This window comes from Nocardia pseudobrasiliensis NBRC 108224 (assembly GCF_001613105.1).
Classification (GTDB): Bacteria; Actinomycetota; Actinomycetes; order Mycobacteriales; family Mycobacteriaceae; genus Nocardia; species Nocardia pseudobrasiliensis.
Map to the genome: position 1 here is coordinate 1 of NZ_BDBS01000039.1, position 115343 is coordinate 115343.

107 protein-coding genes, 3 tRNA genes and 1 pseudogene (1 of these 111 running past the window's edge) are annotated in these 115343 nt (G+C 67.6%); 62 read left to right on the forward strand and 49 right to left on the reverse strand.

Going from position 1 to position 115343, the window contains the following annotated elements; all coding sequences use genetic code 11:
- From NP4_RS28085 to NP4_RS28110, 6 genes are all read left to right on the forward strand, one after another.
- A complete protein-coding gene (locus NP4_RS28085; protein ID WP_068004241.1) occupies window positions 1-3861 on the forward strand; it encodes a lipid II flippase MurJ in 3861 nt (1286 codons plus the stop codon).
- Between the two features lie 247 nt (window positions 3862-4108).
- Window positions 4109-4666: an RNA polymerase sigma factor SigM gene (sigM, locus tag NP4_RS28090; RefSeq protein WP_062503383.1), complete on the forward strand. Its 558-nt coding sequence runs from the start codon at window positions 4109-4111 to the stop codon at window positions 4664-4666.
- A 146-nt stretch (window positions 4667-4812) separates the two neighbouring features.
- Entirely contained in the window at window positions 4813-5631 is an 819-nt protein-coding gene (locus NP4_RS28095) for an RsmA family anti-sigma factor (RefSeq protein ID WP_147288083.1), read from the forward strand.
- Between the two features lie 98 nt (window positions 5632-5729).
- Window positions 5730-6716: a thioredoxin-disulfide reductase gene (gene trxB, locus NP4_RS28100; protein WP_068004253.1), complete on the forward strand. Its 987-nt coding sequence runs from the start codon at window positions 5730-5732 to the stop codon at window positions 6714-6716.
- A 17-nt stretch (window positions 6717-6733) separates the two neighbouring features.
- Window positions 6734-7060, forward strand: coding sequence for a thioredoxin (gene trxA, locus NP4_RS28105; protein ID WP_068004257.1), 327 nt, complete (start codon window positions 6734-6736; stop codon window positions 7058-7060).
- 243 nt (window positions 7061-7303) lie between these two features.
- On the forward strand, window positions 7304-8503 hold the full coding sequence (locus NP4_RS28110; RefSeq protein WP_062502976.1) for an N-acetylmuramoyl-L-alanine amidase: 1200 nt from the start codon (window positions 7304-7306) through the stop codon (window positions 8501-8503).
- Between the two features lie 57 nt (window positions 8504-8560).
- On the opposite strand, the gene NP4_RS28115 is transcribed toward NP4_RS28110, so the two are convergent.
- The 9 genes from NP4_RS28115 to rpmH all read right to left on the reverse strand — a co-directional run bounded on the left by NP4_RS28115 (window position 8561) and on the right by rpmH (window position 15383).
- Entirely contained in the window at window positions 8561-9313 is a 753-nt protein-coding gene (locus NP4_RS28115; RefSeq protein ID WP_062502978.1) for a hypothetical protein, read from the reverse strand.
- Window positions 9314-9495: 182 nt separating this feature from the next.
- Window positions 9496-10500, reverse strand: coding sequence for a ParB/RepB/Spo0J family partition protein (locus NP4_RS28120; protein ID WP_068004262.1), 1005 nt, complete (start codon window positions 10498-10500; stop codon window positions 9496-9498).
- 4 nt (window positions 10501-10504) lie between these two features.
- Entirely contained in the window at window positions 10505-11470 is a 966-nt protein-coding gene (locus tag NP4_RS28125; RefSeq protein ID WP_245998593.1) for a ParA family protein, read from the reverse strand.
- A 458-nt stretch (window positions 11471-11928) separates the two neighbouring features.
- The gene (rsmG, locus tag NP4_RS28130) at window positions 11929-12651 is read right to left on the reverse strand and encodes a 16S rRNA (guanine(527)-N(7))-methyltransferase RsmG (RefSeq protein WP_068004270.1); all 723 of its coding nucleotides are present in this window, start codon (window positions 12649-12651) and stop codon (window positions 11929-11931) included.
- Window positions 12652-12738: 87 nt separating this feature from the next.
- Entirely contained in the window at window positions 12739-13293 is a 555-nt protein-coding gene (locus tag NP4_RS28135; RefSeq protein WP_062502986.1) for a Jag family protein, read from the reverse strand.
- Window positions 13294-13324: 31 nt separating this feature from the next.
- A complete protein-coding gene (yidC, locus tag NP4_RS28140; protein WP_068004273.1) occupies window positions 13325-14422 on the reverse strand; it encodes a membrane protein insertase YidC in 1098 nt (365 codons plus the stop codon).
- Window positions 14423-14426: 4 nt separating this feature from the next.
- Window positions 14427-14780: a membrane protein insertion efficiency factor YidD gene (gene yidD, locus NP4_RS28145; RefSeq protein ID WP_068004276.1), complete on the reverse strand. Its 354-nt coding sequence runs from the start codon at window positions 14778-14780 to the stop codon at window positions 14427-14429.
- Complete coding sequence (gene rnpA, locus NP4_RS28150; RefSeq protein ID WP_082876293.1) at window positions 14777-15157, reverse strand: ribonuclease P protein component; 381 nt, start codon at window positions 15155-15157, stop codon at window positions 14777-14779. Before rnpA ends, yidD begins: the two co-directional genes overlap by 4 nt.
- 82 nt (window positions 15158-15239) lie before the next feature.
- Window positions 15240-15383: a 50S ribosomal protein L34 gene (gene rpmH / locus NP4_RS28155; protein WP_005516618.1), complete on the reverse strand. Its 144-nt coding sequence runs from the start codon at window positions 15381-15383 to the stop codon at window positions 15240-15242.
- Window positions 15384-15961: 578 nt separating this feature from the next.
- On the opposite strand from rpmH, the gene dnaA reads away from it, so the two are divergent.
- The 12 genes from dnaA (at window position 15962) to NP4_RS28210 (ending at window position 30481) form a co-directional block, all read left to right on the forward strand.
- The gene (dnaA, locus tag NP4_RS28160; RefSeq protein WP_373863879.1) at window positions 15962-17602 is read left to right on the forward strand and encodes a chromosomal replication initiator protein DnaA; all 1641 of its coding nucleotides are present in this window, start codon (window positions 15962-15964) and stop codon (window positions 17600-17602) included.
- A 798-nt stretch (window positions 17603-18400) separates the two neighbouring features.
- Window positions 18401-19555 carry a DNA polymerase III subunit beta gene (gene dnaN, locus NP4_RS28165; protein ID WP_068004544.1) on the forward strand — a complete coding sequence of 385 codons (1155 nt, stop codon included), beginning with the start codon at window positions 18401-18403 and terminating at the stop codon, window positions 19553-19555.
- Between the two features lie 81 nt (window positions 19556-19636).
- The gene (gene recF, locus NP4_RS28170) at window positions 19637-20854 is read left to right on the forward strand and encodes a DNA replication/repair protein RecF (RefSeq protein WP_068004283.1); all 1218 of its coding nucleotides are present in this window, start codon (window positions 19637-19639) and stop codon (window positions 20852-20854) included.
- 117 nt (window positions 20855-20971) lie between these two features.
- Window positions 20972-21541, forward strand: coding sequence for a DUF721 family protein (locus NP4_RS28175; RefSeq protein ID WP_068004286.1), 570 nt, complete (start codon window positions 20972-20974; stop codon window positions 21539-21541).
- Window positions 21542-21886: 345 nt separating this feature from the next.
- Window positions 21887-23914: a DNA topoisomerase (ATP-hydrolyzing) subunit B gene (gene gyrB, locus NP4_RS28180; RefSeq protein ID WP_068004289.1), complete on the forward strand. Its 2028-nt coding sequence runs from the start codon at window positions 21887-21889 to the stop codon at window positions 23912-23914.
- 53 nt (window positions 23915-23967) lie between these two features.
- Window positions 23968-26481: a DNA gyrase subunit A gene (gene gyrA, locus NP4_RS28185; RefSeq protein WP_068004292.1), complete on the forward strand. Its 2514-nt coding sequence runs from the start codon at window positions 23968-23970 to the stop codon at window positions 26479-26481.
- A 45-nt stretch (window positions 26482-26526) separates the two neighbouring features.
- On the forward strand, window positions 26527-27519 hold the full coding sequence (locus tag NP4_RS28190; protein WP_068004547.1) for a DUF3566 domain-containing protein: 993 nt from the start codon (window positions 26527-26529) through the stop codon (window positions 27517-27519).
- Between the two features lie 127 nt (window positions 27520-27646).
- Window positions 27647-27720: transfer RNA gene (locus NP4_RS28195), tRNA-Ile, on the forward strand.
- 30 nt (window positions 27721-27750) lie between these two features.
- Window positions 27751-27858 carry a DLW-39 family protein gene (locus NP4_RS42175; RefSeq protein WP_211335967.1) on the forward strand — a complete coding sequence of 36 codons (108 nt, stop codon included), beginning with the start codon at window positions 27751-27753 and terminating at the stop codon, window positions 27856-27858.
- Window positions 27859-27873: 15 nt separating this feature from the next.
- Window positions 27874-27949: transfer RNA gene (locus NP4_RS28200), tRNA-Ala, on the forward strand.
- Between the two features lie 310 nt (window positions 27950-28259).
- Window positions 28260-29336, forward strand: a complete 1077-nt coding sequence (locus NP4_RS28205; protein ID WP_068004550.1) for an alpha/beta hydrolase — start codon at window positions 28260-28262, stop codon at window positions 29334-29336.
- Between the two features lie 65 nt (window positions 29337-29401).
- Window positions 29402-30481, forward strand: coding sequence for an alpha/beta hydrolase (locus NP4_RS28210; RefSeq protein WP_373863877.1), 1080 nt, complete (start codon window positions 29402-29404; stop codon window positions 30479-30481).
- 863 nt (window positions 30482-31344) lie between these two features.
- Here NP4_RS28210 and NP4_RS28215 read toward each other — a convergent pair.
- Together NP4_RS28215 and NP4_RS28220 are read right to left on the reverse strand one after the other, a co-directional pair.
- Window positions 31345-31587 (reverse strand): hypothetical protein, encoded by a 243-nt coding sequence (locus NP4_RS28215; RefSeq protein ID WP_068004301.1) that lies wholly within the window; start codon window positions 31585-31587, stop codon window positions 31345-31347.
- Between the two features lie 335 nt (window positions 31588-31922).
- A complete protein-coding gene (locus NP4_RS28220) occupies window positions 31923-32342 on the reverse strand; it encodes a hemophore-related protein (protein WP_082876294.1) in 420 nt (139 codons plus the stop codon).
- Between the two features lie 302 nt (window positions 32343-32644).
- On the opposite strand from NP4_RS28220, the gene NP4_RS28225 reads away from it, so the two are divergent.
- The gene (locus tag NP4_RS28225; RefSeq protein ID WP_147288084.1) at window positions 32645-33643 is read left to right on the forward strand and encodes a cytochrome P450 family protein; all 999 of its coding nucleotides are present in this window, start codon (window positions 32645-32647) and stop codon (window positions 33641-33643) included.
- Between the two features lie 25 nt (window positions 33644-33668).
- On the opposite strand, the gene NP4_RS28230 is transcribed toward NP4_RS28225, so the two are convergent.
- The 4 genes from NP4_RS28230 to NP4_RS28245 are packed head-to-tail and all read right to left on the reverse strand — an operon-like array spanning window position 33669 to window position 36583.
- Complete coding sequence (locus tag NP4_RS28230) at window positions 33669-34502, reverse strand: NAD(P)H-binding protein (RefSeq protein WP_068004315.1); 834 nt, start codon at window positions 34500-34502, stop codon at window positions 33669-33671.
- Window positions 34503-34562: 60 nt separating this feature from the next.
- Window positions 34563-35366 carry an alpha/beta fold hydrolase gene (locus tag NP4_RS28235; RefSeq protein WP_068004319.1) on the reverse strand — a complete coding sequence of 268 codons (804 nt, stop codon included), beginning with the start codon at window positions 35364-35366 and terminating at the stop codon, window positions 34563-34565.
- An 11-nt stretch (window positions 35367-35377) separates the two neighbouring features.
- Window positions 35378-35641 carry a 4-oxalocrotonate tautomerase DmpI gene (gene dmpI / locus NP4_RS28240; protein WP_255285560.1) on the reverse strand — a complete coding sequence of 88 codons (264 nt, stop codon included), beginning with the start codon at window positions 35639-35641 and terminating at the stop codon, window positions 35378-35380.
- Between the two features lie 33 nt (window positions 35642-35674).
- The gene (locus NP4_RS28245) at window positions 35675-36583 is read right to left on the reverse strand and encodes a LysR family transcriptional regulator (protein WP_211335968.1); all 909 of its coding nucleotides are present in this window, start codon (window positions 36581-36583) and stop codon (window positions 35675-35677) included.
- Window positions 36584-36668: 85 nt separating this feature from the next.
- Between NP4_RS28245 and NP4_RS28250 the strand changes: the two genes are divergently transcribed.
- The 5 genes from NP4_RS28250 to NP4_RS28270 all read left to right on the forward strand — a co-directional run bounded on the left by NP4_RS28250 (window position 36669) and on the right by NP4_RS28270 (window position 41009).
- Window positions 36669-37685: an adenylate/guanylate cyclase domain-containing protein gene (locus NP4_RS28250; RefSeq protein ID WP_068004327.1), complete on the forward strand. Its 1017-nt coding sequence runs from the start codon at window positions 36669-36671 to the stop codon at window positions 37683-37685.
- A 622-nt stretch (window positions 37686-38307) separates the two neighbouring features.
- Window positions 38308-39306: an ATP-binding cassette domain-containing protein gene (locus NP4_RS28255; protein ID WP_068004331.1), complete on the forward strand. Its 999-nt coding sequence runs from the start codon at window positions 38308-38310 to the stop codon at window positions 39304-39306.
- A 55-nt stretch (window positions 39307-39361) separates the two neighbouring features.
- Entirely contained in the window at window positions 39362-39559 is a 198-nt protein-coding gene (locus NP4_RS28260; protein ID WP_068004335.1) for a hypothetical protein, read from the forward strand.
- A gap of 36 nt (window positions 39560-39595) precedes the next feature.
- Window positions 39596-40123 (forward strand): peptidylprolyl isomerase, encoded by a 528-nt coding sequence (locus NP4_RS28265; protein ID WP_068004340.1) that lies wholly within the window; start codon window positions 39596-39598, stop codon window positions 40121-40123.
- A 13-nt stretch (window positions 40124-40136) separates the two neighbouring features.
- Window positions 40137-41009: a rhomboid family intramembrane serine protease gene (locus NP4_RS28270; RefSeq protein ID WP_068004344.1), complete on the forward strand. Its 873-nt coding sequence runs from the start codon at window positions 40137-40139 to the stop codon at window positions 41007-41009.
- A 9-nt stretch (window positions 41010-41018) separates the two neighbouring features.
- On the opposite strand, the gene NP4_RS28275 is transcribed toward NP4_RS28270, so the two are convergent.
- Both NP4_RS28275 and crgA read right to left on the reverse strand, forming a co-directional pair.
- Window positions 41019-41468, reverse strand: a complete 450-nt coding sequence (locus NP4_RS28275; RefSeq protein WP_068004347.1) for a PH domain-containing protein — start codon at window positions 41466-41468, stop codon at window positions 41019-41021.
- Between the two features lie 77 nt (window positions 41469-41545).
- Window positions 41546-41809 (reverse strand): cell division protein CrgA, encoded by a 264-nt coding sequence (gene crgA / locus NP4_RS28280; protein WP_068004351.1) that lies wholly within the window; start codon window positions 41807-41809, stop codon window positions 41546-41548.
- A 160-nt stretch (window positions 41810-41969) separates the two neighbouring features.
- On the opposite strand from crgA, the gene NP4_RS28285 reads away from it, so the two are divergent.
- Genes NP4_RS28285 through NP4_RS28295 form a run of 3 tightly spaced genes read left to right on the forward strand, consistent with a single transcriptional unit; the run spans window position 41970 to window position 43764 of the window.
- Entirely contained in the window at window positions 41970-42608 is a 639-nt protein-coding gene (locus NP4_RS28285) for an aminodeoxychorismate/anthranilate synthase component II (RefSeq protein ID WP_068004355.1), read from the forward strand.
- 23 nt (window positions 42609-42631) lie between these two features.
- The gene (locus NP4_RS28290; protein ID WP_068004359.1) at window positions 42632-43318 is read left to right on the forward strand and encodes a RibD family protein; all 687 of its coding nucleotides are present in this window, start codon (window positions 42632-42634) and stop codon (window positions 43316-43318) included.
- The gene (locus NP4_RS28295; RefSeq protein ID WP_245998600.1) at window positions 43315-43764 is read left to right on the forward strand and encodes a dCMP deaminase; all 450 of its coding nucleotides are present in this window, start codon (window positions 43315-43317) and stop codon (window positions 43762-43764) included. The genes NP4_RS28290 and NP4_RS28295 overlap by 4 nt, the downstream gene beginning before the upstream one ends.
- Window positions 43765-43775: 11 nt before the next feature.
- Here NP4_RS28295 and pknB read toward each other — a convergent pair whose 3' ends face one another.
- From pknB to NP4_RS28330, 7 genes and pseudogenes are all read right to left on the reverse strand, one after another.
- The gene (gene pknB / locus NP4_RS28300; protein ID WP_068004366.1) at window positions 43776-45686 is read right to left on the reverse strand and encodes a Stk1 family PASTA domain-containing Ser/Thr kinase; all 1911 of its coding nucleotides are present in this window, start codon (window positions 45684-45686) and stop codon (window positions 43776-43778) included.
- Window positions 45683-47179 carry a protein kinase domain-containing protein gene (locus NP4_RS28305; RefSeq protein ID WP_068004371.1) on the reverse strand — a complete coding sequence of 499 codons (1497 nt, stop codon included), beginning with the start codon at window positions 47177-47179 and terminating at the stop codon, window positions 45683-45685. The genes pknB and NP4_RS28305 overlap by 4 nt, the downstream gene beginning before the upstream one ends.
- A gap of 35 nt (window positions 47180-47214) precedes the next feature.
- Window positions 47215-48681: a peptidoglycan D,D-transpeptidase FtsI family protein gene (locus tag NP4_RS28310; protein ID WP_068004374.1), complete on the reverse strand. Its 1467-nt coding sequence runs from the start codon at window positions 48679-48681 to the stop codon at window positions 47215-47217.
- Window positions 48682-48779: 98 nt separating this feature from the next.
- Window positions 48780-50222 (reverse strand): annotated as a pseudogene (locus tag NP4_RS28315) (FtsW/RodA/SpoVE family cell cycle protein); the annotation flags it as partial.
- Window positions 50222-51670, reverse strand: a complete 1449-nt coding sequence (locus NP4_RS28320) for a PP2C family protein-serine/threonine phosphatase (RefSeq protein WP_068004377.1) — start codon at window positions 51668-51670, stop codon at window positions 50222-50224. The gene NP4_RS28320 and the pseudogene NP4_RS28315, both read right to left, overlap by 1 nt.
- Complete coding sequence (locus NP4_RS28325; protein WP_062503046.1) at window positions 51667-52134, reverse strand: FHA domain-containing protein FhaB/FipA; 468 nt, start codon at window positions 52132-52134, stop codon at window positions 51667-51669. Before NP4_RS28325 ends, NP4_RS28320 begins: the two co-directional genes overlap by 4 nt.
- Window positions 52135-52320: 186 nt before the next feature.
- Window positions 52321-53670 (reverse strand): FHA domain-containing protein, encoded by a 1350-nt coding sequence (locus tag NP4_RS28330; RefSeq protein WP_068004556.1) that lies wholly within the window; start codon window positions 53668-53670, stop codon window positions 52321-52323.
- A gap of 220 nt (window positions 53671-53890) precedes the next feature.
- On the opposite strand from NP4_RS28330, the gene NP4_RS28335 reads away from it, so the two are divergent.
- Window positions 53891-53973: transfer RNA gene (locus NP4_RS28335), tRNA-Leu, on the forward strand.
- A 56-nt stretch (window positions 53974-54029) separates the two neighbouring features.
- On the opposite strand, the gene NP4_RS28340 is transcribed toward NP4_RS28335, so the two are convergent.
- Window positions 54030-54743 (reverse strand): hypothetical protein, encoded by a 714-nt coding sequence (locus tag NP4_RS28340; protein ID WP_068004381.1) that lies wholly within the window; start codon window positions 54741-54743, stop codon window positions 54030-54032.
- Window positions 54744-54946: 203 nt separating this feature from the next.
- On the opposite strand from NP4_RS28340, the gene NP4_RS28345 reads away from it, so the two are divergent.
- The 19 genes from NP4_RS28345 (at window position 54947) to NP4_RS28430 (ending at window position 71001) form a co-directional block, all read left to right on the forward strand.
- On the forward strand, window positions 54947-55708 hold the full coding sequence (locus NP4_RS28345) for an SDR family oxidoreductase (protein ID WP_068004385.1): 762 nt from the start codon (window positions 54947-54949) through the stop codon (window positions 55706-55708).
- A 97-nt stretch (window positions 55709-55805) separates the two neighbouring features.
- Entirely contained in the window at window positions 55806-56621 is an 816-nt protein-coding gene (locus NP4_RS28350) for a helix-turn-helix transcriptional regulator (RefSeq protein WP_068004388.1), read from the forward strand.
- Window positions 56622-56732: 111 nt separating this feature from the next.
- Window positions 56733-57107, forward strand: a complete 375-nt coding sequence (locus tag NP4_RS28355; RefSeq protein WP_068004393.1) for a hydrogenase maturation nickel metallochaperone HypA/HybF — start codon at window positions 56733-56735, stop codon at window positions 57105-57107.
- A complete protein-coding gene (hypB, locus tag NP4_RS28360) occupies window positions 57065-57862 on the forward strand; it encodes a hydrogenase nickel incorporation protein HypB (RefSeq protein WP_068004397.1) in 798 nt (265 codons plus the stop codon). Before NP4_RS28355 ends, hypB begins: the two co-directional genes overlap by 43 nt.
- Window positions 57863-57975: 113 nt before the next feature.
- Entirely contained in the window at window positions 57976-59031 is a 1056-nt protein-coding gene (locus NP4_RS28365; RefSeq protein ID WP_068004401.1) for an NADH-quinone oxidoreductase subunit B family protein, read from the forward strand.
- Window positions 59032-59043: 12 nt separating this feature from the next.
- Window positions 59044-60840, forward strand: a complete 1797-nt coding sequence (locus NP4_RS28370; RefSeq protein WP_068004405.1) for a nickel-dependent hydrogenase large subunit — start codon at window positions 59044-59046, stop codon at window positions 60838-60840.
- 4 nt (window positions 60841-60844) lie between these two features.
- The gene (locus NP4_RS28375; protein ID WP_068004407.1) at window positions 60845-61720 is read left to right on the forward strand and encodes a NifU family protein; all 876 of its coding nucleotides are present in this window, start codon (window positions 60845-60847) and stop codon (window positions 61718-61720) included.
- Window positions 61717-62337, forward strand: coding sequence for a DUF5947 family protein (locus NP4_RS28380; RefSeq protein ID WP_068004412.1), 621 nt, complete (start codon window positions 61717-61719; stop codon window positions 62335-62337). The genes NP4_RS28375 and NP4_RS28380 overlap by 4 nt, the downstream gene beginning before the upstream one ends.
- The gene (locus tag NP4_RS28385; RefSeq protein ID WP_068004417.1) at window positions 62334-62972 is read left to right on the forward strand and encodes a DUF6084 family protein; all 639 of its coding nucleotides are present in this window, start codon (window positions 62334-62336) and stop codon (window positions 62970-62972) included. The genes NP4_RS28380 and NP4_RS28385 overlap by 4 nt, the downstream gene beginning before the upstream one ends.
- Window positions 62969-64258, forward strand: coding sequence for a hypothetical protein (locus tag NP4_RS28390; protein ID WP_068004420.1), 1290 nt, complete (start codon window positions 62969-62971; stop codon window positions 64256-64258). Before NP4_RS28385 ends, NP4_RS28390 begins: the two co-directional genes overlap by 4 nt.
- Window positions 64259-64263: 5 nt before the next feature.
- Entirely contained in the window at window positions 64264-64383 is a 120-nt protein-coding gene (locus NP4_RS43460) for a DUF6893 family small protein (protein ID WP_373863878.1), read from the forward strand.
- A gap of 17 nt (window positions 64384-64400) precedes the next feature.
- On the forward strand, window positions 64401-64724 hold the full coding sequence (locus tag NP4_RS28395) for a hypothetical protein (RefSeq protein WP_068004423.1): 324 nt from the start codon (window positions 64401-64403) through the stop codon (window positions 64722-64724).
- Window positions 64693-65196, forward strand: a complete 504-nt coding sequence (locus NP4_RS28400; protein ID WP_068004429.1) for a hydrogenase maturation protease — start codon at window positions 64693-64695, stop codon at window positions 65194-65196. Before NP4_RS28395 ends, NP4_RS28400 begins: the two co-directional genes overlap by 32 nt.
- Before the next feature lie 3 nt (window positions 65197-65199).
- Complete coding sequence (locus NP4_RS28405; RefSeq protein ID WP_068004432.1) at window positions 65200-65442, forward strand: HypC/HybG/HupF family hydrogenase formation chaperone; 243 nt, start codon at window positions 65200-65202, stop codon at window positions 65440-65442.
- Complete coding sequence (gene hypF / locus NP4_RS28410; protein WP_068004435.1) at window positions 65439-67718, forward strand: carbamoyltransferase HypF; 2280 nt, start codon at window positions 65439-65441, stop codon at window positions 67716-67718. The genes NP4_RS28405 and hypF overlap by 4 nt, the downstream gene beginning before the upstream one ends.
- Before the next feature lie 17 nt (window positions 67719-67735).
- Entirely contained in the window at window positions 67736-68068 is a 333-nt protein-coding gene (locus tag NP4_RS28415) for a HypC/HybG/HupF family hydrogenase formation chaperone (protein ID WP_062503080.1), read from the forward strand.
- On the forward strand, window positions 68065-69177 hold the full coding sequence (gene hypD / locus NP4_RS28420; protein WP_068004439.1) for a hydrogenase formation protein HypD: 1113 nt from the start codon (window positions 68065-68067) through the stop codon (window positions 69175-69177). The genes NP4_RS28415 and hypD overlap by 4 nt, the downstream gene beginning before the upstream one ends.
- Window positions 69170-70240: a hydrogenase expression/formation protein HypE gene (hypE, locus tag NP4_RS28425; protein WP_068004443.1), complete on the forward strand. Its 1071-nt coding sequence runs from the start codon at window positions 69170-69172 to the stop codon at window positions 70238-70240. The genes hypD and hypE overlap by 8 nt, the downstream gene beginning before the upstream one ends.
- A 59-nt stretch (window positions 70241-70299) precedes the next feature.
- A complete protein-coding gene (locus NP4_RS28430) occupies window positions 70300-71001 on the forward strand; it encodes a DUF6390 family protein (RefSeq protein WP_174556181.1) in 702 nt (233 codons plus the stop codon).
- Here NP4_RS28430 and NP4_RS28435 read toward each other — a convergent pair.
- Window positions 70987-71664: a phosphate signaling complex PhoU family protein gene (locus NP4_RS28435; RefSeq protein WP_068004447.1), complete on the reverse strand. Its 678-nt coding sequence runs from the start codon at window positions 71662-71664 to the stop codon at window positions 70987-70989. The two genes, NP4_RS28430 and NP4_RS28435, sit on opposite strands and share 15 nt — an antisense overlap.
- Before the next feature lie 221 nt (window positions 71665-71885).
- Here NP4_RS28435 and NP4_RS28440 point away from each other — a divergent pair, with 221 nt between their 5' ends.
- Window positions 71886-73241, forward strand: coding sequence for a hypothetical protein (locus NP4_RS28440; protein WP_174556182.1), 1356 nt, complete (start codon window positions 71886-71888; stop codon window positions 73239-73241).
- A 645-nt stretch (window positions 73242-73886) separates the two neighbouring features.
- Here the strand turns inward: NP4_RS28440 and NP4_RS28445 are convergent.
- Window positions 73887-74861, reverse strand: coding sequence for a stage II sporulation protein M (locus NP4_RS28445; protein ID WP_068004452.1), 975 nt, complete (start codon window positions 74859-74861; stop codon window positions 73887-73889).
- A gap of 71 nt (window positions 74862-74932) precedes the next feature.
- Between NP4_RS28445 and NP4_RS28450 the strand changes: the two genes are divergently transcribed.
- Window positions 74933-75733, forward strand: coding sequence for an RDD family protein (locus tag NP4_RS28450; RefSeq protein WP_068004457.1), 801 nt, complete (start codon window positions 74933-74935; stop codon window positions 75731-75733).
- A 13-nt stretch (window positions 75734-75746) separates the two neighbouring features.
- On the opposite strand, the gene NP4_RS28455 is transcribed toward NP4_RS28450, so the two are convergent.
- From NP4_RS28455 to NP4_RS28475, 5 genes are all read right to left on the reverse strand, one after another.
- Complete coding sequence (locus NP4_RS28455) at window positions 75747-77033, reverse strand: DUF58 domain-containing protein (protein ID WP_068004460.1); 1287 nt, start codon at window positions 77031-77033, stop codon at window positions 75747-75749.
- Window positions 77034-77035: 2 nt separating this feature from the next.
- Window positions 77036-78019 (reverse strand): AAA family ATPase, encoded by a 984-nt coding sequence (locus NP4_RS28460; RefSeq protein WP_068004464.1) that lies wholly within the window; start codon window positions 78017-78019, stop codon window positions 77036-77038.
- Window positions 78016-79038: a DUF4129 domain-containing protein gene (locus NP4_RS28465; protein WP_068004467.1), complete on the reverse strand. Its 1023-nt coding sequence runs from the start codon at window positions 79036-79038 to the stop codon at window positions 78016-78018. Before NP4_RS28465 ends, NP4_RS28460 begins: the two co-directional genes overlap by 4 nt.
- Window positions 79035-79913, reverse strand: a complete 879-nt coding sequence (locus NP4_RS28470) for a hypothetical protein (RefSeq protein WP_245998606.1) — start codon at window positions 79911-79913, stop codon at window positions 79035-79037. Before NP4_RS28470 ends, NP4_RS28465 begins: the two co-directional genes overlap by 4 nt.
- Before the next feature lie 676 nt (window positions 79914-80589).
- Window positions 80590-81132, reverse strand: coding sequence for a TetR/AcrR family transcriptional regulator (locus NP4_RS28475; protein ID WP_068004474.1), 543 nt, complete (start codon window positions 81130-81132; stop codon window positions 80590-80592).
- An 86-nt stretch (window positions 81133-81218) separates the two neighbouring features.
- On the opposite strand from NP4_RS28475, the gene NP4_RS28480 reads away from it, so the two are divergent.
- Complete coding sequence (locus NP4_RS28480) at window positions 81219-82793, forward strand: MFS transporter (RefSeq protein WP_082876297.1); 1575 nt, start codon at window positions 81219-81221, stop codon at window positions 82791-82793.
- 74 nt (window positions 82794-82867) lie between these two features.
- Window positions 82868-84070 carry a cytochrome P450 gene (locus NP4_RS28485; protein ID WP_068004564.1) on the forward strand — a complete coding sequence of 401 codons (1203 nt, stop codon included), beginning with the start codon at window positions 82868-82870 and terminating at the stop codon, window positions 84068-84070.
- A gap of 3 nt (window positions 84071-84073) precedes the next feature.
- Here NP4_RS28485 and NP4_RS28490 read toward each other — a convergent pair whose 3' ends face one another.
- Window positions 84074-84706 carry a PhzF family phenazine biosynthesis protein gene (locus NP4_RS28490; RefSeq protein ID WP_068004566.1) on the reverse strand — a complete coding sequence of 211 codons (633 nt, stop codon included), beginning with the start codon at window positions 84704-84706 and terminating at the stop codon, window positions 84074-84076.
- Window positions 84707-84804: 98 nt separating this feature from the next.
- Window positions 84805-86496: a DUF4407 domain-containing protein gene (locus NP4_RS28495; RefSeq protein WP_068004479.1), complete on the reverse strand. Its 1692-nt coding sequence runs from the start codon at window positions 86494-86496 to the stop codon at window positions 84805-84807.
- Window positions 86497-86744: 248 nt separating this feature from the next.
- On the opposite strand from NP4_RS28495, the gene aroQ reads away from it, so the two are divergent.
- The 4 genes from aroQ to NP4_RS28515 all read left to right on the forward strand — a co-directional run bounded on the left by aroQ (window position 86745) and on the right by NP4_RS28515 (window position 95376).
- A complete protein-coding gene (gene aroQ / locus NP4_RS28500; RefSeq protein WP_082876298.1) occupies window positions 86745-87356 on the forward strand; it encodes a gamma subclass chorismate mutase AroQ in 612 nt (203 codons plus the stop codon).
- A 690-nt stretch (window positions 87357-88046) separates the two neighbouring features.
- The gene (gltB, locus tag NP4_RS28505; RefSeq protein ID WP_068004482.1) at window positions 88047-92699 is read left to right on the forward strand and encodes a glutamate synthase large subunit; all 4653 of its coding nucleotides are present in this window, start codon (window positions 88047-88049) and stop codon (window positions 92697-92699) included.
- Window positions 92692-94161: a glutamate synthase subunit beta gene (locus NP4_RS28510; protein ID WP_068004485.1), complete on the forward strand. Its 1470-nt coding sequence runs from the start codon at window positions 92692-92694 to the stop codon at window positions 94159-94161. The genes gltB and NP4_RS28510 overlap by 8 nt, the downstream gene beginning before the upstream one ends.
- 306 nt (window positions 94162-94467) lie before the next feature.
- Complete coding sequence (locus NP4_RS28515) at window positions 94468-95376, forward strand: cutinase family protein (protein WP_068004489.1); 909 nt, start codon at window positions 94468-94470, stop codon at window positions 95374-95376.
- 77 nt (window positions 95377-95453) lie between these two features.
- On the opposite strand, the gene NP4_RS28520 is transcribed toward NP4_RS28515, so the two are convergent.
- The 3 genes from NP4_RS28520 to NP4_RS28530 form a co-directional block, all read right to left on the reverse strand.
- Complete coding sequence (locus tag NP4_RS28520) at window positions 95454-95717, reverse strand: hypothetical protein (RefSeq protein ID WP_068004491.1); 264 nt, start codon at window positions 95715-95717, stop codon at window positions 95454-95456.
- A 163-nt stretch (window positions 95718-95880) separates the two neighbouring features.
- Entirely contained in the window at window positions 95881-96132 is a 252-nt protein-coding gene (locus NP4_RS28525; protein WP_068004493.1) for a hypothetical protein, read from the reverse strand.
- Between the two features lie 92 nt (window positions 96133-96224).
- Window positions 96225-96923, reverse strand: coding sequence for a histidine phosphatase family protein (locus NP4_RS28530; RefSeq protein WP_068004495.1), 699 nt, complete (start codon window positions 96921-96923; stop codon window positions 96225-96227).
- 167 nt (window positions 96924-97090) lie between these two features.
- Here NP4_RS28530 and NP4_RS28535 point away from each other — a divergent pair, with 167 nt between their 5' ends.
- Window positions 97091-98554 (forward strand): MFS transporter, encoded by a 1464-nt coding sequence (locus NP4_RS28535; RefSeq protein ID WP_068004497.1) that lies wholly within the window; start codon window positions 97091-97093, stop codon window positions 98552-98554.
- A gap of 153 nt (window positions 98555-98707) precedes the next feature.
- Here NP4_RS28535 and lysX read toward each other — a convergent pair whose 3' ends face one another.
- The gene (lysX, locus tag NP4_RS28540; protein WP_082876299.1) at window positions 98708-102106 is read right to left on the reverse strand and encodes a bifunctional lysylphosphatidylglycerol synthetase/lysine--tRNA ligase LysX; all 3399 of its coding nucleotides are present in this window, start codon (window positions 102104-102106) and stop codon (window positions 98708-98710) included.
- An 87-nt stretch (window positions 102107-102193) separates the two neighbouring features.
- Here lysX and NP4_RS28545 point away from each other — a divergent pair, with 87 nt between their 5' ends.
- Window positions 102194-102415 (forward strand): RNA-binding S4 domain-containing protein, encoded by a 222-nt coding sequence (locus NP4_RS28545; protein ID WP_062503121.1) that lies wholly within the window; start codon window positions 102194-102196, stop codon window positions 102413-102415.
- Here the strand turns inward: NP4_RS28545 and rraA are convergent, their stop codons facing one another.
- The 7 genes from rraA to NP4_RS28580 are packed head-to-tail and all read right to left on the reverse strand — an operon-like array spanning window position 102416 to window position 106900.
- Window positions 102416-102901 carry a ribonuclease E activity regulator RraA gene (gene rraA, locus NP4_RS28550; RefSeq protein ID WP_068004499.1) on the reverse strand — a complete coding sequence of 162 codons (486 nt, stop codon included), beginning with the start codon at window positions 102899-102901 and terminating at the stop codon, window positions 102416-102418.
- A gap of 47 nt (window positions 102902-102948) precedes the next feature.
- A complete protein-coding gene (locus NP4_RS28555) occupies window positions 102949-103407 on the reverse strand; it encodes an SRPBCC family protein (protein ID WP_068004502.1) in 459 nt (152 codons plus the stop codon).
- Window positions 103408-103444: 37 nt separating this feature from the next.
- Window positions 103445-104374, reverse strand: coding sequence for a CopD family protein (locus NP4_RS28560; protein ID WP_068004571.1), 930 nt, complete (start codon window positions 104372-104374; stop codon window positions 103445-103447).
- Window positions 104375-104382: 8 nt separating this feature from the next.
- Entirely contained in the window at window positions 104383-104928 is a 546-nt protein-coding gene (locus NP4_RS28565) for a copper resistance CopC family protein (RefSeq protein WP_068004504.1), read from the reverse strand.
- Window positions 104925-105572: a YcnI family copper-binding membrane protein gene (locus NP4_RS28570; RefSeq protein WP_068004512.1), complete on the reverse strand. Its 648-nt coding sequence runs from the start codon at window positions 105570-105572 to the stop codon at window positions 104925-104927. The genes NP4_RS28565 and NP4_RS28570 overlap by 4 nt, the downstream gene beginning before the upstream one ends.
- A 44-nt stretch (window positions 105573-105616) precedes the next feature.
- Entirely contained in the window at window positions 105617-106204 is a 588-nt protein-coding gene (locus NP4_RS28575) for a hypothetical protein (RefSeq protein WP_147288085.1), read from the reverse strand.
- A 54-nt stretch (window positions 106205-106258) separates the two neighbouring features.
- On the reverse strand, window positions 106259-106900 hold the full coding sequence (locus tag NP4_RS28580) for a DUF6474 family protein (RefSeq protein ID WP_068004514.1): 642 nt from the start codon (window positions 106898-106900) through the stop codon (window positions 106259-106261).
- Between the two features lie 145 nt (window positions 106901-107045).
- On the opposite strand from NP4_RS28580, the gene NP4_RS28585 reads away from it, so the two are divergent.
- The 4 genes from NP4_RS28585 to NP4_RS28600 all read left to right on the forward strand — a co-directional run bounded on the left by NP4_RS28585 (window position 107046) and on the right by NP4_RS28600 (window position 111987).
- Entirely contained in the window at window positions 107046-108860 is a 1815-nt protein-coding gene (locus NP4_RS28585; protein WP_082876306.1) for a TM0106 family RecB-like putative nuclease, read from the forward strand.
- Window positions 108853-110811, forward strand: a complete 1959-nt coding sequence (gene htpG, locus NP4_RS28590) for a molecular chaperone HtpG (RefSeq protein WP_068004515.1) — start codon at window positions 108853-108855, stop codon at window positions 110809-110811. The genes NP4_RS28585 and htpG overlap by 8 nt, the downstream gene beginning before the upstream one ends.
- Before the next feature lie 220 nt (window positions 110812-111031).
- Window positions 111032-111232 (forward strand): cold-shock protein, encoded by a 201-nt coding sequence (locus NP4_RS28595; protein WP_068004516.1) that lies wholly within the window; start codon window positions 111032-111034, stop codon window positions 111230-111232.
- Window positions 111233-111330: 98 nt separating this feature from the next.
- Entirely contained in the window at window positions 111331-111987 is a 657-nt protein-coding gene (locus NP4_RS28600; RefSeq protein ID WP_068004519.1) for a DUF1361 domain-containing protein, read from the forward strand.
- On the opposite strand, the gene NP4_RS28605 is transcribed toward NP4_RS28600, so the two are convergent.
- Window positions 111988-112755, reverse strand: a complete 768-nt coding sequence (locus NP4_RS28605) for an SDR family NAD(P)-dependent oxidoreductase (protein WP_062503138.1) — start codon at window positions 112753-112755, stop codon at window positions 111988-111990.
- 156 nt (window positions 112756-112911) lie between these two features.
- On the opposite strand from NP4_RS28605, the gene NP4_RS28610 reads away from it, so the two are divergent.
- The gene (locus NP4_RS28610; protein WP_068004576.1) at window positions 112912-113550 is read left to right on the forward strand and encodes a TetR/AcrR family transcriptional regulator; all 639 of its coding nucleotides are present in this window, start codon (window positions 112912-112914) and stop codon (window positions 113548-113550) included.
- Here NP4_RS28610 and NP4_RS28615 read toward each other — a convergent pair.
- The 3 genes from NP4_RS28615 to NP4_RS28625 all read right to left on the reverse strand — a co-directional run.
- Window positions 113547-114260: a TMEM165/GDT1 family protein gene (locus NP4_RS28615; protein WP_068004521.1), complete on the reverse strand. Its 714-nt coding sequence runs from the start codon at window positions 114258-114260 to the stop codon at window positions 113547-113549. The two genes, NP4_RS28610 and NP4_RS28615, sit on opposite strands and share 4 nt — an antisense overlap.
- A 319-nt stretch (window positions 114261-114579) precedes the next feature.
- The gene (locus tag NP4_RS28620) at window positions 114580-115107 is read right to left on the reverse strand and encodes a peptidase (protein WP_068004524.1); all 528 of its coding nucleotides are present in this window, start codon (window positions 115105-115107) and stop codon (window positions 114580-114582) included.
- Window positions 115108-115273: 166 nt separating this feature from the next.
- A protein-coding gene (locus NP4_RS28625; protein WP_062503145.1) for a superoxide dismutase crosses the window boundary here: on the reverse strand, window positions 115274-115343 show its 3' portion. The gene runs 554 nt beyond the window's last position; only the last 70 of its 624 coding nucleotides appear in the window; its start codon lies off the right edge, out of view; the stop codon is at window positions 115274-115276.

A 115343-nucleotide genomic window follows, 5' to 3' on the forward strand; every position in this document is an offset into this window, starting at 1 on the left:
CTGCCCGGCGGCGAACCCGCCCCGCGCCGCGCCGGGCGCGCGGGCCCGGCGCGGACCGCCCAGCAGGTGGCGATCAAACCCATCGAGCGCCCGCAGGGTTCGACCTCGCGGCTGCTCAGCGCCTCGGGTTCGATCGCGATCGCGACCCTGATGAGTCGCATCACCGGATTCGGCAAGCAGTTGCTGCTGCTGACCGTGCTCGGCCCGGCCATCGCGAGCGCCTTCACCGTCGCCAGCCAGATTCCGACGATGGTCGAACAGTTGGTGCTCGGCGCGGTGCTGACCGCCTTCGTGGTCCCGACGCTGGTGCGCGCGGAGAAGGAGGACATCGACGGCGGCGCCGCCTTCGTCCGGCGGCTGGTCACCATGGCGTTCACCGTTCTCGGCACCGCCGCGCTGCTGTGTACGGCCGCCTCGCCGCTGTTGATCAAATACGTCTTCCTGTCCGACAGCGGCAAGGTCAGCACCGGTCTGACCACGGCATTGGCCTTCCTGCTGGTACCCGCGATCCTGTTCTACGGGATGTCCTCACTGCTGATGGCGATCCTGAACACGCACGAGATCTTCAAACCGGGCGCGTGGGCGCCGGTGCTGAACAATCTCGTGGCGCTGGCGGTCCTCGGGCTCTACGCCGTGACCCCCGGTGAGATCAGCCTGGATCCCGTGCGAATGGGGCAGCCCAAACTGCTGATCCTGGGCCTGGGCATCACCACGGGCGTCTTCGTCCAGGTCGCGAGCCTGCTTCCCGCGATCCGGCGCGCCGGGATCGATCTGCGCCCGCTGTGGGGCTTCGACGAACGGCTCAAGCAGTTCGGCGGCATGGGCCTCGCGGTCATCCTGTACGTGCTGATCAGCCAGGCGGGCTTCGTCTTCGGCACCCGGATCTCCTCGCACGCCGACGTCGCGGGCCCGGCGATCTATCAGAACGCCTGGCTGCTGCTGCAACTGCCGTACGGCGTCCTCGGCGTCACGCTGCTGACCGCGATCATGCCGCGGCTCAGCCGCAACGCGGCCTCCGACGACACACCCGCGGTGGTCGACGATCTGTCCGTCGCCACCCGCCTGACCATGATCGCGTTCGTGCCGGTGGTCACCTTCCTGACCATCGCCGGACCGCAGATCGGCCAGGCGCTCTACGGCTACGGCAACTTCGGCGCGGGCGACGCGGGACGCCTCGGCGAGGCGGTCAGCTGGTCGGCGTTCACGCTGATTCCCTACGCGCTCGTACTGATCCATCTGCGCGTGTTCTACGCCCGCGAGCAGGCCTGGACACCCACCTGGATCATCCTCGGCATCACCGCGGTCAAGATCGTCCTCTCGGCGCTCGCGCCCGTGCTGTTCAGCGACGATCACGTGGTAATCGCCCTCGGTGTCGCCAATGGCCTGGGCTTCGTCGCGGGTGCGATCATCGGCGGCTGGCTGCTGCATCGCAGCCTCGGCGATCTTCGTATGGCCAATGTGGGGCGCACGATCACCCGCGTGGTGCTGGCCTCGGTGGCGGGCGCCGCGGTGACGCTGATCGTCGAGCAGGTCCTGGGACTGCCCCGGCTGCACGGAGGCGTCGGCGCGATCTTCCGCGTCGGGCTGGACGCGGTGGTGATGTTCGGCGTCGCCTTCGGTCTGATGCGCCTGGCCGGGGTTCCGGAGGTCGTCGCGATCACCGTTTCGATATCGCGGCGGCTCGGAATCACCCCGCCCGCACCGGATCTGGGTCTCGACGGCGGCGCGGCGGCCGATATCGAAGCGACCACGGTGCTGCCGCGGCCCGAACTCGATACCCCGTACTACTACCGGTACGACCCGTACATGGACGCGCAGACGATGGTGCTGCCGGTCATCCGGCCGGGGACGGTTGACCGCCCCGGCATGGGAGAGTTCCCGTACCCTGTTCCGCAGAGAAATGCAAACTCCGCTATCGGCTCTCGCGAGGACGCCGATGCCGGTGTTAGCTCGGAGCCGAATTACGGCCGGACCGGCGTCGAGCCGGGTACTGTGCCGCCATCGCGGACTTCGATTTACCAGGGCGAAGGAGGAACGAAGGTGAGCGACGACGCGGCGGGGGGCGTCCCGGCCGCCGATGCTGCCGCCGAGGCGGCAGGTTCAGTCCGCACCGACGACGTCCCGCCCGACCAGGTGCCACCGGCCGATCGCGCCGACGACACCGAGCCGGACGACGGCGACGAGCACGCGGAGCAAGCCGATTCGGCCTCGCCCGCCGGACCGGACCGACCGGCGCGCGATCAGACCTACGACACCGGCATGCTTCCGGTCGCATCCCCGGAGATGCCGCCGATGCGGGTGGAACCGCCCAATAAGCGGACCCCGCGCGGCCCCAAGCTGATTCCGGGCGCGTCCGTGGCGGGCGGCCGGTACCGGCTGCTGGCCGGTCACGGCGGTGCGCGCGGCCTGAAGTTCTGGCAGGCCCTGGACGTGAAGCTGGACCGCGAGGTCGCGCTGACGTTCGTCGACGCCGATCAGAAGTCCACCGACAACGCCGGACACGACGGCCCGCAGGCCATCCTGTCCCGCACGCTGCGGCTGGGCCGAATCAACTCGCCGGGTCTGGCGCGCGTGCTCGATGTGGTGCGCGGCAGCTCGGGCGGCATCGTGGTGGCCGAATGGACACCGGGTCGATCGCTGCGCGAGATGGCCGAGACCGTCCCGTCACCGATCGGCGCGGCGCGCGCGATCCGGGCCCTGGCCGCGGCGGCCGAACTGGCCCATCGCGGCGGCGGCTCGTTATCGATCGACCATCCCGACCGGATCCGCATCAGCGCCTCCGGCGATGCCGTCCTGGCCTTCCCCGGCACGCTCTCCGACTCCGACGCGCAATCGGATGTGCGCGGCCTGGGCGCGATGCTCTATGCCCTCATCACCGCGCGCTGGCCGATCCGATCCGGCGGGGTCAGCGGTACCGCGGCGACGGTCGGCGGGCTGCGTCCGGCCGATTTCGGCGCGGACGGCACCCCGGTGGAACCGCGGCAGATCCGCCCCGAGGTCCCCTTCGAGATCTCCGCGGTCGCGGTGCGCTCGCTGGAGTCCAACAAGGGCGTGCGCACCGCCGCGACCGTCCAGCACGTGTTGGAACAGGCGTCCGTGGTCGACCAGAAGACCGACTTCATCCCGGTGCTGCGACTGGGCCAGCGGGCCTCCTCGGCCCCGGACGAGTCGCTGGCCGATCCCGAACTGCTGGCCGCCGAGCGCGAGCGTTCACAGCGGATGATGTGGATGCTGGTCGGCCTGGGTGTGCTCGCGGCCCTGGTGGTCGGCGTGATCATCTGGTGGGCCCTGAGCATCTTCGCGCCCAGCTCGTCCGAGGCGCCGCTGGACGAACAGCGCAAGTTGGGCCTGACCACGGCCAATGTCGCCCCGCAGGAACCGACGGCGGGTGGTTCCTCGTCGTCGGCGCCGGCGGTGGCCGGCGCCCCGGTTCCGGTGACCGGCGTCTCGGTGTTCTCGCCCGAGGGCACCCCCGACGGCACCGGCGCGGTCAATGCCGTGATCGGCGGCGACCCGGGCAAGGTCTGGCACACCGATCAGTATTTCCAGCAGTTCCCGGCACTGAAGAAGGGCGTGGGGATCCTGGCCACCCTCGGCAGCCCCAGCAAGCTGAGCAAGGTCACGATCACCTCGCCCAGTCCGGGCACGGTGGTGGAGATCCGCACCTCGCCGACCGCGTCGCCCACCCTCGATCAGACCCAGCTCGTCGGCCAGGCCACCCTGGCCGACGGCGCCACCGACATTCCCGTGCGGGCCGACCAACCGGGCCGCTACGTACTCGTCTGGATCACCGCACTGGCCAACAACGGCGGCCAGTTCCAGTCCTCGATCGCCAATATCCGGTTCGAAGCAGCGCCCTGATTTCCAATCAGCCTGGTTGCTAGCGATTCGTTCCAGCCGATATGATTCACAGCGCGCTCTCAGCAGGGGAGCTTCCTGGGATCTGGTGCTTCGGTCCTGGATGACGCGAAATATGCGGCGATGTCCCAGTCATGGGCGGTGCCGCCGTGAGCGCTGATCCTAGGGGTTTGTGTTGTCGTTTGATGCGGCCGAGCGATCCAGTGGGGGGTCCACCGAGTCACCCACGGTCCGGCACCGCTCGTTCGAGCTGAGCGAGGCCACCGACCGGCAATTGCTCGATGCCCATACCGAGGGCAATCGGCATGCCTTCGCCGTGCTGTTCCGCCGCCACTACGACCATCTGTGGCAGGTCGCGCTGCGCACCTCCTACACCGCCGAGGACGCCGCCGACTCCCTGCAGGATGCCCTGCTGTCGGCGCACCGCGGCGCCGCCTCGTTCCGGGGCGAGGCGGAGGTGCGCAGCTGGCTGCACCGCATCGTGGTCAACGCGTGCCTGGATCGCATCCGGCGCAACAAGTCCCGCGCGAGCGTCTCGCTGTCGGACGAGACGGTGGCCGAGCCCGCCGCCGAACGCGACGACATCGCGCATCGGGAGATCTCGATGGTGGTCGACGCCGCGTTGTTCACCCTGCCCGAGGACCAGCGCGCCGCCCTGGTTGCGATCGACATGGAGGGGTATACGGTAGCGGAGGCGGCCCGGCTGCTCGGCGTCGCCGAGGGCACGATCAAGAGTCGGTGCGCCCGCGGCCGCAAGCGTTTACAACAGGAGCTGCGTTTCCTGCGGAACCCGGGGAACCGGATGTAATCCAGATACGTCATTACTAGAGACGGACGAAAACACTCGTCGTCACAAGGCCCTACCCCGGAGAGGCGATGGACGACAAGGGCGAAGCCACCGCACGGCGGCGCCGACCGGGGCCACGCAATGGCGAACAGGATTCAGGAGGTGCGATGGCAGCCCGCTCGATGCCGCAACCGCCCTTCTCCACGGATCTGCTCGCCGATCTGCATGCCGACAATCTGTCTCCGGAGCTCTCCGAACAGCTGTGGCCCCAGGTCCGGCAGGATCCCCAGGCGCTGGATTTCCTCCGCGATCTGGACGACGTCCGATTCCGACTCCGCATGGCCGCCAACGATTCTCGCATCCTGCATCCGATGCCCGCCGCGGTCGGTTCCCGCCTCGATCGACTGCTCGACGAGCTGTCCCACGACGTGCCCTCGGACGAACACGTCGCGACGGTGCACCGGCTCCCGATCACCCCGACCCCGCCCGACGACGCGCCCGCGAGCACCCGGCCCATGCCGCTGGTCGAGCCGTCCGAACCGGACGCGCCGACCTCCCTCGACACCCATCGCTCCCGCCGCCTGCTGTGGCTCACGGCCGCTGCGGCGGCCGTCGCCGTGATCGCGGGCTCCGTGGTCGCCGTGGACGCCCTGCGCGGCCGCGACGGCGCCGCACCGAGGGCGCTGCCCGCGCCGACGCCCAGCATCACCCTGGACGAGGATCTGTCCACCGCGACCATCCTCAGCGCGATGGGCCGCTACGACGTGACCGGCCCGCTGTCGTCCACCGCGGTCCTGACCACCTGTGCCACCGCCGCGGTGCCCGATCGGCAGGTCCTCGGCGCGATGAATGTCACCTATCACCACCAACCGGCCGTGCTGATCCTGCTCACCGGCCCGCGCGCCCCCAAGATCACCGCCGTGATCGTCGGAACCGGTTGCAGCGCAGGCGATCCGCAGGTGCTCGAGACACGCGATATCGGCTGACCGGCGCAGCCGGGCCGGACCCGGAGGGGCCGGGAACAACAGCGTTTACCCTGTTGTTGACTGACACGCCAGTTGACGAACCTCCTCGGAAGGGCCCCATGAGTACGCCTGTTCGCGATCTGATCATCGTCGGCTCCGGCCCGGCCGGCTACACCGCCGCCGTCTACGCCGCCCGCGCCGAACTCGAGCCGCTGTTGTTCGAGGGCACCCAATTCGGCGGCGCCCTGATGACGACGACCGAGGTCGAGAACTTCCCGGGCTTCCGCGACGGCATCATGGGCCCGGATCTCATGGAGGAGATGCGCGAGCAGGCCAAACGCTTCGGCGCGGATATTCGCACCGAGGATGTGGAGGCCATCGACCTGTCCGGTCCGATCAAATCGGTCACCGTGGGCGGGGAGATCCACCAGGCCTACGCGATCATCCTGGCCATGGGTTCGGCCGCCCGCTATCTCAACGTCCCGGGCGAACAGCGCCTGCTGGGCCGCGGCGTGAGCGCCTGCGCGACCTGTGACGGCTTCTTCTTCAAGGGTCAGGACATCGTGGTCGTCGGCGGCGGCGATTCGGCGATGGAGGAGGCGACCTTCCTCACCAAGTTCGCGTCGAGCGTCACCATCGTGCACCGCCGCGAGGAGTTCCGCGCCTCGCGCATCATGCTGGAGCGGGCCAAGGCCAATGAGAAGATCCGCTTCGTCACCAATGCCGAGGTCGCCGAGGTGCACGGTGAGAACAGCGTCACCAGTCTGACGCTGCGTGACACCAAGACCGGCGAGACCTCGGAACTGGCCGCGACCGGACTGTTCGTCGCCATCGGCCACGACCCGCGCAGCGAATTGGTGCGCGGCCAGGTCGATCTCGACGACGAGGGCTATGTGCAGGTGCGCGAACCGTCCACCGCGACCACGGTCGACGGCGTCTTCGCCGCGGGTGATCTGGTCGATCACACCTACCGCCAGGCGATCACCGCCGCGGGCACCGGCTGCCGCTCGGCCATCGACGCCGAACACTGGCTCGCCGCGAAGGGCGATATCACCAGCAACACCCTCGACCACGCCGGTAAGCCGGTCGAAGTCACCGCCAACTGATCCACAGGAGTTCAACCATGTCCGACGCCACCCTGACCGTGACCGACGCCACCTTCGCCACGGACGTATTGGCCAGCGACAAGCCGGTTCTCGTCGATTTCTGGGCGGATTGGTGCGGCCCCTGCAAGATGGTCGCGCCGGTGCTGGAGGAGATCGCCACGGCCTACAGCGACAAGCTGACGGTGGCCAAACTCGACGCGGACGCCAACCCCACCACCTCGCGCGATTACGGCGTGATGGCCCTGCCGACGATGATCTTGTTCGCCGACGGCAAGGAGGCCAAGCGGATCGTCGGCGCCAAGGGCAAGGCGGCCCTGTTGCGCGAACTCGAGGGTGTCATCTGACGAGCATCGGGTGAATTCTGGCCATAGTGGGGGCCGTTGGTTAAGTCTCAGCTGTAGCCTTCGGCCCCTCACCGCGCCGGGGGATGGGTAGTATTTCGGCGCCGAGTGCGATCCTGCGTACTCGACAGAATTGCCGAAATTCGGTCCGGGTCTGAGACAATCGACCGACGCACCGGTCGTGCGAGGGTGTGAGCCGTCGCATGAGTGGGTACCCGGGTTGGCGGAAGGAAAGGGCTCTCACGCATGCACCGACTTCGTCACGGCGATACCGGTCCAGCCGTAGCTGAGGTTCGGAGCACCCTGGCAAGTCTCGGATTCCTACACATGCGCCCGAACGGAGCCGATCAGGCAGACGGGAACGGCGAGTACTGGAAAGATTCCGACGCCGTCTTCGATCATGACCTCGACTCCGCCGTGCGCGCGTTCCAGCAGCACCGCGGTCTGCTGGTCGATGGTGTCGTGGGTCCGGCCACCTATCGTGCTCTCAAGGAGGCGTCCTACCGCTTGGGCGCCCGCACCCTGATCTATCAGCTGTCGGCCCCGCTCTACGGCGACGATGTCGCCACCCTGCAGCGCCGCCTGCAGGATCTGGGCTACTACGTACACCGGGTCGACGGCTACTTCGGCCCGCACACCCACGACGCCCTCACGGCCTTCCAGCGCGAGATCGGCCTGTCCGCGGACGGTATCTGTGGTCCGGATACGCTGCGCTCCCTGGAACAGCTGGGCGCCCGCGTCACCGGGGGCAATCCGCACCGGATCGCGGAGGAGGAGGTCGTGCACCGGGCCGGGCCGCAGCTGACCGGTAAGCGCATCGTCATCGATCCGGGCCTGGGCGGTCCCGACAAGGGTTTCGCGGTACCCACCGAATACGGCGACGTGTACGAATCGGAGATCCTGTGGGATCTCGCGAGCCGACTCGAGGGCCGGATGGCCGCCACCGGTATGGAGACGTTCCTGTCCCGTCCGTGGGGCGCCAATCCGACCGATGCCGAGCGCGCGGAGACCTCCAACACCTTCGACGCGGATCTGATGATCTCACTGCGCTGCGCGACCAATCCGAGTTCGCTGGCCAGCGGCGTCGCTGGCTTCCATTTCGGCAATTCGCACGGCTCGGTCTCGATGATCGGCCAGGTGCTCGCCGGATTCATCCAGCGCGAGATCGTGGCCCGAACCTCGTTGCAGGACTGCAGGACTCACGCCCGAACCTGGGATCTGTTGCGGCTCACCAAGATGCCGACCGTGCAGGTCGACATCGGTTATCTCACAAACGAATACGATTCGACGGTGCTGACCAATCCGCGCATGCGCGATGTGATCGCCGAGGCCATCCTGATCTCCGTGAAGCGGCTGTACCTGCTCGGTCAGGACGATCAGCCCACGGGCACATACACTTTCGCCGAACTGCTCGCCGAGGAACTCGCGGCCGCGGATCGGATGTGATCTCCGAAAACCAAGCGGGCCCGGATATTTCGTCCGGGCCCGCTTTTTCGTTCGTTCCTAGGGACAACCCACCCGGGTCGCGGGCGCGGTCATCGAGGCCGCCGCCAGCAACTGATCCAGCGCGCGCTCCACATCCTCTTTCCACAGATGATCGCTGTCGAGCTCGAGCCGCAGCCGCGGGAATCGCTGATGCGCCGCCACCACCTTGAAGCCGACATCCTCCAGGAAGTCGGCATCGATCATGCAGCTCTCGGGGGAGCAGGGCTCCGAACCGCGCCGCGACGCCGACCCACCGGCCGAGGGCAGCCCGAAGGCGGGCGTATCGATCCGCTCCATGAGCATCATCGAACTCACCGCCCGGGTCGGCAGCATCGTGGCCGCCGGATCCTGGCGAATTCCGAACGCCTCGATCGCCCGAACGCCACGACGCACCAGATCGGCCACCACGGCCTGAATCAGCCGGTTACCCATATCGGTGTCCTGATACGGCGATTCGGTCCGCAGCGTGGTCAGCAGCACCGCGTCCGGGCTCACCGGGGAGGTGGGGAACAGCGCGGCGCGTGGCACGGCGCTCGGCGGCGCGTACAGGGCGCAGCCGACCGGCTGATCGTGGATCGATGCGATCTGGCCGCACGAACCCCATTCGAGCATGACCGTGGACAGCCACGCTTCCTTCTCGAAGACCGGATCGCTGAATTCCCGGGAGTCCTCGGCCACCGCGGGGTCGATCTCCCAGAACACACATCTGCGGGCGTGGGCGGGGAGTTTGTCCAACCCGCCGAGAGTAAGTGCGGTCACGCTGGTCGACACTGCTCTGCTCAGCCTCCAGCTGTCCGATTCATCCACACTCACGCCGCATCAATATCTGCTCGCCAGCAAGAATAAGCGATCAACGCGAACCGCCTCATTTCCCATCTGCTGTTCTTCAGGAACACAATCCTGGCACCGTCACAGTGACGTTTCGATGCCAGGGTGGTAGTCGTGCCTCGAAACTACCGATTCGGGTCCATCAAAGTGACAATGCGTTCCAGATCGGCGGGGTCGCCGAACTCGATGACGATCCTGCCCTTCTTCTTGCCCAGATTGATCGCCACCTTGGTATCGAAGGAGTCCGCCAGGCGGTCGGCCAGCCGCTTGATGCCCGGGGCTTCGATCGGCTTGCGCTCGACCGGTTTACGGGGCTGCGGCTCATCCTCGGGATACTTGTTGGCCATGATGACGGCCTCTTCGGTGGCGCGCACCGAAAGACCTTCTGCCACAATCCGTGCCGCGAGCTTCGCCTGGGCGTCGGCACCGGCTTCCAGACCGAGCAGCGCTCGGGCATGACCGGCGGACAGCACGCCCGCGCTGACCCGACTCTGGACCTCGACCGGAAGTTTCAGCAACCGAATCATATTGGTGACAACCGGCCGGGATCGCCCGATGCGCGAGGCCAACTCCTCATGAGTGACATCGAACTCCTCGAGCAGCTGCTGATACGCCGACGCCTCTTCGATCGGATTCAGCTGCACGCGATGGATGTTCTCCAACAGCGCGTCGCGCAGCATGGAGCCGTCCTCGGTCTCGCGCACGATCGCCGGGATGGCGGTCAGGCCCGCCTCCTGGCTGGCCCGCCACCGACGCTCGCCCATGACGAGCTGATAGCGCGGAGTGGGGGAGGATTCGAGCTGGCGAACCACGACCGGCTGCATGAGTCCGAATTCGCGGATGGAGTGGACCAGTTCCTCCAGCGGCTCGGGGTCGAAATGCGACCGGGGCTGCTTGGGATTGGGCACGATCTGCTCCGGCGGGATCTCGCGATAGACCGCACCCGCGTCGGACTCCTCGCCCGGATCGGGGACCCGGTGCAGATAGGCCGACGCCGGATGCGGGCCGATCGGATCGAGTCCGATCACCGCATTAGCGGCCGCGCTGCCGAGCCCCTGCACCTCGGTCGGCCCGGTCGGAATCAGCGCGGCCAGCCCGCGCCCTAGTCCACCTTTTTTCGCCTGACTCATCGGCCTACCGACCCCTTTCCTCATTCACACCACTCGCCGCATGCGCCACCGATACCGACCTGGCCGCGATCTCCCGACCCGCATCCAGATAGCTCATCGCACCGCGCGAGCCCGGATCGTAGTCGAGCACGGTCATGCCGTAACCCGGCGCCTCGGACACCTTCACACTGCGCGGTATCACCGATCGCAACACCACATCGCCGAAGTGCCCGCGCACTTCCTCGGCGACCTGATCGGCCAGCTTGGTGCGACCGTCGTACATGGTGAGCACGACGGTCGAGACGTGTAGTTCGGGGTTGAGATGCGCCTGCACCAGACCGATATTGCGGAGCAGCTGCCCCACACCCTCCAGCGCGTAGTACTCGCACTGGATCGGGATCAGCACCTCCTTGGCGGCCACCAAGGCGTTCACGGTGAGCAGGCCGAGCGAGGGCGGGCAGTCGATCATCACGTAGTCGATGTCGAACCCCGCGATATTCGCCTCTTGGATCGCGGCCTTCAGCCGACCCTCGCGGGCCACCATGGAGACCAATTCGATTTCGGCGCCGGCCAGATCGATGGTCGCTGGAATGCACAGCAGTCGCTCATTGTGCGGACTCTGCTGGATCGCGTCCTGGACCGGGATCTCGCCGATGAGTAGTTCATAGCTGGAGGGGACCCCGGAGTGGTGTTCCACGCCCAGCGCGGTGCTGGCATTGCCCTGTGGGTCGAGGTCGATGACGAGCACGGTCATGCCCTGCAGGGCGAGGGCGGCCGCGAGATTCACCGCGGTGGTCGTCTTGCCGACGCCGCCCTTCTGATTGGCGATCGTGATGATGCGTTGTTCACGCGGCTTCGGGATGGTCATGGAGCCGGGATGCAGCACCTGGCTGGCGCGCTGGGCTTCCGCGGCGATGGGAGTCTCGGCGGCGGAGATGTTTCCGAAGGGAGTGCGTCCGAACTCATCCAATTCGACACTGCCGTCCAGCATTCCGGGTACGCGCGACGTTGTTTCCCGTGAAACATTCCGCGAACCATTAGACATACAGGCTCCTAACCCGAGAACTTCAGACACGTGCCCAGGCAGCTTCGGCGCCCCGGGGCTCGAGCAAAGGGGAGCGCGGTCGCGTCCTGGCGAGCCTGTCGGGCACCGCAGATCTGCGCTCACGCTCGACGACACCTAGCTTGCCAGTACTCGACACGATACGGAAGTTGAACCGCGGCAATCCTTCTGCGACACGCGCAGAAACGATCGAATCGCCGAATCTTCGATCGATGTTTCACATGAAACAAGGAACGGCGACCCCGATCCCCAACCGTCACATGACGACACGGAACCCATGGGGGAGTGGGGGCGAACGACGGTCCTTGTTTCATGTGAAACATGCCGGAGCCGAGCCGGTCGGACTCCCGCGATGTTTCACATGAAACACCCGACACCGCAGCGGACTACTGCTCAGCCTTCCGGGCGCGACGAACCGCCTTGCGGCTCGGGCGCTCCGAGCGCGGCAGCCGCTCGACGCTGAGCACGACCGTCGGCGGCGTGACGATTCCGACGCCGCATGCGACAACCTCCGCATTGCCGCCGCCCGCCCGCGTGAGATCGGCTCGGTCGCGCTCCAATTCCTCGGCGGCACTGGAACCCTTGAGGGCCAGCATCCGTCCGTGGTCGTGGACGAGCGGCAGCGACCATTTGGCCAGCTTCCCGAGCGGAGCGACCGCCCGGGACGTCACCACATCCGCGCCGCCCGCTTCCTTGCGAACATCCGGCTGTTCCGCCCGACCGCGGACCACCGTCACCTCGAGCCCGGCCGCCTCGATGAATTCGGCCAGGAAGATCGTCCGGCGCAGCAGCGGCTCGACGAGGGTGATCCGGAGATCGGGCCGGGCAATCGCGAGCGGGATGCCGGGCAGTCCCGCGCCGCTGCCGATATCCACCACGGCCGCCCCGGACGGAATCAGCTCACCGATTACCGCGCAGTTGAGGATGTGACGCTCCCACAGCCGGGGCACCTCGCGCGGACCGATCAAACCTCGCTCGACCCCGATCGTCGCCAGTACGGCGTGATAACGCTCCGCCAGCGCGAGCCGCACACCGAAAACCTGAGCCGCGATGGGCGGCGGCTCTACCGCGGCGACCGCCTCGGACGTGCCTCGTTCCACGTGAAACATCCTTCCGAATTCGAAGAGGATCCCGGACAAGCGTAGGCCCCCGGCTCGCAGAAACCGGGGGCCTCGCAACAACTTCGGACATGGCCGTCAGGCCGGCAGCACGACCACGTGCCGGTTCGGCTCCACGCCCTCGCTCTCGCTCATGACGCCGTCGACGGCGGCGACCGCGTCGTGAACGATCTTGCGCTCGAACGGGGTCATCGGCGACAGCGATTCCGGCTTACCCGAATCCAGCACCCGCCGCGCGGTCTCGGTGCCGAGCGAGCTCAGCTCCGAACGCCGCTTGGCCCGCCAGCCCGCGACATCCAACATGAGCCGACTGCGCACGCCGGTCGCCTGCTGTACGGCCAGCCGGGTCAACTCCTGCAGCGCGTCCAGCACCTCACCGCGCCGGCCCACGAGCTTGGACAGATCGCGGCCGCCGTCGATGCTCACCACCGCACGGTCACCCTCGACGTCGAGGTCGATATCGCCGTCGAAGTCGAGAACATCGAGAAGCTGCTCGAGGTAGTCACCGGCGATCTCGCCCTCCTCGATGAGCGCTTCCTCGGTGTCGCTCGCATCCTCGTCCACGGCGTCCGGCTCGGTATCCGTGATCGTGGTCGACACTGTGGCGTCTCCTCCGTCGGTCTCAACAGTCATTGTCGTTTCCTCAATCTGCATCGTCGGTCGTCTAACGACGTCGCTTCTGATTGGCGCGGCCTCGATTACCGGATCGCTTGCGGTTGCCCTGTCCACCCGACCTGTTCGCCGACGCCGCCTTGTTCGCGGGCTTCGCGGTGCCGTTCGACGACGGCTCGCTCACCTCGGCATCGACCACCGGAGCATCGACCGGCTTCTTCTTCGGATCGACCGGCTTGGCGCCGGGCTTGGGAGCATTGGCAGCGCGCCGCTGGAGCGCCTCCTGCTTCTTCTCCTCTTCTTCCTTCTCGATGCGACCGAACACCAGATGCTGCTGCGCGTAGGTCCAGATGTTGTTCGACACCCAGTAGAGGAGGATGGCGATCGGCAGGAACGGACCACCGACGACGACGCCGAGCGGGAACACCCACAGCGCCAACTTGTTCATAATCGCGGCCTGCGGATTGGCGGCCGCCTCCGGCGACTGCCGGGCGACCGAGGCGCGGGCGTTGAAGTGGGTCGCCAGACCCGCGATCAACATCAATGGAATGGCGACCGCGGCCATACTCGCGACATGCGGGATGCCGCCGTAATCGGCAAAGGCCTCCAACTGCGATTTGGGCGTGGTGATCGCCGCGGAGATCGGCGCTCCGAAGATACGAGCCCGCAGGAACGACTGCACATCGTCGGCATTGAAGACGTAGTTCGGCGTATTCGCGTTCTGGTAGGCGGACATGCCGCCGCTACTGCCGAAGCCGCCGATACCGGACATGCCGCCGACGCGGTTGAACGATCGCAGTACGTGATACAGACCGATGAACACCGGCACCTGCGCCAGCACGGGCAGACAGCCCATGAGCGGATTGAAGCCGTGTTCCTTCTGCAGCTTCTGCATCTCGACCGCCATCTTCTGACGATCGTTCTTGTACTTGCGCTGCAATTCCTTGATCTGCGGCTGCAACTCCTGCATCTGCCGGGTGGTCCGCACCTGCTTCACGAACGGCCAATACAGCACCAACCGCAGCGTGAAGACAAGGAACACCACGGCCAGCGCCCAGGCAAGACCGTTGTCCTTGCCGAGCGCGAACCCGAATACCCGGTGCCAGAACCAAAGGATCCAGGAAACCGGATAGTAGATGAAATCGAGCACGGCTCTATGTACTCCCGTCCGTCGTATCGCCGGTCACCGCGTGCGGCAACCCCTTGAAAGGCTTGTGTTCGGCCGCGCTGACGCCGCCGGCCCCGTCGTCCCGGCCTACCCGTTGTTTCCGCGGGGGGACGGGGTCCCACCCACCAGGGTGCCAGGGAGCACATTTGGCCAGACGCACGACCGTCAGTCCGAGGCCGACGAACAGGCCGCGGGTACGCAACGCGGTCACCGCGTACTCGCTGCAGGTGGGGGTGAACCGGCACACCGGCATGCGAGTGGGGGAGACATAGGTCCGGTACAGCTCGATGAAAAAGATCAGCGCGTTGGCCGGCAGCCGGATCAGCGTGCGCAGGCTCATGGCGGGCCGCCCGCATCGAGCTTGCGCAACGCGCCGCGCAGCTGCCGTTCCAATTCGGCGGAATCGGCATGCGCCGCACCCGGCAGCGCGCGAATCACGACATCCGCGTCCGGCGGCAGTTCGCCGACGAGCGGACCGCAGATATGACGCAGGCGGCGGGCCACGCGATGACGAATCACCGCGGAACCCACCGCCTTGCTGACGATCAATCCGAAGCGCGGCCCACCGACTCGAACGGCCGGTACCGCGACATCCTCGTCCGCCTCGTTCGGCAGCAGCACATGCACGACGAGATCACGTCTCCCGATTCGCCGGCCACGCCGCACCGTCCGGGAGAAATCGGCACGATGATGCAGCCGATACGACTCAGGCAACACCCGAGTGTCCGAGCGCGTATCGAGCTTGGGGTAGTGGACCGAACGGCGAATCAGGCATGACGCCGAACCCGGTGCCGGAGAATCAGGCCGTGAGCTCGGCGCGGCCCTTACGACGGCGCGCCGAGACGATGGCGCGGCCCGCGCGGGTCCGCATCCGGAGACGGAAGCCGTGGACCCGCGCCCGACGACGGTTGTTCGGCTGGAACGTCCGCTTGCCCTTGGCCACGGTCAACACTCCTCGAGTTGGTGAGCGCCCGACGGCGCTCGAAGCTTGTCGATGAAACTGGTATGCGCGCGACGAGAGACTCATCGGCGCAACGCCCATCGCGGCACAGGCAGCAGGCAGCCGCCACCGCATCAATGGGTGACTGTACGAGGGTACTGATCGCCCCGACCATGGTCAAACTCGGGGTACCCGTGAACCGGGCTTACCAGCGCGACACGCCAGGCGACCGGGAGCTTAGCCAGGCGATTGCTGAAGAAGCGCAGGTCCGGGCCATGAGGGACGGGTCCCGACCGGGGGACTCACATCCTTGTGGTTCTCCACATCTGTGGATAATTGTGTGGAAAGACCCCTGGAGTGGCATATTCGTATGGCTGGCGGCCCCGCCGAACACCCGCGCTGAAGGGGGATGCGGGCGATTCCCGACCGTCTGCTCCTATCGACCTATTCCGGGGAGGAAAACGTACGTGGACGACGAGCAGAACGTGTTGCCCGAGGTCTGGCCCGAGGTGGTAGCAGAGCTTACAACCGGCTCGGCCGATGGCGCCATTCCGCCGGTCACCAATGCTCAAAAAGCCTGGTTGGGCCTGGTCAAGCCGCTGACCGTGGCCCAGGGCTTCGCCTTGCTCTCGGTACCTTCCTCCCTCGCGCAGGAGGCGATCGAACGCGATCTGCGCGAGCCGATCCTGCGCTCGCTGGCCCGTCGGCTGGGCCCTCAGGTCGAGGGACTCGGGGTACGAATCGCGGCGCCGACCGCCCCGCCGACCGATCGTCCGGCCGGTCCGCCGCGGCATGCCCGGCTCACTTCGCGCCCGGATCGGGTGCGTGAGACGCCGCGCGAACCGGTCGCTCATCCGACCGCGGCGGAGTATCCGGGACCCTCCGACTACGCCGCACCGCGCTATCTGTCCCCAGCCGACTATCCGGCTCGGGCCGACTATCCCCAGGGTGAGTTCTCCGCCACACCGATGGCCGGAGAATTGCCGGAGCCGGTCCGAGTGGAACCGCCCACAGCACCGGTGCGCGAGATGGACCTGCAGGAGTCGCTGTTCACCACCGAGAGCGAGGCGCCCGCGCGACGCCCGGGCGGCGAGGAGCCCGCCGAGGACGAACCGGTCGTCAGCGTCCGCAACTCCTGGCCGACCTACTTCACCAAATCGCCCGAGCCGACGGCGACCGCGCCCGCGACGTCCTCGGCCAGCCTGAATTCCAAATACACCTTCGAGACCTTCGTCATCGGCGCCTCCAACCGGTTCGCGCACGCGGCCGCGGTGGCGATCGCCGAGGCCCCGGCCCGCGCCTACAACCCGCTGTTCGTCTGGGGCGCTTCGGGTCTGGGCAAAACGCATCTGCTGCACGCGGCCGGGCACTACGCCCAGCGGCTGTTCCCGGGCATGCGGGTGAAGTACGTATCGACCGAGGAATTCACCAACGACTTCATCAACAGCCTGCGCGACGACCGCAAGGTGGCCTTCAAACGCCGCTACCGCGAGACCGACATCCTGCTGGTCGACGACATCCAGTTCATCGAGGGTAAGGAAGGCATCCAGGAGGAGTTCTTCCACACCTTCAACACCCTGCACAACGCGAACAAACAGATCGTGGTCTCCTCGGACCGTCCGCCCAAGCAGCTGGCCACCCTCGAGGAGCGGTTGCGCACCCGGTTCGAATGGGGGCTGATCACCGATGTGCAGCCGCCGGAGCTCGAGACCCGGATCGCGATCCTGCGCAAGAAGGCCCGCATGGATCGGCTCGACGTACCGCACGACGTGCTGGAGCTGATCGCGAGCCGGGTCGAGCGCAATATCCGCGAACTGGAGGGTGCGCTCATCCGCGTCACCGCCTTCGCCTCGCTCAACGGCCAGCCGCTGGATCTGTCGCTCGCCGAGGTGGTGCTGCGCGATCTGATGCCCGACACCAGCACGATCGAGATCACGGCGTCGACGATCATGGCCGTGACCGTGGAGTACTTCAACACCACGCTCGAGGAGCTGACCGGCCCGGGTAAGGCCCGGCCGCTGGCGCAGGCGCGTCAGATCGCGATGTATCTGTGCCGGGAGCTCACCGATCTATCGCTGCCGAAGATCGGCCAGGCCTTCGGCCGCGACCACACCACGGTGATGTACGCCGAGAAGAAGATCCGCAAGGAGATGACCGAGCGGCGACGCGTGTACGACCAGGTTCAAGAACTCACAGCCCGAATCAAACAGCGCTCCCGCTGACCACGCTGCACAGGCCGGTCCACCCCAATGACCTGGGGGGACCGGCCTTTTCGTGTTGTGGAGTCCTCGAGGAATACATGTGGAGTCCTCGAGGAATCCCGCCGTTCTCCACCGGTTTACCCACAGTTGGGGGGGCAGGCCCGTTGACGGTCTTGCCAACACCCGGTAGTACACAGTTCACACAGGACGGTTCATCCACGGCCGGTGAGCTGCCCGAATGCCTGTGGAGGGTTGTGGATTCCTCGAGGAGTCCTTGTCAGGTCCTCGAGGAATCCTCGAGTTGTCCCCGCATTCGCGCACATTGTTCACAACCCGGGCATCGGGCGGGGAGAACTCGAGGATGGCTCGAGGACAGCACGTGAACAGATTCGTAACCTCCACAGCGCCCCGCCGTTCATCCTCGAGTCACCCGCCGGACATCCCCATCCCGGCACGCCCTCCGAGCAGCGGATTCGGCCGAAGTCCACAGAATCCACAGTGCCTATTACTGCTTCAGTTCCTCTTCTGAGAGATCTCTCTTTAAAACAGGGTGTGTGGAAACTCGGTTCGGGGACGGACTACCCGGATCGCATCGACTCACTCGTACAAGAGCGCACAGAGGAGAACGGGTGTGGACGACACGCATCGAGAGGGGCGACGTGGTGATCACCGACGCACGCGGGTACGGTTTGGTGTCGGTCGCCTGTGCCACACTTCGTTGGGGCGGCCGATCCAGCACCCCTGTAATGCGCCGGCGCTGAGCCGAAACGGATCACGACCGATCGAGACTTGGGAGAGGACAACCGGGCGATGGAAAGCATGAAGTTTCGGGTTGCCCGCGAGGATTTCGCCGAATCCGTCGCCTGGGTGGCCCGCAGCCTGCCGTCGCGTCCGCCCGTGCCGGTGCTCGGTGGCGTGCTGTTGGTCGCCGACGAGGACGGGCTGACGGTCTCCGGCTTCGACTACGAGGTCTCCGCGCAGATGCGGGTGGCCGCGGAGGTCGCCGGGCCGGGTCAGGTCCTGGTGTCGGGCCGCCTGCTCGCCGATATCACCAAGGCGTTGTCCAACAAGCCCGTCGACGTCTCCGTGGACGGCACCCGGGTGCTGATCGCCTGTGGCAGTGCGAAGTTCTCGCTGCCCACCATGCCGGTCGAGGATTACCCCCAGCTGCCCGAATTGCCGCCGCAGACCGGTGAACTCGGCGTCGACCTGTTCTCCGCCGCCGTCGGTCAGGTGGCCGTGGCCGCCGGTCGCGACGACACCCTGCCGATGCTCACCGGCATCCGGGTCGAGATCGAGGGCGCCAAGATCGTCCTGGCCGCCACCGACCGATTCCGGCTCGCGGTGCGGCATCTGGAGTGGCAGCCCGGCCGCGACGATGTGGAGACGGCCGTACTGGTTCCGGCCCGCACCCTGTCCGAGGCCGCGAAGACCCTGGGCGCGTCCGACGCTCCGGTGCAGTTGGCGTTCGGCACCGGCACCGACGGCCTGCTCGGCATCGTCAACGGCGGCCGCCGCACCACCACCCGACTGCTCGACGCGGAATTCCCCAAGTTCCGCCAGCTGCTCCCCAAGGAGCACACCTCGATCGCGACCCTGCAGGTGAGTGCGCTGATCGAGGCCATCAAGCGCGTCGCCCTGGTCGCCGAGCGCGGCGCCCAGGTGCGGCTGGAATTCTCCGAACAGGGTCTGCAGCTGTCCGCAGGCGGCGACGACGCCGGGCGCGCGGAGGAGTGGCTCGAGGCCGACTTCCGCGGTGAGCCGCTGACCATCGCGTTCAACCCGGGCTATCTGAACGACGGTCTGTCCGCCCTGCATTCGGACCGGGTGACCTTCGGATTCACCACGCCCAGCCGACCGGCCGTAATGTGCCCGACCGGCGAGGAGGAGCCCGCGCCATCGGACTCGGGCGCCTACGCCGCGCTGGAGAGCGACTACATCTACCTGCTCATGCCGGTCCGCCTGCCGGGCTGATCCACTCACATCTGTGAACAATGTTGATAACTCTGTGAGGAACTCTCCACGGTTTCAACAGCGGAGGGGGTGGGCTGCGCGATGCATGTCCGGACACTGACCCTGCGAGACTTCCGCTCCTGGTCGCAGGCCGATCTCGAATTGGCCCCGGGCCGAACGGTTTTCCTGGGGTCCAACGGCAACGGCAAGACCAATCTGGTGGAGGCCGTCGGCTATCTGTCCACCCTCGGCTCACATCGGGTCTCCAGCGACGCGCCGCTGATCCGGATGGGAGCGCAGCGCGCCAAGACCGGTGCGACAGTGGTGAATTCGGGTCGTGAACTGCGCATCGATATCGAACTGAATCAGGGCTCGGCCAATCGCGCGCAGATCAACCGGTCGCCGGTGCGGCGGCCGCGCGAAATCCTCGGCATCCTGCAGACGGTGTTGTTCGCGCCGGAGGATCTGGCGCTGGTGCGCGGCGACCCGTCGGAGCGGCGGCGTTTCCTCGACGAGTTGTGCACAGCCCGGCTGCCCAGGTTGGCCGGTGTGCGCTCGGATTACGACCGGGTGCTGCGTCAGCGCTCGGCCCTGTTGAAAACCGCCGGGCGGCAGGCGCGTTCGCGCGCGGGTTCGGCGAACGAGCTGAGCACCCTCGACGTCTGGGACGGACATCTGGCCGCGCACGGCGCACAACTGCTGGCCCAGCGGCTGCGCCTGGTGCACGATCTGTCCCCCTATCTGGAGCAGGCCTACCGCTCGATCGCCCCGGAATCGCGCTCGGCGGCGATCGGCTATCGAAGCGGTTGTCTGCCACCGGAATTCCTCGACCCCGCCCGCGCGCCCGAACCGGACGACGCCGAGGTACTGGAGTCGATCCTGTTGCGCGAGTTGTCCACAGCCCGTCCCAAGGAATTGGAACGCGGCGTATGCCTGGTCGGCCCGCACCGCGACGATCTGGAACTCATGCTCGGCTCGTCCCCCGCGAAAGGCTTTGCCAGCCACGGGGAATCGTGGTCGTTCGCCTTGGCCCTGCGCCTGGCCGCCTTCGAACTGCTGCGCGGCCTCGGCACCGACCCGGTGCTACTTCTCGACGACGTCTTCGCCGAACTCGACCGCCGCCGCCGCACCGCCCTGGCCGCCGTCGCCGCCACCGCGGAACAGGTCCTGATCACCGCCGCGGTTCCCGAGGACGTCCCGCCCGAACTCGAGGCCACCCCGCTGCGCGTCGAAACCACCGGCGAGGCCGACGCCCGCACCTCCCATATCGCCGACGCCGCGATGCCGGTCCCCGCGGCCGGTGACTCCGAGGGGCGATGAACCCGCTCGCGGTTGTCACAACTGGGACGCGTGACGCCGGTCGCGTCGGTTCGGTGTCGCGGTTGCCGGGGGCTAGCCTATCCTGCAGTGTTGTTCGGTTCGAGGTGGGAGGTAGCGGTGGCGGACGATGCCGATCGTGACGGTGATCGTTCCGGCGCCGCGGGTCCCGAGCCCGAGCTGAGGGGGATCGATCTGGCGCGGCGGGCTCTCGAGGAGGCGCGGGCCGCGGCCAAGGCCAGCGGAAAGGCTGTCGGACAGGGGCGGGCCTCGCCGCGTAAGGGCGGTGTGCGGGCCTTACGGCGGCGCGGCTGGTCCGGAGCGCGGCCCGATGAGCGCGATCCGCAGTTGCTGTCCAGCCTGGCCGGTGCGCTGGCCAAGAGTCGCGGCTGGTCGGGCAAGGTGGCCGAGGGCATGGTGTTCGGCCGGTGGACCGCGGTGGTGGGGGAGGACATCGCCTCGCATGCGACGCCGATCTCGCTGACCGACGGGGTGCTGAGCGTTCAGGCCGAATCCACCGCCTGGGCAACGCAATTGCGCATGTTGCAGTCCCAGCTCCTGGCGAAGATCAATGCGGCCGTCGGTCAGGGTGTGGTCACGCAGCTGAAGATCAGCGGGCCGGCCGCGCCCAGCTGGCGCAAGGGCGAGCGGCATATCAAGGGCCGCGGACCTCGCGATACGTACGGCTGATCCGTCGTTTCACGTGGAACCCGCCGCGTCGCAGCAAACAATCTTGCGTCTGCACTCGGTGCGCCGCTGAGGCTCCCTGAAGCCGGGAGACCTACAACCGGTGTCGGCGGCGATCGATTTCACTCACTCACGGCGCTCTCAGGGGTGTCATAGGTGCATCCTGAGCCGGGTGTACCAGTAGGATGGGGGAGTAACTAGCGGCGATACCTTCGGCGCGTTCCGCGTACCTCGCGTGTGGACCCGTAATTCTCGAGCAGTTCGTCATCTCGAGCCTACCGACCGGGGCCCCTGTGTGCGTGTTCGCGCTGCGCCGAGGGATCAGCAAGTAAGGAGAGCTACCGAGCAGTGGCTGCCAACGACTCCAATGCAAGCGGCTCGACGAAGGACTACGGTGCCGACTCCATCACCGTTCTCGAGGGACTCGAGGCGGTCCGCAAGCGTCCCGGTATGTATATCGGTTCCACCGGCGAGCGCGGTCTGCATCACCTGATCTGGGAGGTTGTGGACAACTCGGTCGACGAGGCGATGGCCGGGTACGCCACGCGTGTCGACGTCACCTTGCTGGCCGACGGCGGAGTCGAGGTCGTCGACGATGGCCGCGGTATTCCGACCAGCATGCACGCGCAGGGCATCCCCACCATCGAGGTGGTCATGACCCAGCTGCACGCCGGCGGTAAGTTCGATTCCGACTCCTACGCCGTCTCGGGTGGTCTGCACGGCGTCGGCATCTCGGTGGTCAACGCGCTGTCCAGCCGGCTCGAGGCCGATGTGGACTTCGGCGGTTACCACTGGTCGCAGGAGTACAAGGACGCCAAGCCCGGCAAGCTGATCCAGGGCGATGCGACCAAGCGCACCGGCACCACCATCCGGTTCTGGCCGGACCCCGAGATCTTCGAGACGACGACCTTCAATTTCGAGACGGTCGCGCGCCGCCTACAGGAGATGGCGTTCCTCAACAAGGGCCTCACCATCACCCTGACCGATCAGCGCGTGAGCCAGTCCGACATCACCGACGAGGTGGTCAGCGAGACGGCCGAGGCGCCCAAGGCCGATACCATCGGCGCGCCGATCGAGGCCAAGGTCAAGACCCGCACGTACCACTATCCGGGCGGCCTCGAGGATTTCGTCAAGCACATCAACCGCACCAAGCAGTCGATCCACAACTCGATCGTGGCGTTCACCGGTAAGGGCACCGGGCACGAGGTCGAGGTCGCCATGCAGTGGAACTCGGGTTACTCCGAATCGGTGCACACCTTCGCCAACACCATCAACACCCATGAGGGCGGCACCCACGAGGAGGGCTTCCGCGCGGCGCTCACCACGGTGGTCAACAAGTACGCCAAGGACAAGAAGCTGCTCAAGGACAAGGACGGCAACCTCACCGGTGACGATATCCGCGAGGGTCTGACCGCCATCGTGAGCGTGAAGATCGCCGATCCGCAGTTCGAGGGCCAGACCAAGACCAAACTGGGCAATACCGAGGTCAAGTCGTTCGTGCAGCGCACCTGCAACGAACATCTGGCGCACTGGTTCGAGGCCAATCCGGCCGATGCGAAGACCATTGTGCAGAAGGCGGTTTCGTCCGCGCAGGCCCGCATCGCCGCCCGCAAGGCGCGAGAGCTGGTGCGGCGCAAGAGCGCGACCGATCTGGGCGGTCTGCCCGGCAAGCTCGCCGACTGCCGCTCCAAGGATCCGAAGCTGTCCGAGATCTACATCGTGGAGGGCGACTCCGCCGGTGGCTCGGCCAAATCCGGCCGCGATTCGATGTATCAGGCGATCCTGCCGATCCGAGGCAAGATCATCAATGTCGAGAAGGCGCGCATCGACAGGGTTCTCAAGAACAACGAGGTCCAGTCGATCATCACCGCGTTCGGCACCGGTATCCACGACGAGTTCGATATCGCCAAGCTGCGGTACCACAAGATCATCCTGATGGCCGACGCCGACGTCGACGGCCAGCACATCACCACCCTGCTGCTGACGCTGCTGTTCCGCTTCATGCGTCCGCTGGTCGAACACGGTCACGTGTATCTGTCCTGCCCGCCGCTGTACAAGCTCAAGTGGCAGCGCTCCGAACCGGAGTTCGCCTACTCCGACCGCGAGCGCGACGCGCTGATGGAGCGCGGTCTGGCCTCCGGCAAGAAGATCAACAAGGACGACGGCGTCCAGCGCTACAAGGGTCTGGGCGAGATGAACCCGAAGGAGCTGTGGGAGACCACCATGGATCCGGCCACCCGCCTGCTGCGGCTGGTGACCCTGGACGACGCGGCCGCGGCCGACGAGCTGTTCAGCATTCTCATGGGTGAGGACGTCGAGGCCCGGCGCAGCTTCATCACTCGCAACGCCAAGGACGTCCGCTTCCTCGATCTGTAGGCCCCGGCGACGAACGTCACAGGCCCGCAAAGACTTCCAACGGAGACGATTCCATGACCGAGACCACCCTGCCGCCGAACGGCGGCGGCGACCGTATCGAGCCGGTCGACATCCAGCACGAGATGCAGAACAGCTACATCGATTACGCGATGAGCGTGATCGTGGGCCGCGCGCTGCCCGAGGTGCGTGACGGCCTCAAGCCCGTGCACCGCCGGATCCTGTACGCGATGTACGACAACGGATATCGGCCCGACCGCGGTTATGTGAAGTCGGCCCGGCCGGTCGCCGAGACCATGGGTAACTACCACCCGCACGGTGACAGCGCGATCTACGACACCCTGGTCCGCATGGCGCAGCCCTGGTCGCTGCGCTATCCGCTGATCGATCCGCAGGGCAACTTCGGATCCCGCGGCAACGACGGCCCGGCCGCCATGCGCTACACCGAATGCCGGCTCACGCCGCTGGCCATGGAGATGCTGCGTGAAATCGACGAGGAGACAGTCGATTTCACTCCGAACTACGACGGCCGCTCGATGGAGCCGGTGGTTCTCCCCAGCCGTGTTCCCCAGCTGTTGATCAACGGTTCCGGCGGTATCGCCGTCGGTATGGCCACCAATATCCCGCCGCACAATCTGCGGGAGGTGGCCGAGGCGATCTTCTGGGCCCTGGACAATCACGAGGCCGACGAGGAGACCACGCTCGAGGCCTGCATCGAGCGGATCAAGGGTCCCGACTTCCCGACCAGCGGACTGATCGTCGGCAGCTCGGGCATCCAGGACGCCTACCGGACCGGTCGCGGCGCCATCCGCATGCGCGGCGTGGTGGAGATCGAAGAGGACAACCGTGGTCGCACCACGATCGTCATCACCGAACTGCCGTACCAGGTCAACACCGACAACTTCGTCAACTCGATCGCCGAGCAGGTGAAGGACGGCAAGATCGCGGGTATCTCGGATATCCACGACGAGTCCTCCGACCGCGCCGGTCTGCGCATCGTCGTCACCATCAAGCGCGACGCGATCGCCAAGGTCGTGCTGAACAATCTGTACAAGCACACCCAGCTGCAGACCAGCTTCGGCGCCAACATGCTGTCCATCGTCGACGGCGTACCGCGCACGCTGCGGCTGGACCAGATGATCCGGCTCTACGTCACCCACCAGTTGGACGTCATCATCCGGCGGACCCGCTACCGGTTGCGCAAGGCCGAGGAACGCGCCCACATCCTGCGCGGTCTGGTCAAGGCGCTGGACGCGCTCGACGAGGTCATCGCCCTGATCCGGCGCTCGGCCGATACCGAGACCGCGCGCACGGGCCTGATGCAGCTGCTCGACATCGATGAGATCCAGGCGACCGCGATCCTGGATATGCAGCTGCGCCGCCTGTCCGCCCTGGAACGGCAGAAGATCGTCGACGAATTGGCGAAGATCGAGCTCGAGATCGCCGATTACAAGGACATTCTCGACAAACCCGAGCGGCAGCGGGCAATCGTCCGTGACGAATTGGCCGAGATCGTGGACAAGCACGGCGACGACCGGCGCACCAAGATCATCGCGGCGGACGGCGACGTCAACGACGAGGACCTCATCGCCCGCGAGGACGTGGTCGTCACCATCACCGAGACCGGCTATGCCAAGCGCACCAAGACCGACCTGTACCGCAGCCAGAAGCGCGGCGGCAAGGGCGTGCAGGGTGCGGGTCTCAAGCAGGACGATCTGGTCCGGCACTTCTTCATCACCTCGACCCACGACTGGTTGCTGTTCTTCACCAACCTCGGCCGGGTGTACCGGGCCAAGGCCTACGAGCTGCCCGAGGCCAGCCGCACCGCGCGCGGTCAGCATGTGGCGAATCTGCTGGCCTTCCAGCCGGACGAGAAGATCGCCCAGGTCATCCAGATCAAGTCCTATGAAGACGCCCCCTATCTGGTGCTCGCGACCCGCAACGGCCTGGTGAAGAAGTCCAAGCTGACCGATTTCGACTCCAACCGTTCCGGCGGCATCGTCGCGGTGAATCTGCGTGACGGTGACGAATTGGTCGGCGCCGCACTGTGTTCGGCCGACGACGATCTGCTGTTGGTCTCGGCGCACGGTCAGTCGATCCGCTTCGCCGCCAACGACGAGGTGCTGCGCCCGATGGGCCGCGCCACCTCCGGTGTGCAGGGCATGCGGTTCAACACCGACGACGAACTGCTGTCGTTGAACGTGGTCCGGGAGAACACCTATCTGCTGGTGGCCACCTCCGGCGGTTACTCCAAGCGCACGGCCATCGAGGAATACACCGCGCAGGGCCGCGGGGGTAAAGGCGTATTGACTATCCAGTACGACGAAAAGCGTGGCAGTCTGGTAGGCGCGCTCATCGTCGACGACGAGGATGAGCTCTACGCCATCACCTCCGGCGGAGGTGTCATCCGGACGGCGGCGAATCAGGTGCGCAAGGCGGGCCGGCAGACCAAGGGCGTGCGATTGATGAACCTCGGCGAGGGCGATACGTTGCTTGCGATCGCGCGGAACGCCGATGAGCCCGATCAGGTTTCCGGCGAAGACGACACCAGCGGTTCCGAGAAGCAGTAATTTCTCCACAGGCAGCGGCGGCACGACGGATTGAAGGATCCCCAATTGACCACTCCGAACCAGCCGAATGACGAGCGGCACCACGCCAACGGTGTGACCGAGCGGATCGCGCCGTCCCCGATTCCGCCGCGGCCGATTCCGCGGCCCGGGGCGTCGGGTGAGAACGGGCAGGGCAAAGCGCCCGAAATGTCCGATAAGCCAGGCGATTCCAAGGGGCAGGAGGGTGCGGTCGAGGCGCCGGACGCCGCCGAGGATGGCGCCTCCCGGTTCGAGGAGGGTTGGTCGCAGCTGCCGCAGCGCGAACCGCAGTCCAACCTGAATCGCCCCGGGCAGGCGCCGGTCGCCGGGCGGCCGCCGGTCAATCCGATCGGTCTCAACAACAATGCCGGGGGTGGGCTGCAGAGCGGTGTGAGCAATGCCCGCACCACCGCCGACCTGGCGGCGAAGGCGGCGCGCAAGGAGGCCGCGATGGTGAAGTCCGTCGGCATCGACGGACCCACCCGCAGCATCGCGCGGCCGGAGCTGGTGAAGGATATGCCGGATCTGTCGGAGCTGCGGCATCCGCTGCCGCCGTCGGCGGAAGTACCCGGCGGCCATCATCACCCCGGTCCGCAGGCCGTTCCGATCTCCCCGGCGGTTCCGGTGGCGGTGGCCCAGGCCGTCACCACCGGCGAGCCGCTGCGGGCGACCGTACAGGTGCGCCACATCGATCCGTGGTCCACGCTGAAGGTGTCGCTGGTGATCAGCGTCGCCATGTTCTTCGTGTGGATGCTGGCGGTCGGCTTCCTCTACATCGTGCTCTCGGGCATGGGTGTGTGGGACCGGCTCAACAGCACCTTCAGCGATATGGTCTCCGACAACGGCGGCTCGTCCTCGGCCGCCCTGATCGACGCCGGCCAGGTCTTCGGCTACGCGGCTGTGATCGGCATCATCAACGTGGTCTTGCTCACCGCGCTGTCCACGGTCGGCGTCTTCATCTACAACCAGTGCACAGATCTGGTCGGCGGCATCCAGGTGACCCTGGCCGACCCCGACTAGTTCGCACGGTCCCGAGCACCGACGGCCGGTCCCAGCCCGCAGGGCCAGGACCGGCCGTTTTGGTTATCGGGGGCGCGATACGGTAATCTCGTGCCTCGGTTCGGGTAACACTTTCGGACCACGATGAGGGCCTATAGCTCAGGCGGTTAGAGCGCTTCGCTGATAACGAAGAGGTCGGAGGTTCAAGTCCTCCTAGGCCCACTCCCCGTCGATCACAGTAGGGTGGGATTCATGAAAATTCTCCTCACGCTCGGTGTTGTGGTCGCGGCCGTCTTCGCGATCAGCAAGCTCCGTCAGCGCAACGAGGCCGATCTGTGGCACGAGGTAACCACCCGCTGATCGGTTCACCACCCAGGGGCCATAGCTCAATTGGCAGAGCACTGCCTTTGCAAGGCAGGGGTTAGGGGTTCGATTCCCCTTGGCTCCACCATCGTTTCCCATTCCGCCGCAGCGATTTTCGTTCCAGCCCGCTGAGTGGCCCGTAGGGGGCTGATCTCGGCCGGGTGTACAACAATCTCACCGACCGACCCGATCGTCGGCCTGTCTTCGTCTCCGGCCGTCGTATCGTGCGCCAATGCCGTTCCGGCCCATGCGGATGCGTCCGGAGATCGGTTGTCCCACTCGGCGTCCGCATCGGTTCGGCCGAATTGTCGCTATCGGGATTCGCTTTCGTGGGAAGGGATTCGGGAAATGCGTGTCGCTGCGTGGGCGGTCAATTGTCATGTTGGAAGCTGGTGCGCATGAATTGGACAGAAAGGGAAACACTAGCGTCTCGTTGTACGCGTACCGTGGCCAATGTCGCGGTGGCCGGGTTGTTTGCCGGTGTTCTGACGGCGCTCGGCGGGTCGACCGCGGTGGCGGATTCCGAAGGGCATCCCGAAAATCTCGCCGCCCGTAGCGTGTCCGCGGATGGTTCGAAGATCACCGATGTGGAACGCATGGACGACCGCAATGTTCGGTTGCAGGTCTACTCGGCCGCAATGGACAACACGTTCCCGGTGGAAGTGCAGCGTCCGGCCGATATGTCGCAGTCGGCGCCGACGCTGTATCTGCTCAGCGGCGTGGACGGCGGCACGAATGCGGCGTCGTGGCAGGACCAAACCGATGTCCGCCAGTTCCTGGCCGACAAGAACGTCAATCTGATCATGCCGATCGGTGGCCGGTTCAGTTATTACACCGATTGGGACAAGGACGATCCGGTTCTGGGCCGCAACAAGTGGAAGACCTACCTCACCGAGGAATTGCCGCCGCTGATCGACGCCGCGTTGAATGCCAACGGCGTCAACGCGATCGCCGGTATCTCCACCTCGGGGACCTCGGTGCTGGCCCTGCCGATAGCCAAGCCGGGCCTGTTCAAGGCCGCGGCCGCGTACAGCGGGTGCGCGCAGGTGAGCGACAAGGTCGGGGCGACCTTCGTCAAGGGCATCATCAACGCGTTCGGGGGCGGGAACGTCGAGAACATGTGGGGCCCATTGGGATCGCCGGAATGGAAGGCCAACGATCCTTATGAGCAGGCGGACAAACTGCGCGGGGTCGATCTCTACATCTCCTCCGGCAACGGTATGCCCGGAAAATACGATGTGCTCAATGGTCCGCGCTCGCTGCCGGGTGTCGACGGCTTGGCGAATCAGCTCATCATCGGCGGACTGATCGAGGCGGCCACCAACAACTGCGCGCACAATATGCAGAAAAGGCTTGCCGACCTGGATATTCCGGCCACCTTCAACTACACCTCGGGCACGCATTCGTGGGGTTACTGGCAGGACGAGATCAAGCGTTCCTGGCCGGTGCTCGCACACGGTCTGGGACTGGCCTGAATCTGATTTATCCGCAGGCCGTGTCGGTACGTACCGGTCTGCAATTGTGGTGCTAAAAGGTGGGCATGACAATGACCCCGAGGGCCACTGTGTCCACCTCCGGTCGTCTCCGTGCCACGGCCAATATCGCGCTGTCCGGACTATTTCTGGGAGCGCTGGCCGTGGCCGGGGCGACGAATGTTTCCGCCGCGCCGAGCGATTCGGCACAGAACGTACGTACCGACGTCACCGCACCGGACGGTTCGCGTATCATCGGCGTCGAATCCATTGATGGTCGCAATGTGCGGCTGCAGGTGCATTCGGCCGCCATGGACCGCACCTTCCCCGTGGAAGTTCAACTGCCCGCGGACAATTCCGCGCCGCGCCCCAGTCTGTATCTGCTCGCCGGCGCCGACGGCGGTATGAGCATCGCCTCCTGGCAGGCCCAGACCGATGTCCGCGACTTCATGGCCGACAAGAACGTCAACCTGATCCTGCCGATCGGTGGCCAGTTCAGTTACTACACCGACTGGCAGAAAGACGATCCGGTTCTCGGCCGCAACAAGTGGAAGACCTACTTCACCGAGGAACTGCCGCCGCTGATGGACGCGGCGCTGAACACCAACGGCCGCAATGCCATCGCGGGCATCTCCACCTCCGGAACCTCGGTGCTGTCCCTGCCGATCGCGAAACCCGGCCTGTATCAGGCAGTCGCGGCCTACAGCGGTTGCGCGCAGACCAGCGATCCCATCGGCGCGAATTTCGTGAACGCGGTCGTCGAGGGCTACGGGCACGGCACCATCACGAATATGTGGGGTCCGGCCGGATCCGAGGACTGGGTCGCCAACGATCCCTATGTGCAGGCGGAGCAGCTGCGCGGTATCGAACTGTATGTGTCCTCGGGCAATGGAATGCCCGGCAAATACGAGGTTCTCGACGGCCCGCACGTGCCGGGCGGGGTGCGCGGCCTGTCGGGCCAGATCATCGCGGGCGGGCTGATCGAGGCGGCCACCAATTACTGCACCCACAATCTGCAGGACAAGCTCGCCTCGCTGAATATCCCGGCCACCTTCGACTACACCTCGGGCACGCACTCCTGGGGCTACTGGCAGGACGATCTGAAGCGTTCCTGGCCGGTGCTGGCGCGCGGGCTCGGCATGTCCTGACCCTCCGGACAAAACAAAGCGGGTCGGTCGCCCTCCGGATGGCGACCGACCCGCTTTTTCAGGTAAATCGTCTAGATCACGGCGACAATGAGGCCGGCCATAATGCTCAAGAAGGTACCCACGGCGGCGACAGCGACTCCAGCGATGCTTCCAACGATGGGCAAAATCATAGCGGATCAGTCCTTTTCGGGTAGATCTGACGGATGGTTTCTTACCTCATGCCGGGCGCTGTACCAGCGCCCGGCATGCCTGACGTTCTGGGGTCAGAGAACGGCGACGACCAGGCCCAGCAACACGCCCACGAACGCGACCAGGGCGGTGACGGCGACACCGAGCAGACTTCCAACGCCGGGCAGAAGCATGGGGGGATCTCCTTCTATTGGTTGATCGATTGTGGTCGAGCAGAATGTGGTGAAACCGGGCAATTCCGTTGACGCACCCGACTAGTCACAACAGAGCACGTGGTGTTGTTTCGAAAAGGAGGTCTGGAATCGCGGAGATGGGTTCGTCAGAGAACGGCGACGACCAGGCCGAGCAGCACGCCGACAAAAGCCACCAGAGCGGCCACAGCGACGCCGAGCAGACTACCTACACCGGGGAGCAGCATGTGTTTCCTTCTTCCTGTGGTATTCGATCGGATTCGTTACGAGCGGAACAGCTCAGAGGACGGCGACGACCAGGCCCAGCAGCACGCCGACAAATGCGACGAGAGCGGTAACGGCGACACCGAGCAGGCTACCTACACCGGGGAGCAGCATGGATAAATTCCCTTCTGTCTATTTCGTCTGATGTGTGTGTTTTTGCCTCACCACGCAATTCGGGTCGGATGCCGTAAAGCATCCGACCCGAATTCCGTCGTTGTATCAGAGGATCGCGACGATGCCGCCGAGCAGCACGCCGACGAACGCCACCAGGGCAACGACGGCAAGACCGAGAAGACTTCCAACGCCGGGCAGAAGCATGATTCTTCCTTCCTCGTCAGTTGAATGTGCACCGAGCAGTGAGACTGCCGTGCCAATCTCGGCTTCACGAACGTAAATGAATTCCAGCTGGATTCGTTCGTGTGGCGTGGTCGAACCAACTAGCCAGTAATGCGGGTCGAACACCCCTCCTGCAGATGTTCGACCCGCACTCCGTCGTGGATGCTCAGAGGATCGCGACGACGCTGCCGAGCAGCAAACCGACGAATGCCACCAGAGCGGCGACGGCAACACCGAGAAGACTTCCAACGCCGGGCAGAAGCATGATTCTTCCTCCTGATTGTCAGACCTGTGGTGTTCGACTAGCGACAGTGATCATGCCAACTAAGGCGATGTTCTCGTTGAACTGTCGCGGCGTGTCGGAAAACTGACCGCGACGGGGGCAGCATACCTCCGGAAAACATCGGAACCGAGCGGTCTTCCAGTGGTAGAGCCAGCCGTCCGATCGGTGGGACAAAGATTCAACGATCCTGCATGGCGGAGCCGGGCTTCGGGTACTCGTGGCACATCGCGGCGGCCCCGCGCAGTGCCGGACCGAGCTCCGGCTTGGCGGCATCCACATCGGGCATCAGCCCATCCATGAGCTTCTTTTGTCCCTCCAACTGCTGAAATGCCTTCAGGCGCAGATCCGCCGGCTGGGTGAGGGCCATTTGCAACATGGACTTGTACACCGGAGCTGCGTCGAGACGTTTGGCCGACTCCGGCGCGACATCGTGCAGCGCGGCATCGATCTGGCTGAAAGAGCAGGTCGACGTCAGCAGCGGCTGGGTGTCGTCGATCAGATCGGCGGTCGCGATTCCCGTGCCGAACAGTGCGGCACCCGTGGTGAATGCTCCGATCGCGAACGCGGTTATGGCAGCCCGGGCATGGGTCATCCTCATGAATTCACCCTTCGTGTAGTAGGCGGAACGAATGTCAGAGTCTGGGACCGCTCAGATGTATACCAGGGAGTGCATTGTCACTGTAGTGGTTATCGAATGGCAAATGTAATCGGGTACTGCATTCCACAATCACCGGTTATCCTGCGAGGGCAGGCTCTACAGGATGGATGACAGTGATTTCGCAGGTGATCGGTACCGATGCGGGTTCTCGGCGAGATGAACATTCGGCGTGGCGAACCGCGCCACGCCGAGTGGAATTGCCCGGAGGGCATCGGGCGTGGGTAGTGGCGGGTTATTCCGAAGTGTCCGAATTACTGGCGGATTCGCGGTTGAGTCTCGACAAGCGACGCAGCGGCGGCGGGTATGCCGGATTCGCATTACCGCCGATGCTCGATCGGAATCTGGCGAACATGGACGGTGCGGAACATTCTCGCGTGCGAAGTCTCGCGGCCCCGGCCTTCTCCCGGCGATCGACAGAGGCGTTACGTGAGTTGGTGGTGCGGACCACCGGCGCTGTCCTCGACGAGTTGGCGACCGACAGCTCCGGTCCGGTCGATCTGGTCGAGCGACTATGTGTTCCGGTGCCCGCCATGGTGTTCGGTGATCTGCTGGGCCTGTCCGCCGAATTGCGCGAGCCGATGCGAGATGCCGCGAATGTCATGTTCACGGCCGACATGTCCGATCCGGACGATGTTGTCCGGCTGCGCGCGGTGGTCGGTTGGATGACCACCGCCTTCACCGAGGCGGTCGCGGCCAAGCGTCGGACGCCCGGTGACGATCTGCTCAGCGGTTGGGTACGCGCCCGGGACGAGGACGATGCGCTGACCGAGGAGGAACTGGTCTCCCTGGCGTTCCTGATGATGTCGGCGGGCTTGGAAAACGCGGTGCTGCTGCCCGCGAATCTGATCGCCGCGCTGCTCACCGACGCGCGAGGACAGTGGCCAGGAGAGCGAAAGATGCTGTTGGAGCGGGCGAATCCGCTACCCTTCGCGATCCGCCGCTTCGCCACCACCGAACTCACCGTCGGTGGCGCGACCATCGCCCCCGGCGAAACCGTCCTGCTGTCCCTCTTCGCCGCGGATTCCGATCCGGCCCGCGGCGATCGGCCCAGCCTGATGTTCGGCCGCGGACCGCACTACTGCCTGGGCGCACGCGTCGCCGATCTGATCGTCGACGCGATCGTCACCGAACTGCTCGCCCGGCACCCGAATGCGCGGTTGGCGGTCGAACCCGCTGAACTGCGCTATCGGGTGTCGTGGCGATCGCACGGATTGAGTTCGCTGCCGGTACTTCTCGATTGAGTTCGCTGCCTGTTCTTCCCGGCCGTCAGGCCGGGATCGACCACGCGCCGGAGGCGGCCGTGGTGCGCGCGTACTCGGCGAAATCGCGTGGCTTGCGGCCGAGTGCGCGCTCGACGCCGTCGGCCGGTTGTGCGTTGCGGCCGTCGAGCACCGTGCTGAACAGATAGTCCAGCAATCCCACCTCATCGGCGGAGAGGCCGTATGCGGTGAGGCCCTCGACGAATTCGGCCCGGCCGAGCGGGATGTAGGCGATCGGGCGGCCGAGTGCGCGGGAGATCTCGTCGACCGCCTCGGCGAAGGTCAGCGCGCGCGGGCCGGTGAGTTCGTAGATCTGTCCGTCGTGCCGGTCCTCGAGCAGCGCGGCCGTGGCGACATCGGCGATATCGTCCACATCCACGAACGGCTCGGGGATCTCACCGGCGGGCAGGGCGACCTCGCCGGCGTGGATGTAGTCGAGGAACGCGCCCTCGCTGAAGTTCTGCGCGAACCAGCTGCAGCGCACCACGGTCCAGCGCAGAGCCGAATTCCGCACGATGCGTTCGCATTCGAGGGCCTCCGGCTCGCCGCGGCCGGACAGCAGGACGATCTGTTCGACGCCGTGGCCACGCGCGGCGGCGACCAGCGCGTTGATCGCATCCGGCGCGCCGGGTACGGCCAGGTCGGGTTGATAGGCCAGGTAGACGGCGCGCACGCCGGTCAGCACGGCATCCCAGGTGCCGCGATCGGTCCAGTCGAAAGGTGTTTGCGCGGAGCGCGATCCGAGGCGGACGGGTACCTCGTGATCGCGCAGCCGGGCGGCGACGCGGCTGCCGGTCTTACCGGTGGCGCCGAGGACGAGGATGGTGTTCGAAGTTGTCATGTACTCAGTACAGTCGCGAAAGCCTGGACCCGACATGGCCCAGGCGCGCGCGAACATACGTCAGAGTCCACGGTATCGATCGAGGTGATCGCCGACCGCTTGCACGAATCCCGGACCGTCCTCGACGGGCAGCGCGTGCCCGGCCTCGAACTCCAGATATTCGGCCGCGGCGATTGCCGCGGCGACCGCGCGCTGTTCCTCGAGTTCGATGATGCGATCGCGGGCGCTCCCCAGAACCAGTGTCGGAGCGGTGATCCGGGGCAGCTGGTCGCGAATGTCGGCCGTGCGGTCGGCGGTGAGCTGTACCGCGTGCCGCGGGTCGAGCATGGCGGTGAAACCCGCGATCGTCTCGTCGAGTTCGGCCACCGACCAGCGATCGGCGATATGCGGGGCGAACGCGGTCTGGACCAGCAGTCGCGCCAGCAGCGCCCGATCGGTCCGCAGCAGGTCGTCCCACAGGTCGAACAGCGCCCGCCCGCGCGGTCCGGTGGCCGGCCATGGTGCGTGCAGGACAAGGGAATTCACCCGTCGCGGGACACGGGCGGCGACGGCGGCCGCGGTGACGGCGCCCAGCGAATGGCCGACCAGGCCGAATCGCTCGGCTCCGGCGTGGTCGGCGGCTGCCAGGACCTGGGCGGCGAGATCATCGATCGTCACCACCTCGGGATGCCTGGTCGCACCCGATCCGGCGAGTTCGGGGGCGATGACGGTGTAGCGGTCGGCCAGCGCGTCGATCAGCTCCGCCCAGTTGCCCCGGGCATCGGAGAAGGTGCCGTGCACGAGGACGACCGCGGGTCCGGCGCCGGTGACCAGATAGTCGACCGAACTTGCCCCGCGGCTGAGCACGGTGGGTGCGAAAGGCATCGGGATATCTCCTATTTGTCCGCGGTCAGCTGTCCGGCCGTGCCCCAGCTGTCGGTGGGGACCTCCTGGATCCACACCTGCACGGTCTCGGCCGGGATCTGATAGGCGTCGACGAAGGCATCGGTGATCCGGCGGACCAGATCGCGCTTGAGTTCGACGGTGCGCGGACCCTGCTGCACGGTGACGACGGGCATGGCTGTTCTCCTTCGAATTTGGTGTGGGACAGGCTGTTTTGCGCCTGTCCACAGTTCACACCGATCGAGGGCGGCGACCAATGGCCGATTCGGTCGCGCAGCGATAAGGGATGCTTATCGTGGCAGCAGCGACAGCAGCAGCGTCAGGCTCGGCGAGGCCGCGTCCGGCCGCGCGGCCAGGGCGATCGGCAGGGCGAGACCGTCGCCCGTGAAGGGGCGAAAGGCCACGCGGGGGTTGTGCACCTGCGCGGCATTGGCGGCGTACACCACGGTCCACATCGGCGAGCCGCTGCCGATCGCGGCGAGGGTGTCCTGCAGCGTGGTGGAGGTGGTGGCGGGTATCGGCTCGAAACCCGCACGCTGACAGGCATTCAGCACCAGATCGACCAGGGCGGGGTGATTGCGCCGTTCGGTCAGCCGCAGCGGCACGGTGGCCAGTTCGGCCGGGTGGATCGAATCCTGGGCGGCCAGTGGATGTTTGGCGGGCAGCGCCACCACCAGCGGATCCTGCCAGGCCGCAACGAATTCCAGGTCAGGGCTGTCGGTGGGGGAGGGGGAGCGGACGAAGGCGGCGTCCAGACGGCCGTCGGCGACCCGGGCCAATCGTTCGCGCACCGGTAATGCCACGAGTTCGACCTGGACCCCGGGCAGTCGATCGGCGAAGGCGTCGAGCACGGCGTCGAGCCGCTCGCCCAGACCGGTGATCGTGCCCAGGCGGAATATCGGCGCGGCCGTTCCGGCGAGATCGGATACGGCCGCGCGGGCGCGTTCGGCGGCTGCCAGCGCCTCGCGCGCGGCGGGCAGGAAGCGCAGACCCGCCTCGGTCAGTCGCACCCGGCGCGGTGAACGATCCAGCAGCGACACATTCAGCTCGCGTTCCAACCGGCGCACCTGCTGACTGACCGCGGGCTGGGCGATATGCAGTCGCTGCGCCGCGCGCCCGAAATGCAATTCCTCGGCGACCGTCACGAAATAGCGCAGCTGACGCAGTTCCACGGCCGACTCCTGTCCACGATCGATCACCTCATCGAACCACCCGGTCTGACACGGGCTGTGACAAATCACCACCGGCGGCTTCGGGCCTCGACGTGCCCGTAAGGTCGACGGTATGGCCTCCGCTGAGATGTCGAAACTGCTGCAGTCGGTGGTCGAGCCGTATCTGCTGGAGGGGCCGCGGGAGTACAAATCGGCGCAGGTCGCGGAGCGGTCCGGGGTGCCGCGCGATATCTCGCGGCGACTGTGGGTTTCGCTCGGCTTCGCGACCAATCCCGATGATTCGGCGATCGAGTACACCGAGGGCGATGTCACCGCGGTACGCAATTTCGCAAGTCTCGGGGTGCTGGCATCGGCCGACCCGCAGCGTCAGTCCGCGGCCGCGCGCACGCTCGGCCAGTCCATGGCGCGGCTGGCGGAATGGCAGGTCGATCTGGTGGCCGAGGAGATCGCCGCGCGCATTCGGACCATGACCGCCGCCGATCCGGCGGCCGATCCGGCCGAGATCGCCCGGACCGCCACCGATGAGGTGGTCTCGGCGCTCCAGCAGTTGCAGATCTACGCCTGGCGCAGGCATCTGGTCGCCGCGCTGACTCGGTCGATGGATGGCGGCGCGGTCGGCGAGACCGGTGACACCGTACGGGAATTGGCGGTCGGCTTCGCCGATATGGTCGGCTACACCCGGCTCACCCGGCATCTGGATCCGGACGAATTGTCGGAACTGCTGCAGACCTTCGAGACCATCACCACCAACGCGATCGCCGCCAACGGTGGCTGGGTGATCAAGAACGTCGGCGACGAGGTGATGTTCGCGGCGGAGACCGCCGTCGCGGGCGCGCGGATCGCGCTGGCCATCCAGGAGGCGACCGCGGCCTCGGAGACCACGCCGGAACTTCGGGTCGGCCTGGCGTACGGGGATGTGCTGGTGCGCTTCGGCGATCTGTACGGGTCGGTGGTGAATATGGCCGCACGGCTGACCGGTGTGGCCCGGCCCGGCACGGTGCTGATCGACGATCTGGCGGCCGGTCAGCTCGCGGGCGAACCGGAATTCACACTGCGCCACCTGCGTAGCGTGCGCGTGCGGGGCTTCAGTCGGCTGCGTTCGCATGTGCTGCGTCGCGCCGGGCGCTGAGTGGGGGAACTACCCCGAAAATTAGGAGCGGGCCTCGGCGAAGGGGGGGAGTTAGCCGAGGCCCGCGTAAGGTCGGCCCGGGGGGGAGGGGCCGACGTGAACGATCCTACGCGACGATCGGCCATTGTGTGTGTATGAGGGACGCCACTTTCCGAAGTTTTTTCCGGCGAGCATCCGGCGACCTGCCCGCGATCGGGGTGTCGATCAGGTGTTTCCACTCGAAATGAATCTCAACGGTCTTGAGCGGCAAGGATTTTCGAGGTCCGATCTTGGCGGAATGTGTGCGCTCGACGCGATTCGGGCGACCGCTCGACGGTCGCCGGAGGTATGCGGATCGGTCACGACGCTCCGGCTCTGCCGGATTTCCGGGCGTGTCGTACAAGGGCGAGTAGATAGGGGCGGCACAGACAGGTAGCGCACTACTCGGGATCCGGGTGGGCGTCGCGGGTCATCATCTAATCGGCCGCATCCCGCCGGCACCCCCGAGCACCGCCGGATCCCCGGGATGCGGCCTCCCGCTGTCCGGCGACGTATTCCGGAACTTGTCGGTGCCCTCGGCGATACTGACCCCAGCAGTGGTCCGGATCACCCACCCATCGCCCAGGAACGGACAGGTGCGCTCATGCCCGATGCCATCATCGCCGAGGGATTGGTCAAGACGTACGGGCGTCTGGTCGCCCTCGACGGTCTCGATCTCACGGTGCCCGAGGGCACGGTCACCGCGCTGCTGGGTCCCAACGGCGCCGGTAAGACGACCGCGGTGCGGGTGCTCACCACCCTGCTCGTCCCGGATGCGGGCCGGGCCGTGGTCGCGGGCCTGGATGTGCTGCGCGAGCCACAGCGGCTGCGCACCCGCATCGGGGCCTCGGGTCAGTACGCCGCGGTCGACGAATATCTCACCGGCTTCGAGAATCTCGAGATGGTGGGGCGGCTGTATCACCTCGGGGCGCGGCGCAGTAGGGAACGCGCTCGCGAACTGCTCGATCGATTCCGGCTCACCGAGGCCGCGGATCGTCCGGTCAAGGGCTATTCGGGGGGTATGCGCCGCCGCCTCGACCTGGCCGGTGCGCTGGTGGCCAATCCGCCCGTGCTGTTCCTCGACGAGCCGACCACGGGACTGGATCCGCGGGCCCGGCTGGATCTGTGGGATGTCATCGAGGAATTGGTCGCGGGCGGCACCACGCTGCTGCTCACCACGCAGTACATGGACGAGGCCGATCGGCTGGCCGATGCCGTCGCCGTCATCGATTGCGGCCGGGTGATCGCCCGCGGCACCTCCGACGAACTCAAAACCCTCGTCGGCGGCGACCGCATCGAACTGACGGTCGATCATGCCGACAACCTCGCCGCGGCCCGCCAAGCGCTCGCGGGCCTGGCGGCCGGGGAGATCCATCTCGAACCGTCCCTGCGGCGCATCACCGTTCCGGTCGACGACGGTTCGCAGGCGCTGGTCGACGCCATCGCCCGGCTCAACGAACATCGGGTGCGCATCCACGACGTCGGCCTGCGGCGTCCCTCGCTCGACGATGTGTTTCTGACCCTGACCGGGCACGAGGCCGAGGAGGCGGTCGGCTCGGCCGGGGCGGAACTACAGCGGGCCGGGGAGGGCGGCCTCGCCTGACGCGCGCGGACCAGCGCTTACTGCGCGAAACGGGTTGCTGTGTCAGAGTGGTCGCATGCTGTTGGGGAGTTCCCGGGAATCCGGCCGGTTGCGCAACCGGCTCATCGTCGCCGTCCTCGCCGCGCTCGCGGGTGGTGTCGCCTGGTTGGCGGTCAACCGTCGTCCGCAACTTCCGCAGCCGGCCACCGAGCCCCCGCGGCTGGGCTATTCCGCCAATGGTTCCGCGCCGCACGGCGCCGTGCAGGTGCCGTAGCGCGGGCTCGTTCCCGGCGCGTGGCAGGATATTGCGGTGACCTCACCGAATCAGACCGCCGTGGCGATCCTGCACACCAACCACGGCGACATCAAGATCTCGCTTTTCGGTAACCACGCCCCGAAAACGGTGCGCAACTTCATCGGCCTCGCCGACGGTTCCGCGTCCTACACCTCGCAGAACGCCTCCGGCGGCAGTTCGGGTCCGTTCTTCGACGGCGTCATCTTCCACCGCGTGATCGATGGCTTCATGATTCAGACCGGTGATCCCACCGGAACCGGTCGCGGTGGCCCGGGGTACGAATTCGGCGACGAATTCCATCCGGAGCTGCGCTTCGACCGCGGCTACCTACTGGGTATGGCCAATGCCGGGCCGGGCACCAACGGGTCGCAGTTCTTCATCACCGTCGGCCCGCAGCCGCATCTGAACCGGCGGCACACCATCTTCGGCGAGGTGGTGGATCCGGATTCGCGCAAGGTGGTCGACGCCATCGCCACCGCGCCGACCGATCGCAACGACCGGCCCAAGGAGCCGATCGTCATCTCCGCGGTAACGATCAACTGAGCGAGCCCATTCCGTGAATCCGCAGCAGCCCGCACCGACCTGTTTCCGTCATCCCGACCGTGTCACCGGATTGGGATGCACCCGGTGCGGGCGTCCGGCGTGTCCGGAATGTCTGCGCCCCGCGGCGGTCGGTCAGCAGTGTGTGGAATGTGTGCGCCAGGGCGCCGCGGATGTGCGTCCGGTGCGCACGGTGGCCGGTGCGCCGGCGCCCGCGCGGCCGACGCCGCTGGTGACCTACGCGTTGATCGCGCTGAATGTGGCGGTTTTCGCGGCCACCGCGGCGCAGGCGGGCAGCATCGTCGACAACGACCGCTCGCGGCTGTTCCGGGATTGGGATCTGGTGCCGCCCCTGGTCGGACACGGTGAGTGGATTCGCGTACTGACCGCGGGTTTCCTGCATTTCGGGCCGTTGCATCTGGCGGTCAACATGTTCGCGCTGTACGTGCTCGGGCGCGATACCGAGATGGTGCTCGGCCGGGCGCGTTATATCGCGGTGTATCTGGTATCGCTGCTGGGCGGTTCCGCCGCGGCGCTGGCGCTCGCGCCGACCCTGAGTTCCACCGCGGGCGCGTCGGGGGCGATCTACGGACTGTTCGGCGCCATGACCGTAATCCTGTTGCGGCTGCGGCAGTCTCCGGTGCAGATGCTCGTGCTCATCGCGGTCAATCTGCTGATCAGTGTGTCGCTGCCGGGTATCTCACTGTGGGGTCATCTCGGCGGGCTCGCGGGCGGAACGATTGCGGCCGTGGGCATTCTGTTCCTGCCGCAGTGGCTGAAGGCGCGTTCGACCGAGTCCGCGCGGCTGATCGGCTGGGCGGCCGTCGGCGGGGTCGCGGTGCTGGCGCTGATGATCATCGTGGCGGCCGGACTGCAACGGGCCCTGTAGATTTCGCGATCAGTTCGGGACCAGGCCGTGGGCCCGCATCGCGTCGAGTACATCCTCGGGGTGCGTGCCCAGATCCCAGCGGCCGAAGATGAGCAGGCGCTCGTCACCGTGCTGTTCGACATCGAGCTCCAGATTCGGCACCCGCCGGCCCAGGCGGCGGAAACCCACCACGCGGGCGCGCAGGATCCGCTCCGGCGCGTATTCGGTCTCTCCGAACAGGCCGCGCACGATCAGGCGCGGCTGATCGCCGGACACGATGCGCAACCGGGGCCGCTGCCTCAGGCCGAGCCCGGCCAGACCGAGCAGCAGTGCGGCGGCGAGGCCGACGAGCAGTCGGCTCGGTCCGTCGGAGGCCAGTGCGGCCGCCCCGGCCAAGGCGAGGCCGCCCACCGCCGCGGCGGCCAGCGCGGCCGGCGGAGTGGACCATTCGAGCCGGGACTCCGGATCGGCTGCGGTCACAGTCCCCAATCACTCCTCGAGTTGTCCACAGAATCATCCACAGATGTGCATTGATGACACCCGTGTCATCTCCGGGATCAGCGCCACCGCATGGTCATGATCAGGCCGATGACCATCAGTCCGAAGCCGATGAGGAAGTTCCAGGCGTTGAGGTCGCTCATCCACTGGATGTGGTCGGCGCCCAGGTAGTACACCAGCAGCCAGGCCAGACCGGCCAACATGAACCCGAGCATGATGGCGACGTACCAGACCGGCGAGGGGCCGCCCTTCACCTTCACGGGGGTACGGCTGGCCGGGTTGATCGTGTAATCGGTCTTCTTGCGGACCTTCGACTTGGGCATGACGTCCTCGGATTAGGCGTACAGGTCATACCGGCGGGCGCGGGCCGGTCTGTGTAAAGGCTATCCCAGCTGCGTAGACGGAGGGGGTCGGGATCGTTGTCATCCGTGCCGCGAGGTATTCCCGGTGACGGCGTGTCGGGCGGCCACGTAGTCTCGAACCATGCGTGTTCTGGTCGTCGACAACTACGACAGCTTCGTATTCAACCTGGTCCAATACCTGGGCCAACTCGATGTCGAGGCGACCGTCTGGCGTAACGACGATCCGAATCTCGCGGAGGTCGACACCGTCGTCACCGAATTCGACGGCGTTCTGATCAGCCCCGGACCCGGAACCCCCGATCGCGCCGGGGCCAGTATCGAGCTGGTACGCGCCTGCGCCCGCCACCGGGTACCCCTGCTCGGGGTGTGCCTGGGTCATCAAGCGATCGGCGAGGCGTTCGGCGCGACCGTGACGCGCGCGCCGGAACTGCTGCACGGCAAGACCAGTTCGGTGTTCCACACCGATGCCGGTGTGCTCGCGGGCCTGCCGAATCCGTTCACCGCCACCCGCTATCACTCGCTGACCGTGCTCGAGGAGACGTTGCCGGAGGAACTCGAGGTCACCGGGCGGACCGAGAGCCGCATCGTCATGGCGATGCGCCATCGCGAATTGCCCATCCACGGCGTGCAATTCCATCCGGAGTCCGTCCTCACCCAGGGCGGCCACCGCATGCTGGCCAACTGGCTCGAGGTCTGCGGTCGGCGGCCCGACGAGGGACTCGTGCGGCGACTCGAGGCCGAGGTTGCCGCACTGGTCTGAGGTCGTCGTGATGTGATCGACCCATGACTCGTCCGTATGTGCTGCTGTCGGCGGCGGTCAGCGTCGACGGATATCTCGACGATGCCTCGCCCGAGCGACTGCTGCTGTCCAATGCGGACGATTTCGATCGGGTCGACGCGGTGCGCGCCGATTCCGATGCGATCCTGGTCGGCGCCGGGACGCTGCGCAGCGATAATCCGCGACTGCTGGTGAACAGCGCGGCGCGGCGGGCCCGGCGGGTGGCGGCCGGTGCGCCCGAGCATCCGCTGAAGGTGACCGTCACCGCGACCGGCGATCTCGATCCCGCACTGCGCTTCTGGCACCACGGTGGCGCGAAACTGGTGTACACCACCGATATCGGGGCCGATCGGCTCGGCGATCGGCTGGCCGGGCTGGCCGAGGTCGTATCCCTGGGCGGCACACTGGATTTCGCGGCGCTGCTCGACGACCTCGGCGGGCGCGGCGTGCGGCGGCTGATGGTGGAGGGTGGCGGGGTGGTGCATACCGAATTCCTGGCCGCGGGCCTGGCCGACGAACTGCTCATGGCCGTCGCGCCGGTTCTGGTCGGCGATCCGGCCGCACCCCGATTTCTGCATCCGGCCGCCTTCCCCGGTGGTTCGCGGCGCAGAATGGCACTGCAGGATGTCACGCGTATCGGCGATATCGCGCTGCTGCGCTATCTGACCGCAGCGGAGGAAACCCCACGGTGACTCGCACACATCGGTTCTGGATGCACCACGCCATCGGCCTGGCCCGCCTGTGCCCGCCGAGCGCCACCGCGTTCTCGGTCGGCGCGGTCGTGGTCGGTCCGGACAATGTCGAACTGGCGCACGGCTTTTCCCGCGAGACGGACGAGAAGGTGCACGCCGAGGAATCGGCGCTGGACAAACTCGGCGACGATCCCCGGCTGGCACACGCCACCCTCTACAGCACCCTCGAGCCGTGTTCGCAGCGCGCCTCCCTCGACCGGCGGCCCTGTACCGAACGCATACTCGCGGCCGGTATCCCCAGGGTCGTCATCGCCTGGCGCGAACCCGGCACCTTCGTCGAGAACTGTGTCGGGGTGGAAAGACTACGCGAACACGGTATCGAGGTGATCGAACTGGCCGATCTGGCCGAGGAGGCCATGTCCATGAATCGCCATCTGCGGCTCTGACTTTCGGCCGATCACGGCGGCCCGAGCGGTAGTACGCCGACGAAGATGGTCACCGCGCTGTTCTTCGGCGCCTGGCTGCCCGCGGCCGGTTGCTGGTTGAGGACCTTGCCGACGCTGCCGGTATCGAAGGTTGCCTGATTGACCTGGGTGATCTGGGCGAGTCCGCCGGTCCAGCCCTTGGCGCGCAACGCGTCGACGGCCTGGGAGGCGGTCATGCCGCGCAGATCCGGCATGGTGATCTGATCGCTGGTCGCGACCTGAACCGTGATGGTGGAACCCTTGTCGGCGTTGGATCCGCCCGCCGGATCGGTGGACAGCACCTCGCCCGGCGGTCGCGTGGAGGTCACCTTCTGCACGACGACCTTGAATCCGGCGGTCTGTTCCAGATTCGGCTGGGCCACATCGATCTGCTGGCCCACGACATCGGGCACGCGCACCTGTTCGGGGCCCTTGCCGAGGGTGATGGTCACCTTGCTGCCCGCATCGATCCGCGAGCCGGGCGGCGGATTCTGGGCGATCACCTTGTTCTTGTCCTCGGTGCTCGACCAGTTCTGCTGCACCTGCGGATCCAGTTGCAGCCCGGCCTTGTTCAGCTCCCCGGCGGCCTGCTCCTGGGTGAGCGTGGCCAACTGCGGCACCGGGACCACGGCCGGACCGGTCGAAATCTGCACGGTCACCGTGCTGCCCTTGGGAGCGCGGGAGCCACCGAGCGGCGAGGTGGAGATGACGTTGCCGTTGGCCACCTTCGGGTCGGGTTTCTGCTGGGTCGCGACGGCGAATCCGGCCTGCTGCAATTCTTCCTGCGCCTGCGCCGCAGGCTTGTTCGCCAGATCCGGGATGGCGATCTGATCGGCGCTGCTGCCCGGACCGAGTACCCAGAACAGCCCGGCCACCAGCGCGAGCACGATCGCGGCGGCCGCGCCGAGCAGTGCCGTGCGGCGGCGGCCACCGGATTCGACCTGCACCTGTTCGGTGGTGTCGACGCCGCGTTCCACCGTGCGGTAGCTGCGCGGCGGCGCGTCCATACTGCCGAGGATGGTGGTGCGGTCCTCCTCGGTCATCACCATGGGCGCCTGCGGTTTCTGGCCGCCCAGCACACGAATGAGGTCGCCGCGCATCTCGGCCGCGGTCTGATACCGATTGGCCGGATTCTTGCTCATCGCCTTGAGGATGACCGAATCCAGTTCGCGCGGAACGCCCGGGTGCACATGCGAGGGCAGCTGTGGATCCTCGCGGACGTGCTGATAGGCCACCGCGACCGGCGAGTCGCCCGTGAACGGCGGTTCGCCGGTGAGGATTTCGTAGAGTACGCAGCCGACCGAGTAGACGTCCGAGCGCGCGTCGACCTGTTCGCCGCGCGCCTGCTCGGGCGAAAGATATTGCGCCGTACCGATCACCGCGGCGGTCTGGGTCATCGGATTGGAACTGTCGGCGATCGCGCGGGCGATGCCGAAGTCCATGACCTTCACCGCGCCCTGCCGGTTGATCATGATGTTGGCCGGCTTCATGTCCCGGTGCACGATGCCGTTCTTATGGCTGAAATCCAGTGCGGCGCAGACATCGGCGATGATCTCCATCGCGCGCCGCGGCGGCAGCGGACCCTTGCCGCGCACGAGATCGCGCAGCGTATCGCCGTCGACGTACTCCATCACGATGTAGGGCAGCGGGCCGCCGTCGACCTCCGCCTCGCCGGTGTCGTACACCGCCACGATCGCCGGATGATTCAGCGCGGCCGCGTTCTGCGCCTCACGCTTGAATCGCAGATAGAAGGTGGGGTCGCGGGCCAGATCGGCGCGCAGCACCTTGATCGCCACATCCCGGCCCAACCGCATATCCCGGGCCTTGTGAACCTCGGACATACCTCCGAATCCGATGATCTCGCCCAGCTCGTAGCGAGAAGACAGATTCTTCGGGGTCGTCATGGCAGTCCTTGCGATGGAGTGGAAGGAGCACTGCGGCTGTCGTCGTCGTAATCGTTGAAGTTACCGTTCACGCCACCGAGGTTGGGAATCGGCGGAATCGGCGGCGTGCGGGTGGTCGTGGTCGGGGTGCGGGTCTTGCTGGGGGTGGTGGTCGGCGGTTCGGTCGTGGTGGTGGTCGGCGGCGGCGTGGTGGTCGTGGTCGGCGGTTCGGTGGTGGTCGTCACCACCGGCGGGGGCGCCACTCGGGTGGTGGTCGGCGGTTCGGTCGTGGTGGTGGTCGGCGGCGGGGTCGTGGTCGTGGTGACGACCGCGGGCGGCTGTTTGACCGGAGTCGTCGGCGAGGGCGCGGGCGGCTTGCCGCTCAACAACACCCACGCGGCGAGACCGCCGAGCACGACGGCGCCCACCCCGAGCCCGGCCAGGGCCTTACGCCAATTGCCGCTGTCGGAATCCGCGCCGCGCGGCGGCGTGGTGCGCGGGCCACCGGGCATGACCGTGGTGGCACCGACCGGCTGGGCCTGGGGCCCACCGAGATTCGGGGTGGCGTAGCGGTCGTACTCACCGCGCGGCAGCACGGTCGTCGGACCGGCCGCGGGCGGCAGCACCCGGGCGGCGCCGGTGCTGGGCAGGGCTGCGCCGCCACCGCGCGGCGGCGGGGGACGGCGGCCCGAACGCACCGCGGCCACGGCATCGGCGAATTCGCCGCCGCTGCGGTATCGACGCGTCGGATCCTTGGTCATCGTGATCTCGATGAGCTGACGCACATTCGGCGGTAGATCCGACGGCATCGGCGGCGGCGCCTCGCGCACATGTTTCATCGCCACGGTCAGCGCGCCGTCGCCGGTGAACGGCCGCTGTCCGGCCAGCGCCTCGTAGCCGACCACGCCGAGGGAGTACACATCACTGGCCGAGGTGGCGTCCTCGCCGGTGGCCTGTTCGGGGGCGATGTACTGGGCCGTGCCCATGACCATGCCGGTCTTGGTGACCGGGGAGGCGTCGACCGCCTTGGCGATGCCGAAATCGGTGATCTTCACCTGGCCGGTCGGCGTCACCAGGATGTTGCCCGGTTTCACGTCGCGGTGCACCACACCCGCCGCATGCGCCACCTCGAGCGCGCGGCCGGTCTGCTCGAGCATGTCCAGACCCTGCGCGACCGACAGTCGGCCGAGCCGGTTGAGGACGGCGTTGAGCGGCTCGCCCTGCACCAGTTCCATGACCAGATAGGCGGTTTCGCCGCCCTGCGGGTCCATGGTCTCGCCGTAGTCGTAGATGCCCGCGATGCCCGGATGGTTCAGCTGCGCGGTCGTCTTGGCCTCGGTGCGGAAGCGGTGCCGGAACGTCGGATCGGCCGAGAACTCGGCCTTGAGCACCTTCACCGCCACGCGCCGATCCAGCCGCGTGTCGAGTGCCTCCCACACCTGCCCCATGCCGCCGGTGGCGATCAGTCGTTGCAGTCGATACCGGTCCGCGATCAACGCACCGTTGTTCAGCATTGCAGCCCCCGTAGGGTGTTCAGCGAATTCATCTGTCAGCCCCCCTGCATTCCGGCGTCGAGCACCGCGCGCGCCACCGGCGCGGCCACCGAGCCGCCGGTGGCCACCGTGCCGCGATCGCCGCCGTTCTCCACGATGACCGCGATCGCGATCTTCGGATTCTGTGCCGGTGCGAAGGCGATGTACCAGGCATGCGGCGGCGTGGTGCGTGGGCTGCTGCCGTGTTCGGCGGTGCCGGTCTTTGACGCGATCTGGTAGGACCGCGGGGCGGTGCCGCCGGTCGTATGCTTCTCCGACTCGATCATCATCGAGGTCAGCTGCTGGGCGACCGGGGTGCTCACGGCCTGCCCGACCGCGACCGGTTTGCTGCGCGACAGTTCGCTCAGATCGGGGCCCTGCAGCTGATCCACCAGATGCGGTTCCATGCGCACACCGCCGTTGGCGACCGTCGCGGCGATGACCGCGTCGTCGAGCGGGGTCAGGGCGACATCGCGCTGGCCGATACTGCTCTGCGCCAGCGCCGGGGTGTCCGGGATGGTGCCGACGGTGCTGTCGGCCCAGGGAATCGGGATGTTCGAGTGGGCGCCGACGCCGAACAGGGCGGCCTGATCCTTGAGCTTGGCCGCGCCGACCTTCATGCCGATCTCGGCGAACGCGGTATTGCAGGACAGTCGGAACGCATCCAGCATGGTCGCCGTCGCACCGCCACCGCACGGGGTGTTGTCGTAGTTCTCCAGCGTGGTGGAGGTGCCCGGCAGGGTGATGTTCGGCGCGGCGGTGAACTGGTCGTCGGTCTTGATGCCCTGGCTCAGCGCGGCCGCGGCCACCACGACCTTGAAGGTCGAGCCCGGCGGATAGGTCTGCGAGACAGCGCGATTGAGCATCGGCTGGGTGGTGTCGGCGCTGAGCTGCTCCCAGGCCTGGGTGCCCTTGGCGCCGTCGTGGCCGGACAGCCGGTTGGGGTCGTAGCTCGGGGTGGACACCATGGTCAGGATGCGGCCGGTGCTCGGTTCGATGGCGACCACCGAACCGGTGTAGCCCTTACTGGTCAGCTGGTCGTAGGCGACCTTCTGCATGATCGGATTGATGGTGGTGACCACATTGCCGCCGCGCGGATCGCGCCCGGACACCAGGTCGATCAGCCGCCGCCCGAACAGCTGGCTGTCGGAACCGTTGAGCACCGAATCCTCGGCCCGCTCCAGGCCCGTACTGCCGTACTGCATCGAGTAGAAGCCGGTGACCGGTGCGTAGGCGGCCGGATCGGTCGGATAGGTGCGCAGATATTTGTAGCGGTCGTCGGTGGCGATCGAGGAGGCCAGCACCGTTCCGCCCGCGGAGACCTGCCCGCGCTGGCGGGAGTACTCGTCGAGCAGTACGCGCGAATTGCGCGGATCGTTGCGCAGGCTGTCGGCCTTGATCACCTGAACGTAGGTGGCGTTGAGCAGCAGCGCGACGATCATGAGCATGACGGCCATGGCTACCCGGCGTAGCGGCGTGTTCAAACCGTTTCCCCCTTCACCGGGCTGTCACCATGGCGGCCTTCCCGGGGCCCTGCGTGGTTACGCAAGCTGCCTCCTCCGGGCCCGTCGCTCAGGCCGCGAATCATTTCCGTCGGAGCGTCCGCGATAGGCGCCGGATCCCGCCTGCGGACCGGCGCTGGGGCGCGGGCGGCGTCGGAGATTTTCACCAGCAGCGCCAGCAGTGCGTAGTTGGCCAGCAGCGAGGAGCCTCCATAGGAAACGAACGGGGTGGTCAGGCCCGTCAGCGGAATCAGCTTGGTGACTCCGCCGACGACCACGAAAACCTGAATGGCCAGCGTGAACGACAAACCCGCGGCAAGCAACTTGCCGAAGCTGTCGCGTACCGCCAACGCGGTCCGCAGCCCACGCACGACGAACATCGTGAACAACATCAGCACCGCGGCCAGCCCGATCAGCCCGAGTTCCTCACCGATGGTCGCGATGATGAAATCGGTTTTGGCGAACGGCACCTGCGAGGGCCGCCCGCTGCCGAGTCCGGTACCGGCCAATCCGCCGGTGGCCAGGCCGAACAGCGACTGCGAGATCTGATAGCCGGTGTTGTTGTAGTCGGCGAACGGATGCAGCCAGGTCGACACCCGCACCCGGACGTGGCCGAAGGCGTTGTAGGCGAAGACGAATCCGACGGCCAGCAGCAACCCGCCGACCACCAGCCAGCCCACCCGCTCGGTCGCGATGTACAGCAGCGCCAGCACGGTCGCGAAGATCAGCAGCGAGGTGCCCAGATCCTTCTCGAGCACCAGTACGCCGATGCAGACGATCCACACCAGCAGGATCGGACCGAGATCCCGGGCCCGCGGCAGCTCCAGCCCGAACACGTGCTTACCGGCCGCGGTGAACAGATCCCGCTTGGACACCAGCACCGCCGCGAAGAACACGATCAGCAGGATCTTCGCGAATTCGCCCGGCTGGACGCTGAATCCCGGTAATCGGATCCAGATCTTGGCGCCGTTGGTCTCCGAATACGCCGAGGGCAGCAGGGCGGGCACCATGAGGGCGAGCAATCCGAGCAGGCCGAGGGTGTAGTTGTAGCGGGCCAGTGTGCGGTAGTCGCGCAGCAGTACCAGCACCGCGATGAACAGCGCGATACCCAGCGCCGTCCACAGCACCTGATCGTTGGCGTCGGCATTGGGCACCGGCCAGGAGTTGTAGATCGCGGTCTGCTCGTCGGCCAGATCCAGGCGATGGATCAGCACCAGGCCGAGTCCGTTGAGTACGGCCACGATCGGCAGCAGCAGCGGATCGGCGAACGGCGCGAATCGCCGCACCGCCAGATGCGCGACCGCGAACAGCGCCAGATAGGTCACCGCCAATTTGGCCAGATCCCAGGAGATCTCCTGATCCTGACTCGCCTCCACCAGCACCAGCGCGACCGTGGTGATGATCACCGCCGAACCCAGCAGCAGCAGTTCGACATTGCGCCGGGTCGACGGTGGGGGCGCGGGTGCGAAACCGCCCGGCGGACTGGGGAAGGCTCCAGCGGACGGCGGTGCCGGTGCGGACATCAGTCCGCCTTCCTGCAGTTCTCCCCCGGAGTCTGAGGGGCCGGCGACGTCGTCGTCGGAACCGGTTGCTGGGCGGTGTTGTTCGTCGGCGGGGCCGGATTCGGCGAGGGGGTGGGCGTCGCGGAGGGGTTGTCGCCCGGCGGCGGGGGCGGGGGCGGGGGGGTCACGACCACCGGTGTGGGCGGCGTGCACACGGGCAGCAGCTCACTCTTGGCCAGGGTCTCGAGCTGGCGCTTGGCCTCGTCGAAACCGCCGGGAGGCAGACCGCTTTCGACCTTGTCGCGCCCGGTCTGGACCAGATCGGTGACCTGCAGCTGCTTGCAGCCGCTGGGGAAGCCCGCACCCGGCCGCATGAGAGTCAGGCGATTGTCACGATTCACGCAGGCCAGCTGATCCACATCGCGAATCGAATAGCCCAGCACCGAACCGGGCAGTCCGCGCATGATCACGACATTGCCGTTGTCGGCGCCGACGTAGTAGTTGCTGCGAATCATCTTGTAGCCGACCACGAGTCCGACCGCGACGGCCGCGATCAGGGCCAGCGAGAGCGAGATCCAACGTAGCTTGTGGCTCTTGCGGGGCTCGGGCGGTTCGGGGGCGACGGGGGCCCGGCGCGGCGCGGCGCGGGGCGGACGCATGGCCGCGGCCCGCCCGGCGGCGGTATTCGGCGGCGGGGTGTCCTCGTCCTCGCCGGAGGCGGCGCCCGCGACGATCGGATGGCTCTGGCCGTAGTCCAGATCGATGACGTCGGCGACGACGACGGTCACGTTGTCCGGGCCGCCGCTGCGCAGCGCCAGCTCGATGAGCCGATCGGCCGCCTCGTCGGTATTGCCCTCGCGCAACGTATTCGCGATGGTCTCGTCGCTCACCACATCCGACAGGCCGTCCGAGCACAGCAGATAGCGGTCGCCCGGGCGGGCCTCCCGCATGGTCAGCGTGGGCTCGATCTCGTTGCCGGTGAGCGCGCGCATGATCAGCGAGCGCTGCGGATGGGTGTGCGCCTGCTCGGGTGTGATGCGGCCCTCGTCGACCAGCGACTGCACGAAGGTGTCGTCACGGGTGATCTGGGCGAGCTCGCCGCCGCGCAGCATGTAGGCGCGCGAGTCGCCGATATGCGCGAGGCCGAGTTTCTTGCCCGCGAACAGGATTGCGGTGAGCGTGGTGCCCATGCCGTCGAGCTCGGGCTCCTCCTCCACCTGATCGGCGATGGCGCCGTTGCCTTCTCGCACGGCGCGGTCGAGTTTGCCGAGCAGATCGTCGCCGGGCTCGTCGTCGTCGAGATGGGCCAGCGCGGCGATCATCAACTGGGAGGCGACTTCGCCGGCGGCGTGGCCGCCCATACCGTCGGCGAGCGCGAGCAGGCGCGCGCCGGCGTAGACGGAGTCCTCGTTGTTGGCCCGGACGAGACCGCGGTCGCTGCGCGCTGCGTAGCGGAGAACAAGTGTCACGATCGCAGCTCGATCACTGTCTTGCCGACACGGACGGCGGTACCGAGCGGAACTCGGACCGGGGTGGTGACCTTCACTCGATCGAGGTAGGTCCCGTTGGTGGAGCCTAGATCCTCGACGTACCAGTCGTCGCCGCGCGGTGACAGCCGCGCGTGCCGGGTCGAGGCGTAGTCATCGGTGAGCACCAGCGTGGAGTCGTCAGCACGCCCGATGAGCACCGGCTGGGTGCCGAGCGTGATACGAGTGCCGGCGAGTGAACCCTGAGTCACCACTAGATATTTGGCGCCCTTCTGGCCACGGCTGAAGGATGGCAGCACCGCGGAACCGCGCGCGGCCCGGGGCTGTATCCGGATGCCGGATGCCGCGTAGATGTCGCTTCGCAGGGTGCGGAGTACCGCCCATACGAACAGCCACAACAGCAGCAGGAACCCCGCACGGGTCAATTGCAGGATCAGTCCCTGCACGGCGCTCCACCTCCTGTTCGACCGGTGCCGTAGGTACGGTTCGACCCCCAACCGGCGTGCTGGTCGGCACGGCCCGGCTGCCGAGCGATATTGGCAGCATCATAGGACCGACGACCGGTTGCGAGCACGATACGACCGACGAAACCGAAAGGCCGTCCCGTGACCTGCACGCGCGAGCTTACGGGATCAGACGATCCGGATCAGGATCTCCGAATGTCCGGCGCGGATGACGTCGCCGTCGGCGAGCTGCCAATCCTGCACTGGAGAGCCATTGACCAGCGTTCCGTTGGTCGATCCGAGATCGGACAGCATGGCGACCTGGCCGTCCCAGCGCACCTCGATATGGCGGCGGGACACGCCCGTGTCGGGCAGCCGGAAATGCGCGTCCTGGCCGCGGCCGATGATGTTGCTGCCCTCGCGGAGCTGATATGTGCGGCCGCTGCCGTCGTCGAGCTGCAGGGTGGCCGAGTAGCCGGATCCGCCGCGGGCGGGCTGCTGCGGTTGCTGCGGCTGGGCGTAGGCGCCGCCCTGCTGGGCGTAGCCCTGTTCGGCGTAACCGCTCTGCTCATAGGCCTGCTGGCCGTAGGCCTGATCGGGCTGGGCGTAGCCCTGTTCTGCGTAGCCCTGCTCGTAGCCGCCGGGCGCCTGATAGCCCTGGCCCTGCTGGTAGCCCTGGTCGTAACCGCCCGGGGTCTGCGAGTAGCCCTGCTGGCCGTAACCGTGATCGGCGTAGCCCTGTTCGGCGTAGCCCTGCTGGCCGTAGCCCTGGTCGGCGTAGCCGCCCTGTTCGTAGCCCTGCTGGTTGTTGTACCCCTGCTCATAACCCTGCTGGGCGTAGTTCTGGTCGGCATAGCCCTGCTGTTGGCTGTAGCCGGCCTGGTCGTAGCCCTGCTGGCTGTACCCCGCGCCGCCCTGCTGGTAGTCGTAGCCGTTCTGGTAGTCGTAGCCCTGCTGCGACTCCGGTGCGGCGTAACCGTATTCGTCGCCGCGATAACCGCCCTGCGGGCCACGGCCCGCGGGCGGCGGTGCGTACCCGCGGTTGCGTGGATCGGACTCCGCGGGCTCACGGCTGGGGTCGTAGCCTGAGTTCTGCGTCATGGGGCCAGCTCCTGGTTGCGGGTGTGCGGATCGTTGTCGGGGTTGTCCGGTGTTCGCGCGGCCCACGTCCGGGTCTACCCGGCCGCGCGTCCTGAACTGTCCGGTGTGCAGCGTAGGGGATGCCTCGAATTCGACGTGTACTTCGCCGTAGGTCTGCCATCCCTGATCGCGGATGTAGTCCTGCAAATGTTTGGCGAAGGCGCGGGTGGTGAGTTCGTGATCGGCATCCAGTTGCTGCAGGTCCGAGGTGTTGATGGTGATGACGTAGCTGTTGGGAGCCAGCAGATGTCCGCCGTCGAGTTCGGAGACCTGATCGGTCGCCTCGCGTTGCAGCGCCGCCTCCACCTCCTGCGGCACCACGCTGCCGCCGAAGACACGGGCGAAGGCATCGCCGACAGCGCCCTGCAGTCGGCGTTCGAAGCGCGACACGATGCCCATCTCGGCCTCCCTTCGGTGCGCGTTCTCGACCTCGACTGTCACCATTCCGCGACACGCCAAATGGGCGTGTCGTCGAACGGACACGGTGATTGCATGATATCCACGATCCTCCACACCTGTAACTCTCGACGGGCCCGCCGAGTTCCTTCTTGCCGATCGGCCCCTTGACCAGCCGATTTCTTTTCGGCAACACCCCCGTGATACCGTCATCCAGTCGCTCGGGCGAGTGGCGGAATGGCAGACGCGCTGGCTTCAGGTGCCAGTGTCCTTCGGGACGTGGGGGTTCAAGTCCCCCTTCGCCCACACTAGCCGAAGCGCCGTAGATCCATCAGGATCTGCGGCGCTTTGTCATATCCGGCTCAGGAGCGGAGTTGGACCCTCTCCGTCGGGGTTGCCCCGTTCACACATTCCACGATCGGATTCGGATCGCCGGGGCGGTTCTGGCAGTCCCAGTTCACCGCGTTGACGCGGACCGTCAGGATCGGGTCGTGTTCGCGTTCGGCCTTGCGCAGATAGGCATTGGCCACCGGAACCGCTGTGGCGCAGGCCGCGTCGTCGTATCCGGTGATCGCCTGGACGGTCAGGCCGTTGTCGGCGGCGCCGCAGGCGATGGCGACGAGTTGGGGTTCGCCGGGGGCGGGCGCGCCGATCGGGGTGCGGGGCAGGCGGCGCTGGGCCTTCTCGAAGGGGTCCTGCTGGTTCACGCATTCGCGGAAGGGCGGGAGTTCGTTCTCGTAGGAGCGGCAGGTCCAGGGCACCGAATCGGCGGTCACCAGCAGGTCGGCGGGTTGGTCGCCGCCGCGGCGCAGGGCCGAATCGAGGGCGTCCAGGGCGGCGCGGGCCATACCGCAGGCCCCGGGGCCGCGGGCGGTGACGGCGTAGAACTGATAGCCCGCGTCGTCGCGACCGCAGTCGGTGCGTCCGGCGGCCGCGGCGTTGTCTCGGGCCGGGCCCGCCGTGGTCGTCTCGGGCGTCGGGGTCAGACCCAGGGGATTGGGCGAGGAACTGCCGCAGGCCGACGCGGCGAATGCGACGGTCGTCAGAAGAAGTATCGGCAGGATCTCGACTCGCATGTGTCCTCCCGAGTGGTCGAGGGGAAAGCACGGGGCATTCGGCCGAGCCCGTGCAGGATAGCAATCTATTGGCTAATTTCGGGCGAATGACGCGCGAGCTCGAGACTGGTATTGGCAGACCCAGGTAAACCGGAACCCTCGCTACCCCGTTCGGACCCGCACAGGATGAGTACGTCAACGAAATCCAGTGAGGGAGAACACCGATGAACTACGACGATCTCGCCGGACGCACCGCCGTCGTGACGGGCGCCGCGAGCGGTATGGGCGAGGCCACCGCGCTACTGCTGGCCCGCAGTGGGGCCCGGGTCGCGCTGCTGGCCCGGCGCGCCGACCGCCTGGCCGATCTGGCCGCGAAGATCGAAGCCGAGGGCGGGACCGCGGTCGCGATCGCAGTCGATCTCACCGATCCCGACGGCGTCCGGTCCGCTGCGGAGCGGGTGCACGAGGCGTTCGGCACGGTGGATCTGGTGGTGAACGGCGCCGGGGTGATGCTGCCCAATCCGATTGCCGGCGGGCGCGAGGACGAGTGGGCGCGCATGATCGACACCAATCTGACCGGGACCCTGCGCATGATCCGCGCCTTCGTGCCCGATCTGATCGCGGCCGCCGAACAGGGCCGCACCGCCGATCTGGTGAACATCTCCTCCATCGGCGCGCATACGGTCTTCCCCGACTACGCCGTGTACGGGGCGACCAAGGCCGCGGTCACCCAGCTGTCCGCGATGCTGCGCGCCGAACTCTCACCCCGCCGGGTCCGTGTGACAAATCTCGAACCCGGCCTCACCGCAACCGAGTTGGGCAACCATCTGGACAACTCCGAGCTGAGTGACCAACTCGACGGCATGTTCTCCGCCATGGACGCCCTGACCGCCGCCGACATCGCCGACCTGATCGCCTACACCACCAGTCGCCCAGCCCGAGTCAACCTCCGCCAAGCCGTCATCCTGCCCACCCAACAAGCCTGACCTTGTGGGCCAACCGTTCGCCCTCTATTTCCGCCCGTCCGTGTTCCCTGTTCCCGCCTGTCCGTGTTCCCTGTTCCCCCGCCCGTAGGGTGGGGGAATGCACAACGACCTCGGAGATTTCCTGCGCTCCAGGCGCGCCCGCATTCAGCCGGGTGAGGTCGGTCTGCCCGAATTCGGGCGTCGCCGGGTGCCCGGGCTGCGGCGGGAGGAGGCGGCGCAGTTGGCCGGGGTGAGCGTCGACTACTACATACGGCTCGAACAGGGCCGCGGCAGCAATGTTTCCGATGCCGTACTGGACGCGGTCGCGCGGGCGCTACGGCTGAGCGAGACCGAGCGCAACCACCTTTACGCGCTGGCCCGACCGTCGAGCTCCGGCGGCGAGCATTCGCCGACCCTGCGCCCCGGCGCCCGCCTACTCCTGAACTCCATCGCCGCCCCCGCTTTCATCCTCGGCCGCCGCATGGACGTCCCCGCCTGGAATGCCCTGGGCGACGCGATATCCGGCTTCTCGACCATGCCGCCCTCCGAACGCAACCAGGCCCGCTACCTGTTTACCGACCCCACGGCCCGAACCTTCTACCCCGACTGGGACATCGTGGCCGCGGAAACGGTCGCCTACCTACGCCGCGACGCGGGCCTACACCCCGATGACACGATCCTGTCCGCCATGGTCACCGATCTCTCCCACCGCAATCCGGAATTCCACCGCCTCTGGTCCGCCCACCCCATCAAGGAAAAGTCCTTCGGAGCCAAGCGAATCCACCACCCTTCCCTGGGCCCACTGGACCTGACCTACGAAACCCTGGCCCTACCGGGCGATCCGGACCACCTCCTCGTCGTCTACACCGCCGCCCCGAATTCTCCGACCGCCGCGGCCCTGGCCACCCTCGAGCCCGCCGCCGCTCACGCCTGAAACATCCGACCGTCGGTGGAATAGTTCGCCTCGGATCCGCTTACGCCTGACGGCGCGGGGTGGGTGGGAGTAGCCTCGAAGCACCCTTTCGGAAACGATTCGGGGTGCGCGATGCACGAGATGGCGATAACTCGCAGTGTCATCGACGCCGTGTGTGAGCACGCCGCCGGTCGGCGGGTCCATGTCGTCTCGCTCGAGATCGGCGTGCTGTGTGCCGTTGTCCCCGAGGCGATGTCGTTCTGTTTCGAACTCGCGGCCGAGGGCACCGTCGCCGAGGGGGCGAAACTCGAGATCCGCATCGCGGGGGGTGTGGCGTACTGCCGCGGCTGCGGAAGCGAATTCGACGTCCACGATCCGATTCTGCTGTGCCGGTGCGGTAGCGCCGACGTCGAGTTGCGGTCGGGGCGCCAGCTCTTGATCCGATCGATGGAAGTGAGCGAGGCATGTGCGCAACCTGTGGATGCGGTGACGACGCGGCGGCCGTGATCACGGTCCCGCACGAACATCCCCACGAACACGATCACGAACATCCGCACGTACACGGGCACGGGCCAGGTGAACATGTGCACGTACCGATCACCAAGACGATCACCCTGGAACAGAAGGTGCTCGCCAAGAACGATCTGCTCGCCGGACGGCTGCGCAAACGCCTGCGCGACAACGATATTCTGACCCTCAATCTGACCAGCTCACCGGGTGCGGGCAAGACCACCCTGCTGGAGCGCACGATTCGCGAACTCGGCGCGGAACCCATCGCCGTGATCGAGGGCGATCAGGAGACGCTGCTGGACGCCGAGCGGATCAAGGCCACGGGATGTCGTGTCGTGCAGGTCAATACGGGTGCGGGCTGCCATCTGGACGCGGAGATGATGCGCCACGCCCTCGACGCGCTGAACCCGGCCCCCGGCAGCCTGCTGTTCGTGGAGAACGTCGGAAATCTGGTGTGCCCCGCGCTTTTCGATCTCGGTGAACATGCCAAGGTCGTCGTGATCTCGGTGACCGAGGGCACCGACAAACCGCTGAAATATCCGCATATGTTCGCCGCGGCGGGCCTGGTGCTGGTCAATAAGATCGACTTGTTGCCCTACGTCGAATTCGATCTCGATCGATGCCGAAAATACGCCGAATCTGTCAACCCGGGTATCGAGATCATTCCACTCTCCGCGACCACCGGCGCTGGTGTAAACCGTTGGTACGACTGGCTTTCGGAGCAAAAATCGGGGTCGGTCCAGCGCCCTTGAGGATGTTTCCGGACGAGCCTAAACTAACGTGATCAGGGTCACAATTCAGGCCGATCTTCGATAAAGGTGAGATCCCGGTCTGTGTGACGCATGCTTTCGGAAGGCAACAGCCCATGCCAACTCAGGAAGCAGTCCAAGCCGAACAGGCCTTGATCCATGTCCTGTGGATCAACGCGGGCCTCAGCTGTGACGGTGACTCGGTGGCGTTGACTGCCGCCACCCAGCCCAGTGTCGAGGAGATCGCTCTCGGATCCCTCCCGGGGCTGCCGAAGGTTGCCGTGCATTGGCCACTCATCGATTTCGAATGTGGTCCGAACGGGGGAGCCGATGACTTCCTCGAATGGTTCTTCAAGGCCGATCGCGGTGAACTCGAGCCGTTCGTCCTGGTCGTGGAGGGCTCGATTCCCAACGAGCAGTTGCATTCCGAGGGTTACTGGTGCGGATTCGGCAACAATCCCGCCACCGGTCAGCCCATGACCACCAGCGAATGGCTGGACCGGCTCGCCCCGAAGGCGACGGCCGTGGTCGCGGTGGGCACCTGCGCGACCTACGGCGGCATACATGCGATGGCCGGAAATCCCACCGGCGCCATGGGAGTTCCGGACTATCTGGGCTGGGACTGGAAGAGTAAGGCGGGCATTCCGATCGTCTGCGTTCCCGGCTGCCCGATCCATCCGGACAACCTGTCGGAAACGCTGACCTATCTGCTCTACATGGCGACCGGCCAGGCGCCGATGATCCCGCTCGACGACGCGCTGCGCCCGAAATGGCTGTTCGGCGCCACCGTGCACGAGGGCTGCGACCGTGCGGGCTATTACGAACAGGGCGATTTCGCCACCGAGTACGGCTCGCCGAAATGCATTGTGAAACTGGGCTGTTGGGGCCCGGTCGTGAAATGCAATGTGCCCAAGCGCGGTTGGATCAACGGCGTCGGCGGCTGCCCTAATGTGGGCGGTATTTGTATCGGCTGCACAATGCCCGGCTTCCCGGACAAATTCATGCCGTTCATGGACGAACCGCCGGGCGGAAAACTGTCCTCCGCGGCCTCGGGGCTGTACGGATCGGTGATTCGCAGTCTGCGGCAGATCACGGGCCGCACGGTGGACAAGGAGCCGCGCTGGCGGCACAAGGGTGAGCAACTGACGACAGGCGCGACGCGCACCTGGTAGGAGACCGGACCGATGACAAAGATCATCCCCGAGCCGTCGCACCGCAAGATCGAACCCGATGCCCTCGTCGATATGGCATGGGATCCGATCACCCGCATCGTCGGCAGCCTCGGTATCTACACCAAGATAGATTTCGCCAATCGCGAGGTGGTGGAGTGCAAGAGCACCTCATCCATCTTCCGCGGTTATTCGATCTTCATGCGCGGTAAGGATCCCCGCGACGCGCACTTCATCACCAGCCGCATCTGCGGTATCTGCGGCGACAACCACGCCACCTGCTCCTGCTACTGCCAGAACATGGCCTACGGGGTGAAGCCGCCGCATCTGGGCGAGTGGATCGTCAATCTCGGCGAGGCCGCGGAATACATGTTCGACCACAATATCTTCCAGGAGAATCTGGTCGGCGTGGACTTCTGCGAGAAGATGGTCGCGGAGACCAATCCGAGTGTGCTGACCCTCGCGCAGAAGACCGAGGCGCCGCATGCGGAGGCGCACGGGTATCGCACCATCGCCGACATCATGGAGGCGCTCAATCCCTTCACCGGCGAGTTCTACCGCGAGGCGCTGCAGACCAGTCGCTATACGCGAGAGATGTTCTGTCTCATGGAGGGTCGCCACGTGCACCCGTCCACGCTGTATCCCGGCGGCGTGGGCACGGTCGCGACGATCCAGTTGATGACCGACTACATGACCCGGCTCATGCGGTATGTGGAGTTCATGAAGAAGGTCGTGCCGATGCACGACGATCTGTTCGACTTCTTCTACGAGGCGCTGCCAGGTTACGAACAGGTCGGTTTGCGCCGCACCCTGCTCGGCTGCTGGGGCTCGTTCCAGGATCCCGAGGTCTGCAACTTCGCCTACAGGGATATGGAGAACTGGGGCCGCAAGATGTTCGTGACCCCGGGCGTGGTGGTCGACGGCAAACTGGTCACCACCTCGCTGGTCGACATCAATCTGGGCATCCGAATCCTGCTGGGCAGTTCGTATTACGACGACTGGACCGATCAGGAGATGTTCGTGACGACCGATCCGCTGGGCAATCCGGTGGACCGCCGACACCCCTGGAATCAGCACACCAATCCCAAACCGCAGAAGCGCGATCTCGAGGACAAATACAGCTGGGTGATGTCGCCGCGCTGGTTCGACGGTAAGGATCATCTGGCCCTGGACACCGGCGGCGGCCCGCTGGCCCGGCTGTGGGCGACCGCGCTGGCCGGTCTGGTCGATATCGGCTACGTGAAATCGACCGGGCGCAGCGTGCGGATCAATCTGCCCAAGACCGCGCTGAAGGGTCCGGTGGAACTCGAGTGGAAGATTCCGGTGCACGGCAGTAATACGTTGGAGCGCAACCGGGCTCGCACGTACTTCCAGGCCTACGCCGCGGCGTGCGCACTGCATTTCGCGGAGAAGGCGCTCGAGGAGATCCGTGCCGGGCACACCAAGACCTGGGAGTCCTTCGAGGTGCCCGAGGAGGGTATCGGCTGCGGATTCACCGAGGCGGTGCGCGGTGTGCTGTCGCATCACATGGTGATCCGCGACGGCAAGATCGCCAACTACCATCCGTATCCGCCGACGCCGTGGAATGCCAATCCGCGCGACAGCTACGGCACCCCGGGGCCGTACGAGGACGCGGTGCAGGGGCAGCCGATCTTCGAGGAGAACGATCGGGAGCACTTCAAGGGCATCGACATCATGCGCACGGTCCGCAGCTTCGATCCGTGTCTGCCCTGCGGGGTGCACATGTATCTGGGCAACGGAAAGACCTTGGAGAAGCTGCACTCTCCGACGCAGACGCTGACCGGCGAGTAGCGCCATGGCGACCGATCGCTGGCGCGAGGCGGGTGAACGAATCGAAACCCTCCTCGCCGCCAGCGGCACGGGCGGGACCGCGGCCCGCGACCGTGCCGAACTACTGGTGGCCGAGGTCGTGGGCCTGTACGGGGCAGGATGGCAGCGCGTGCTCGCGCTACTCGACGAGGCGGCCGTCGAGCGGCTGGCCCGCGACGAACTCGTCGCGAGTCTGCTGCTGGTACACGGACTGCATCCGCACGATGTGGCTACCAGGGTGCGCACCGCGCTGGACGGGGTGCGCCCGTATCTCGGTTCGCACGGCGGGGATGTGCGGCTGATCGAGGTGGTCGGGCCGGTGGTCCGGCTCGAACTCGACGGCAGCTGTCGCAGCTGCCCGTCCTCCTCGATCACGCTCGAATTGGCCGTCGAGGACGCCGTGCGCGCCGCCGCGCCCGAGATCGACAGTATCGAAGTCGTTGCCGCCCAGGCTGATCCGCAACAGGTCATCCCGACCGAAGCGCTGTTCACCCGGGTGCACGCCAACGGACATCGCGCCGCCGACTGGATCGCCGCGCCCGAACTGGCCGAACTGCGGCCCGGTGAGGTCGGCGGCTTCACACTCGCCGGGCAGGCGCTGCTGGCCTGCCGGATCGATGACGAACTGTACGTCTATCGCGATCACTGTCCGGTCTGTGATCGATCGATGGCCGGGGCCGCACTGCATCGACGCATGGGTGCGCCGCCCGGGTCGGTGGTGCTGCGCTGCCCGTCGTGTCGCGCGCACTACGACCCCGTACACGCCGGAATCCGGCTCGACGGGGACGGACATCTGGATCCGCTACCGGTACTGACGCGTTCCGGTGAACTGTCGGTCGCGGTGCCGGAGGTGGTCGGGTGAATCCGTCGTTCGGGGTGCTGCGGCGGCTGGCGACCGCGCGGCCCGCGCCCACCGGTGAGCGCTGCGAGATGTGCGCCGACTCGATCGCGCGGACGCATCGACATGTCGTGGATGTCGAAGCGCGGCAACTGATGTGCGTCTGCCAGGGTTGCTATCTGCTGTTCACCGAGAGTCGCGCGGCACTGCGGTATCGCTCGGTGCCGGACCGATACCTGAGCTTCGAGCAGACGAGTATCGGCCCGGGTGAATGGGACGAGCTCGAGATCCCGGTCGGCCTGGCCTTCCTGTTCCGCAATTCCGCGCTCGGACGGATCGTGGCCTGCTATCCGGGCCCGGCCGGGGCGACCGAATCCGAACTGCCGCCGCAGCGGTGGCGGGAACTGCTCGACCGCCACCCCGAACTCGATGTGCTCGCCGCCGATGTGGAGGCCCTGCTGATTCGCATGCCACGCGGCGGCGGGGCGGGCCGGGTGCTGCTGGTGCCGATCGATACCTGCTACGAGTTCGTCGGGCGGATGCGGTTGCTGTGGAGGGGATTCGACGGTGGCGCGGAGGCGCGCGGCTGTATCGAGGACTTCTTCGCCGCGATGGTGACCCGGGCCGGGGGTGGGCGATGACCGCGCCCGGGGAGTTCGGCTTCGAAGTGCTCGGCATCGAGCCGGAACCCTATGCCGCCGCACCGATTCTGTCGGCCCGTATCGCGGTGACCGCACCGGCCGCCGAACCCGTGCACGCCATCGCGCTGCGGGCGCAGGTCCGCATCGAACCGCAGCGGCGGGCCTATTCCGAGGAGGAGGGTGAGGGCCTGGCGGATCTGTTCGGACCCCGACAGCGCTGGCAGGATACGCAACGCTCGTTCCTGTGGATGCATTGCGCCACCATGATTTCCGGTTTCAGCGGTGCGTGCGAGGCGGATCTGCCGCTGCAGTGCACCTACGATCTCGAGGTCGCCGGATCGAAGTACCTGCACGCGCTGCGCGAGGGGACGGTGCCGCTGCTGTTCCTGTTCAACGGCACGGTTTTCGTCAAGGGCCACGGTGGATTCGCGATCCATCAGGTGCCCTGGGATCGCGACGACCGATTCGCCATGCCGGTTTCGGTGTGGCGGGATCTGATGGCGGCGCACTTTCCGAATTCGGGCTGGGTCCGGTTGTCGCGGGACACGCTGGACGCGTTGTCGGACTACAAGTCCCGGCGCGGACTGCTCGGCTACGACGACGCGATCGGTGCACTGCTCGGGGAGCGATCGTGACCGCGGCGCGGGCCCGGGCGGTGGCCGATGCGGTGCTCTACGAGGGATATCTGCTCTATCCCTATCGGGCGAACGCGCGAAAGAATCAGTCCCGCTGGCAGTTCGGGGTGCTCGGCCCGCCCGGCGCGGCCGAGGCCGGATTCGGGGAGGCGGATCGGCTCACGGCCCAATGCCTGGCCGCCTGCGGGCCCGATGCCACGGTGACGCTGACGCTGCGGTTCCTACAGTTGCAGCGCCGCGACGTGTACGACGCCGACGGCCGCCGCGTGCCGGAACTGCGCGTCGGCGAGCGGTCCTGGATCTCCTGGGACGAGGCCGTCGAGCGGGAACCGGTCTTCGGACCGGTCGGGTTGTCGGACACCGTGTTCCGCACCGGGTTCGACGCGGCGACCGAGGCCGAGGAGCTGCCCGGCGCGGTGCGACTGGTCCGGATTCGCGGTGCGGTCGAGGCCGTGCTGGAGCTGTCGGTGGTCCGCGACGGCGATTTCACCCGATTGAATATCGTGGTACGCAATGCGGGCGCGTCCGCGACCGATCGCCGCGACGCCATCGTGCGCTCGCTGATCGGCGCGCATGTCATCGTCGAGATCTCCGGGGGCGAATTCGTCTCGCTGCTCGACCCGCCCGAGCGGGCCGTCCCGGCCGTTGCCCGGTGCGGTCAGCAGCGCTGCTTCCCGGTGTTGGCCGGACCGCCCGGCGATCACTCGCTGGTGCTGATCTCGCCGATCATCCTCTACGACCATCCACAGATCGCCCCGGAAAGCGAACTGCCGCTGTTCGATTCGACCGAGATCGACGAGATCCTGATGCTGCGCGTCATGACCCTGACCGATGAGGAGAAACGACAGGCCCGGGCCACCGATCCGCGCGCGGCCGAGATCATCGACCGCTGCGAGGCCATGTCACCGCAGGACTGGGGACAGCTGCACGGGACGCTGCGCGACCCGTCCGGGGGTGTGCCGTGGTGGGATCCGGCGGTCGACGCCGCGGTGCGGCCCGAATCCGATGCCGTACTGGTGGCGGGAACTCCGGTGCGCAAGGGCAGCCGGGTGCGGCTGCGGCCGTCGCGGCGGGCCGATGCGCACGATCTGTTCTACGACGGCCGCCTGGCGCATGTGGTCGCGGTGCACTCCGATGTCGACGATCGAGTGCACGTCGCGGTCGTCGTGGACGACGATCCGGCCGCGGATCTGCACGAATGGTACGGCCGCTACCTGTATTTCGCGCCGGACGAACTGGAGCCCATCGAACAAGTGCCCGAGCCGGATTCGACCCGAAAGGAATGACGGCCATGGAAATCGTAGGAGTGATCGCGACGGTCATCGTCGCACTGATCGTGGCGCTGCTGGCCTGGATCGGCCTGCGATCCATCCCGGATATCCGCCGCTATCTGCGCATCCGGCAGATGTAGCGAGAAAGGCGAGAGATATGACAGGCGACCCGCACTCGGAAGAACCGCAATCGGCACGGGGCGAACCGGGTTCGCGCGATACCGGTTCCGATACGGTGGCCGGTGGCCCGGCCGATCGGGAACCCGGCGATATGGGGCATGAGGAGCACACCTCGGCCCAGGGCACCGACCCCGACCGCGAGGTCGACTTCACCACCGAGCCGGGCAGCGCCGCCGAACCGGCCGTGCCGCCCTATGAGGGCCGCAAGACCTCGGCGAACGAGTCGGGGGAGACGGCCGGCGGCGAGGTCGGCGGCGCCGAGGTCGGCGGTGCGACCGCGCCGTCGGACGACGAGGGGTGATCTCACGACGACGGTACTGGTCGCCGGGATCGGCAATATCTTCCTCGGCGACGACGGCTTCGGACCCGCGGTGCTGCGGCGGTTGAGCGGCACTCGCGAATCCGGTGTGCGCGTAGCCGATTACGGCATTCGCGGTATGCATCTGGCCTACGACCTGCTCGACGGCTGGGATGCGCTGCTCCTCGTCGACGCCCTCCCCAATCGCGGGGCGCCCGGCCGAATCGAGGTGTTGCGCGCCGAACCCGACTGCCCGGCGGCGCAACTCGACGCGCATGCCATGAATCCCGAGGCGGTCTTCGCGGCCGTGCGGGCGCTCGGCGGGGCCGTGCCGCCCACGGTGGTGGTCGGTTGCCAGGTCGCCTCGGTCGAGGAGGGCATCGGATTGTCCGAACCGGTCGCCGCGGCGGTGCCCGCGGCGGCGTCTGTCGTCGAGACGGTCCTGGCCCAGCTGCGGACGCGGCAGGAGGTGTGAGCGATGTGTCTGGGCATACCGGGCCGGATCGTCGAGATACTCGACGGCTACCACGGTCAGATCGCCCTGGTCGACGTCTCCGGTGAGCACCGGAAGGTGAATATCGGCCTGCTGGAGGAGGATCCGCCGGGCGCGGGGGATTGGATCGTCATCCACATGGGCTTCGCGGTGGAGCGGACCGATGCGGCGGGTGCGGCCGCGGCGATGGACGGATTGCGGCTGCTCGGCAGCGGTGAGCAACCGTGACCGGCGAGCGGGCCCGGCGCGGGATCACCGTGCGCGGGGTGGTTCAGGGGGTCGGGTTCCGGCCGTTCGTGTACACCACGGCCGCGGAACTGTCGCTGTCCGGGCGGGTGTCCAACGACAGTTCGGGGGTGCGCGTCGAAATCGAGGGCGCGCCGGACGATCTCGACGAATTCGTGCGCCGGGTACGCGATTCGCCGCCGCCACTGGCGGTGATCGAATCGATCGAGGAGTGCGAACTCGCGGTCCGGGGCGGCACCGGCTTCCACATCGCGGATACCACCCGCGATACCGGCGGGCGCACACTGGCCTCGCCCGATGTCGCGATCTGCGCCGACTGCGCCGCGGAATTGCGCGATCCCGGCAATCGGCGCTATCGGCATCCATTCGTCAACTGCACCAACTGCGGTCCGCGTTTCACCATCATCGCCGCACTGCCCTACGACCGCGATCGCACCTCGATGGCCGACTTCGTCATGTGCGCCGCGTGTGCCCGCGAATACGCCGATCCGACCGACCGTCGCTTCCACGCCCAGCCCATCGCCTGCCCGGAATGCGGTCCCGCGCTGAGCTATTGCGGTCCGGGCGCGGGCGATCCGATCACCGCCGCCCGGAATCTGTTGTGCGCGGGCGGAATTCTCGCGGTCAAGGGTATCGGCGGCTATCACCTGGCCTGCGATGCGGCCGACGCCGCGGCGGTCACCGAGCTGCGGCGGCGTAAGCGCCGCGGTGACAAGCCCTTTGCGGTGATGGTCCCCGATCTGGCGACCGCACGCACGATCGTCGCGGTCGACCGGCCCGCGGCCGCCCTGCTGACCGGTCCGGCGCGGCCGATCGTGCTGCTGCCCCGGCTGCGCGGCGACGAACCCGTGCCCGAGGTCGCGCCACGCAATCCGGATCTGGGCGTCATGATCGCCTATACGCCGCTGCATCTGCTGCTGTTCGGGCTGCCCGGTGATCCGCCCGGCCCGCGGGTGCTCGTGATGACCTCGGGAAATCTCGGCGGAGAACCGATCTGCTACGACGACCGCGACGCGCGGATCCGACTCGCGGGCCTGGCCGACGCGTGGCTGTCGCACGATCGTCGCATCCTGGTGCCCTGCGACGATTCGGTGCTGCGCATGGTCGACGGTGTCGAACTTCCGGTGCGTCGCTCGCGCGGCTACGCGCCGCTGCCGCTCGCCCTGCCGGCGCCGATTCCGCCGACCCTGGCCGTGGGCGCGGATCTGAAGAACACCTGCGCGGTCGGTGAGGATCGGTACGCCTGGTTGAGCCAGCACATCGGTGATATGGACGATCTCGCCACCATCACCGCGTTCACCGAGGCCGAGCGGCATCTCGAGAATTTGACCGGGGTGCGGCCGGGGCAGTTGGCCGCCGATGCGCATCCGCGCTATCGGTCCACGATCTGGGCGCGCCGACATGCGGACGGGCGAGCGGTCCGCACCGTGCAGCATCATCACGCGCATATCGCGGCCGTCATGGGTGAACACGGACTCGATCCCGCGGCGACGGTGCTCGGAATCGCCTTCGACGGCACGGGATTCGGTCCCGACGGCGCGATCTGGGGCGGGGAGGCGCTCGCGGCGGGGTACAAGGGTTTCCGCAGGCTGGCGCATCTGCGCTATGTGCCGCTGGCCGGCGGCGATCTGAGTGTGCGGCGGCCCTGCCGCATGGCGCTGGCGCAGCTGCGCGCGGCCGAGATCGCCTGGGAAGACGATATTCCGGCCGTGCGCGCCTGTCCGGCCGAGGAGCGCGCGGTGCTCGCCCATCAACTCGACACCGGCTTCGGCTGTGTGCCGACCTCCAGTATGGGTCGGCTGTTCGACGCGGTGGCCGCGCTGGCGGGGGTTCGGCAGGTGGTCGACTACGAGGCGCAGGCCGCCATCGAATTGGAGGGTCTCTCGCGCGGGGTGGCCGCCGACGCGGTGTATCGATTCGAATTCGGCGCGGGTGACGGTGCGCGCGAACCGGTTTCGATCGAGACCGCGTCGGTGATCGGCGCGGTGGTCGCGGATCTGCGGGCGGGTGTGCCGGTTCCGCTGATCGGCGCTCGATTCCACGCCGCGGTGGCGCATCTGGTGCTGCTGCTGGCGATCCGCTTCGCCGGGCCGGGGCCGATCGCCCTGTCCGGCGGCGTATTTCAAAACGCCCTACTGCTCTCGGCGGCGCGAACCCTGCTGCGCGAGCACGGCTTCACCGTCCTCACCCACCGCAGACTGCCGCCCAATGACGGTGGCCTCGCATTCGGACAACTGCTCGCCGTCGGGGCGAGCTGAGCGAAAGGAGTGCGCCGATGTGCCTGGCGGTTCCCGGAAAGGTGCTGAGCACCCATGAGCGCGACGGCACGCTGATGTCGATCGTCGATTTCGGCGGCGTGCACAAGGACGTCTGCCTGCAGTACATCCCCGACGCGACGATCGGCGATTACGTGATCGTGCACGTCGGATTCGCCATCCAGCGCCTGGACGAGGACTCCGCGCTGGCCACCCTCGCCGAATTCGAACGGCTCGGCGTGCTGAACGAGGAGTTCGGCGACGGGTTCGCCCTCGCCGCCGCCCAGGCCGGCCTCGACAATCCCGAGGCCACCCCACCCCGATCCGACCCCGACCCGGAGGTGACGTCGTGAAATATCTCGACGAGTTCAGCAATCCCGAGCTGGCCAAACGCCTGCTCGACCGCATTCGCGCCACCGCCACCCGCCGCTGGGCGATCATGGAAGTCTGTGGCGGGCAGACGCATTCGATCATCCGACACGGTATCGATCAGCTGTTGCCGGACACCATCGAGATGATCCACGGGCCCGGCTGCCCGGTCTGTGTCACCCCGCTCGAGGTCATCGATAAGGCGCTCGAGATCGCCTCGCGGCCCGGGGTGATCTTCTGCTCGTTCGGCGACATGCTGCGCGTGCCCGGCAGCGAGCGGGATCTGTTCCGGGTCAAGAGCGAGGGCGGCGATGTGCGCGTGGTCTATTCGCCGCTGGACGCGCTCGAGCTGGCCCGCGCCAATCCCGACCGCGAGGTGGTGTTCTTCGGGATCGGCTTCGAGACCACCGCGCCCGCCAACGCCATGACGGTCTACCAGGCCGAAAGGCTCGGGATACGGAACTTCTCGCTGCTGGTCTCGCATGTGCTGGTGCCCCCGGCCATCGCGGCGATCATGGAATCGCCGAGCTGTCGGGTGCAGGCGTTCCTGGCGGCCGGACATGTGTGCACGGTCATGGGTACCGCCGAGTATCCGCCGCTCACCGAGAAGTACCGGGTGCCGATCGTGGTCACCGGCTTCGAACCGCTGGACATTCTGGAAGGTATCCGCCGCACCGTGATTCAGCTCGAGGCCGGGCGGCACGAAGTGGAGAACGCCTATCGGCGCGCGGTCGCCGAGGGCGGTAACCCGGCGGCCAAGACCATGCTCGAGGACGTCTTCGACATCACCGATCGGGCCTGGCGGGGTATCGGGGTGATTCCGCGCAGCGGCTGGCGATTATCGGAGCGCTATCGCGAATTCGATGCCGAACAGCGCTTCTCGGTCGGCGATCTGCATACCGCGGAATCGTCGATCTGCCGGTCCGGCGAGGTGCTGCAGGGCTTGATCAAACCGCACGAATGCGCCGCCTTCGGCAAACAGTGCACCCCGCGTAATCCCCTGGGCGCCACCATGGTCTCCTCCGAGGGCGCGTGCGCGGCCTACTACCTGTACCGCAGGCTCGAGCTGCCGTCGGAGGCCGCACATGCTTGAGGACGGGGCCGCGGCCATCGATATGGAGAGCTGGGTGTGTCCGCTGCCGCTGCGCGACGCGCCGAATATCGTGATGGGTCACGGCGGCGGCGGCGCGATGTCGGGTGAGTTGATCGAGCATCTGTTCCTGCCCGCGTTCGGTCCGGCCGCCGAGGCCGGAATGGGTGATTCGGCGGTCGTATCGATCGGCGGGGCGCGGCTGGCCTTCACCACCGATTCGTTCGTCGTGAAACCGCTGCGCTTCCCGGGCGGTTCGATCGGTGAGCTCGCGATCAACGGCACGGTCAACGATCTGGCCATGTCCGGCGCCCGGCCGATCGTGCTGGCCACCGCCTTCATCCTCGAGGAGGGCACGCCGCTGGCCGAGATCGCGGGGATCGCGTCGGCCATGGGGACGGCCGCGCTCGGCGCGGGCGTCAAACTGGTCACCGGTGATACCAAGGTGGTCGACGCGGGGCACGGCGACGGAATCTTCGTCAACACCTCGGGCATCGGCCTGATCGATGCGGGTATCGATATCCGGCCGCAGCGGGCTCGGCCCGGCGATGTGGTGATCGTCAGCGGTGAGATCGGTATGCACGGGGTGGCCGTGCTCAGCTGTCGCGAGGGATTGGAATTCGTGACCTCGGTGTGCAGCGATACCGCACCGCTGCACGGTCTGGTCGCGGCGATGCTGGGTACGGGCGCGGACGTGCACGTCCTGCGCGATCCGACCCGCGGTGGCATGGCCGCGGCACTGAACGAGATCGCCCGGGCCGCCGGGGTCGGCGTGACCTTGGACGAGCGCATGATTCCCATTCCGCAGCCGGTGCGCGATGCGTGCGGACTGCTCGGACTCGATCCGATGTACGTGGCGAACGAGGGCAAGCTGGTCGCCTTCGTCCCCGCCGCCGATGCCGATCGGGTGCTCGAGGCCATGCGGGGTCATCCGCTGGGCGTGCGCGCCGAGGCCGTCGGTGTGTGCGTGAGCGATCATCCGGGCATGGTGGTCGCGCGCACCGCGCTCGGCGGCACCCGGGTGGTGGATCTGCCCGCCGGTGAGCAGCTGCCCCGGATCTGTTGAGCGCGCGGCGGATTCGAGGAGGTGTCGAGATCACGACGATCGAGGTGGCGGGCGCGCATATGTTCGCCCGCTACGCCTACGCGCCCAATGCCCTCGGCTACTGCGGGCCGCCCGACGCCGTCGTGCTGCGCGGCGGATCGGCCGACGAGGTCCGGGCGGTGGCGCGCCGCTTCTCCGGCGCGTGGCCGTATCTGTGCGCGATGTCGGAACTGACCGGAATCACCGATCCGCTGGATCTGCGACTGGTCGAATCCTATTGGCTGGGTGGGGGAGTCGGGGCGACGCTGGATCCGGTCGCCTTCACCGGCGCGCTGTTGGCGCGGATCGGCCCACTGGCCGGAAGCTATTGGACATATCTGACCCCGGATCTCGCGAACGAGGCCGCGGCCGATCACAACTTCCACGTCTTCGGGGTGTATCCGTGGACACGACTATTGGGAAAGGGGTTGAGCGAGCAGGCCGTTCGCGTATTGGACAGCTGCCGGATCACGTGGGCGACGGTATTGGCCCGCCACGACCACGAGATCACGGTGTGGTCCCGGCGACTCGGCTGGGACGGCTGTCGACTCGCTCTGTCCGCGCCGGGTCTGCGCCGCATCCCCCTCGACGATACGGCCCCGGCGGGATTGCGCACCGGGCGCACGGTCGCACTGCACTGGGATCGGCCGTGCGATCTGCTGACCCCGCAACAGGTTCGCACGCTCGCCACCGGCACCGCCCGGCAGCTACGGGTGACCAATGAGCGGCTATCCCGGCGCTGAATCGGCGTTGGCCTGCGCCGAGAGCGGAATTCCGGTGTGGAAGAAGCGGATCAGGCGGCCGATGCGCACGCAATGTTCGGCACAGCGCTCGTAGTGGTGCACGAGCAGGGCGAGATCGACGGCCATGGAGCTGTCGTGCGGCCAGTCCGGGGACGAGACCAGCTGCCGGACCCGCTGACAGCCGCCCGCCAGATCCGGATCGGGGACGATCGGATCGGTATCGGGGATCGGCTGTTCGGTGGCGACGATCAATTCGACCACCCGGGCGGCGAGGTCGGTGGTGAGCCCGCCGATTTCGGCCAGGTCGGCGATGATCGGCGCGGGCGCGACCGGATTGGGGTAGCGGCGGACAACGCTGTCGGAGATGCTGCTGGTGAGCCAGCCGATCCGGGACAGATCGTCGGCGATCTGCATGGCGCTCACCACATGTCGTAGATCGCGGGCGACCGGCGCCTCCAGCGCGAGCAGGATCACTGCCCGGTTCTCGCAGGCGTCGTGTGCCTCCTGCAGCTTCTCGTCGAGGGCGAAGACCTCGTAGGCGGCGGTGAGGTCGGCCTCGGTGACCGCGACCGCCAGGCGTTGCGTCGCCTCGTGCGCCAGGCTCGCCAACCGGCCGAGCTCTCCGGTCAGCGCGGCGAGCTCCGAGGAGAATTTCGTGCGCACGCGGTTATCTTCGCCGTTCGCGGGGCGAGGGTCCAGAGGTTCGGCGAAACCGTGTCAAGGGTGTGAACTGTGCTGAGCGATACGTCATTCCGATGGATGCGCATCCGATCGCGACCGGGCAGGATCTCGGGGTGTTCTTCAGATCGGATGTCCAACTTCATATCCGCCGAACGCTGGCCGCGGGCTCGATCGCGGCCACCGCCGTGGCCTGCGCATTCGGCATGGCTCCGGGGGCCGGTGCGGCGGAGCCGTGGGGTCCGTTCGCCGCGCCGAATCCTTTTCTGGGACCGCCCGGTTCGGCCACGATGCACAGCGATGCGGGTAGTTCCGACGCTACCCCGGTGGCCGGGCCCGGGGCGAGGCCGGTCGCGGCGACGGTCTATCCGCTGGCCGCCGCCTGCCCGACGCTGCTGCAGGGTTCGGACGGATTGGTGGTGGCGCTGTGCACCCAGATCGCCGGGCGGACGCCGACCGTACAGCTGATCGATCCGGCCGCGACCGGAAAGCCGCTGGCCACACTGCCGCTGGCCAAGGGCGGACTGCTCGGTGGGGTGTACGCGTATCTCGATCAGCGCGATCGACTGGTGGTCGTGGACGGGCAGCGGCAGCTGCTGCGGATCGGGCACGAGCGCGATGACACCGGGGGCTGGCGGCTGCGGGCCGAGGAGTCGATCGATCTGTCCGGTGTGGTGCCGGAGGGTGACAGCGTGGTGGGGCTGGTTCCGGATTCGGGCGGGGCGGTGTGGTTCGCGACCGCGCGGGCGGTCGTCGGCCGGGTCGATTCGTCGGGGACCGTGTCCGGTGTGACATTGCCCGCGGGTGAGCAGGTCGCCAACAGCATCTCGGCAACACCGAACGGAAGGATCGCGGTCGCAACGACATTCGCGCTCTACGAGCTGGACTCCGAGGGCGGTCACCCGCATATCCGCTGGCGCGCGCCCTACGATCGCGGCCCGGCCCGGAAACCGGGACAGCTGAGCTGGGGCACCGGATCCACGCCGGTGTACTTCGGTCCGGCGACCGGTGCGGACTATGTGGCCATTGTCGACAATGCGCCCGGGACGGTTCGGCTGCTGGTCTTCCGGTCCGGCACGGGCGAACTCGTCTGCGGTCAGCCGGTTCTCACCCGGGGCGGGGTGGGTAGTGAGAACGCGCCGATCGGCCTGGGCCGCACGGTGATGGTCGCGAGCACCTACGGCTACCCCTATCCGACCGTGCCGGAGGACGCGGGACCCGCGGTGCCCGAGACGGCCGCCTTCATCGGTGGGATGACTCGGGTGGATGTGGACGGGCAGGGCTGCCACACCGTCTGGGACAACGCCGTGCGCAGTTCCGCGGTGCCGATTCTGTCCGCGGCCGATGGGCTGGTCTACACCGTGGCGCGGGTCGGGCCCGAACACACCACGCCGCTGGACGGGTACGAGTTCACCGCCGTGGATCCCGGCACCGGCGCGGTCGCGGCGCGCAGTCCGCTGCCGGGGACCGTCCTCGAGGATCCGCTGCAGACCGCCCCGCTGATCACGCGGGACGGGCACATCCTGCAGGGGACGATCACCGGAATCGTGCGGATCGGATGAACCGGTCGGGGTAGGGGTGTGATCTTCGTCGCACCCCTGCTCGCGTCCATGTGCGACTCGGAAGGGTTGCGGGCGAGGGTTATACGCATGGGGATCGTTATTAAGCGGAGATAAAAAGAGTGGACATCAGCGATGAGATCTGCATTGCCCGCCCTGCATCTCGTAATGACCCTAGATAACAAACTCTGAGTCTGTTTTCGGAGTGGCAACCCTCTGGTCATTTCCTATTCGCCAGGCAAACGGCCAGTTGAAGGCCGGTGCTGAGCGTGGGTAATGATCACTTCTCGGGGGAATTGGCAAATGTGAAACGGACGGCACGGCATCTTTCGCGAAGGTTGAAATCGGATGAACGGGAGAGATCGGATGCGGCGCGCCCGCGACGCGCCCGAGGGTCGAACACAACGGACGCTGAGAATTTGCGAGCGGGTGCCAACGACCCTGTCCGAGCAGCGGTTTCGCCCTGGTCACGTATACGCCCGGGCCCGATGTGGGAGGTTGCATCGGGATAACGATTGTGTAGAGTTGTAGCCAACGCTGGCCGCAGCTGAGCTGGACTCGCTGCGGCCAGTGGTCCTCAAATCCGGGATGTCCGACCCGGTTCGAAAATCCCCTCACCCCACCACCGTCCGTCGGCGCGCGTACTCGTTAGCCGGGGATGAGCGGATCGGTTGCTACCGGTTCGTTGGCGGCGCGGCGTCCGATGACGAAGACGTAGGCGAGGAAGCCCAGTTCGGCCACGAGGCCGACGCCGATCCGCGCGGGCGCGGGCAGGCCGCTCGGGGTTACGAAGCCCTCGATCAGGCCGGAGATGAGCAGTACGACCACCAGGCCCAGCGCCACGGTCGCGGTCGCGCGGCCCTGCCGGGCCAGGGCCCGCGCCCGGCTCAGTCGACCCGGATCGATCAGGGTCCAGCCCAGCTTCAAACCCGCGCCCCCGGCCACGAAAACCGCTGTCAGCTCCAACATTCCGTGCGGCAGGATGAAGCCGAAGAACGCCTCGAGCCGTCCGGCATCGGCCATCAGGCCCGCCGAGACGCCCAGATTGAGCGCGTTCATGTACAGCACGTAGGCGGCGGGCAGAATCAAAATCCCGGTGAACAACGCGACCGCCGCGACCCAGGCGTTGTTGGTCCACACCTGGGCGGCGAAGGCGTCGTGCGGATGTTCGGTGTAGTAGGTCTCGAACCGGCCGCCGGGATCGGTGAGATCGCCGGTATCGGCGGGCAGTCCCAATCGCTTTCGGGCCGTGCCCGATCCGGACACCCAGACGCCCAATCCGGCCGAGATCGCCAGGAAGGCCGCGCCCACCGCGGCCCACCACGGCCAGGCCCGGTACAGCGCGGCCGGGAATCGGTGGGTGAAGAACCGGCCGATATCTCGTCCGATCTCGCCGCGGCTGCCCAGGACTCGGGCGCGGGCCCGGATCAGCAGGGCGCTGAGCCCCGCGATCAGTTCCGGATCGGGGGAATGCGACTGCAGGCGCGCCAGCTGCTGTGAGGTGCGGCGGTACAGGGTCACCAGTTCGTCGGCCTCGGGGCCGGACAGGCGACGCTGCCGGCTCAGGCGATCGAGCCGGTCCCAGGACGGCCGGTGCCGGTAGGCGTAGGCGTCCACGTCCATCGGTGGCCTCCCCGTATTCGTGGTTCGTGACCGAGGCTAGCCGGTGCGTCAGGCCCTAGGCTGAAGGAACCATGGCCGTTTTCACCACCGGCGAGGCCGTCGCCCTCGACCTGCCGATCGCGCGGATACCCACCCGGGCCGCCGCGTTCCTCATAGATGTGGTGATGCAGTTCGTGCTGGCGTGGCTGCTGTTCGCGGCCGTGATGCTCGTACTGGTGCGGATCGAACCCGATATCGCCTGGCTGGACACCGCGGTGCTGATGATCTTCGTGGCGGTCGTGGCCGGATATCCGGTCGCGTGCGAGACGCTGTTGCGCGGGCGCACGATCGGGAAGTTGACGCTGGGTCTGCGGGTGGTGCGGGCGGACGGCGGGCCGATCGATTTCAGGCACGCCCTGACCCGCGGCCTCGCGGGGGCCATCGTGGACTTCTGGGGCCTGGGCGGGTTCGGCGCGGTCGCGGTCGTCACCTCGCTGTGCTCGCCGCGCGCCCGCCGCGTCGGCGACATCCTGGCGGGCACCGTGGTCGTCCACGACCGAGCTCGAATTCCGCTGCCCGCCTTGGCCGCCGCCCCACCCTGGCTACAACACTGGTCCCGCCAACTGGATCTGACCGCCCTCACCGAGGACCTGGCCCTCCCCATCCGCCAATACCTCACCCGCTACCGAACCCTCACCCCCGAAACCCAATACACCCTCGGCCAAACCCTGGTCACCACCACCTGCGCCCGTCTGTCCGTCCAGGTCCCCCTCACCTACCCACCCCTACACATCCTCGGCGCCCTCATCTCCGAACGCCAACGTCGCACCCTCACCCCCCTCACACCACCCCAACCACTGCTCGCAGATCTGGCCTGGCGTCGCCCGGCCTGATCGCGCGGCGCGGTCACATCGCGCCGGAGCGCTTCAGTTCCAGGTATTCGTCGGCCAGGGCTTCGGGGAGTTGGTCGGGGGCGGTGGCTACCACGCCTATGCCCTTGCGGCGTAGGGATTCCTGGACCAGGGCTCGTTCGGCGAGGCGGGTTTCGGCGGCGGCCGCGGCGTAGAGGTCGGCGCGTTGGGTGGCGGTCGCGGCGGTGTCGGGGTCGGTGGGGGAGACCAGGAGGATGCGGTGGCGGTGGGCCAGCACGGGGAGGACGGGGGTCAGGTTCTCCTCGACCAGGGCGGCGTCGAGGCTGGTGAACCAGACGACCAGGCTGCGGCGGCGGGCGCGCTGGAGAACGGCGCGAACCAGGCCGGGTGCGTCGGTGTCGACCAGGACGGGGAGCACGCCGGACAGGGCGTGCATCAGCTTGGGCTGTAAGGATTTTCCGCCGATGCCGCGGACCTCGGCGCGGACCTCGCGATCGTAGGCGAGCAGGTCGGCGGTGTCCCCGGCCGCGGCGGCCAGACCGCCCAGCAGCAGGGCCGCCTCGATCGCCACGTCCAGGCGGGTGCCCGCGCCGATGCGGGCCGCGGCGGTGCGGCCGGTGTCGAGAACCATGAGGACGTGGCGGTTGCGTTCCGGACGCCAGGTGCGGACCAGGACATCGGTCGCGCGGGCGGTCGCGCGCCAGTCGATCGCGCGCACATCGTCACCCGCCACATATTCACGGAACGAGTCGAATTCGGAACCCTGGCCGCGGGTGTTCACCACGGCGCGACCCTCGAGCTGTTGCAGCTGACGCACTTTCGCCGACAGGACACGCTCGCTGCGGAACGGCGGCAGGGCCCGCAATCGGGCGGGTGCGTCCCGGCGGATCTGGCGGCCCGCCAGCCCGAGCGGTCCGAGCAGGCGGATCGTGACCGGTCCGGCCACGCGGTCGCCGCGGTAGTCCGGTCGCAGCGTCGTGCTCAGCCGGGTCTTGGTGTTGGGGGCCAGGCGCAGGCGATGGGTCTCGTGATTCGCCCGCGCGCTGTCGGGCCAGTCGTCCCAGAGCAGGGCGCGGATCGGGCGGGCGCCGGAATTGAGCACGGTCAGTTCGACCTCGGTCGCGCGACCCGAGCGCACCGTGGTCAGGGCCTGGCGCGACAGCTCGAGTCCGGCGGCATTGCCCGCCAGGGTCGTATCGATCGCGATCAGCACCGCCAGCAGGACCGTCGCCGCGGCAACGCCCACCCACGACGGCGCCGCGAACATCACGACCAGTCCCAGCCCCGCGGCGATCGCGGCCAGCCGGCCCGTGACCACCACGGCTACACCGGAACCGGAACCGAGGCCAGCAGCGACGACATCACGCCCTCGGCCGTCGCCCCGTCCAGCTCCGCCTCGGGCCGCAGCTGCAGCCGATGCCGAAGTACCACCACCGCAACATGTTTCACATCGTCGGGGGTGACGAAGCCGCGGCCGCCCAGCCAGGCCAGTGCCCGCGCCGCGGCCATCAGCGCGGTGGCGCCGCGGGTGGACGCGCCGTGCTGTACGGCCGGGGAACTGCGGGTCGCCCGGCACAGATCGACGATGTAGGCCAGCACCTCCGGGCCGATCGTCACCTCGGATATCGCGGCGCGGGCCGCCGCGATATGCGCCGGACCGGCCACCGGACGCAGCCCCGCCGCCGCCAGATCGCGCGGATCGAAGCCCGCGGCATGGCGCTGCAGAATGCGGAATTCGTCGTCGCGGCCGGGCAGCCGGATGTCGACCTTGAACAGGAAGCGGTCCAGCTGCGCCTCCGGCAGTGGATAGGTGCCCTCCTGTTCGATGGGGTTCTGGGTGGCCACCACCACGAACGGTTCGGGCAGCGGGCGTGGTGTCCCGTCCACCGAGACCTGCCGCTCCTCCATCGATTCCAACAGGGCCGACTGGGTTTTCGGGGGAGTGCGGTTGATCTCGTCGGCCAGTAGCAGATTCGTGAAAACCGGTCCGCGGCGGAAGGTGAATTCCGTCGAATGCGGATCGTAGATCTGCGAACCGGTCACATCGCCCGGCATGAGATCGGGGGTGAACTGAACGCGCGCGTGCTCGAGGTCCAGAGCCGTCGCCAGCGCGCGCACCAGCAGAGTCTTCGCCACGCCCGGAACGCCTTCCAGCAGCACATGCCCGCGGCACAGCAGCGCCAGCACCAGGAACATCACGGCCTGGTCGTTGCCCACTACCGCCTTGCCGATCTCGGTGCGCAGTGCCCCGAACGCCCGATGGGCGTCCTCGGCGGTCGGGGTGTGGTTGGTGTCCACCGTGGTCATCCGATCTCCGATTCGATGCGGTCCAGTTGTGCGACAACGGTTTGCAGGGTGCCATCGTCGGGCACCGGGCCGTACAGCGCCGCGCCGATTTCGGCGGGGTGTGCGCCCAGGCGCGCGGCGAGGGTGGTGACGATCAGGTCGGGGGAGGCGTCGGCGGCGATGCCCAGCATCGGCCGGATCCGGCGCAGCGTCGCCGCGCGCAGTTTCGCCGCGACGTGGTCGCGATCGTGGGATCGGCGGTACAGCGCGGCCTGTCCGGTCAGCAGTTCGCCCGCGGCGACCTCCACCGGTCGCGGTTCGCCGACCAGTGCGCCGCGGCGGCGGGCCCGCCACCACACCACGATCGCGGCGCAGATCAGCAGCTGCAGGCCGCCGAAGGCGAGGGCGTCGGGCAGGCGGGCGAAGATCGAGTCGGTGCCGGCGCCCGGATCCGGATCCGGTAGTTCGGGGCGGCCCGGTGACGGAACATGTTGCGGCGGTGGCGCGGTCGGGGCGGCGGCCAGGCGCAGCAGGGCGTAGACGATCAGCGCCGCGGCGATCAGGCCGACGACGATCGCCCAGAACCTCGGATCGCGCAGCAGTTCCGGCAGCGGCGGCGGGCGTCGCCAGGTGCGTCGCCGACGTTCGCGCGTGGCGACCTCGACGGCCTCCGGCGGCGGTGGCGGTGCCTGGGAGAACCGATCCGCGCGGGCCAGTCGATCGTATTCGGCGGCGGTGGCGGCGCGGCCGCCGTAGACGACCTCGTCGAAACCCGCTGCGACGGAGGGCAGTTCGGCGGCGCGGTCGCCGACGGTGGTGACGGCGGCGTCGGCGGTCTCGCGGGCGGTGCGGGCCCGGCGCACCTCGAGGACGCCGCCCTGTTCCAGGCCGCGCACGACCGCGCGAAAGCGTTCCCGCACGGCGGCATCGAAATCGCCGCGCCCGGCGGCCTGTTCGGCCGCGTGGAGATGATCGGCCGCGGGTCCGAGGGCCGGGGCATCCGGCGCCGACGGTTCCGTCGGATGTTCGCCCGTCGTCATCGGATCCGGCCTCCCACCGGAATGCGAATATCCCAGGCCTCCCGGCGGCAGCGGCGGTCGACGTAGGCGACCACGCGGGTCGCCGAATCGACGACCTCGGTGAAGGTGACGATCAACAGTGCCGCCGCGGTGACCAAGACGATGACCGCCCAGCGGTGGGTGCCGGAGAAATCGGACAGGAACAGCGGAATCCCGAGTACCGGCACGACCAGTACGAGCAGCAACCCGCGTAGATACAGCCACAGCCCCGCGATCTGCCATTCCGCCCCCACGGCAAGGATTTTCGCGCGCGCGACCGCCGCCCGATACCCGCCCCCCTCCTCGAACAGCACCGGCAGCACCGCGAACCGCTTGGCCCGCAGCCAGCTCAACCAGACGATCGCGGGTAGCAGTGTGATCATCAGCGGCGTCGCCGGTATCAACACCCCGGCCCCGATCAATGTGTAGATCCCCTGAAACGCGAGCAGCGCACCGAACCGTGCCCGCATCTCCGCCAGCGCTCCGCGCCATCCGATCGCCCGCAGATGCACCCCCGCCAACCCGATCGGCGTAGCCACCCCCCGCACGAACAACCGCAACAACCAAGCGCACACCAGCGTGGAAACGATTGCCGCCCAAGCGGTCCCGTCATCCGACCCACCCGTGACACCCGACCCCGCGGCCGTAACCCCCACAACCACCCCCACCGCGACCACATAAACCGGCGCGATCAACCCCGCCAACAACCGCACATGCCCCTGAATCAACGCAAACGGCAGATCCAGCAACTCCCGAAACGCCAACGGCCGAACCGGCACCAACTCCCCATCCGACCCACCAACAACCCCGACCGGACCGACCGCCAGCCCGGCCCCACCGGCACCGGCTGAGCTCACGCGCCCGAGTGTATCCGCCACCTCCCCATTTCCCCCTCCGATATCCCCACCCTCACCCCGTCGCTGACGCTCCGGGGCAAGGGAAAGATGACTGCAACGACAGGGCGAGGGGTGGTTTGCAGCGGCCGGGGCAGAGATGTCCGCAACGGCCGGGGAGAGGTCGCCGCAACGGCCGAGAGAGGTGGTCCGCAGCGGTCGAGGGAGGTGTCCGCGACGGTCGAGGGAGGGGTGGTCCGCACGGCTGAGGGAGAGGTGTCCGCGACGGTCGAGGGAGGGGTGGTCCGCACGGCCGAGGGGGTGGTCTGTAGCGGCCGGGGGGTCTGTGGCGGTGGAAGGACGCGGTCCGCAACGGTCGAAGGAAAGGTGGTCCGCAACGGTCGAAGAATGGCGGTCTGCACCGGTCGAGGGAAGGTGGTCTACACCGGTCGAAGGAAGTTGGACTGCACCATCTTTCTCTTGACCTGGCCCGGCCGTTCCTCTTGATCCGGCACGGCCACATCTTCTCTTGATCCGACGCGGCCGTTCCTCTTGATCCGGCACGGCCACATCTTCTCGATCCGACGCGGCCGTTCCCCTTGGCCCGGCGCGGCCCTTTCCCTTGGTCCGGCGCGGCCATATCTTTCCCTTGGTCCGGCGCGGCCATATCTTTCCCTTGGTCCGGCGCGCTAGCGCTGGGTCAAGGGTTCAGGAGGCGGGTGACTACTGCCTTGTAGAGGGTGGGGTCGAGTGGAGGGAGGCCCAGGAGGGTGCGGAGGAAGACGCCGTCTCCTACCAGGCGGATGAGTTCGGCTTGGACGGGGTCGGGGAGTTCGGCGTCGAGGCCGTCTTTCCAGGAGGTCATGACGTCGGCTACGGCGCGTTGGACCTCGTCGTCGTGGGGGGTGGGCGGGCCTTCGACCGTGCGCATGGCGGCGACCATCGAGCGGTAGAGGGCCAGTTCGAGGGCGTCGGAATCGTTTTGCGGGTTGGGGGTTTGCAGGTACCACTCGGCCACCGATTTGCCCTGGGCCACCGCTTGGCCGAGTTGTTCGGTGGAGCGTTCGCCCAGGCGACGGACCAGGCCGGCCAGGAGGGCGTCCTTGCTCTTGAAGTGGTAGAGCAGGCCGCCCTTGGAGACGCCCGCGGCGGCGGCGACGTTTTCCAGGGTGACCTGGGACATGCCCTTGTCCAGCAGCAGCGTCTCGAGGGCGTCGAGAATTCGGTCGCGGGTGCCTGTCACGGGAATTACTGTACCGTCCGGACGGTAATTCTGTTACTGTACCGTCTGGACGGTTAGAAGATCGGGATGAAAGTCGAGAAGAAACCATGAACACCGCCCTCGCGACTCCACGCCGGGCCTCCGCTCGGGACTGGGGCGGGCTCGGCGTCCTGGTGCTCGCGCTGCTGCTCATCTCCGTGGACGCGACCGTGCTGGATATCGCGGTGCCCGCCATCAGCGCCCACCTCGCCCCGACCACGCCGCAGCTGCTGTGGATCATCGACGTCTACTCGTTCGTGCTCGCCGGTCTGCTGGTGACCATGGGCGCGCTGGGCGATCGCATCGGGCGGCGGCGGTTGCTGCTGATCGGTGCGGTCGGCTTCGGACTGGCCTCCGCGGTCGCGGCCTGGTCGGTCAGCCCGGAGATGCTGATCGCCGCGCGCGTGCTGCAGGGCGTCGCGGGCGCCACCCTGATGCCCGCCACGCTGGGTCTGATCCGGGCCATGTTCACCGATCCGCGACAGCGCACGGTCGCGATCGCGGTCTGGAGCGCGATGGCCGGTGGCGGCGCCGCCCTGGGCCCGCTGCTCGGCGGCTGGCTGCTCGAGCACTTCTGGTGGGGTTCGGTCTTCCTGATCAATCTCCCGGTGATGCTGGGACTGGTCGTGCTCGGTCCGGTGCTGGTGCCGGAATCGCGGGATCCGAATCCGGGTCGATTCGATCTGATCAGCGCTGGGCTGTCGATGCTGGCGCTGGTGCCGGTCGTGTACGCGGTCAAGGAAACCGCCGCGCACGGTATCGATCTCGCGATGATCGGGATCGCGGCGGTCGGCGTGCTCGCGGGTGTGCTGTTCGTGCGGCGGCAGCGGGCGCTGGCCGATCCGATGCTGGATCTGCGGCTGTTCGCGCTGCCGCGGTTCCGCACGGCCGTGCTGACCAATCTGCTGTCGGTCTTCGCACTGGCCGGTGTGCTGTTCTTCGGATCGCAGTATCTGCAGCTGGTACTGGGACGTTCGCCGCTGGACGCCGGTCTGCTCCTGTTGCCCGGCATGTTGGCGAGCATGATCTCGGCGCTGGCCTCGGCGTGGCTGGTGCGGCTGTGGCGGCCGAATCTGGTGCTGGGCGCGTCGCTCGTGGTGGCGGCGCTCGGCGCGGGGCTGTTCGTGCTGCTCGGAGCGGATCCGGCAGCCGAAGTGTGGCCGTTCGCCATCGGGTTCCTGCTGGTCGGCGCGGGTGTCGGTGTGGCGCTGACGATTTCGTCGGATATGGTCGTCGGCACCGCGCCCGCCGAACGCGCGGGCGCAGCGGCCGCGGTGTCGGAAACCGCGCTGGAGGCGGGCGTCGCCCTCGGCGTCGCGATCCTGGGCAGTGTGGTCATGGCCGTGTTCCGGCACGGGCTGGACGTCGGCGGCATTTCCGACGCGCAGCAGGCCACGGCTCGCGAATCCCTCGGCGGCGCTGCCGAAACCGCACGCGGGCTGTCCGAACCGGCGGCGACGGCGCTGCTGAACTCGGCGCATGAGGCGTTCGTCTCCGGTATGCATGTCGCGGCGATCGCGACGGCCGTGATCCTGGTGTTCGTCGGCTTCTTCGCCGCCCGCTCGGCCGCCGCGCCGATGGCGGGGGACGGCGATGCCGCCCAACAGGATTCGCACCGATCGCGAGTCGGCGCGCCACACTGACCGCCGGACCGGTCCGAAGCCACCGGACCCGGAACGGGCGGCAGCCTTCCCCGGATCGCCCTACAGTGGCGATCATGAGCGCCGCCGACGGGCCGCCCTTCGACCCGGCCGATCCCGAATTCCTGGCCGATCCCTATCCGACCTTCGCGCGGCTGCGCGAGTGCGGTGCGGTGCACGCGCATCCGGGACTCGGGATGGCGGTCGCGGTCTCGCACGCGGCCGCCGCGCGGGTACTGCGGGATCGGGGCCTCGGCCGGATCTGGGCGGATGCGCAACCGGCCGACCGATTCCCGAATTTCAACCTGCTGCATCGGCATTCGATGCTGGAGAGCGAGCCGCCGAGCCACACCCGCTTGCGAGGTCTGGTCTCGGCGGCCTTCGCCCGCGGACATGTCGATCGGCTCACGCCCGCGGTGCGGCGGCGCGCCGAGGACTCCGTCGCCGGGTTGCGCACCGCGATCGCCGAAACCGGCTCCGCCGACCTGCTCGAATATGTCGCTGCCCCGCTGCCGGTGCAGGTCATCGCCGATCTGCTCGATGTGCCCGAGGCCGATCGAGATCGGTTGCGGCCGTGGTCGAACGCGATCGTGAAGATGTACGAACCCGAGCAGACCGAACAGCGTCGCGCCGAGGCCGAGGACGCCGCGGCGGAATTCGTCGCCTATCTGCGCGATCTGGTGGCCCGGCGCCGGGACCGTCCGGGGCCGGGGCTGCTGAGCGATCTGGTGGCCGTCGCCGACACGGGCGAGCGACTGACCGACGACGAATTGGTCGCGACCGCGGTACTGCTGCTGATGGCCGGTCACGAGGCGACCGTGAACGCCATCGGCAATGGCGTACGGGCCCTGCTGGAAAATCGGGACCAGTGGCGACGGCTGGTCTCCGATCCCGGCCTCGCGGTCACCGCGACGGACGAAATCATTCGCTACGACTCGCCGCTGCAGATCTTCGTGCGCACCGCGACCGCCGAGGTCGTCATCGCGGGCCACCGGCTGGCGCCCGGCGACAGGATCGCCGCACTGCTCGGCGCGGCGGCCCGCGATCCACTGGTGTTCGCGGAACCGGACCGACTCGACATCACCCGCTCGCCCAATCCACATCTCGGCTTCGGCGCGGGAATCCACTACTGCCTCGGTGCGCCCCTGGCCCGCATCGAGGTGAGCGCCGCACTGATCGAATTGGCCCGGCGGCTACCGGATCTCGAACTCGCCGCGGAACCCGTGCGCCGTCCCGAATTCGCGATCCGTGGATTCCGGGCGCTGCCGGTCACCGCATAGCGGTCACGGGCGCACGCGCCCGCCGATCTCGATGCGACCGTCCGCGCACGGGCGGGTGTGGATCACCGAGCCGCGCCCCTGGGTGATCTCCACGGATCGGCCCAACTCCGCGGCCAGTAACAGCGCGGCCGCGCCGGTGGCCTCGTCCTCATCGATGCCGTCGCCGCGACCGGGGAAGGCGCGGGCGCGGATTCGGCCCGCGGCTTCGTCCTGCCAGGCCCAGGCGTAGATCCACGCGCCGGGCGGCGGCACATCGAGCGCCGCCACCTCTTCGGGCGAGCCGTACTGCCGCAGTGTGCGTGGGGGCGCCCACTCGGGCTGGGCGGCGATCCAGGTGAATTCGCCGTCGCGGCGGGCGTCCACCCGGCCCGCGCGGGTGTGCAGTGCGCTCGCTCCGAGTAGCGCGGCGACGCCCACACAGGGATGTCCGGCGAACGGCAGTCGCGTCGATGGTGTCCAGATATCGATCTCGCCCCCCGCGGCATCGTCGATGAAGACGGTTTCGCTGAAACCCAGCGTCCGCGCGATCCTCAGCCGCTGCTCATCGGAACCACCGTCCGCGCGCACGATCCCCAGCTCATTGCCGAATCGTCCGTCCGGACCGCAGAAGACCCGAACCACCTCGTAATCGGTCACCCGTACAGTCAACGCGGATTGATACGCCGAGGACCAGCCGTTTTTCATGTTTTACGTGAAACAAACTGGCAGCCAACCCGTTTCGACTGTGACGCGGATTACTCCGAGCGACCGCCGGGCGGAAGTTGGCGCGCGCCGCGATAGTCCAGTTCCGGATCACCCAGCCGGCCGGGAACGGCCTGCTGCCCCTCGACGCCGGACAAATCGTAAGCGGATCCGCCCTGACTCGGCGGCAGTGCCGAATAGCGCGGATCGGAATAGTCCGCGTCGACGACCTGCGCCGCGACCTGCTGGGCGTAGCCGGGCTGGCCGGGATGCGGCTGGGCCGAATCCTCCGAATTCACGGTGATCTTGCGAGTGCGGCGCAGCGTGAAGGTGATCTCCTCGGCCTCCTCGAAGACCTGACGCACGGTGCGCAGCGGATTGGTCGCGGTATCGAGGGCGCTGGCGACGAAGGACGGCACCAGCGGGCGGATCCAGCGCGCGGCGGTATCGGTGAAGGGCACCGTACCGATCACCGGAAGTTCCAGGCCACCACCCTGTTTCGCGCCGGTGTCGAGCCGGGCGGGTAGGGCGGGCTGGTGCACATTCCCCTGAGACACGGAGCTGTCCTTTCGGTTCTCGGCCGTGACGGCCGGAAGTTCGGCGAGCGCCTGCGGTTCGGTGAAGCCGATCTCCAGATTGCCGATCGCGGCGATGACCCGCTTGCGCTGCCGCTCTCGATCGATGGCGGCATCGGCCTGCGCGGCGAGGCGGGCCGACGTCAATTCCTGATCGGCGCGTAGCTTTTCGGTTTCGGCGTGCACCTCGGCGCGTTTGACCGCGATCGCGGTGACGGCGGCCTGTTCGGCGCGCTGGGTGACCGTCCGGGCGGCCATGCGGCGATCGAACGACGTCTCCCCGCGCCACCAGCGCAGCAGCAGCGGCAGCAGGGCAAGCAGGACGCCGATCACCAGGGTGGCCAGGCGCAGCAGCAGAGCGCCGCCGTGTCCGACCGTGTAGTCGTGCATGGCCAGCCAGCGCGCGCCCAGGCCGCGGTCGCCGGTGCGGACGGCCTCGGTGCGGGCCTCGTCGAGGGCCTGCTGCCGTTCGGAGATCCGGGTGTCGAGGGTCGGAATCCGGGTCTGCGCGGCGGTGAGTCGTCCGCGCGCGTCCTCGAGCATCTCGTTGTCGGTCCGCGTCTCCGGGCCGACGCCGGGTATCCCGGTGATCCTGGTCTGCGGGCACTGTGGGCTCGGGTTGTATTCGCAGCGCGCGATCACCAACGCCTGATCTATATCGCCCTGCGCCTTGGCCATTACCTGATCGAGGGTCGTGCGATCGGCGCGTGCCTCGTCGAGGCGGGTGCGGGCGGTGACGACCGCGGGCGCGGATTCGGCGTCCTGCCTTGCCCGTTCGTCCAGTGCGCGATCGACCGTGCCGCCCAGCAGTACGGTGCTCGCCAATTCGGCGATCAGCACACCGGCCAATGCCGCGACCGCCATCCGGCCGAGTGCATCGCCGCGCCGCCGCCCGGGGGAGAGCATCCGCCCCGACAGCGAGGCCGTGGTCAATGCCCGTGACATCGCTCCGAAGATCAACGCGGCCAACAGCGCCACCACGACGAGCACCGCGAGCGGCCAGTGCGCGGCCGAGCCCGCGAGGGCCACCACGATGCCGGAGGTGACGGCGAACAGCAGCACCACCGCGCCGCTGACCGCGTAACCGGCCCGTTCGTGCGGGTCGCCGAGCTCGGATCCGGCGCCGCCGAGCCAGGGGAACAAGGAGGAAGAGGGGCCGCCGAAGGTCATTGGGGATTCACATCCTCTACGTCCCAGTCGTTTTCGCAAGCCGCTCACCAGCGTGACAGGCGGGCCCGGATTCCACCGACTGTGACGGCGGTGATGTGGTCAGCCTCACACTTCGGCGTGGTGGCGACGACGGCTGGCAGCGGCTGCCTGTCGGTGATGGCAGCGGATCCCTATTCTCGAACGGTGACGGCTTTCCGGGCGCGCGACGTCGGCCGGTTTGCGAGGCGCGACGAACAGGAGGTTCGCGGATGCGCGTATCCGCGCTGGTACTTGCGGCCGCGGCGGCCCTCGGGGCCCTGCCCGGAACGGCCCTGCCGGTGACGACCCCACCGGCGGCCCATGCCGAACCGGCGGCCGAGCGGCCGCTGGATCGGGTCGTCGAACTGGCCCTGACCCGATTGGAGACCGGCGATACCGTCGCGGCCGCCAAATGGGTGAGCGCGGCCGCGAGCGGAGCCGAGCCCGTCATCGATGATCCGGCCCGCGAGGCCGAGGTCTACGACGCGATGGCCCGCGCCGGTGCGGCGCTCGGGGTGTCGGAGAATTGGGTGCGGCAGGTATTCGCCGGACAGATCGAGGCCAACAAGATGGTTCAGCGCGGGCTCATCGCGCGCTGGCGCTTCGATTCGGCCGCCGCGCCGACGGTCGCGCCGAATCTGATCGCGGTCCGGCCTGTGATCGATCGGGTCAATGGCGAGATCGTCGAGGAATTGGCCGCGCATCGCGCCGAACTATCCGGGCCCGGCTGCGCCGAACGCCTGGCTACCAGCGTCTTTCCCGCCCTGACCGGCGGCCGGTCCGACGCCCTGCACCAGGCCGCGCTGGTCCGCGCGAGCGCCGCGCTCTGTAGCCCGAACTAATGTGACATATCGCACATTTCAGTGTTTGCTGAGATTGTGCTGTAGCCCCTGGATGCAAAGCAGGCCGTACGGTCGGAACATTGGCCTGGCTCGTCGTTCAGGTATACGAATTGTCTCGTCCACGTGTCCGGGAAGTTAGCCGCCTTACAATCCGGTTTGTCCGCCACGCCCGGTGGGAATACTGCTTCGATGCAGGTGAGAGGGCGGTCCGGAGCTCTCGGCCCGGTTCCGGAGGCGTTGGCGCGCGACCATGGCACCCCGTGGTGAAAGCGACTGAAGATATCCGCTCTGCCTGCTTTACACTGGAGAACGCGCAGGTAGTGGAGGACCGATGAAGACGCCCAGGTAGACGCCATAATTAGCCAAACCTAAGTTGGTTCGGCTCAGGTCCTGACTTATCGTTTGCTCTTGATGCCGGGTACGAAATGCCCGGCCACACCGCCCGAATTCGGCCACGAGCCAGTGGCGTACAGCCTAGCGGGCGATACCGGCGCGGCGCGTAAGGAACTCGTAAGTTCCGCAACCGCCGAGCACCCGACTAAGACATCCGCAGCGGGTGGACAACTGGAGAGTTGACTGCACGGGATGACCATCAGCGCCGCTGGTCTCCAAAACGTCCGGGCGCAGTCTAGACGTAGGCGTTCGACGAAGGCCGCATTCTTCGAAGGCCTGATTTTGAAGGCAGAGGGCATGACGCAACTTCCTGGCCACAGGTCCCCTGGACCCATCGGGCTCTATGACCCGGCGAACGAACACGACGCCTGTGGCGTCGCATTCGTCGTCGACATGCACGGCCGCCGCAGCCGCGACATCGTCGACAAGGCTGTTACTGCGTTGCTGAACCTGGAGCACCGTGGTGCGGCCGGCGCCGAACCCAATTCGGGTGACGGCGCGGGCATCCTGATCCAGGTTCCGGACCGGTTCTTCCGGGCGATCGTCGATTTCGAACTGCCGCCCGAGGGGTCCTACGCCACCGGTATCGCCTTCCTGCCGCAGGCCCGCCGCGAGGCCGCGCGCGCCGCCTATCACGTCGAGAAGATCGTCCGCGAGGAGAACCTCGAGGTGCTCGGCTGGCGCGAGGTGCCGATCGACGAGTCCTCGCTGGGTGCGCTGTCGCGCGATGCCATGCCGACCTTCCGGCAGCTGTTCATCGCCTCGCCCAAGGAGGGCGCCGAGCAGCTGACCGGCATGGATCTCGAGCGCCGCGCCTACGTCGTGCGCAAGCGGGTCGAGCACGAGCTGGGCAAGCTGGGCGCCGGGGAGGGATCGGTCGGCAAGGAGACCGTCTACTTCCCGAGCCTGTCGGGCCAGACCTTCGTCTACAAGGGCATGTTCACCACCCCGCAGCTGCGGGCGTTCTACCTGGACCTGCAGGACGACCGGGTCGAGTCGGCGCTGGGCATCGTGCATTCGCGCTTCTCCACCAACACCTTCCCGTCCTGGCCACTGGCCCATCCGTTCCGCCGCGTCGCGCACAACGGTGAGATCAACACCGTCACCGGTAACGAGAACTGGATGCGGGCCCGCGAGGCGCTGCTGAACTCCGACGTCTTCGGCGTCGACCACGAGGGCAACAACCGGCTGGAGAAGATCTTCCCGGTCTGTACCCCGGGCGCCTCGGACACCGCGCGCTTCGACGAGGTGCTCGAACTGCTGCACCTGGGCGGACGCAGCCTGCCGCACGCCGTGCTGATGATGATCCCGGAGGCCTGGGAGCGGCACGAGTCGATGGATCCGGCGCAGCGCGCCTTCTACCGCTACCACTCGTTCCTCATGGAGCCGTGGGACGGCCCGGCCTCGGTGTGCTTCTCCGACGGTACGGTCATCGGCGCGGTGCTCGATCGCAACGGGCTGCGCCCCTCGCGCATCTGGGTCACCGACGACGGTCTGGTCGTGATGGCGTCGGAGGTCGGCGTGCTCGACATCGATCCGGCCAAGGTCGTGAAGAAGGCCCGCCTGCAGCCCGGCCGGATGTTCCTGGTCGACACCTCGCAGGGTCGCATCATCCGCGACGACGAGATCAAGGCGCAGCTGGCCGCGGAGTTCCCGTACCAGGAGTGGCTGGACAACGGCTCGACCAAGCTGAGCGATCTGCCCGACCGCCCGCACGAGCATATGGTGCACGACCGGGTGAAGATCCGGCAGCAGATCTTCGGTTACACCACCGAGGAACTGAACCTGCTGATCTCGCCGATGGCCACCACCGGCGGCGAGGCGCTGGGCTCGATGGGCACCGATACCCCGATCGCGGTGCTGTCCGCGCGTCCGCGGCTGCTGTTCGACTACTTCTCGCAGCTGTTCGCGCAGGTCACCAACCCGCCGCTGGACGCGATCCGCGAAGAGGTCGTCACCAGCCTGCGCTGCATGATCGGCCCCGAGGCCGACCTGCTGCATCCCACACCGGAATCCTGTCGTCAGATCACGCTGACCCAGCCGATTCTGGACAACGACGAGCTGTCCAAGCTCGTGCACATCAACGACGACGGTTCCAAGCCGGGCCTGCGCTCGGTGGTCGTGCACGGTCTGTACCCGGTTCGCAAGGGCGGCAAGGGACTTCGTAAGGCCCTCGACGCCATCAACGCCCAGATCTCGGCCGCCATCGACGGCGGCGCGCGGATCATCATCCTGTCCGACCGCGAGTCGAACGAGAAGCTGGCCCCGATCCCGTCGCTGCTGCTGACCTCCTCGGTGCATCACCACCTGGTGCGCGAGCGCACCCGCACCAAGGTCGGCCTGGTCGTGGAGGCCGGTGACGCCCGCGAGGTGCACCACATGGCCATGCTGGTCGGCTTCGGCGCGGCCGCGATCAACCCGTACATGGCCTTCGAGTCGATCGAGGACATGCTCGAGCGCGGCGCGCTGCGGATGCCGGGCAGCACCGGCGATCTCGCGGCCGACTACCGCAAGGCCGTGGCGAACTACAACAAGGCGGCCGGTAAGGGCGTGCTGAAGGTGATGTCCAAGATGGGCATCTCCACCATCGCCTCCTACCGCGGCGCGCAGCTGTTCCAGGTCGTGGGTCTGTCGCAGGAGCTGTGCGACAAGTACTTCACCGGTATGAGCTCACCGCTCGACGGTATCGGCCTCGACGACATCGCCGGTGAGGTCGCGGCCCGGCATCGGATCGCGTTCCTGGAGAACCACAACGAGCGCGCGCACCGCGAACTCGAGGTGGGCGGTGAGTACCAGTGGCGGCGCGAGGGCGAATACCACCTGTTCAACCCGGATACGGTGTTCAAGCTGCAGCACGCCACCCGCACCGGCCAGTACAAGGTCTTCAAGGAGTACACCCGACTGGTCGACGATCAGTCCGAGCGACTCGCCTCGCTGCGCGGGCTGTTCAAGTTCAAGTCCGAGGGCCGCAACCCGATTCCGATCGAGGAGGTCGAGCCCGCCGCGGAGATCGTGAAGCGGTTCTCCACCGGCGCGATGAGCTACGGCTCCATCTCCGCCGAGGCGCACGAGACCCTCGCGATCGCCATGAACCGGCTCGGCGGCCGCTCGAATTCCGGTGAGGGCGGCGAACATCCGGCCCGCTTCGAGGTCGAGGAGAACGGCGACTGGCGGCGCAGCGCGATCAAGCAGGTGGCCTCGGGCCGCTTCGGTGTGACCGCGCACTACCTGTCCAACTGCACCGATATCCAGATCAAGATGGCCCAGGGCGCCAAACCCGGTGAGGGCGGCCAGCTTCCGGCGCACAAGGTCTACCCGTGGGTGGCCGAGGTGCGGCATTCGACGCCGGGCGTCGGTCTGATCTCGCCGCCGCCGCATCACGACATCTACTCGATCGAGGATCTGGCGCAGCTGATCCACGACCTGAAGAACGCGAATCCGCAGGCGCGGATCCACGTGAAGCTGGTCGCGGAGCCGGGCGTCGGCACCGTCGCCGCGGGCGTGTCCAAGGCGCACGCCGATGTCGTGCTGATCTCCGGCCACGACGGCGGCACCGGCGCCTCGCCGCTGACCTCGCTCAAGCACGCCGGCGGTCCGTGGGAGCTCGGCTTGGCCGAAACCCAGCAGACGCTGCTGCTCAACGGTCTGCGCGACCGGATCGTGGTGCAGGTCGACGGTCAGATGAAGACCGGCCGCGACGTGATGATCGCCGCGCTGCTCGGGGCCGAGGAGTACGGCTTCGCGACCGCGCCGCTGGTGGTCTCGGGCTGCATCATGATGCGCGTGTGCCACCTCGACACCTGCCCCGTGGGCGTCGCGACGCAGAATCCCGTACTGCGCGAACGCTTCACCGGTAAGCCGGAGTTCGTCGAGAACTTCATGCTCTACATCGCCGAGGAGGTGCGCGAGCTGCTGGCCTCGCTGGGCCTGCGCACCCTCGACGAGGCGATCGGCCGGGTGGATCTGCTCGACACCACCAAGGCCAAGGAGCACTGGAAGGCGAGCAAGCTGGATCTGTCCCCGATCCTGGCCGATGCCGAGACCGCGTTCATGTACCAGGACCGCCGCTGCACCAAGCCGCAGGACCACGGTCTGGACAAGGCGCTGGACAACCAGCTCATCGCCCAGGCCGCCGACGCGCTCGAGCGCGGCAAGCCGGTCAAGTTCGAAACCAAGATCACGAACGTGAACCGGACCGTCGGCACCATGCTCGGCCACGAGGTGACCAAGCTGTACGGCGGTGCGGGCCTGCCCGACGACACCATCGACATCACCTTCACCGGTTCGGCGGGCAACAGCTTCGGCGCGTTCGTCCCGGCGGGTATCACGCTGCGGGTGTTCGGTGACGCCAACGACTATGTCGGCAAGGGTCTTTCGGGCGGCCGCCTGATCGTGCGCCCCTCGCTCAACGCCCCGGCGGCGTTCGCGGCGGAGGAGAACATCATCGCGGGCAACGTGATCCTGTTCGGCGCGACCAACGGTCAGGCCTTCATCCGCGGCGTGGTCGGCGAGCGCTTCGGCGTGCGCAACTCGGGCGCGGTCGCGGTGGTCGAGGGCGTGGGCGACCACGGCTGTGAGTACATGACAGGCGGCCGCGTGGTGATCCTCGGCGAGACCGGGCGCAACTTCGGCGCGGGCATGTCCGGCGGTATCGCCTACGTGTACAACCCGAACGGCACCTTCACCGCCAACATCTCGGCCGAGCAGGCCGATGCGATCGAGCCGATGTCCGGTGACGATTTCACCTGGCTGCGCGACATCGTGTCCCAGCACCGCGACGAGACGGGTTCGGCCGTGGCCGAACGCATTCTGAGCGACTGGTCGCAGCAGGTGAACCACTTCGTGAAGATCATGCCGCGCGATTACAAGAAGGTCCTGCTTGCCATCTCCGAGGCGGAGAAGGCCGGACGGGATGTGGAAAAGGCAATCATGGAGGCCGCTCGTGGCTGACGCGCAAGGATTTCTGAAGCACACGAGCCGGGAGCTGCCCAAGCGGCGGCCGGTCCCGCTGCGGCTGATGGACTGGAAAGAGGTCTACGAGGAGGGTTTCGCGCACGACACCCTCCAGAAGCAGGCCAGCCGCTGTATGGACTGCGGTATTCCGTTCTGCCACAACGGCTGCCCGCTGGGGAATCTGATTCCCGAGTGGAACGACCTGGTGTACAAGGGCGCGTGGCGCGAGGGTATCGAGCGGCTGCACGCCACCAACAACTTCCCGGAGTTCACCGGGCGGCTGTGCCCCGCGCCGTGCGAGGCGTCATGTGTGCTCGGCATCAATCAGGATCCGGTGACCATCAAGCAGGTCGAGGTCGAGCTCATCGAGAACGCCTTCGACGAGGGCTGGGTCACCCCGGTCTACCCGACCCGGCTGACCGGTAAGAAGGTGGCCGTGGTTGGTTCGGGTCCGGCCGGTCTGGCCGCGGCCCAGCAGCTCACCCGCGCGGGCCATACGGTCACGGTGTTCGAGCGCGACGACCGCATCGGCGGCCTGCTGCGCTACGGCATTCCGGAATTCAAGATGGAGAAGCGCTTCATCGATCGCCGCCTGGCGCAGATGGAGGCCGAGGGCACCATCTTCAAGACCGGTGTGAACGTCGGCGTGGACATCACCGCGGCGCAGCTGCGCGAGCGGTTCGACGCGGTCGTGCTCGCCGGTGGCGCCACCATCGCTCGCGACCTGCCGGTGCCCGGCCGGGAGCTCGACGGTGTGCATCAGGCGATGGAGTATCTGCCGCTGTCCAATCGGGTGCAGCTGGGCGATGCGATCACCGACGAGGACGGTCTGCCGCGGATCAACGCGCGCGGTAAGAAGGTCGTCATCATCGGCGGCGGTGACACCGGCGCGGACTGCCTCGGCACCGCGCACCGCCAGGGCGCGGAGAGTGTGCACCAGTTCGAGATCATGCCGCGTCCGCCCGAGGCGCGCGCCGATTCCACTCCGTGGCCGACCTATCCGCTGATGTTCCGGATCTCCTCGGCGCACGAGGAAGGTGGCGAGCGGGTGTTCTCGGTCAACACCGAACGTTTCGTCGGTGAGGACGGCAAGGTCACCGCGCTGCAGGCGCATGAGGTGCACATGGTCAACGGCCGCTTCGAGAAGATCGAGGGCACCGATTTCACCCTCGAGGCCGATCTGGTGCTGCTCGCGATGGGCTTCACCGGCCCGCAGAAGCAGGGCCTGCTCGAGGATCTCGGCGTCGGCTACGACCAGCGCGGAAACGTCAAGCGCGACAACGACTGGCAGACCACCGTCCCCGGCGTGTTCGTCGCGGGCGATATGGGTCGCGGCCAGTCGCTGATCGTGTGGGCCATCGCCGAGGGCCGGGCCGCCGCCGCGGCCGTCGACCGGCACCTCGAGGGTGATTCCGCCCTGCCGGCGCCGATCGTGCCGACCGCGGTCGCACAGCGCTGATATTTTGCTCTGCCCGAAGGGCGTTCGCGAACCACCGTTCGTGAGCGCCCTTTTCGGGTACTGGGCGGTCGTCCGAATCGGGACGAATCAACGGAAATCGGACGTCCTCGAAGCGTCGAATAGCCTCTCGCGCAAGGGCCCTTTATCCTGAGCAGCGGTGTGGCGCCGAACCGGTGGCGCGCGCTCGGATCGCCGAGTGCACAACCACGGTTCGCCGCTGGTTAACCGGCTCGCAAGACGGCGACTTCACCATGTCAACATAAACGACGGTGCCCTGGTACCGGGGCAGGCTTGAACTGGAGCAGTATGCGGTTGAAGAAATTGGTCGCGGCTGCAGGGGCAGCAGCGGCGGTGTTGTCGGGCGTGGCGCTCGGAACCGGTACCGCGGCCGCGGATCCCGGATGCCCGAGTCTGTATGTGGTGGCTGTCCCCGGCACCTGGGAGACCGGTGATCACCGGCCGGAGGATATGCACGGACCCGGCATGCTCGCCGGTGTCACGCGCGGCCTGCCCCGGTCCACCGAGGTGGACTATGTGGACTACGCCGCCACCGCCTTCCCGTGGGAGGGCGATGTGTACGGCGCGTCGAAGAAGCAGGCCATCGATAACGCGCGCGGTCTGCTCTCCGCGATGGTGGGTCGCTGCGCCGCCACGCATTACGCGATCGTCGGCTACAGCCAGGGCGCGGACGCCGCGGGCGATCTCGCGGCCGAGATCGGCACCGGCCTGGGCGTCGTCCCGCCGGATCGGGTCGCGGGTGTGGGCCTGATCTCCGATCCGCGGCGTTCGCCGCTGGACGTGCAGGTCGGTCCCGTCGTCGGCGGCGCCGGCGCGGGCGGGCCGCGGCCGGGCGGCTTCGGTTTCATCAGCGATCGGGTGCGCACCATCTGCGCGGCGGGCGATCTGTACTGCTCGACCGAGGATCAGGACTATGTCACCCGTTTCGCGGGCTTTTTGGCGCAGGCCTCCGGCGCGACCGCCGCGAATCTGTGGCGCTACCAGCTCGAGGCGGGTTCGATCATCGGCGATCTGATGTCGCACGGCGGCATTTCGACGCTGCAGTCCCAGCTCACCGACGATGCCAACCAGCAGCGGGTCAAGCAGCTGGAACAGTTCTACGGCTCGGGTGCGCACACCTCCTACGGCAACTACGGAGTCGGTGGCGGGCAGACCGCCATCACCTGGATGCACAACTGGATCGCCGGAATGTCGTGAGAATCTGATCCGCACAGGCTGATCGGCGTGGGCCGCTCCCTTTCGGAGCGGCCCACGCCGCGTTCCGGGTGGACGAATCAGCCGAACGAGCCGGTGCTCGGCAACTGCGGGGCGGGCGCGGGAGCGGGCGGGTTGTCCTGATCCGGATGGTGGTGGCGGCGGTGGTGATGATGGCCGTTCGGATCGCCCTGACCCGGCCGGTCGACCGCGACCGCCGAGGGATTCTCGCCCGTGGCGGCGAAGGCGGGAACGGCCACGGCCGCGAGCGGAGCCACGGTCAGCGCGCCGACGACGGCGATGCGGGTGGCCAGTGTGCGAGTGCGGAACGATGTGGTGCGCAACGGAATACCTCTCCTTCGAAGCTGTGGGTCACCGGATCGGCGGCCCCACGAGTTCCCATCGAAGCGGCCGGGGCTGGGACCGCTGTGCGATGCGCCTGGCAATCCGCTGGGGACGAATGAGGGCCGCTCCCCCGCAGCGGGAGCGGCCCTCGGGATGCTCGTTCTAGCCGAACGAACCGGTCGGCGGGAGCGCCCCGCCCTGCCACGCCGGGGCGGTTCCATCGCCCTGCCACGGGCCGTTGCCGTGATGGTGATGGCGGTGGTGATGATGATGATGGCCGGTGATCTGAGTCGCGCTGGGCACGGTGTCGTCGGCGAGTGCGGGGGCCGCGACGGCGGCCAGGGGTAGGGCTACCAGCGCCGCCGCGACGGCGAGCCGCGCGGCCGGGCGCGGGGTCTTGCTGAGGGAGAGCATGGGGGATCGCCTTTCGGATGACTCACGTTCCGCCATCCAACGATGCGCCGCTGGGACGCCGGTGCGATCCGGCTGGCAATCGACTGGGAGTTTCAGTCCGCCGCGTCACCCGCGGCGAGGTTGCGCGGCAGCAGATCCCACACGTGGCCGTTCTCGTTGACCGTCGCGGCGGTGCGAGCCCCCGTGCGGGAGTACAGGATCCGGGTGATCGAGCAGTAGTCGATCGGGAAGGTGAGCGGGCGGGCCAGGCCCAGCACATCCTGCAGCAGTACGTTGATCACCCCGCCGTGCGCGAAGACGACGACCGTATCGGCGTGCTCGGCGCTCGCGATGATCTGCTCGATCGCGGTGCGGACCCGCGCGACGAAGGCCGGGCCGTCGATCTGCTCGGGCAGATGTCCCGCCTTGATGCGTCGATAGGCGGCGCGGAACTGCTCGAGCAGCTGCTCCGAGGGCGCGGTGGCGTCGGCGGGCGTCGCACCGCCGGCCCAGCCGCGGGCGGCCTCGATCGGGACGTAGGCCGGTAGATCGCGGTCGTATTCGGCGAGGCCGTCCAGCACGTCGATCGGCAGGCCGAGTTTGTCGGCGGTCGGCGCGGCGGTTTCGCGGGCCCGGCGCTGCGGACTGCTCAGCACGCGGGTGATCCGATGCCTGCCGATCTCGAGTCGGGCCAGGGCGGCGGGCACGCGCGCGGCCTGTTCGACGCCGAGTTCGGTCAGGCCCGGATCGGCGGGACCGGAGGTCGACAGGGCGCCTTCCGGCTGGGCGTGACGCACGAGTACCAACTGCACGCCTCCACTCTGCCGTACCGCCCGAATGTGACCTTGTTCGCACCGGCGATGAATTCACGCCCGTCGCCGCGTCCTAGTTGGTGAGCACGACCAAATTCGGTTGTTCCACCGAATTTTCGGCAGTTAGCGTGCATCGACTCGGGGCGTCCGATCGGCGGAGGTGTGTTGTGGAAGGTAATGATCGAAGTAGATGGGCGGCGCTGTATCTGCTCTGCGGCGGGGCGCTGATGATCGTCCTCGACGCCACCATCGTCAATGTCGCGCTGCCCGCGATCGAGCACGAGCTGAACTTCACTCAGGCCAGTCTGGCGTGGGTGGTCAACGCCTATCTGATCGCCTTCGGCGGACTGCTGCTGCTGGTCGGGCGGCTCGGTGATCTGATCGGACGGCGGCGGATGTTCCTGGCCGGGCTGATCGTGTTCACCGTCGCCTCCGCGCTGTGCGGTATCGCGCAGAGTCAGGCCATGCTGATCGGCGCCCGCTTCCTGCAGGGCGCGGGCGGGGCCATGACCATCGCGGTGGTGCTCGGCATGATCGTGGCCATGTTCCCCGAACCGCGCGAGCAGGCCAAGGCGATCGGCGTCTACGCGTTCGTCGCCTCGGCGGGCGGTGCGGTCGGGCTGCTGGCCGGTGGCGTGCTGACCGAGGTGAACTGGCATCTGATCTTCGCCATCAACATTCCGATCGGCATTGTGATCGGCGTGGCCGCGCTGCGGATGCTGGACAACGATCCGGGGTTGGGTCTGAAGGAGGGCACCGATGTGCTGGGCGCGGTGCTGATCACCGCCGCCCTGATGCTCGGCGTCTACACGATCGTCAAGCCCGCCGCCGAACTCGGCTGGACCGCGAGCCGCACGCTGGTGCTGGGCGCGGTGTCGCTGGGACTGCTGGCCGCCTTCGTCGGCTGGGAGGCGTGGACGAAGCATCCGCTGATGCCGCTGCGAATCTTCCGCTCGCGCAACGTCTCCGGGGCGAATCTGATCCAGGTGCTGGTCGTTGCGGGCATGTTCGGCATGTTCTTCCTGGGCACGCTGTACATGGAGAAGGTGCTGGCCTTCACGCCGATGCGGGTCGGGCTGGCCTTCCTGCCGGTGACCGTGCTGATGGGCACGCTGTCGGTGCGCTACTCCGAGCGGCTGATCATGCGCTTCGGCGCGCGGACCACCCTGGTCCCCGGTCTGTCCCTGATCCTGATCGGCCTGCTGCTGTTCACGCAGGCCCCGGTGAACGGCAACTACTGGCTGCACGTGTTCCCGGTGATGGTCCTGTTCGGAATCGGTGCGGGCCTGGCCTTCCCGGCCCTGATGAACCTGGCGATGTCGGGCGTCTCGTCCGACGACGCGGGTATGGCCTCGGGCCTGGCCAACACCACCATGCAGGTCGGCGGTGCGGTCGGCCTGGCCGTGCTGGCCACCCTGTCGGGCAGCCGCACCAAGGATCAGATCACCGCGGGCGCATCGGAACTCGAGGCCCTGACCAGCGGCTTCCACCTTGCCTTCGCGGTCGGCGCGGGCTCGGTGATCGCGGCGCTGGCCGTCGCGATCCTGGTGCTGCGCTCGCGTTCGAGCGACGATCCGGATGCGGAGCTGGACGGACTGCAGGACGAGATCAAGACCGTGCACGTGTTCTGAGGTATATCGAAAAGGCCCGCTCCCCAAGGGGAGCGGGCCTTTTCACGCCCATTTTCCCGGCGTGCCCTCTTTATTTCCCGGCGTGTTCACGCCCTCTTTATTTCCCGGCGTGCTCACGCCCTCTTTATTTTCCCGGCGTGCTTTTCGCCGGGATCAACGCGGTTTCACCAATGGGAACGGTAGCGTCTCGCGAATACTGCGCCCCGTGATCAGCATGACCACGCGATCCACACCGACGCCCAGCCCGCCCGTCGGAGGCATGGCGAATTCCAGAGCGTGCAGGAAGTCCTCGTCCAGTTCCATCGCCTCCGGATCCCCGCCCGCGGCGAGCAGGGACTGTTCGGTGAGGCGGCGGCGCTGTTCGAGCGGGTTGGTGAGTTCGCTGTAGGCCGTACCCAATTCGACGCCCCAGGCCACCAGGTCCCAGCGTTCCGCGACGCCCGCGATGCTGCGGTGGGCGCGGGTGAGGGGGGAGACCGAGGTGGGGAAGTCGATGTAGAAGGTGGGGGCCTCGGTGGTGGCCTCGACGAGATGTTCGTACATCTCCAGGACGATCTGCCCGGCGTCCCAGCCGGGCTGATGCGGGACGCCCGCCTTGTCGCACAGCACGCGCAGGCGTTCGACATCGGTTTCGGGCGTGACGGTTTCGCCGATGGCCGCCGAGATCGCGCCGTGCACCGTCTTCACCGGCCAGTCGCCGGAGATGTCGACCTCGACGGGGACGCCGTCGGCATCGGGGCGCAGGGCGACGCAGCTGCCGTTGGCGGCGATCGCGGCCGCCTGGATGAGCTGACGGCAGGCGTGCATCATCCGTTCGTAATCGCTGTGCGCCTCATAGGCTTCCAGGATCGTGAACTCGGGATTGTGGCTGTAGTCCACACCCTCGTTGCGGAACACCCGGCCCAGTTCGAAGACCTTCTCCATCCCGCCCACGCACAGCCGCTTCAGATACAGTTCGGGCGCGATGCGCAGATACAGGTCCAGATCGTAGGCGTTGATATGGGTGGTGAACGGTGTGGCGTTCGCGCCACCGTGCACCTGCTGCAGCACCGGGGTCTCTACCTCGAGAAATCCCCAGCCGTTCAAGGTGTCCCGCAGCGAGCGCACCACGGCGCTGCGCTTGGCCAGCACCTCGCGGGTCTCGGCGTTGATCGCCATGTCGAGGTAGCGCTGGCGCACCCGGACCTCCGGATCGGCCAGGCCCCTCCACTTGTCCGGCAGCGGGTGCAGGCATTTGCCGATCATCCGCCAGTCCTGGGCGAGCAGTGACAGCTCGCCGCGGCGGCTGTGCCCGATCCGACCGCTGACCTCGATCAGATCGCCGAGGTCGAAATATTCGTCGAATTCGGCCGCCCGGTCCGCGCCCACGGTGCCGCGGTCGATGACCAACTGGATATCCTCGGACCAGTCGCGCAGTTCCGCGAAGATCACGCCGCCGTAATCGCGAATCCGCAACAGCCGCCCGCACACTCGTACGGTGGTGCCCTTGGGGGAGCGGCGCGCCGCGGCGACGGTATGGGTCGGGGGATACGCGACCGGATAGCCGTCCGCGCCCGAGGATTCGAGGCGGGCCAGTTTGTCCATGCGCACCCGCACCTGTTCGGGGCGGCGCGGCTGGGCCGAATCCAGTTCCTCCGGCGGCGGTTCGGGCGGGCTGCCGTCGGCATGCAGCCCGGACATGGTCGGCGGGACGGCCGAATGGATACCGGTGTGCGCCACGGCATCCGGCTTCTTGCCGATGCGCGGCAGATAGCCCTCGGCCAGCGCGCTGGCGATCGCGACCCGCACCAGTTGGCGGCGGTCCTCGAAGATGAAGAACCGTGGGGCCCAGTGCGGCTGATACTTCACATTCGACCGGTACAGCGCCTCGAGCTGCCACCAGCGCGAGAAGAACATCAGCACGCTGCGCCACAGCCGCAGCACCGGACCCGCGCCGATCCGGCCGCCCTCCTCGAAGACCGAACGGAACACCGCGAAGTTGAGCGAGACCTTGGTGATGCCGAACTGCTCGGAGGTGAGCGCCAGCTGCGAGATCATCAACTCCATGATCCCGTTGGGGCCCTTGGGATCGCGCCGCATGAGATCCAGCGACACACCCGTGCGCCCCCACGGCACCAGCGACAGCATGCCCCAGACCCGCTCACCCTCGATCGCCTCGACCAGCAGGCAGTTACCGTCCAGCGGATCGCCCAGGCGGCCCAGCGCCATCGAGAAACCGCGCTCGGTTTCGGTATCGCGCCACGCGTCCGCGCGTTTGATCGCGGCGGCCATCTCCTCGGGGGACAGTTCGCTGTGGCGGCGGATGCGCACGGTGATGCCCTGTTTGCGCAATCGGTTGGCGGCCTGGCGGACCTGTTTCATCTCCGGACCGGCCAGCGAGAACGCGCGGGTGTCCAGCAGCGCCTCGTCGCCAAGACGCAGCGCCGACAGTCCGGCCCGCCGATAGGCCGTGGCGCCGAGTTCGCTCGCGCCCATCACGGCCGGGGCCCAACCGTATTGGTCGGCCAGGCGCAGCCAGGCGTCGATGGCCTGCGGCCAGGCCTCCTTCAGGCCGATCGGATCGCCGGAGGCCAGGCAGACACCGAGTTCCACGCGATAGGTCACCGCGGCCTTACCGCTGGGGGCGAAGACCGCGGCCTTGTCGCGACGAGTCGCGAAGTAGCCCAGCGAATCCTCGACATCGGAGCGTTCCAGCAGGCCGCGCAGCGCGGATTCGTCCAATCCGGTCAGCGCGTTGGAGGCGCGCTGTGAGCGGAACAGCACGATCGCGGCGATCAGCAGCGCCAGCGCGCCCAGCAGACCGAGCAGCAGATTCACGAAATGCGGTGGATGCCCGTCGAAGTTGTCGTCTCCGAACAGGATCGCCGGGACCACCCGCGCGGCCGCCCACAGCGGCCGCTCCGGACCGCGCGGCAGACTGCCCGGGAACAGTTCGATCAGACCCCAGCCCAGCAGCCAGCCGACCGTCAGACCGCCGACCAGCACGCCCAGCGCCTTCCACAGCGCGCCCCGGCGGACCTGGGTGTAGAACTCCGGCCACGCCGCGATCAGCAGGCCGATCATCGCGACGTGAATCACCAAGGCCACCAGGGCGTTCGGATCGTGTTCGTCGGCGACGTCGAACGCGTTGGCCAGGGTGAACATCGCCAGATACGCGACCAGCAGCCACCAGGCGATGCGCTTGCGGGTGGCGATCGCCCCCGCGAGCAGGCCGACCATGAGCGCGGTCACCAGACTCGTATCGGGCGCGTCGAAGTAGTAGGCGTCGATATAGCGGCGCGGGACGGTCGTGATGTATCGCAGGCCCGGCGAAATGCTCCACAGCGCGCACAGAACCGAGAACACGCCGAGCGTCAGTCCGGCGATATGCGGGACGTCGCCGAGGCGGCCGTGGCCGCGATGCGGGACCTCCGTCGATCGCGTACTGCCCTTCGCGTGCCGGTCGTGCGTGGTTGTCACCCGATCAGTGTGCGGCTCGGCGCTGCCGGAACGCGGTACGCCGCCGGGCGAGTCCGCGTCGGTGGTGCTGGCGGTATTCGGTTGCGGCGCCATCAGGTTCGATCCTTTCGGCGGGCGTCGGCCACACCGGTTCCGGGGGCGGCGTGCGTGCTCGCGACGGCGGAAGTAAAGATGTACCCCATGTCGGATCCAGTCGATGTGCCGATCGATGACGATGTCATTCGACTCGGTCAGTTCCTCAAGCTGGCCAACCTCATCGAGAGCGGTTCGGAGGCCAAGACCGTTATCGCCGCCGGATTGGTGCGTGTCAACGACGAGGTGGAGCTACGGCGCGGACGTCAGTTACACGCCGGTGATGTGGTGGCCCTGGCCGGTCACCGCGCCAGGGTCACCGGGGGTTAGTCATTCGGCCCGGACGACGACGCCGTCGGCGTCGCTGTAGAGCATCTCGCCCGGTACGAACGTGACCCCGCCGAACTCGACGGTCACATCGCGCTCGCCCGATCCGGTCTGGGTGCTCTTGCGCGGATTGGTACCCAGCGCCTTGATGCCGATGTCGAGCGTGCGCAGGATCGCCGAATCGCGAACCGCGCCGTTGACGACGACACCGGCCCAGCCATTGGACACCCCGCGTCCGGCGATGATGTCGCCGACCAGGGCGGTGTGCACGCTGGCGCCGCCGTCGACGACCAGCACCCGGCCCTCACCCGGTTCGCCGAGGGTCTGCTTGACCAGCAGATTGTCCTGGAAGCAGCGGATGGTGACGATCCGGCCGGCGAAGCCCTCGCGGCCGCCGAACTGCGTGAACTGGGTGTCACAGCTGCGAATCTCGGGGCCGATCTCGTCCGCGAGGTCGGCGGTGGCAACTAGCTTTGCTGATTCGGTCACGCCAGTTAGCTTGCCATGCCCCGGATGAGCTTTTCCTGAGACGTTGCTCAGCGTTCCCGGACGAGGTGGAACGCCGCGATCTGCGTGGTCAGGTTGTGTGTCGAATGTTTGACCGCGAGCTTCACGAACGGCTCGATGGTCTTGCCCAGCAGCTTGCCCGCGATCCCGCCGGGCACCCGGTAGTCGACGATCGCGTCGACCGTGCAAGCGTTCTCACCCTTCGCGTGGAAGACGAAGGTGGATTCGATCTCGAAGCCCTTGATGGACTTCACCCCGATCGCGACATCCGGCTCCCACCGCACAACCTGGATGCGCGAACTGAGATGGGCCGGGCCGAGTTTGATATCGCCGTCGAAGGTGGCGCCCACGCCCTCGGTCTGCTCGGTGGTCGGGGTGAACTTGTGAACCTCGGTGATGAACTTCGGCAGATTCCGGTAGTCGTTGACATAGGCGAACGCGGTCTCGGCCGACGCGGCGCACTCCGCCACGATCTTCACTTCGGTCATGGCGGCCAGGGTAATCGGTGCCCGGTGCGCCCGCAGATCACGCCGTGACGGCCAGCGTCGCGGCCAGGCCGAAGACCACGGCCATGGTCACGACCTCGCCGATCGCCCGGCGCAGCGAGGATTGCGCGGACAGGCGATGTTCACTCGCCCGCGGCACCCAGGCGCGCCGCCACCACCAGCCGAGCGCAAGCAGGGCGGCCATGAGGACGGTCTTCGCCAGCAGGACGCGGCCGTAACCGGTGTCGAACAGCGGTGTCAGTGCCTTCATTCGGACCAGGCCGTTGCAGACCCCCGTCGCCGCGACCGTCGCCGCGGCGGGCAGCGCCCACCCCGAATAGCGCGGCAGTACCACCGCCCATTCGCCGCGCGTGCGCAACACCAGGGCCAGGGCCAGCAGCATGCCGAACCAACCCGCCGCGGCCAGCGCGTGCACCGCGCCCAGGACCGAACCCAGCGCCTGCTGGGACATATGCCCGGTGATCGGGCGCAGCACCAGCGCCACCGCGGCGAAGACCAGGACGGGTTCGGCCGCCGCGTGCGCGGGCCGCCGATACGCCAGCGCGCAGTAGCCGGTGACCACCGCGGTACCGACCAGAATCGCGATGCCGATCTGACCGCCGCTGATCCGGGTCAGATAGGTGCCGAAATCCCCGGCCCGCAGTCCGGCTACCCGCACCCCGACCACCTGCGCGGCCTCACAGGCCAGCACCGCGAATTCCAGTGCGGTCCACAGCCCCCCGAACGCGGCCAGCAGCCGCCACGGCGGTGTCAGCCGCTCGTGCAATCGGGGCAGGGCGGCCAGGCCGAGCACGATCGCGCCCGCGCAGTCGGCCAGCGCCCGCACCGGGGCCTCCGATTGCACCGCGTCGGGTGCGGCCAGCGCCCACGCCAGCGCGACGCCGAGCAGTGCGGCCGGGACGACCAGCAGCAGAACCGACCGCAGGGCGGTCGAACTGCCGCCGGTCATCGCCTTGTTCACGACTGCTTGCGACTCTTCTTGCCGCCCAGCAGCGCCACGGCCAGGCCGCCGCCGAACAGTACGACCGCGCCGACGATGAAGACCCACACCGGAACTCCGCCGGAGCCGCCCTCCTCACCGCCCGAACTGCTCGACGCGCCGGCCTTGGGGCCGGGCGTTCCGGTGCCGGGTTTGGTGAGGGTGAAGGTGCGGGTGCCGCTGACCGGATGGCCGTCGGCGGAGGTGACCCGGTAGGCGATCGTGTACTTGCCGGTCGGCCCGAGATCGCCGACCGGCACGCTGACCGTGGGGCCGTCGACGACGGGCTGACCCTTGTCCCAACGGTTTCCGTCCGGTCCGACGACGGTCAGCGACGGGAAGCTGGGCTGGAGATTCTCGTTGAAGGTCACGCTCACCCGCGCGGGGCCCGCATCGATCGAGGCCGCGTCGGCCGGTTCGCTGGCCACCGGGGTGGAATGCGCCGCCGCCGGACCGGCCGTCAGCAGGGCCAGGCCACCGGCCAGCAGCGCGGTGAGCAGTCCCGCGAGTAGTCGGCGCGTCATGACCGTCGGCTCCGGATCAGGCTGCCCAGGCCGAGGGCCGCGCCGAGCGCGCCCAGCGCCAGACCGATGCCGCCGAGCCAGCGCGCGGTGTTGTCGGCGCTGTCGTGCTCGTCGGTGGCCGCGGCGGCGGTGTGCGCGTCGCCGCCCTTGCTCGCCGCGAGAGTCAGTGTGGGCGCGGGATGTTCGGGCTCCTCGCCGCTCGGCGGCGTCGGCTGGTCCCAGGCCACGACCTTGCCGTCGCTGTAGGTCTGGGTGGCGGGCAGGCTGACGGTGCTCTGCTTGGGCAGCGGGCCGACCGACAGCACGAAGCGCTGGAACAGGCCCGGTCCGACACCCGGATTACCGGGATCCGCGGTCCAGGTGACGGCGGTGACCTGGTTCTTGTCGTTCTTGTCGACCTTGGTGCTCCACCCGGCCAGCGGCTCGGGACGGGCGGAGGACACGCCGGGCAGTTGCACGCTGAGCTTTGTGGTGGCGGCGGTCTCGGATTCGGTCGGCACCTTGAAGGTGACGACACCGTAGCCGCCCTGGGTGGCGCCGGGCGCATCGGCGGTCACATGGGCGGCGGCGGTTCCGGTGGCCAGCACGGCCAGTCCGGCGGCTGCGGTCGCGGCCACGAGGGCGCGCGAGATCACGATGGACATAGGGGTTTTCGCCTTCGCTGTCGGGGATGGGTGTGCGGGTGTGATCACACCGGCAGCGGTGGCGCGCGCGGGCCGTGCCTGCCGTCGGGCAGGAGGCGATAGGGGTGGGAGAACGTGATCGGCCGGGGGAGCGCGGCGGCGGGCGCCGCGGGCGCGCCGGGGCGGTCGACGGCCGCGTGACAGACCTGTGCGACAACCGAATACAGCCGTTCGGCGGCGGCGATGAGCAGTGCGCACAGCAGCGCGGCGAGCGCATGGGCCGCGGGCATCACGGGGAACGGGAGCCGGGATGCGAAAGGCAGTGCCGCGCGCGCGGATTCGTGCTGATGCCCGGTCAGTGCGGTGAGCGCCTCATGCCCGACCCATTGCCCGCCGACCAGCGCCGCGACAAGCGCGGCCCGCCGCGCCCGCTCGGTGTGCGCGGGCAGCGTTCCGGCCAGCGCGCCGATTCCGCTCGCGACCGATACCAGCAGGGTCAGCCCGGTCGAACCGGGATGACCGCCGCCGGAGATGCCGTGTGCGGCAATCGCCAAGGCCGCGATCGTCGCGCCGACCAGATATCCGCGCACGACCGTGCGCCCGCGCCGAGGTCTCGGTTCAGCGGTTCGATCGGGGCCGGTGGGCGCGCGCATCAGGTCGCCGCACAGCTCACCGGCCGGTATGGCTTGCCGCGGTGCATATTTCGATTATCGAACACCCAAACGGGCCAGCAGGTCCGCCTCGATGCCGGACAGTTCGGTGGAGATGGAGGCGTGCACCGCGCGGCGACGCGCGGCGGGCATCTGCTCGGCCGTGCGGACCGCGGCATTGAGGCTGTCGAGGCGGTCGCGGGTGGCGGCGATGAACTTCTTGGCGTCCGCGTCGGCGCCCGCGCGATTCTCGAGTTCGGCCAGCGTGGCCTCGACACCCGCGATGCGGGCCTGCAGTCGACCGCCGTGCCCGCTGAAATCGCTCAGCTGCTCGAGGCCGATGCCGAGCCGATGCGCGCGGCGGGTATCGATCTGGCCGCGGATGAAGGTGGCCGCCCGATACGCCAGCGGGGCCAGCACGGGGACCAGCACCCGGGCCACGCCGAGATACTTCTTGACCTGTCCGGCGCTGAGCAGTTCGCGCTCGGCCCGCTCGGCCGCCTTGAGCGCGGCCTTCTCCTCCGCCTTGAGCGTGGCCACCTGCTGCTTGGCCACCTCACGCTGGTTGCGCGCGTGCGCGCGGTCGCGCTTGCGTTGGTTGCGCGCGCCGAGTTTGGCCTCCAGCTTCGCCTTGTGCTTGAGGGCTTTCGCCTCGGCTTTGCGGTCCGGGCGCCGCTTGCGCTTGGTGAACAACCCCATCGAAAAGGCCTCCGTCATCGAGCCACACGGTTTGCGCCAACCATATCGGTTCGGCCCGAGCCGTTGCGAGGGCACGCTCGATCCGCAACCGCTCTGTGCAGTGTGGTTCACGGTCTTGTCGGGGGTGGGGGCCATACTGCATTACGTGTATTCGGGCAGTGGCGACCGGGAAGGTCGCGAGCGGGACGGTGGCGAGGACGTGCGGCGGGCGGCCGTGGTCTCCACCGCGCCCGCGCCCGCGGCCCCTACGCCCGGGCGCGTCGCGGGCTCGGTGAACGGCGCCGAGAAGGCCGCCGCCGCAGGCGAAGTCGAGCGGGTGGCGTATGTGGACGCGCGATCGCTGATCGGCTGCCGACATCGGCTGCATCTCGAGGCCACCCATCCCGAGGTGCTGTCCGGCGTGACCGAGGACGCGGGGGTCAAACAGCGGCGCGAGGCGGCCGCGGCGCATCGGGAGCGGGTGCGCGACACCCTCGTCGCGGCGGCCCCGCAGCAGTGGGTGATCATCGACCCCACCCGATCGGCCGCCGAGCGGGCCGAGGCGACCATGCGCGCCTGCGCCGAGGGCGTCGCGCGCATCTGGGGCGCGCTGCTGCCGCAGGAGCCCGATACCGGCCGCCGCGGCGGCGCGGAGATTCTGCTGCGCGACGACGATCGGGGCGGCTACATCCCGGTCATCGTGGTCAATCACAAGGTCACCGATCCGCGCCAGCCCGATCCGGCCGATTTCCATCCGCTCACCTCGGACCTGTACCGCTGGCGGCCCCGATCCGACCGACATGTCCGCATCCGCACCCAGCCGCGCGATCAGCAGCGCCTGGCGCATCTGTACCGCATGCTGCAGCGGCACGGGATGGCCAGTCCGGCGCTGGTCGGCGGCGCGATCGGCTACCACTTCGATCGCATCCTGGTACACGATCTGGGCCCGCTGCTCGACGATTACGACCGCCGCTACGCCGATCGGATCGCGGTGGTGCGCGGCGAACTGCCGACCGTGCCGTCCAAGGTTCCCGAATGCAGGCAGTGCCCGTGGTGGTCGCGTTCGGCCACGCCGGAGGCGCCCAGCTGTGAGCGCTGGCTGGTCGAACATCGCGATATCAGCCTGGTCGCCCCGGGTTCGCGCGCGGAACTGCTGCGTCGCCACGGCGTGGAGACCGTGGAGGATCTGGCCGGTTGGACCGGCGACGATCCGGACGACTGGCAGTACGAGCCGTTCGCCGAGACCGTGGTCACCGCCCGCGCCTGGATCTCCGGAGCGCCGCTGGTGCGCCGCGTCGAGCGGGTCCGGGTGCAGCGGGCGGATGTCGAGGTGGACGTCGATCTGGAGAGTTTCCAGGAATTCGGCGCGTATCTGTGGGGCACACTGCTGGACGGGGTGTACCGCCCGTTCGTCTCCTGGGATCCGCTGCCCACCACCGATGAGGCCCGCTCGTTCGCCGAATTCTGGACCTGGCTGATGAATGTGCGCGCCGAGGCGGCCGCGGCGGGGAAAACCTTTGCGGCGTACTGCTATTCGCGCACCGCCGAGGACAAGTGGCTCTACGAGTCGGCCCGCCGGTTCGCCGGGATGCCGGGCATACCGACCGAATCCGAGATCCGCGATTTCGTCGACGGCCCGCAGTGGGTCGACATGTTCCAGGCCGTCTCGGAACAGTTCATCTGCCCCGGCGGTAAGGGCCTGAAGAAGATCGCGCCGGTGGCGGGTTTCTCCTGGCGCGATCCCGAGGCCGGCGGCGAGGCGTCGATGAGCTGGTATCGGGAGGCGGTCGGCTACGACGGCGAGATCGACCTCACCCAGCGCACCCGGCTGCTCGAGTACAACGAGGACGACGTCCGCGCGACCAAGGTGCTGCGCGACTGGATGGATCCCAAAACCCCCGGTACGCCCAGCGCCGATACCGAGGTCCCGGGTATGGGAGACTTCCGCGGTCCGGGTTTCGTAATATCTGGACGTGACTGAGCACGTCGAACAACTCGAGTTTCAGGCCGAGACCCATCAGCTCCTGGAATTGATGATCCACTCGGTCTATTCGAACAAGGACATCTTCCTGCGCGAGCTGATCTCGAACGCCTCCGACGCACTGGACAAACTGCGGCTGGAATCGTTCCGGGACAAGGACCTCGAGGTCGACACCTCCGATCTGCACATCGAGTTGGAGGTCGACCGCGACAACCGGATCGTGACCGTCCGCGACAACGGCATCGGCATGGCCCGAGCCGAGGTCGTGGATCTCATCGGCACGCTGGCGAAATCCGGTACGGCCCAGCTGCGCCGGCAGTTGAACGAGGCCAAATCCGAGGCGGCCGCCGAGGAGCTGATCGGTCAGTTCGGCATCGGCTTCTATTCGACCTTCATGGTGGGTGACAAGGTCACGTTGACCACCCGCAAGGCGGGTGAGGCCACCGGCACCCGCTGGGAATCCACCGCGGGCAGCCCGACCTACACCATCGAGACCGTCGAGGACGCCCCGCAGGGCACCTCGGTCGCGGTCCAGCTGAAGCCCGCCGACGAGGAGGATCACCTCTTCGACTACACCCAGGAGTGGAAGCTCCGCGAAATCGTCAAGAAGTACTCCGATTTCATCGCCTGGCCCATTCGTATGCCGGTGGAGCGCACCGTCACCGAGGGTGAGGGCGAGGACAAGCAGGAGAAGACGATCCTCGAGGAGCAGACCCTCAACTCGCAGAAGGCGCTGTGGACGCGGCCGCGCGGTGAGGTCTCCGAGGAGGAGTACAAGGAGTTCTACAAGCACATCGGCCACGCCTGGGACGATCCGCTCGAGATCATTCCGCTCAAGGCCGAGGGCACCTTCGAATATCAGGCGCTGCTGTTCATTCCGACGAACGCGCCCTTCGATCTGTTCATGCGCGAGGCCAAGCGCGGCGTGCAGCTGTACGTGCGGCGGGTGTTCATCATGGACAACTGCGAGGAGCTGATGCCGGAGTATCTGCGCTTCGTCAAGGGTGTGGTGGACGCGCAGGACCTGTCGCTCAACGTCTCTCGCGAGATCCTGCAGCAGGACCGGCAGATCCAGATGATCCGCAAGCGGCTGGTGCGCAAGGTGCTCTCGACGGTCAAGGATCTGCAGAACGCCGAGGACAAGACCAAGTACCAGACCTTCTGGAAGGAGTTCGGCCGAGTCCTCAAGGAGGGTCTGCTGTCGGATTTCGACAATCGCGAGACCATCCTGCAGGTGTCGTCGTTCGCGTCGACCCATTCGACCGACGAGCCGACCACCCTCGCCGAGTACATCGCGCGGATGCCCGAGGGTCAGGACCAGATCTACTACATGACCGGCGAATCCCGGCAGCAGATCGAGAACTCCCCGCACCTCGAGGCATTCCTGGCCAAGGAGCGCGAGGTGCTGATCCTCACCGATCCGGTCGACGAGATGTGGGTCGGTTCGGTGCCGGAGTTCGACGGCAAGCAGTTCCAGTCCATTGCCAAGGGCGAGGTGGATCTGGAGTCCGAGGAGGAGAAGAAAGCCTCGGAGCAGCTGCGCGAACAGCAGAGCAAGGATTTCGGCGAGATGCTGACCTGGTTGCAGCAGACGCTGGCCGACAGCGTCAAGGAGGTGCGGTTGTCCGCCCGCCTGACCACCTCCCCGGCCTGCATCGTCGGCGACGCGTTCGATTTCACCCCGCAGCTCGAGCGAATGTACCGGGCCTCGGGTCAGGCGCTGCCGGAGACCAAGCGCATCCTGGAGCTCAATCCGGATCACGCCCTGGTGACGGGTCTGCGCGACGCGTACGCCGGGCGCAAGGCCGACGCCGATGCCGGTAAGGCCGAGGATCTGCGGGCCACGGCCGAATTGCTGTACGGCACAGCGGTTCTCGCCGAGGGTGGGGAATTGAAGGACCCGGCGCACTTCGCCAAGGTGCTCACCGATCGGCTGACCGCTACGCTGTGACCCAGGTCATAACGGAACACCCCTGCGGGAACTTCCCGCAGGGGCATACGTTAGACATGAGGGTCGCAGTTTTCAGCATGTTCGTGTTACCACTCGGGCTCGCGCGGAACATTGTGCGGGCGTCGGTTTTCTCCTTGCGAGGCAAGTTGCAAGTCGCCGTCTGATGCGACCCGGTCCCACGACCGTGGGGTCGACATAACAACTCGTCAGGAGACGACAGATGGTTCAGGGAACCGTGAAGTGGTTCAACTCGGAAAAGGGCTACGGCTTCATCGCCCATGAGGGCGGCCCCGACGTTTTCGTACACTACTCGGAGATCGACGGCTCCGGCTACCGGGGTCTGGAAGAGGGCCAGCAGGTCACCTTCGAGATCACCCAGGGCAAGAAGGGCCCGCAGGCTTCGGGCGTTCGCGCGGTCTGATACGCCGCCGAGCTTCGAATACCAAGACCCGCACCGGATTTCGGTGCGGGTCTTCGCTGTTCGCGGGTTCGGTGCGCGGCTCTCGGCATCATGGATTCATGGATGTGGTCGATGCCGTGACGCCCAGCCTGCTGGGTCTGCTACAGCGGAACTTCTTCTGGATGTCCTGGAACACGCTGCTGGCGTGGATTCCGGTGGGCTTGGCGCTGCTGCTGTTCCGGGCCGGGCGGGTGCCGTGGTCGCCGCTGTGGTGGGGCGGGCTCGTACTGTTCGTGCTGTTCCTGCCGAACGCGCCCTATGTGGTGACCGATCTCGTGCACCTGCGCTACGACGTGCGCTTCGTGGCGGACGGGCCGGTGGTCACCACCGTGCTGCCGCTGTACGCCGGGCTGATCGGATCCGGCTTCCTGGCCTATTATCTGGCGCTTGCCGAGCTCGGGGGATTCCTGGACCGGATCGGCCGCGCGCACTGGCGCGCCCCGATCACGCTCACGCTGCATCTGCTGTGCGCGGTCGGCATCTTCCTGGGCCGCTTCGTGCGGCTCAACAGCTGGGAGCCGGTGGTGCAGCCGCGCGGTGCGTTCGATCGGATCATGTTGTCGCTCACCTGGTCCTGGGCGCCCGCGGCGATCGTGGTGCTGTTCGTGGTGACGGCCGTCGGCCATTTCGTCACCAAGGCCGTGGCCGAGGCCACGGTCGCCAGCCTGCGCCGGGCGATCCTGTGGATTCGCCCGGCGCCGACCGGATCGGTGTGATTACCGCGGGGCCATGCGCAGCGCGCCGTCCATGCGGATGGTCTCGCCGTTGAGGTAGTCGTGCTCGACGATGTACTGCGACAGCTGCGCGTACTCGTCCGGGCGGCCCAGGCGCGAGGGGAACGGCACGCCCGCCTCGAGGCCCTTGCGGTACTCCTCGGTGACGCCGGCCAGCATCGGGGTGTCGATGATGCCGGGGGCGATGGTGTTGACCCGAATGCCGAACTGGGCCAGGTCGCGCGCGGCCGGAATGGTCATACCGGCGACGCCGCCCTTGGAGGCCGAGTAGGCGATCTGGCCGATCTGGCCCTCGAAGGCCGCCACCGACGCGGTGTTGATGACCACGCCGCGCTGGCCGTATTCGTCGACCGGCTCGGTCTTGGCGATGGCGTCGGCGGCCAGGCGCATGACATTGAAGGTGCCCAGCAGGTTCACGGTGATGACCGTGCGGAACAGCTCCAGATCGTGCGGGCCGTTCTTGGACAGGATGCGACCCGCCCAGCCGACACCGGCGCAGTTGACCACGATGCGCGGCGGCACACCGGATTCGACGACCTTGGCGACCGCGGCGGCCACCTCGTCGTTGCTGGTCACGTCGGTCGGAATCAGGGTGACACCCGCGGGGACGCTGTCGCCCGCGCGCTCGATCGACTGCTGCAGATCCAGGCCGAACACGGTCGCGCCCAGATCGGCGAAGCGCTTGGCGGTCGCGGCGCCCAGACCGGACGCAGCGCCGGTGATGATTGCGGCGGAGCCGGAAATCTCCACGGTGTTATGGTCCTCTCGTTCGTGACGGCCCTTCGCTGGCCCTCCGTCGTTACGCACCCTAACCGGCGTTCCGGGCAGATCGGTCGGGGGATGGTCGGTTCGGCGCAGAATGGAGCGGCCAGCGAATCGTCGATCGCACAACAACGGAGTTGCCGCATGCCGGAGCCGGGCCTCACCGTCCGCCAACTGCCCCGTGGCCGCCACGGTCTGCCCCGCGAGACCGTGGTGCAGTCCCAGCGCGAACGCATTCTGAGCGCCATGGCCGAGGTGATGGCCGAGAACGGTTATGTGAAGACCTCGGTCGCGATGATCATCAAGCGCGCCCGGGTGTCGCGGGAGACCTTCTACGAGCAATTCCGCTCCAAGGAGGACTGTTTCGAGGCCGCCTACGAGCGCGCGGTGGAACTGCTGCTCGCGCGGATCGACGCAACCGTAGGGGCGCAATCGAATTCGGAGCCGGGGCGGCTGGACCGCATCCTGGACGCTTATCTGGAGGGCCTGGTCGCCGAACCGGCCTACGCGCGGCTGTATCTGGTCGAGGTCTACGCCGCGGGGCCGACGGCGATCACTCGCCGCATGACGCTGCAGGAGACGTTCACGGCCCTGCTCGGCCAGGCACTCGGCGCGAGTACCGAGGAGCAGCGCTTCGCCTGCCAGACCCTGGTCGCCGCGATCGGCGCGCTGGTGACCGCCCGCGTCGCCGCCGAGGATCTGGACGGTCTGCGCGCGTTGCGTGAACCGCTGGTGGATATGGTCCGCCGCGGCGGGCAGCTGTACGGATCGGCGAACGTCTAACGCGCGTCGCCGATTTCGGCGCGTTCGCGATCGGCGGCCGCGGTCGGCGCGCCCGCCCGGCGACCGCGTACCCACAGCGCCAGACCCGCGGCGATCGGCGCGAGGGCCGCCAGGCCCATCTCCGCGACCCGGCCCAGTTCCAGCGTCGACAGCAGTGTGGCCGCGCCGATGTAGAGGAACAGCAGGCCCGAGCCGAGGGCGATGGCGCGCTCGGGAATGTGCTTGCCGACCGTGATGCCCACCGCGATCGCCAGACCGCCCGCGGCGACCATGCCCGCGACCGAGCCGAGCCAGACGCCGAGCCAGCCGTGCTGGGAGGCCAGGGCGATGGTGGCGAACATGGTCCGGTCGCCGAGTTCGGCGAGCAGGAAGGCCGAGACCACCACGAACAGCGCGCGGCCGGACTTCGGCGCGGCCGGTTCCTCATCGGCTTCGGCCGCGGGCTCGCGCACCTCGCGCAATGTCCAGAGACCGACGCCGAGCAGGATTACGGCGGTGATGACGGCGATGAGATCGGTGGGCAGCGCCGCGCCCAGGAAGTGGCCGACGGCCACGGCGATCAGATTCACCGCGACGCTCGCGGCCGCGATGCCGGACAGGACGACCCACCAGCGATAGCGCAGCGCGAAGGTCAATGCCATCAGCTGCGATTTGTCACCGAGTTCGGCGACGAACAGCACGCCGAAGCTCAGCAATATCGTGGCGATCATGAAAACGGCTCCCAGGTCTTCGGCCTGCCGGCCGAAGACGGGTTGCCTTCAGCCGACAACGCATCCGAATAATCGGTTGGTCTTGTCATCGGCCGAAGGTCTCGCCCACCGGATGGGACCGGTTCGCCTGGCCGGATCCGGGTCTCGGATCAGTATGTCGACCACACGATTGCGGGCTACTCCCCTTCGCTGTCGCCCACCCTACCCGCGGCGTGCGCTGTACGCAAAGTGGCTATCCGCGAAATAGCAATGCGCGCAATAAGTTTGGGATACCACCCATGAAGTTTCGGTAACCCTCGAGAACCCGGCAGGCGGCCCGTCACGCGGCGAGCAGCATGGCCAGAACCGCGGTGTCGGGATCGCTGCTCGGATCCACGCCGACCCGGCTGACCATCGAGGTGACCGTCCCGTCCGACTCCGCCTCGACCCACGCCGCGCGGTGTTCCAGACCCAGATGCGGTACGCCCGGCAGCAGTACGCAGCCCGAGGCCGCACCTACGCACTCGGGCAGCGAGGGCCGGGTCTCCGAGGGCGGATGCAACATCATCAGCGCCGGCGGCACATGGGCGGCAAACCGGCCCGGCGACAGCGCCTCCTCGCCGAGCACCGGCCCCTCGGCCAGGACCAGCCCGACCGTGCCCGGGGCCGGATCATCGGGCAGTTCCTCGCGCGCGCCGAAGACGGTCGTGGTGGTGAGCAGTCCGGGCAGGCTGGCCACCCGCACGGCCAGGGCCAGCAACTGGGCCCACTCCTTGGTGGTGTCCGGCCAGCGACCGGAGATGACGAATCCCCGCAGTGAACCGCGTGAGTGGAACGGCGTGACGCCGACATGATCGTTGCTGCGCATCAGATGCCTCCCGCGAGCCCGTCCGGTGCCCTGTGAGTACCCGAGAATGACGCAAACAATGTCTGGCACACAAGTACCAGAGAGTGCCAACCCGCAGGTAACAGCGCGGAAACATGAAACGGGCCCGCGAACCACGAGGGTTCGCGGGCCCGTTACGGGTCGGCTCTTATCCGAAGACCAGGCCCTTGCCCTGCGAGACGGCGCGGGCGAAGCGGTCCTGCACGTCGGCCCAGTTG

Bases quoted from the DNA above. Each gene is read 5' to 3' on its own strand.
- NP4_RS28210 (WP_373863877.1), top strand. From the start codon at position 29,402: ATGACAATGACCCCGAGGGCCACTGTGTCCACCTCCGGTCGTCTCCGT.
- NP4_RS28330 (WP_068004556.1), bottom strand. From the start codon at position 53,670: ATGGGCATCGTGTCGCGCTTCGAACGCCGACTGCAGGGCGCTGTCGGC.
- NP4_RS28570 (WP_068004512.1), bottom strand. From the start codon at position 105,572: ATGTCCATCGTGATCTCGCGCGCCCTCGTGGCCGCGACCGCAGCCGCC.
- NP4_RS28445 (WP_068004452.1), bottom strand. From the start codon at position 74,861: ATGGACGTGGACGCCTACGCCTACCGGCACCGGCCGTCCTGGGACCGG.
- NP4_RS28135 (WP_062502986.1), bottom strand. From the start codon at position 13,293: ATGACTGTTGAGACCGACGGAGGAGACGCCACAGTGTCGACCACGATC.
- NP4_RS28285 (WP_068004355.1), top strand. From the start codon at position 41,970: ATGCGTGTTCTGGTCGTCGACAACTACGACAGCTTCGTATTCAACCTG.
- NP4_RS28560 (WP_068004571.1), bottom strand. From the start codon at position 104,374: ATGACCGGCGGCAGTTCGACCGCCCTGCGGTCGGTTCTGCTGCTGGTC.
- NP4_RS28450 (WP_068004457.1), top strand. From the start codon at position 74,933: ATGGCCGTTTTCACCACCGGCGAGGCCGTCGCCCTCGACCTGCCGATC.
- NP4_RS28250 (WP_068004327.1), top strand. From the start codon at position 36,669: ATGGCCTCCGCTGAGATGTCGAAACTGCTGCAGTCGGTGGTCGAGCCG.
- NP4_RS28110 (WP_062502976.1), top strand. From the start codon at position 7,304: ATGCACCGACTTCGTCACGGCGATACCGGTCCAGCCGTAGCTGAGGTT.
- pknB (WP_068004366.1), bottom strand. From the start codon at position 45,686: ATGACGACCCCGAAGAATCTGTCTTCTCGCTACGAGCTGGGCGAGATC.
- NP4_RS28580 (WP_068004514.1), bottom strand. From the start codon at position 106,900: ATGGGGTTGTTCACCAAGCGCAAGCGGCGCCCGGACCGCAAAGCCGAG.
- NP4_RS28440 (WP_174556182.1), top strand. From the start codon at position 71,886: ATGGCTCCGGGGGCCGGTGCGGCGGAGCCGTGGGGTCCGTTCGCCGCG.
- lysX (WP_082876299.1), bottom strand. From the start codon at position 102,106: ATGGCGCCGCAACCGAATACCGCCAGCACCACCGACGCGGACTCGCCC.
- NP4_RS28120 (WP_068004262.1), bottom strand. From the start codon at position 10,500: ATGAGTCAGGCGAAAAAAGGTGGACTAGGGCGCGGGCTGGCCGCGCTG.
- NP4_RS28620 (WP_068004524.1), bottom strand. From the start codon at position 115,107: ATGCGCAGCAACGATCATGTCGGCGTCACGCCGTTCCACTCACGCGGT.
- NP4_RS28255 (WP_068004331.1), top strand. From the start codon at position 38,308: ATGCCCGATGCCATCATCGCCGAGGGATTGGTCAAGACGTACGGGCGT.
- NP4_RS28405 (WP_068004432.1), top strand. From the start codon at position 65,200: ATGTGTCTGGGCATACCGGGCCGGATCGTCGAGATACTCGACGGCTAC.
- NP4_RS28125 (WP_245998593.1), bottom strand. From the start codon at position 11,470: ATGCTGGACGGCAGTGTCGAATTGGATGAGTTCGGACGCACTCCCTTC.
- NP4_RS28230 (WP_068004315.1), bottom strand. From the start codon at position 34,502: ATGACAACTTCGAACACCATCCTCGTCCTCGGCGCCACCGGTAAGACC.
- gyrA (WP_068004292.1), top strand. From the start codon at position 23,968: ATGACCGAGACCACCCTGCCGCCGAACGGCGGCGGCGACCGTATCGAG.
- NP4_RS28600 (WP_068004519.1), top strand. From the start codon at position 111,331: ATGGATGTGGTCGATGCCGTGACGCCCAGCCTGCTGGGTCTGCTACAG.
- trxB (WP_068004253.1), top strand. From the start codon at position 5,730: ATGAGTACGCCTGTTCGCGATCTGATCATCGTCGGCTCCGGCCCGGCC.
- dnaN (WP_068004544.1), top strand. From the start codon at position 18,401: ATGAAGTTTCGGGTTGCCCGCGAGGATTTCGCCGAATCCGTCGCCTGG.
- NP4_RS28365 (WP_068004401.1), top strand. From the start codon at position 57,976: ATGCCAACTCAGGAAGCAGTCCAAGCCGAACAGGCCTTGATCCATGTC.
- NP4_RS28430 (WP_174556181.1), top strand. From the start codon at position 70,300: ATGTTCGCCCGCTACGCCTACGCGCCCAATGCCCTCGGCTACTGCGGG.
- NP4_RS28375 (WP_068004407.1), top strand. From the start codon at position 60,845: ATGGCGACCGATCGCTGGCGCGAGGCGGGTGAACGAATCGAAACCCTC.
- NP4_RS28525 (WP_068004493.1), bottom strand. From the start codon at position 96,132: ATGCTCTCCCTCAGCAAGACCCCGCGCCCGGCCGCGCGGCTCGCCGTC.
- NP4_RS28260 (WP_068004335.1), top strand. From the start codon at position 39,362: ATGCTGTTGGGGAGTTCCCGGGAATCCGGCCGGTTGCGCAACCGGCTC.
- yidD (WP_068004276.1), bottom strand. From the start codon at position 14,780: ATGAGCCTGCGCACGCTGATCCGGCTGCCGGCCAACGCGCTGATCTTT.
- NP4_RS28395 (WP_068004423.1), top strand. From the start codon at position 64,401: ATGACAGGCGACCCGCACTCGGAAGAACCGCAATCGGCACGGGGCGAA.
- NP4_RS28220 (WP_082876294.1), bottom strand. From the start codon at position 32,342: ATGAGGATGACCCATGCCCGGGCTGCCATAACCGCGTTCGCGATCGGA.
- gltB (WP_068004482.1), top strand. From the start codon at position 88,047: ATGACGCAACTTCCTGGCCACAGGTCCCCTGGACCCATCGGGCTCTAT.
- trxA (WP_068004257.1), top strand. From the start codon at position 6,734: ATGTCCGACGCCACCCTGACCGTGACCGACGCCACCTTCGCCACGGAC.
- NP4_RS28385 (WP_068004417.1), top strand. From the start codon at position 62,334: ATGACCGCGCCCGGGGAGTTCGGCTTCGAAGTGCTCGGCATCGAGCCG.
- NP4_RS28235 (WP_068004319.1), bottom strand. From the start codon at position 35,366: ATGCCTTTCGCACCCACCGTGCTCAGCCGCGGGGCAAGTTCGGTCGAC.
- NP4_RS28515 (WP_068004489.1), top strand. From the start codon at position 94,468: ATGCGGTTGAAGAAATTGGTCGCGGCTGCAGGGGCAGCAGCGGCGGTG.
- NP4_RS28460 (WP_068004464.1), bottom strand. From the start codon at position 78,019: ATGACCACGGTGGACACCAACCACACCCCGACCGCCGAGGACGCCCAT.
- hypB (WP_068004397.1), top strand. From the start codon at position 57,065: ATGTGCGCAACCTGTGGATGCGGTGACGACGCGGCGGCCGTGATCACG.
- NP4_RS28480 (WP_082876297.1), top strand. From the start codon at position 81,219: ATGAACACCGCCCTCGCGACTCCACGCCGGGCCTCCGCTCGGGACTGG.
- NP4_RS28305 (WP_068004371.1), bottom strand. From the start codon at position 47,179: ATGCTGAACAACGGTGCGTTGATCGCGGACCGGTATCGACTGCAACGA.
- NP4_RS28290 (WP_068004359.1), top strand. From the start codon at position 42,632: ATGACTCGTCCGTATGTGCTGCTGTCGGCGGCGGTCAGCGTCGACGGA.
- NP4_RS28345 (WP_068004385.1), top strand. From the start codon at position 54,947: ATGAACTACGACGATCTCGCCGGACGCACCGCCGTCGTGACGGGCGCC.
- NP4_RS28575 (WP_147288085.1), bottom strand. From the start codon at position 106,204: ATGCGCGCGCCCACCGGCCCCGATCGAACCGCTGAACCGAGACCTCGG.
- aroQ (WP_082876298.1), top strand. From the start codon at position 86,745: ATGCGCGTATCCGCGCTGGTACTTGCGGCCGCGGCGGCCCTCGGGGCC.
- crgA (WP_068004351.1), bottom strand. From the start codon at position 41,809: ATGCCCAAGTCGAAGGTCCGCAAGAAGACCGATTACACGATCAACCCG.
- NP4_RS42175 (WP_211335967.1), top strand. From the start codon at position 27,751: ATGAAAATTCTCCTCACGCTCGGTGTTGTGGTCGCGGCCGTCTTCGCG.
- NP4_RS28545 (WP_062503121.1), top strand. From the start codon at position 102,194: ATGTCGGATCCAGTCGATGTGCCGATCGATGACGATGTCATTCGACTC.
- NP4_RS28595 (WP_068004516.1), top strand. From the start codon at position 111,032: ATGGTTCAGGGAACCGTGAAGTGGTTCAACTCGGAAAAGGGCTACGGC.
- hypE (WP_068004443.1), top strand. From the start codon at position 69,170: ATGCTTGAGGACGGGGCCGCGGCCATCGATATGGAGAGCTGGGTGTGT.
- NP4_RS28415 (WP_062503080.1), top strand. From the start codon at position 67,736: ATGTGCCTGGCGGTTCCCGGAAAGGTGCTGAGCACCCATGAGCGCGAC.
- NP4_RS28565 (WP_068004504.1), bottom strand. From the start codon at position 104,928: ATGACGCGCCGACTACTCGCGGGACTGCTCACCGCGCTGCTGGCCGGT.
- NP4_RS28555 (WP_068004502.1), bottom strand. From the start codon at position 103,407: ATGACCGAAGTGAAGATCGTGGCGGAGTGCGCCGCGTCGGCCGAGACC.
- NP4_RS28350 (WP_068004388.1), top strand. From the start codon at position 55,806: ATGCACAACGACCTCGGAGATTTCCTGCGCTCCAGGCGCGCCCGCATT.
- NP4_RS28495 (WP_068004479.1), bottom strand. From the start codon at position 86,496: ATGACCTTCGGCGGCCCCTCTTCCTCCTTGTTCCCCTGGCTCGGCGGC.
- NP4_RS28205 (WP_068004550.1), top strand. From the start codon at position 28,260: ATGAATTGGACAGAAAGGGAAACACTAGCGTCTCGTTGTACGCGTACC.
- NP4_RS28485 (WP_068004564.1), top strand. From the start codon at position 82,868: ATGAGCGCCGCCGACGGGCCGCCCTTCGACCCGGCCGATCCCGAATTC.
- NP4_RS28355 (WP_068004393.1), top strand. From the start codon at position 56,733: ATGCACGAGATGGCGATAACTCGCAGTGTCATCGACGCCGTGTGTGAG.
- NP4_RS28340 (WP_068004381.1), bottom strand. From the start codon at position 54,743: ATGCGAGTCGAGATCCTGCCGATACTTCTTCTGACGACCGTCGCATTC.
- rsmG (WP_068004270.1), bottom strand. From the start codon at position 12,651: ATGTTTCACGTGGAACGAGGCACGTCCGAGGCGGTCGCCGCGGTAGAG.
- NP4_RS28610 (WP_068004576.1), top strand. From the start codon at position 112,912: ATGCCGGAGCCGGGCCTCACCGTCCGCCAACTGCCCCGTGGCCGCCAC.
- recF (WP_068004283.1), top strand. From the start codon at position 19,637: ATGCATGTCCGGACACTGACCCTGCGAGACTTCCGCTCCTGGTCGCAG.
- NP4_RS43460 (WP_373863878.1), top strand. From the start codon at position 64,264: ATGGAAATCGTAGGAGTGATCGCGACGGTCATCGTCGCACTGATCGTG.
- NP4_RS28615 (WP_068004521.1), bottom strand. From the start codon at position 114,260: ATGATCGCCACGATATTGCTGAGCTTCGGCGTGCTGTTCGTCGCCGAA.
- NP4_RS28465 (WP_068004467.1), bottom strand. From the start codon at position 79,038: ATGACGACGGGCGAACATCCGACGGAACCGTCGGCGCCGGATGCCCCG.
- NP4_RS28095 (WP_147288083.1), top strand. From the start codon at position 4,813: ATGGCAGCCCGCTCGATGCCGCAACCGCCCTTCTCCACGGATCTGCTC.
- NP4_RS28370 (WP_068004405.1), top strand. From the start codon at position 59,044: ATGACAAAGATCATCCCCGAGCCGTCGCACCGCAAGATCGAACCCGAT.